The sequence below is a fragment of the Sediminimonas qiaohouensis DSM 21189 genome, from assembly GCF_000423645.1.
GTDB classification, from domain to species: Bacteria; Pseudomonadota; Alphaproteobacteria; order Rhodobacterales; family Rhodobacteraceae; genus Sediminimonas; species Sediminimonas qiaohouensis.
Map to the genome: position 1 here is coordinate 111,429 of NZ_AUIJ01000001.1, position 115,343 is coordinate 226,771.

100 protein-coding genes (2 of these 100 cut by a window edge) are annotated in these 115,343 nt (G+C 65.0%); 41 read left to right on the forward strand and 59 right to left on the reverse strand.

What is annotated here, in order from left to right:
* The 14 genes from recN to G568_RS0100655 all read right to left on the reverse strand — a co-directional run.
* On the reverse strand, nucleotides 1-656 hold the start of the coding sequence (gene recN, locus G568_RS0100590) for a DNA repair protein RecN (protein WP_026756213.1). Its footprint begins 1,003 nt before the window's first position; only the first 656 of its 1,659 coding nucleotides appear in the window; it begins with the start codon at nucleotides 654-656; its stop codon lies off the left edge, out of view.
* A gap of 44 nt (nucleotides 657-700) precedes the next feature.
* A complete protein-coding gene (locus G568_RS0100595) occupies nucleotides 701-1,543 on the reverse strand; it encodes an outer membrane protein assembly factor BamD (RefSeq protein ID WP_026756214.1) in 843 nt (280 codons plus the stop codon).
* 122 nt (nucleotides 1,544-1,665) lie between these two features.
* The gene (gene lpxC, locus G568_RS0100600; protein ID WP_026756215.1) at nucleotides 1,666-2,586 is read right to left on the reverse strand and encodes a UDP-3-O-acyl-N-acetylglucosamine deacetylase; all 921 of its coding nucleotides are present in this window, start codon (nucleotides 2,584-2,586) and stop codon (nucleotides 1,666-1,668) included.
* A 474-nt stretch (nucleotides 2,587-3,060) separates the two neighbouring features.
* A complete protein-coding gene (gene ftsZ / locus G568_RS0100605) occupies nucleotides 3,061-4,749 on the reverse strand; it encodes a cell division protein FtsZ (RefSeq protein WP_026756216.1) in 1,689 nt (562 codons plus the stop codon).
* 171 nt (nucleotides 4,750-4,920) lie between these two features.
* The gene (ftsA, locus tag G568_RS0100610; protein ID WP_026756217.1) at nucleotides 4,921-6,255 is read right to left on the reverse strand and encodes a cell division protein FtsA; all 1,335 of its coding nucleotides are present in this window, start codon (nucleotides 6,253-6,255) and stop codon (nucleotides 4,921-4,923) included.
* Nucleotides 6,252-7,127 carry a cell division protein FtsQ/DivIB gene (locus G568_RS0100615; protein WP_026756218.1) on the reverse strand — a complete coding sequence of 292 codons (876 nt, stop codon included), beginning with the start codon at nucleotides 7,125-7,127 and terminating at the stop codon, nucleotides 6,252-6,254. The genes ftsA and G568_RS0100615 overlap by 4 nt, the downstream gene beginning before the upstream one ends.
* Nucleotides 7,115-8,035 (reverse strand): D-alanine--D-alanine ligase, encoded by a 921-nt coding sequence (locus G568_RS0100620; protein ID WP_245582850.1) that lies wholly within the window; start codon nucleotides 8,033-8,035, stop codon nucleotides 7,115-7,117. Before G568_RS0100620 ends, G568_RS0100615 begins: the two co-directional genes overlap by 13 nt.
* A gap of 55 nt (nucleotides 8,036-8,090) precedes the next feature.
* Nucleotides 8,091-9,020: a UDP-N-acetylmuramate dehydrogenase gene (gene murB, locus G568_RS0100625; RefSeq protein ID WP_026756220.1), complete on the reverse strand. Its 930-nt coding sequence runs from the start codon at nucleotides 9,018-9,020 to the stop codon at nucleotides 8,091-8,093.
* A gap of 69 nt (nucleotides 9,021-9,089) precedes the next feature.
* Nucleotides 9,090-9,353: a DUF2484 family protein gene (locus G568_RS0100630; protein ID WP_026756221.1), complete on the reverse strand. Its 264-nt coding sequence runs from the start codon at nucleotides 9,351-9,353 to the stop codon at nucleotides 9,090-9,092.
* Nucleotides 9,350-10,552, reverse strand: coding sequence for an APC family permease (locus G568_RS0100635; RefSeq protein ID WP_026756222.1), 1,203 nt, complete (start codon nucleotides 10,550-10,552; stop codon nucleotides 9,350-9,352). The genes G568_RS0100630 and G568_RS0100635 overlap by 4 nt, the downstream gene beginning before the upstream one ends.
* Nucleotides 10,521-11,957, reverse strand: coding sequence for a UDP-N-acetylmuramate--L-alanine ligase (murC, locus tag G568_RS0100640; RefSeq protein WP_026756223.1), 1,437 nt, complete (start codon nucleotides 11,955-11,957; stop codon nucleotides 10,521-10,523). The genes G568_RS0100635 and murC overlap by 32 nt, the downstream gene beginning before the upstream one ends.
* Complete coding sequence (locus tag G568_RS0100645; RefSeq protein ID WP_026756224.1) at nucleotides 11,954-13,057, reverse strand: UDP-N-acetylglucosamine--N-acetylmuramyl-(pentapeptide) pyrophosphoryl-undecaprenol N-acetylglucosamine transferase; 1,104 nt, start codon at nucleotides 13,055-13,057, stop codon at nucleotides 11,954-11,956. Before G568_RS0100645 ends, murC begins: the two co-directional genes overlap by 4 nt.
* The gene (gene ftsW, locus G568_RS0100650) at nucleotides 13,054-14,226 is read right to left on the reverse strand and encodes a putative lipid II flippase FtsW (protein ID WP_026756225.1); all 1,173 of its coding nucleotides are present in this window, start codon (nucleotides 14,224-14,226) and stop codon (nucleotides 13,054-13,056) included. The genes G568_RS0100645 and ftsW overlap by 4 nt, the downstream gene beginning before the upstream one ends.
* A gap of 159 nt (nucleotides 14,227-14,385) precedes the next feature.
* Nucleotides 14,386-14,913 (reverse strand): peroxiredoxin-like family protein, encoded by a 528-nt coding sequence (locus G568_RS0100655; RefSeq protein ID WP_026756226.1) that lies wholly within the window; start codon nucleotides 14,911-14,913, stop codon nucleotides 14,386-14,388.
* Between the two features lie 155 nt (nucleotides 14,914-15,068).
* Here G568_RS0100655 and G568_RS0100660 point away from each other — a divergent pair, with 155 nt between their 5' ends.
* Nucleotides 15,069-16,271, forward strand: coding sequence for a BaiN/RdsA family NAD(P)/FAD-dependent oxidoreductase (locus G568_RS0100660; protein WP_026756227.1), 1,203 nt, complete (start codon nucleotides 15,069-15,071; stop codon nucleotides 16,269-16,271).
* Between the two features lie 31 nt (nucleotides 16,272-16,302).
* Here G568_RS0100660 and G568_RS0100665 read toward each other — a convergent pair whose 3' ends face one another.
* The 4 genes from G568_RS0100665 to putA form a co-directional block, all read right to left on the reverse strand.
* Nucleotides 16,303-17,703: a TRAP transporter large permease gene (locus G568_RS0100665; RefSeq protein WP_026756228.1), complete on the reverse strand. Its 1,401-nt coding sequence runs from the start codon at nucleotides 17,701-17,703 to the stop codon at nucleotides 16,303-16,305.
* Nucleotides 17,703-18,350: a TRAP transporter small permease subunit gene (locus G568_RS0100670; protein ID WP_026756229.1), complete on the reverse strand. Its 648-nt coding sequence runs from the start codon at nucleotides 18,348-18,350 to the stop codon at nucleotides 17,703-17,705. The genes G568_RS0100665 and G568_RS0100670 overlap by 1 nt, the downstream gene beginning before the upstream one ends.
* 95 nt (nucleotides 18,351-18,445) lie before the next feature.
* Nucleotides 18,446-19,462 (reverse strand): C4-dicarboxylate TRAP transporter substrate-binding protein, encoded by a 1,017-nt coding sequence (locus tag G568_RS0100675; RefSeq protein ID WP_026756230.1) that lies wholly within the window; start codon nucleotides 19,460-19,462, stop codon nucleotides 18,446-18,448.
* Between the two features lie 190 nt (nucleotides 19,463-19,652).
* Nucleotides 19,653-23,171 carry a bifunctional proline dehydrogenase/L-glutamate gamma-semialdehyde dehydrogenase PutA gene (gene putA / locus G568_RS17925; protein WP_051202594.1) on the reverse strand — a complete coding sequence of 1,173 codons (3,519 nt, stop codon included), beginning with the start codon at nucleotides 23,169-23,171 and terminating at the stop codon, nucleotides 19,653-19,655.
* Nucleotides 23,172-23,294: 123 nt separating this feature from the next.
* On the opposite strand from putA, the gene G568_RS0100685 reads away from it, so the two are divergent.
* Nucleotides 23,295-23,765, forward strand: a complete 471-nt coding sequence (locus G568_RS0100685) for an Lrp/AsnC family transcriptional regulator (protein ID WP_026756231.1) — start codon at nucleotides 23,295-23,297, stop codon at nucleotides 23,763-23,765.
* Between the two features lie 6 nt (nucleotides 23,766-23,771).
* On the opposite strand, the gene G568_RS0100690 is transcribed toward G568_RS0100685, so the two are convergent.
* Nucleotides 23,772-24,899, reverse strand: coding sequence for a CaiB/BaiF CoA transferase family protein (locus tag G568_RS0100690; protein ID WP_026756232.1), 1,128 nt, complete (start codon nucleotides 24,897-24,899; stop codon nucleotides 23,772-23,774).
* Between the two features lie 187 nt (nucleotides 24,900-25,086).
* Here G568_RS0100690 and selD point away from each other — a divergent pair, with 187 nt between their 5' ends.
* Nucleotides 25,087-27,282, forward strand: a complete 2,196-nt coding sequence (selD, locus tag G568_RS0100695; protein WP_026756233.1) for a selenide, water dikinase SelD — start codon at nucleotides 25,087-25,089, stop codon at nucleotides 27,280-27,282.
* Nucleotides 27,283-27,564: 282 nt separating this feature from the next.
* Here the strand turns inward: selD and mnmH are convergent, their stop codons facing one another.
* From mnmH to G568_RS0100715, 4 genes are all read right to left on the reverse strand, one after another.
* Nucleotides 27,565-28,617 carry a tRNA 2-selenouridine(34) synthase MnmH gene (gene mnmH, locus G568_RS0100700; protein WP_026756234.1) on the reverse strand — a complete coding sequence of 351 codons (1,053 nt, stop codon included), beginning with the start codon at nucleotides 28,615-28,617 and terminating at the stop codon, nucleotides 27,565-27,567.
* Between the two features lie 8 nt (nucleotides 28,618-28,625).
* Nucleotides 28,626-30,032, reverse strand: a complete 1,407-nt coding sequence (murD, locus tag G568_RS0100705; protein ID WP_026756235.1) for a UDP-N-acetylmuramoyl-L-alanine--D-glutamate ligase — start codon at nucleotides 30,030-30,032, stop codon at nucleotides 28,626-28,628.
* 68 nt (nucleotides 30,033-30,100) lie between these two features.
* Nucleotides 30,101-30,904, reverse strand: coding sequence for a crotonase/enoyl-CoA hydratase family protein (locus G568_RS0100710; protein ID WP_026756236.1), 804 nt, complete (start codon nucleotides 30,902-30,904; stop codon nucleotides 30,101-30,103).
* 332 nt (nucleotides 30,905-31,236) lie between these two features.
* Nucleotides 31,237-31,749, reverse strand: a complete 513-nt coding sequence (locus G568_RS0100715) for a helix-turn-helix domain-containing protein (protein WP_026756237.1) — start codon at nucleotides 31,747-31,749, stop codon at nucleotides 31,237-31,239.
* 275 nt (nucleotides 31,750-32,024) lie between these two features.
* Between G568_RS0100715 and G568_RS0100725 the strand changes: the two genes are divergently transcribed.
* The 10 genes from G568_RS0100725 to G568_RS0100770 all read left to right on the forward strand — a co-directional run bounded on the left by G568_RS0100725 (nucleotide 32,025) and on the right by G568_RS0100770 (nucleotide 39,367).
* Nucleotides 32,025-33,971: a transposase domain-containing protein gene (locus tag G568_RS0100725; protein WP_026756239.1), complete on the forward strand. Its 1,947-nt coding sequence runs from the start codon at nucleotides 32,025-32,027 to the stop codon at nucleotides 33,969-33,971.
* A 68-nt stretch (nucleotides 33,972-34,039) separates the two neighbouring features.
* The gene (locus G568_RS0100730; protein ID WP_026756240.1) at nucleotides 34,040-34,816 is read left to right on the forward strand and encodes an AAA family ATPase; all 777 of its coding nucleotides are present in this window, start codon (nucleotides 34,040-34,042) and stop codon (nucleotides 34,814-34,816) included.
* A 17-nt stretch (nucleotides 34,817-34,833) separates the two neighbouring features.
* The gene (locus tag G568_RS0100735; protein ID WP_157084210.1) at nucleotides 34,834-35,124 is read left to right on the forward strand and encodes a hypothetical protein; all 291 of its coding nucleotides are present in this window, start codon (nucleotides 34,834-34,836) and stop codon (nucleotides 35,122-35,124) included.
* Nucleotides 35,121-35,489 carry a hypothetical protein gene (locus G568_RS0100740; RefSeq protein WP_026756242.1) on the forward strand — a complete coding sequence of 123 codons (369 nt, stop codon included), beginning with the start codon at nucleotides 35,121-35,123 and terminating at the stop codon, nucleotides 35,487-35,489. The genes G568_RS0100735 and G568_RS0100740 overlap by 4 nt, the downstream gene beginning before the upstream one ends.
* Nucleotides 35,486-35,896, forward strand: coding sequence for a regulatory protein GemA (locus tag G568_RS0100745; protein WP_026756243.1), 411 nt, complete (start codon nucleotides 35,486-35,488; stop codon nucleotides 35,894-35,896). The genes G568_RS0100740 and G568_RS0100745 overlap by 4 nt, the downstream gene beginning before the upstream one ends.
* A 328-nt stretch (nucleotides 35,897-36,224) precedes the next feature.
* Complete coding sequence (locus G568_RS0100750; RefSeq protein ID WP_157084212.1) at nucleotides 36,225-36,668, forward strand: helix-turn-helix domain-containing protein; 444 nt, start codon at nucleotides 36,225-36,227, stop codon at nucleotides 36,666-36,668.
* Complete coding sequence (locus G568_RS0100755; RefSeq protein ID WP_026756245.1) at nucleotides 36,665-37,561, forward strand: Mu-like prophage major head subunit gpT family protein; 897 nt, start codon at nucleotides 36,665-36,667, stop codon at nucleotides 37,559-37,561. Before G568_RS0100750 ends, G568_RS0100755 begins: the two co-directional genes overlap by 4 nt.
* Nucleotides 37,558-38,466: a phage protease gene (locus G568_RS17930; protein WP_051202560.1), complete on the forward strand. Its 909-nt coding sequence runs from the start codon at nucleotides 37,558-37,560 to the stop codon at nucleotides 38,464-38,466. Before G568_RS0100755 ends, G568_RS17930 begins: the two co-directional genes overlap by 4 nt.
* Nucleotides 38,453-38,908, forward strand: a complete 456-nt coding sequence (locus G568_RS0100765; RefSeq protein ID WP_026756246.1) for a hypothetical protein — start codon at nucleotides 38,453-38,455, stop codon at nucleotides 38,906-38,908. The genes G568_RS17930 and G568_RS0100765 overlap by 14 nt, the downstream gene beginning before the upstream one ends.
* Nucleotides 38,909-39,172: 264 nt before the next feature.
* Nucleotides 39,173-39,367 (forward strand): SlyX family protein, encoded by a 195-nt coding sequence (locus G568_RS0100770; protein WP_026756247.1) that lies wholly within the window; start codon nucleotides 39,173-39,175, stop codon nucleotides 39,365-39,367.
* 13 nt (nucleotides 39,368-39,380) lie between these two features.
* Here G568_RS0100770 and dnaE read toward each other — a convergent pair whose 3' ends face one another.
* Nucleotides 39,381-42,890: a DNA polymerase III subunit alpha gene (dnaE, locus tag G568_RS0100775; RefSeq protein ID WP_026756248.1), complete on the reverse strand. Its 3,510-nt coding sequence runs from the start codon at nucleotides 42,888-42,890 to the stop codon at nucleotides 39,381-39,383.
* Between the two features lie 161 nt (nucleotides 42,891-43,051).
* On the opposite strand from dnaE, the gene xdhA reads away from it, so the two are divergent.
* The 11 genes from xdhA (at nucleotide 43,052) to G568_RS0100830 (ending at nucleotide 57,310) form a co-directional block, all read left to right on the forward strand.
* Nucleotides 43,052-44,455 (forward strand): xanthine dehydrogenase small subunit, encoded by a 1,404-nt coding sequence (gene xdhA, locus G568_RS0100780; RefSeq protein WP_026756249.1) that lies wholly within the window; start codon nucleotides 43,052-43,054, stop codon nucleotides 44,453-44,455.
* Nucleotides 44,452-46,803, forward strand: coding sequence for a xanthine dehydrogenase molybdopterin binding subunit (gene xdhB / locus G568_RS0100785; protein WP_026756250.1), 2,352 nt, complete (start codon nucleotides 44,452-44,454; stop codon nucleotides 46,801-46,803). Before xdhA ends, xdhB begins: the two co-directional genes overlap by 4 nt.
* Nucleotides 46,793-47,773, forward strand: a complete 981-nt coding sequence (gene xdhC, locus G568_RS0100790) for a xanthine dehydrogenase accessory protein XdhC (protein WP_026756251.1) — start codon at nucleotides 46,793-46,795, stop codon at nucleotides 47,771-47,773. The genes xdhB and xdhC overlap by 11 nt, the downstream gene beginning before the upstream one ends.
* Complete coding sequence (locus G568_RS0100795) at nucleotides 47,770-49,287, forward strand: ABC transporter ATP-binding protein (RefSeq protein WP_026756252.1); 1,518 nt, start codon at nucleotides 47,770-47,772, stop codon at nucleotides 49,285-49,287. Before xdhC ends, G568_RS0100795 begins: the two co-directional genes overlap by 4 nt.
* Before the next feature lie 162 nt (nucleotides 49,288-49,449).
* Nucleotides 49,450-50,532 carry an ABC transporter permease gene (locus tag G568_RS0100800; RefSeq protein ID WP_026756253.1) on the forward strand — a complete coding sequence of 361 codons (1,083 nt, stop codon included), beginning with the start codon at nucleotides 49,450-49,452 and terminating at the stop codon, nucleotides 50,530-50,532.
* A 1-nt stretch (nucleotide 50,533) separates the two neighbouring features.
* Complete coding sequence (locus G568_RS0100805) at nucleotides 50,534-51,454, forward strand: ABC transporter permease (protein ID WP_026756254.1); 921 nt, start codon at nucleotides 50,534-50,536, stop codon at nucleotides 51,452-51,454.
* A 45-nt stretch (nucleotides 51,455-51,499) separates the two neighbouring features.
* Nucleotides 51,500-52,573 (forward strand): BMP family ABC transporter substrate-binding protein, encoded by a 1,074-nt coding sequence (locus G568_RS0100810; protein WP_026756255.1) that lies wholly within the window; start codon nucleotides 51,500-51,502, stop codon nucleotides 52,571-52,573.
* 185 nt (nucleotides 52,574-52,758) lie between these two features.
* On the forward strand, nucleotides 52,759-54,438 hold the full coding sequence (locus G568_RS0100815; RefSeq protein ID WP_157084214.1) for a phosphoethanolamine transferase: 1,680 nt from the start codon (nucleotides 52,759-52,761) through the stop codon (nucleotides 54,436-54,438).
* Complete coding sequence (locus G568_RS0100820) at nucleotides 54,435-54,821, forward strand: diacylglycerol kinase (RefSeq protein WP_026756257.1); 387 nt, start codon at nucleotides 54,435-54,437, stop codon at nucleotides 54,819-54,821. Before G568_RS0100815 ends, G568_RS0100820 begins: the two co-directional genes overlap by 4 nt.
* 102 nt (nucleotides 54,822-54,923) lie before the next feature.
* Nucleotides 54,924-56,018, forward strand: coding sequence for a carboxynorspermidine decarboxylase (locus G568_RS0100825; RefSeq protein WP_026756258.1), 1,095 nt, complete (start codon nucleotides 54,924-54,926; stop codon nucleotides 56,016-56,018).
* A 50-nt stretch (nucleotides 56,019-56,068) separates the two neighbouring features.
* Nucleotides 56,069-57,310 carry a saccharopine dehydrogenase family protein gene (locus tag G568_RS0100830; protein WP_026756259.1) on the forward strand — a complete coding sequence of 414 codons (1,242 nt, stop codon included), beginning with the start codon at nucleotides 56,069-56,071 and terminating at the stop codon, nucleotides 57,308-57,310.
* A 91-nt stretch (nucleotides 57,311-57,401) separates the two neighbouring features.
* On the opposite strand, the gene G568_RS0100835 is transcribed toward G568_RS0100830, so the two are convergent.
* Genes G568_RS0100835 through G568_RS0100845 form a run of 3 tightly spaced genes read right to left on the reverse strand, consistent with a single transcriptional unit; the run spans nucleotide 57,402 to nucleotide 61,587 of the window.
* A complete protein-coding gene (locus G568_RS0100835) occupies nucleotides 57,402-58,565 on the reverse strand; it encodes a M20 aminoacylase family protein (protein WP_026756260.1) in 1,164 nt (387 codons plus the stop codon).
* Between the two features lie 23 nt (nucleotides 58,566-58,588).
* A complete protein-coding gene (gene argE / locus G568_RS0100840) occupies nucleotides 58,589-59,755 on the reverse strand; it encodes an acetylornithine deacetylase (protein WP_026756261.1) in 1,167 nt (388 codons plus the stop codon).
* An 11-nt stretch (nucleotides 59,756-59,766) separates the two neighbouring features.
* Nucleotides 59,767-61,587, reverse strand: a complete 1,821-nt coding sequence (locus G568_RS0100845) for an ABC transporter ATP-binding protein (protein ID WP_026756262.1) — start codon at nucleotides 61,585-61,587, stop codon at nucleotides 59,767-59,769.
* 277 nt (nucleotides 61,588-61,864) lie between these two features.
* On the opposite strand from G568_RS0100845, the gene G568_RS0100850 reads away from it, so the two are divergent.
* From G568_RS0100850 to G568_RS0100865, 4 genes are all read left to right on the forward strand, one after another.
* On the forward strand, nucleotides 61,865-63,565 hold the full coding sequence (locus tag G568_RS0100850; RefSeq protein ID WP_026756263.1) for a peptide ABC transporter substrate-binding protein: 1,701 nt from the start codon (nucleotides 61,865-61,867) through the stop codon (nucleotides 63,563-63,565).
* Nucleotides 63,566-63,670: 105 nt separating this feature from the next.
* On the forward strand, nucleotides 63,671-64,678 hold the full coding sequence (locus G568_RS0100855; RefSeq protein ID WP_026756264.1) for an ABC transporter permease: 1,008 nt from the start codon (nucleotides 63,671-63,673) through the stop codon (nucleotides 64,676-64,678).
* Nucleotides 64,671-65,585: an ABC transporter permease gene (locus G568_RS0100860; RefSeq protein WP_026756265.1), complete on the forward strand. Its 915-nt coding sequence runs from the start codon at nucleotides 64,671-64,673 to the stop codon at nucleotides 65,583-65,585. Before G568_RS0100855 ends, G568_RS0100860 begins: the two co-directional genes overlap by 8 nt.
* A gap of 207 nt (nucleotides 65,586-65,792) precedes the next feature.
* Nucleotides 65,793-66,857, forward strand: coding sequence for a YeeE/YedE family protein (locus G568_RS0100865; RefSeq protein ID WP_026756266.1), 1,065 nt, complete (start codon nucleotides 65,793-65,795; stop codon nucleotides 66,855-66,857).
* Here G568_RS0100865 and G568_RS0100870 read toward each other — a convergent pair.
* The 6 genes from G568_RS0100870 to G568_RS0100895 form a co-directional block, all read right to left on the reverse strand.
* On the reverse strand, nucleotides 66,793-68,073 hold the full coding sequence (locus G568_RS0100870) for a DUF3422 family protein (RefSeq protein ID WP_026756267.1): 1,281 nt from the start codon (nucleotides 68,071-68,073) through the stop codon (nucleotides 66,793-66,795). The genes G568_RS0100865 and G568_RS0100870 overlap by 65 nt on opposite strands.
* A gap of 386 nt (nucleotides 68,074-68,459) precedes the next feature.
* Nucleotides 68,460-69,938: an aldehyde dehydrogenase gene (locus tag G568_RS0100875; protein ID WP_026756268.1), complete on the reverse strand. Its 1,479-nt coding sequence runs from the start codon at nucleotides 69,936-69,938 to the stop codon at nucleotides 68,460-68,462.
* Between the two features lie 7 nt (nucleotides 69,939-69,945).
* On the reverse strand, nucleotides 69,946-70,980 hold the full coding sequence (locus tag G568_RS0100880) for an LLM class flavin-dependent oxidoreductase (protein WP_026756269.1): 1,035 nt from the start codon (nucleotides 70,978-70,980) through the stop codon (nucleotides 69,946-69,948).
* A gap of 11 nt (nucleotides 70,981-70,991) precedes the next feature.
* A complete protein-coding gene (locus G568_RS0100885) occupies nucleotides 70,992-71,900 on the reverse strand; it encodes a flavin reductase family protein (protein WP_026756270.1) in 909 nt (302 codons plus the stop codon).
* The gene (locus G568_RS0100890) at nucleotides 71,897-72,679 is read right to left on the reverse strand and encodes an alpha/beta fold hydrolase (RefSeq protein ID WP_026756271.1); all 783 of its coding nucleotides are present in this window, start codon (nucleotides 72,677-72,679) and stop codon (nucleotides 71,897-71,899) included. Before G568_RS0100890 ends, G568_RS0100885 begins: the two co-directional genes overlap by 4 nt.
* Nucleotides 72,651-73,250, reverse strand: coding sequence for an amino acid synthesis family protein (locus tag G568_RS0100895; protein ID WP_026756272.1), 600 nt, complete (start codon nucleotides 73,248-73,250; stop codon nucleotides 72,651-72,653). Before G568_RS0100895 ends, G568_RS0100890 begins: the two co-directional genes overlap by 29 nt.
* A 106-nt stretch (nucleotides 73,251-73,356) precedes the next feature.
* Here G568_RS0100895 and G568_RS0100900 point away from each other — a divergent pair, with 106 nt between their 5' ends.
* On the forward strand, nucleotides 73,357-74,202 hold the full coding sequence (locus tag G568_RS0100900; RefSeq protein ID WP_026756273.1) for a LysR family transcriptional regulator: 846 nt from the start codon (nucleotides 73,357-73,359) through the stop codon (nucleotides 74,200-74,202).
* Between the two features lie 172 nt (nucleotides 74,203-74,374).
* Here the strand turns inward: G568_RS0100900 and G568_RS0100905 are convergent, their stop codons facing one another.
* From G568_RS0100905 to G568_RS0100920, 4 genes are all read right to left on the reverse strand, one after another.
* Entirely contained in the window at nucleotides 74,375-75,817 is a 1,443-nt protein-coding gene (locus G568_RS0100905) for an NAD(P)(+) transhydrogenase (Re/Si-specific) subunit beta (RefSeq protein WP_026756274.1), read from the reverse strand.
* A gap of 16 nt (nucleotides 75,818-75,833) precedes the next feature.
* A complete protein-coding gene (locus G568_RS0100910; protein WP_026756275.1) occupies nucleotides 75,834-77,408 on the reverse strand; it encodes a Re/Si-specific NAD(P)(+) transhydrogenase subunit alpha in 1,575 nt (524 codons plus the stop codon).
* A 120-nt stretch (nucleotides 77,409-77,528) separates the two neighbouring features.
* Entirely contained in the window at nucleotides 77,529-77,981 is a 453-nt protein-coding gene (locus G568_RS0100915; RefSeq protein WP_084627298.1) for a methyltransferase family protein, read from the reverse strand.
* Nucleotides 77,982-78,021: 40 nt separating this feature from the next.
* A complete protein-coding gene (locus G568_RS0100920) occupies nucleotides 78,022-78,972 on the reverse strand; it encodes an MBL fold metallo-hydrolase (protein ID WP_026756277.1) in 951 nt (316 codons plus the stop codon).
* Between the two features lie 501 nt (nucleotides 78,973-79,473).
* Here G568_RS0100920 and G568_RS0100925 point away from each other — a divergent pair.
* The gene (locus G568_RS0100925; RefSeq protein WP_026756278.1) at nucleotides 79,474-80,238 is read left to right on the forward strand and encodes an SDR family NAD(P)-dependent oxidoreductase; all 765 of its coding nucleotides are present in this window, start codon (nucleotides 79,474-79,476) and stop codon (nucleotides 80,236-80,238) included.
* 30 nt (nucleotides 80,239-80,268) lie between these two features.
* Here the strand turns inward: G568_RS0100925 and G568_RS0100930 are convergent, their stop codons facing one another.
* The 11 genes from G568_RS0100930 to G568_RS0100980 all read right to left on the reverse strand — a co-directional run bounded on the left by G568_RS0100930 (nucleotide 80,269) and on the right by G568_RS0100980 (nucleotide 93,817).
* Nucleotides 80,269-80,790, reverse strand: coding sequence for a DUF2478 domain-containing protein (locus tag G568_RS0100930; RefSeq protein ID WP_026756279.1), 522 nt, complete (start codon nucleotides 80,788-80,790; stop codon nucleotides 80,269-80,271).
* Between the two features lie 20 nt (nucleotides 80,791-80,810).
* Nucleotides 80,811-82,067, reverse strand: a complete 1,257-nt coding sequence (locus G568_RS0100935; protein ID WP_026756280.1) for a molybdopterin molybdotransferase MoeA — start codon at nucleotides 82,065-82,067, stop codon at nucleotides 80,811-80,813.
* Entirely contained in the window at nucleotides 82,064-82,681 is a 618-nt protein-coding gene (locus tag G568_RS17935; RefSeq protein WP_037373439.1) for a carbonic anhydrase, read from the reverse strand. The genes G568_RS0100935 and G568_RS17935 overlap by 4 nt, the downstream gene beginning before the upstream one ends.
* Nucleotides 82,682-82,694: 13 nt before the next feature.
* Nucleotides 82,695-83,234 (reverse strand): hemerythrin domain-containing protein, encoded by a 540-nt coding sequence (locus G568_RS0100945; protein ID WP_026756281.1) that lies wholly within the window; start codon nucleotides 83,232-83,234, stop codon nucleotides 82,695-82,697.
* 16 nt (nucleotides 83,235-83,250) lie between these two features.
* Nucleotides 83,251-84,048 (reverse strand): peptidylprolyl isomerase, encoded by a 798-nt coding sequence (locus G568_RS0100950; RefSeq protein WP_026756282.1) that lies wholly within the window; start codon nucleotides 84,046-84,048, stop codon nucleotides 83,251-83,253.
* A gap of 3 nt (nucleotides 84,049-84,051) precedes the next feature.
* On the reverse strand, nucleotides 84,052-84,762 hold the full coding sequence (gene narI / locus G568_RS0100955; RefSeq protein WP_026756283.1) for a respiratory nitrate reductase subunit gamma: 711 nt from the start codon (nucleotides 84,760-84,762) through the stop codon (nucleotides 84,052-84,054).
* Nucleotides 84,763-84,773: 11 nt separating this feature from the next.
* A complete protein-coding gene (gene narJ, locus G568_RS0100960; RefSeq protein ID WP_037373441.1) occupies nucleotides 84,774-85,487 on the reverse strand; it encodes a nitrate reductase molybdenum cofactor assembly chaperone in 714 nt (237 codons plus the stop codon).
* Entirely contained in the window at nucleotides 85,487-87,010 is a 1,524-nt protein-coding gene (narH, locus tag G568_RS0100965; RefSeq protein WP_026756285.1) for a nitrate reductase subunit beta, read from the reverse strand. Before narH ends, narJ begins: the two co-directional genes overlap by 1 nt.
* On the reverse strand, nucleotides 87,007-90,732 hold the full coding sequence (locus G568_RS0100970; RefSeq protein WP_026756286.1) for a nitrate reductase subunit alpha: 3,726 nt from the start codon (nucleotides 90,730-90,732) through the stop codon (nucleotides 87,007-87,009). The genes narH and G568_RS0100970 overlap by 4 nt, the downstream gene beginning before the upstream one ends.
* 67 nt (nucleotides 90,733-90,799) lie before the next feature.
* Nucleotides 90,800-92,407, reverse strand: coding sequence for an MFS transporter (locus G568_RS0100975; RefSeq protein ID WP_026756287.1), 1,608 nt, complete (start codon nucleotides 92,405-92,407; stop codon nucleotides 90,800-90,802).
* 72 nt (nucleotides 92,408-92,479) lie between these two features.
* On the reverse strand, nucleotides 92,480-93,817 hold the full coding sequence (locus tag G568_RS0100980; RefSeq protein WP_026756288.1) for an MFS transporter: 1,338 nt from the start codon (nucleotides 93,815-93,817) through the stop codon (nucleotides 92,480-92,482).
* Between the two features lie 252 nt (nucleotides 93,818-94,069).
* Between G568_RS0100980 and G568_RS0100985 the strand changes: the two genes are divergently transcribed.
* Together G568_RS0100985 and kynU are read left to right on the forward strand one after the other, a co-directional pair.
* Complete coding sequence (locus G568_RS0100985) at nucleotides 94,070-94,765, forward strand: cyclic nucleotide-binding domain-containing protein (protein WP_026756289.1); 696 nt, start codon at nucleotides 94,070-94,072, stop codon at nucleotides 94,763-94,765.
* A gap of 75 nt (nucleotides 94,766-94,840) precedes the next feature.
* Nucleotides 94,841-96,034, forward strand: coding sequence for a kynureninase (gene kynU / locus G568_RS0100990; protein WP_026756290.1), 1,194 nt, complete (start codon nucleotides 94,841-94,843; stop codon nucleotides 96,032-96,034).
* Here the strand turns inward: kynU and G568_RS0100995 are convergent.
* Nucleotides 96,027-96,197, reverse strand: coding sequence for a hypothetical protein (locus tag G568_RS0100995; RefSeq protein WP_157084215.1), 171 nt, complete (start codon nucleotides 96,195-96,197; stop codon nucleotides 96,027-96,029). The two genes, kynU and G568_RS0100995, sit on opposite strands and share 8 nt — an antisense overlap.
* Nucleotides 96,198-96,259: 62 nt before the next feature.
* Between G568_RS0100995 and kynA the strand changes: the two genes are divergently transcribed.
* Nucleotides 96,260-97,099 (forward strand): tryptophan 2,3-dioxygenase, encoded by an 840-nt coding sequence (gene kynA / locus G568_RS0101000; RefSeq protein ID WP_026756292.1) that lies wholly within the window; start codon nucleotides 96,260-96,262, stop codon nucleotides 97,097-97,099.
* Between the two features lie 234 nt (nucleotides 97,100-97,333).
* Nucleotides 97,334-100,009 carry a Hint domain-containing protein gene (locus tag G568_RS20785; protein WP_169576926.1) on the forward strand — a complete coding sequence of 892 codons (2,676 nt, stop codon included), beginning with the start codon at nucleotides 97,334-97,336 and terminating at the stop codon, nucleotides 100,007-100,009.
* Between the two features lie 42 nt (nucleotides 100,010-100,051).
* On the opposite strand, the gene G568_RS0101010 is transcribed toward G568_RS20785, so the two are convergent.
* From G568_RS0101010 to G568_RS0101020, 3 genes are all read right to left on the reverse strand, one after another.
* Entirely contained in the window at nucleotides 100,052-100,831 is a 780-nt protein-coding gene (locus tag G568_RS0101010; protein WP_026756293.1) for a gamma-glutamyl-gamma-aminobutyrate hydrolase family protein, read from the reverse strand.
* Nucleotides 100,832-100,914: 83 nt separating this feature from the next.
* Complete coding sequence (locus tag G568_RS0101015; RefSeq protein WP_026756294.1) at nucleotides 100,915-101,343, reverse strand: GlcG/HbpS family heme-binding protein; 429 nt, start codon at nucleotides 101,341-101,343, stop codon at nucleotides 100,915-100,917.
* A 60-nt stretch (nucleotides 101,344-101,403) separates the two neighbouring features.
* Entirely contained in the window at nucleotides 101,404-103,536 is a 2,133-nt protein-coding gene (locus G568_RS0101020) for a malate synthase G (protein ID WP_026756295.1), read from the reverse strand.
* A gap of 249 nt (nucleotides 103,537-103,785) precedes the next feature.
* Here G568_RS0101020 and pepN point away from each other — a divergent pair, with 249 nt between their 5' ends.
* From pepN to G568_RS19595, 5 genes are all read left to right on the forward strand, one after another.
* Complete coding sequence (gene pepN, locus G568_RS0101025) at nucleotides 103,786-106,338, forward strand: aminopeptidase N (protein ID WP_026756296.1); 2,553 nt, start codon at nucleotides 103,786-103,788, stop codon at nucleotides 106,336-106,338.
* 3 nt (nucleotides 106,339-106,341) lie between these two features.
* A complete protein-coding gene (locus tag G568_RS0101030) occupies nucleotides 106,342-106,767 on the forward strand; it encodes a hypothetical protein (protein WP_026756297.1) in 426 nt (141 codons plus the stop codon).
* 80 nt (nucleotides 106,768-106,847) lie between these two features.
* A complete protein-coding gene (gene gatB / locus G568_RS0101035; protein WP_026756298.1) occupies nucleotides 106,848-108,356 on the forward strand; it encodes an Asp-tRNA(Asn)/Glu-tRNA(Gln) amidotransferase subunit GatB in 1,509 nt (502 codons plus the stop codon).
* 217 nt (nucleotides 108,357-108,573) lie between these two features.
* Entirely contained in the window at nucleotides 108,574-109,053 is a 480-nt protein-coding gene (locus tag G568_RS0101040) for a thioesterase family protein (RefSeq protein WP_026756299.1), read from the forward strand.
* Between the two features lie 124 nt (nucleotides 109,054-109,177).
* On the forward strand, nucleotides 109,178-109,570 hold the full coding sequence (locus G568_RS19595) for a DUF4177 domain-containing protein (RefSeq protein ID WP_051202563.1): 393 nt from the start codon (nucleotides 109,178-109,180) through the stop codon (nucleotides 109,568-109,570).
* On the opposite strand, the gene G568_RS0101050 is transcribed toward G568_RS19595, so the two are convergent.
* Nucleotides 109,571-109,828 carry a BolA family protein gene (locus tag G568_RS0101050; protein WP_026756300.1) on the reverse strand — a complete coding sequence of 86 codons (258 nt, stop codon included), beginning with the start codon at nucleotides 109,826-109,828 and terminating at the stop codon, nucleotides 109,571-109,573. It lies immediately after the preceding gene.
* A 75-nt stretch (nucleotides 109,829-109,903) separates the two neighbouring features.
* Here G568_RS0101050 and G568_RS0101055 point away from each other — a divergent pair, with 75 nt between their 5' ends.
* Nucleotides 109,904-110,530: a J domain-containing protein gene (locus G568_RS0101055; RefSeq protein ID WP_026756301.1), complete on the forward strand. Its 627-nt coding sequence runs from the start codon at nucleotides 109,904-109,906 to the stop codon at nucleotides 110,528-110,530.
* Nucleotides 110,531-110,628: 98 nt separating this feature from the next.
* On the opposite strand, the gene G568_RS0101060 is transcribed toward G568_RS0101055, so the two are convergent.
* Nucleotides 110,629-111,078: a hypothetical protein gene (locus tag G568_RS0101060; RefSeq protein ID WP_026756302.1), complete on the reverse strand. Its 450-nt coding sequence runs from the start codon at nucleotides 111,076-111,078 to the stop codon at nucleotides 110,629-110,631.
* A gap of 79 nt (nucleotides 111,079-111,157) precedes the next feature.
* Between G568_RS0101060 and G568_RS0101065 the strand changes: the two genes are divergently transcribed.
* The gene (locus G568_RS0101065) at nucleotides 111,158-111,598 is read left to right on the forward strand and encodes a MarR family winged helix-turn-helix transcriptional regulator (protein WP_037373498.1); all 441 of its coding nucleotides are present in this window, start codon (nucleotides 111,158-111,160) and stop codon (nucleotides 111,596-111,598) included.
* Nucleotides 111,599-111,664: 66 nt separating this feature from the next.
* Here G568_RS0101065 and msrB read toward each other — a convergent pair whose 3' ends face one another.
* From msrB to glpK, 5 genes are all read right to left on the reverse strand, one after another.
* Entirely contained in the window at nucleotides 111,665-112,150 is a 486-nt protein-coding gene (gene msrB, locus G568_RS0101070; RefSeq protein ID WP_026756304.1) for a peptide-methionine (R)-S-oxide reductase MsrB, read from the reverse strand.
* Nucleotides 112,151-112,275: 125 nt separating this feature from the next.
* Nucleotides 112,276-112,827, reverse strand: coding sequence for a fasciclin domain-containing protein (locus tag G568_RS0101075; RefSeq protein WP_026756305.1), 552 nt, complete (start codon nucleotides 112,825-112,827; stop codon nucleotides 112,276-112,278).
* Nucleotides 112,828-112,942: 115 nt separating this feature from the next.
* A complete protein-coding gene (mobA, locus tag G568_RS0101080) occupies nucleotides 112,943-113,575 on the reverse strand; it encodes a molybdenum cofactor guanylyltransferase MobA (protein ID WP_037373444.1) in 633 nt (210 codons plus the stop codon).
* A gap of 59 nt (nucleotides 113,576-113,634) precedes the next feature.
* A complete protein-coding gene (gap, locus tag G568_RS0101085; RefSeq protein ID WP_026756307.1) occupies nucleotides 113,635-114,663 on the reverse strand; it encodes a type I glyceraldehyde-3-phosphate dehydrogenase in 1,029 nt (342 codons plus the stop codon).
* A gap of 98 nt (nucleotides 114,664-114,761) precedes the next feature.
* Nucleotides 114,762-115,343, reverse strand: partial view of a glycerol kinase GlpK gene (gene glpK / locus G568_RS0101090; RefSeq protein WP_037373446.1) — the 3' end only. Its footprint extends 909 nt past the window's final position; the window shows 582 of its 1,491 coding nt (coding positions 910-1,491); its start codon lies beyond the right edge, outside the window; the stop codon is at nucleotides 114,762-114,764.

Consider the following 115,343-nt stretch of genomic DNA (forward strand, 5'->3'; position numbering starts at 1 on the left):
TGCATCATGCGGCGGCGGCTATCAAGGTCGGCCTCCTCGCCCGGCTCGGGCGCAAGATCGTCCAGCTCGCCCACGGCGTGGCGCAGGAACTCCTCTTCGCTGCGCATCGCTTCAAGCGCGTCCTGCGCCTGTGCCAGGTCCTTTTGCGCGCGCGACAGGGCCCGCCACGCGCCGCGCGTGCGCGTTAGCAGATCCGTGTGCGCACCGTAGGCATCCAGCAACACGCGGTGGCCGCGCGGGTCCAGCAGGCCGCGATCGTCCTGTTGGCCGTGCAATTCCACCAGCGTATCCGACAGCGTGCGCAGCACCTCGCCCGAGCAGCGGCGGTCGTTGACCCAGGCGGTCTTGCGCCCGTCGCGGCGGTTGACGCGGCGCAAGATCAGCTCACCCGGGGCGGATGGCAGGCCGGCCTCGTCCAGAACGGCAAGGGCAGGGTGGCCTGCGGGAAGCTCGAACACGGCGGTGACCTCGCCCTGGTCGGCGCCGGCGCGCACCAGGTCGGCGCGGCCTCGCCAGCCCAGGACAAAACCCAGCGAATCCAGCAGGATCGACTTGCCCGCGCCCGTCTCGCCGGTGAGCACGTTCAGGCCGGGGCGAAAATCAAGCTCCAGCCGGTCAATGATCAGGATATCGCGTATCTCGAGCGCGCGCAGCATGAGCCAAGTCCCGTCGGCGGGTCACTTCCCCGCCTCCCCTATTGCTATAGCCATTCGCCCTTGATGGTTTGCCGGTAGATTCGGCTGAGCCAGTTGTCGCCGCGCGACCTGAGCTCAAGCCCCTGCCCGGTGAGCAGCTTGTAGCTGTCCTGATACCATTCGGTGCCGCGGAAATTGTGCCCCAGGATCGCGCCGGCGGTTTGCGCCTCGTTGGTAAGGCCGAGCGACAGGTACGCCTCGACCAGCCGATGCAGCGCTTCGGCGGTGTGGCTAGTGGTCTGGAAATCCTCGACAACGGTCTGGAACCGGTTGATCGCGGCGGCGTAGTGCTGCCGCTTGAGGTAGTAGCGCCCGACCTCCATTTCCTTGGCCGCGAGGTGATCGAAGGCAAGGTCGAACTTGAGGATCGCCGAGCGGGCGTATTCGCTATCGGGGTAGCGCTCGATCACGGTGCGCAGGGCCTGAAGGGCCTTGAACGTCAGGTCCTGATCGCGGCCGACCTCGTCGATCTGGTCATAGTAACTAAGCGCGAGGAGATACTGCGCGTAGGCAGCATCGTCATCGGCGGGATAGAAATCGATATAGCGCTGCGCGGCCGAGCGGCTGTTCTCGTAATCGGCTTCCTGATGGTAAGAATACGCCTGCATGATGAGGGCGCGCTTGGCCATGTCCGAATAGGGATAGAGGCGCTCGATCTCGGAGAAGTAGAAGGCCGCGTCGGCGGGCCTGCTGCGCTCAAGCTCGAACTCGCCGCGCTCGAATATCTGCTGGGCCGAGTATTTCTCGATCTCGATGCTTTCGCGCCGCTCGACGCCCGACCCGCACCCGGCCAGCATCGCGACCAACAACGCACCACCAATCAGCCGTGTTCGGGACCCGCCTGTCATGCTTGCTCTCACCCTCAAAAGATCCAGCCCCGGGAAAACCCGGTTTCACCCTAGGTCGTAGCACAGAAAATTCCGGTGCAAAACGTCTTTGGTGCATTTCATCGATATCGCGCAAACGCGCCTCAGGCGACGGCGGGGATTTCGCTATCGCGCAGGCCGGCGCCGGGCAGGCGGGCGGCGGCGCGGGCATCGCAAGTCACGCGGCGATAGGCGCCCGGCGTACTGAACAGTACGTGCAGCAAATCGTTGGTGACGGCGTGACCGGCGCGAAACCCGGTGTAGCGCGCCAGCAGGGGCGCACCGGCCAGCGCCAGATCGCCCAGGGCATCCAGCATCTTGTGGCGGACCGGCTCGTCGTGGTGACGCAGGCCGCCGGGGCTGAGGACGCGGGCGCCATCCACCACGACCGCGTTTTCAAAGGTGCCGCCAAGCGCCAAGCCGTTTTCGCGCATCGCATCGACATCGGCCTTGCGGCAAAACGTGCGGCTATCGCACAGCTCGCGCACGAAGGTGCCGTTGGCCATGGTCAGGCGCTTGGATTGCGCACCGATGGCGGCGTCGTCAAAATCGATGTGGAAATCGATCTGCATCACCTCGGCAGGATCGAGCCGCGCCCAGGCATCGCCGCGCCGCACTTCGACCGGGCGCAGCACCTTGATCGCACTGACGGGGTGGCCGACCGGGCGCAGGCCGTGCGCCATGATCCCGCGCACGAACTCTGCCGCGCTGCCATCGAGAATGGGAACCTCGGGGCCGTCGATATCGATCATGGCGTTATGCACGCCGCAACCTGCCAGCGCGGCCATGATATGTTCGACCGTGGAGACCGAAACGCCGGCGGTGTTTTCCAGCAGGGTGCAGAGCGGCGATTGCCTGACCGTGTTCCAACGGGCGGGAATCAGCGCATCAGCACCGATCACGTCGCGGCGGCGGAACATGATCCCCTGACCGGCAGCTGCCGGGCGCAGGACCATGCGCGCGGGCTGCCCGCCATGCAGACCGACGCCGGTGAACTCGACCGTGGTTTTCAAAGTCTGTTGCAAGATTGCCCCGAATTTGGCTGCACCGCTTTTGAGTGCCTGTAGGGTTGGTAAAGATACGCGGACCAACGCTCAACTCAAACTTTGTAACGCATTGAAACATCGGCGGGGAGGGTCGGCGATGTTTTGCCCATTTGGTGAAATTTCGGGCGTAAGGGGTTGGGGTTGAACGCTAAATTCTACTGGGTGGTGATGCTTACTGCGGCGAACTCGTGTCCGGGATTTGTCGGGGTCCTGACGCAAGCCGGGCGAGCGCCGGCCCGTGGGGTGGCGCAGCAACGACCGAACTGGGTATTTTATCCCGCCACATACCTCCAACCTCACCATGGCGGTGCACCACCTCCAAAACGCCAGCCCGCCCGGACGGGCAGGCGCTCGCCCGGCGCCTGTCGGCGCCATTCGGGCGCGGGTCCCTGCCCCATCAACGCGAAAGGGCCGCCACTTGGGCGGCCCTTGTACCCGAAAGGAGAAGGGGGATCAGTTGGCCTGGCGGCGCAGGAAGGCGGGGATTTCAATCCGGTCCTGATCGGGATCGGTTTCGTCCTCGTATTGTGGCTGCGCGCGGTCCGATTGCACCGGGGGTTGCTGGCGGGCGGGCTGTTGGCCGCCGCCGCGTCCGGCGTTTTCGGTGCCATGGCCAGTCATCCGGTTGATCAGCGAGTTGATCCCGAAGCGGGATTTCTCGGACTCATTCCGGGACCCATCGCCGCTCGCGCGGGCGGGTTGCTGCTGCTGTTGTTGCTGGCGCGGCTGGCGGGCGGCGGGGGCGTTGTCCACCGCCGTGCGCAGGCGGGCCAGCGCCTCGGGCGAGGGGGTGCCGGGCGCCGGGGTGCGGGGCGCGACGAACTCCTCTGGATCGGCATAAAGCGCATCCTCCCCGCGCTGATACTGCGCCGGATCGGGGGTGTAGGCCGGCGGCGGCAGATCGTCGCCTTGCGCGTGGTAGGCGGCGGGCTGCTGCTCTTCGGCAAAGATGTCTTCCATCTGGTCCTCGGCGGCGGCGCGCTGTGCGTCCAGCTCGTCGAACAGGGGCTGCTGCTGCGGCGCGGCCGTTTCGGGCTGCGCGTAGTCCTGCGCGACCTCCTGATGCGGCTCGGGGGCCGGAGCGGGCGCCGGGGCTGCGGGTTCTTCGACCTGCACGTTTTGCTTGAGCGGCGCGGCCATCGAGCGGCGCGGCACCGGCATATCGCCCATATCCTCGCGCGCGTCGATGCCGGTGGCGACGACGCTTACGCGCATAACGCCTTCCATCTCAGCGTCGAGGGTGCTGCCGACTATGATGTTCGCGTCCTGGTCCACCTCTTCGCGGATGCGGTTGGCGGCCTCGTCCAACTCGAACAGGGTCAGGTCATGACCGCCGGTGATGTTAATCAACACGCCGCGCGCGCCGTTGAGACTGATCTCGTCCAGAAGCGGGTTCGCTATAGCCTTCTCGGCGGCCTGGATAGCGCGGTTTTCGCCCTCGGCCTCGCCGGTGCCCATCATCGCCTTGCCCATCTCGTCCATCACCGCGCGTACGTCGGCGAAATCGAGGTTGATCAAGCCGGGGCAGACCATCAGGTCGGTCACGCCCTTGACGCCCTGGTAGAGCACGTCGTCGGCCATGCTGAAGGCTTCGGTGAAGGTGGTTTTCTCATTGGCCAGCCGGAACAGGTTCTGGTTGGGAATGATGATCAGGGTATCGACGACCTTTTGCAGGGCCTCGACGCCTTCTTCGGCCTGGCGCATCCGCTTGTTGCCTTCGAACTGGAACGGCTTGGTCACAACGCCCACGGTCAGCACGCCCAATTCGCGCGCGGCCTGTGCGATGATCGGCGCGGCGCCGGTGCCGGTGCCGCCGCCCATGCCGGCGGTGATGAAGCACATATGCGCGCCGGCCAGATGATCGACGATCTGTTCGATGCTTTCCTCGGCGGCGGCTGCGCCGACGCTGGCGCGGGCGCCCGCACCCAGCCCTTCGGTCACCTTGACGCCAAGCTGAATTCGGCTTTGCGCGGCGGTTTCCTGCAGCGCCTGAGCGTCAGTGTTGGCCACCACGAAATCACAGCCGATCAGACTTTTCTCGATCATGTTGTTGACTGCGTTTCCACCGGCTCCGCCCACACCGAATACGGTGATCCGGGGTTTCAACTCATCCTGTCCGGGCATCGAAAGGTTCAATGTCATGATCTGTCCGCCTGATGTTGTGCCCGATTTTCGGGCGTTTTTCTGCCTCTGCTGTCCCGATACTACTCGCTGACACCTGAATCGTCATCAAAAAAAACGAAATTTCCACAAAATATGGCCAATTTTCGGGGGCCATTCGCGGGATTTCGCCGATACGCCGATATCTGGTGGTTACCAGTTGTCCCTGAACCATTTCACAGCGCGCCTGAGCGAGCGCGCGGGGTAGCGATCGACCGGCAGGTCGAAATCCCACCATTCGTCCTGCGGGTGCGCAGCAAACAGGCTCAGGCCAACGGTGCTGGAAAACCCCGGGCCGGTCGCGGCCTGCGGCAGGCCATGCACGCGCAGCGGCCGGCCAAGGCGCACCTGCTGGCCCAATATGCGACTGGCCAGCGCATCGAGGCCGGGGATCTGGCTGCCGCCGCCGGTCAGCACGATCTGCTGGCTTGGCAGGTGCTCGAACCCGGCCGCATCGAGGCGCGCGCGCGCCTCTTCGAGGATCTCCTCGACGCGGGGGCGCATGATGCCGATCAGTTCGGCCCGGCTGACCGTGCGGCGGTCGTGCTCCCAATCGCCGGTATCGCCGCCGATCTCGATCATCTCGCGGTCGTCCATGCCGGTGGCGTGCACGCCGCCGTAGAACGTCTTGATCCGTTCGGCCACCTGCGTGGGCACCGACAGGCCCATCGAGATATCGCCGGTCACGTGATCGCCGCCCATGCGGACGGTGTCGGCGTAGATCATGTGTTTTTTCATGAAAATCGACAGGCTGGTGGTGCCGCCGCCCATGTCGATGCAGGCGGCACCAAGCTCTTGTTCGTCCTCGACCAGCGCCGAAACGCCCGACACGTAGGCCGAGGACGCCACGCCAGCCAGCTCCAGATCGCAGCGTTTGACGCAATGGGCAAGGTTCTGGATCGCGGTGGCATCGACGGTGAGCATGTGCATGTCCGCCGCCAGTCGCTGCCCCAGTTGGCCGCGCGGGTCGCCCAAACCGCTGCGGTGATCGAGCGCAAAGTTCACCGGCTGCGCGTGCAGCACCTCGCGCCCGGCGCCGAAATCGGGCACGTCACAGGACGACAACACGCGACTGACATCCTGTTCGGTGACGACCTGACCGTCGAGATCGATCGCCCCGGTAAGGCCATAGCTGCGCGGCTCGGCCCCGGCAAAACAGGCGATGACGTGATCGACGCGGATATTGGCCATCTTTTGCGCCGCTTGCAGGGCGGTCCTGATCGCGCGTTCGGTTTCCTGCATGGCGTCGATCTCGCCAAAGCGGACCCCGCGCGAACGGGTCGTCGCGGCGCCGACCACGCGGAACCCCGCCTGCCCCGCCATCGGGCCGACACCATCGGCCTCGCGCAGGCGCTCGGAGCCGTCAAACCGCAAGACAAGGCAGGCGATCTTGGAGCTGCCAACATCCAGGATGGCCACGACGCCGCGCTGCATGGCTGCGCGGCGCATGTTACGCATGGCGCGTTGCGATTCATAAAGCTCGATCATTGACTGCCCTCTCCCAAACTCGTCCGGCTGATGCGCCACCATTGTTCCAGTGCGGTATCGTTCATCCGGATGACGGGGCGGTCCGCGATGCGCATGTCCACCACCGCGATATCGCGCGCCATCATGTCCTGTGCCTGATCCAGCGCGATTACCCTCTCAAGCGCCTGCACGGGCCGCTCTTCGGGGAGCATGATGCGTTGATCCCGGTCCAGGACGATATCCCACCGCCGCTCGCCGATGCGGACCAGCCCGCGCAGCCGCTCATCAAGCGGGGCCGCCGCGTCAAGCAGGGCAAGCGCCTGCGGCACGTGATCCTGTGCCCCCTGCCCCGCCACCAGTGGCAGATCGGGGTAATCGGCACGTTTGAGGACCGGGCCGATCACCGCGCCGCCGGCATCCAGCCGGTCCAGCCCGCCCTGGTTGCGCCACAGCACCACCGGGGTGCGTTCGCTCACGTCGATCTGCAGCACCCCGCCGGGGCGGATGCGCACGTTCGCGGATTTGACCGCCGAAAGGTCGCGCACGGTGCGCTGGATGCGCGGCAGGTCCAGATCGAACGAACTGAGCGGGAAATCGAACGACAGGATCTCGCGGATATCCTCGGAGACGCCCGCGCTGGCGCCGTCGACGGCCATGAGGCGCACCTGGAACTCGGGCCGCTCTTCTATCGCGGCGCGCATGTCGTAGAGCGCGAGCATCACGCGGTCGTAGTTTTCCTCGTCCGACAGGTAGGTCCAGAGCGCCGCAAACGCGATCGTGAACGGCACGCCAATGCGAAGCAGGCGGCGAAACAGCGGCGTCAGCATCAGCCGCTGCAAGCGGTAGGACCAGCGCGAGGGCGCCGGGTCGGGGCGCGGCCTTACCTGTTGCATCCGGCATCCTCCACGATCCAGCGGCACAGCGCGCCGAAATCGACCCCGACGGCGCGTGCCTGTTCGGGCGATAGCGACGTGGGGGTCATTCCCGGCTGCGTGTTGACCTCAAGCAAGACAAGGCCATCGGTGCCGCGCGTGTCGTCCCAGCGGAAATCGGCGCGGCTCAGGCCGCGGCAGCCAAGCGCGCGATGCGCGACCAGGGCGTGGTCGAGGCAGGCCTGGAACACGTCCGCGGGGATATCGGCGGGCACCACGTGGCGTGAGCCGCCGGCGGAATACTTGGCGTCGTAGTCGTACCAGCCATCGGTGATGATATCGGTGACGGTCAGGGCCCGGTCGCCCATCACCGTGGTGGTTAGCTCGCGCCCCGGCGCGAACGCCTCGACCATAACGGTATCGGGCATATCGGGCGCCAGGCGTGGCGGCGCGTTGGCCGCTTCGTGCACGAGGTAGACGCCGACGCTGGAACCCTCATTGTTGGGTTTGACCACGTAAGGCGGTGGCAGGACATGACCCGCCTCGACTTCGCCGCGCGGGGCCAGCACGCTATCGACAACAGGCAGGCCATGCGCCGCAAACACACCCTTGGCGCGGGCCTTGTCCATCGCCAGCGCCGAGGCCAGCACGCCCGAATGGGTATAGGGCAGACCGATCCATTCCAGCAGCCCCTGCACCGCGCCATCCTCGCCCCAGCGGCCATGCAGCGCGTTGAACGCCACGTCGGGGCGCAGATCGGACAGCCGTGCGCACAGGTCAGGGCCGGCATCGACCTCTGTCACCTGAAAACCTTCGTCCCGCAAGGCAGCGGCGCATTCACGCCCCGATGTCAGCGACACCTCGCGCTCGGCCGAGGGTCCGCCCATCAGTACCGCCACTTTCGGGGTTGTCCTGCTCGACATACCCACTTCGTGCCTCAATGTCCGGGGCCGTCGTTGCGGCCCGCTTGTTATCTTGGTCTTGTCATTGATCAGCGCCCGGTTCACCGATGCGCATGATTTCCCACTGTAGCGTGATCCCGCTGGAATCGTAAACCTTTTTTCGCACCTCTTCGCCCAGTGTCTCAAGCTCGGCGGCGGTGGCGCCGCCAGTGTTGAGCAGGAAGTTCGGGTGCTTTTCGCTCATCTGCGCGCCGCCAAGCCGGGCGCCGCGCATGCCCGCGTCGTCGATCACTTTCCACGCCTTCAGATCGTGCACATCGTCGGCTTTGCCGGTGCTGGAGAACCCGGCAGGGTTGCGAAAGGTGCTTCCGGCACTACGCTCGCGCGTGGGTTGGCTGGCGTCGCGCCGGGCCAGTTGGTCGGCCATCGCCGCCTCAAGCGCAGCCGGATCGCCCTGCGGGGCGTGGAACGTCGCCTCGATGATCACGCATTGCGCGGGCAGATCGGTCTGGCGATAGCGAAAGTTCAGATCTGCGGCGGTAAGGGTGATCACCTCACCCGCGCGAGTCACGGCGCGGGCCGAGACGAAATGATCGGCCACGTAGCGCCCGTAGCAGCCCGCGTTCATCCGCACCGCGCCGCCGATGGCGCCCGGGATGGTGCGCAGGAATGTCAGGTCAAGCCCCTCTGCGGCGGCCTTGCGCGCCACATGCGCATCCAGCGCCGCCGCCCCGGCGGTCAGCTGCGCCCCCTCGATCCGGATCTGGTTAAAGCCCCGGCCAAGGCGGACCACCACCGCGCGTACCCCCCCGTCGCGCACGATCAGATTCGAGCCAACCCCGATGGGAAACACCGGCACATCGGGCGGCAACGCGCGCAGGAACGCCGACAGGTCATCCACATCAGCCGGTTGAAACAACCAGTCCGCCGGGCCGCCGACACGCAGCCAGGTCAGATCACAAAGGGCGCGCGCACGGCTCAACTTGCCGCGCGGTGTGGGAAGATCGGTCATGACAGGTGTTTGCCCTGTGGCGGCGGCAAGGTAAAGGGGCGGCTGCGAGCCGGGGCGCGGGCGCGCGTGTCAGGCATCTGCATCGCCGCTTTGCCATCTGCGCCTGACCCACCGGCCGAGGTAGATCACCGGCCAGCGCAGGATCGACATGCCGCCCAGCATGAGCAGCAGGCCAATCCAGGGGCCGTGGTCATAGGTGGCCATGCCCAGTATCGGGATTCCGGCGCCGATCAGCCAGTAGGCCCGCCTCCAGTGGTTGTCGCGCGAGGGGATCATGGCCAACACGTTGGCCGCCACGGCCCAGATGCACGCGAGGATCAGCGACAGGCTCATGCCCCGCCCCCCAGTAGCATCAGCAGTGCCGCCACCGAGGCAATGAGGCCGACCACCGGCACAACCATCGGCACCCTAAACGATGCCTCCGGCGTTTGCCGTTTGACGCCGATCAGCGCCGCGTTGACCAGCACGAACACCCCCAGCAAGATCGCCGAGGTCGCGCCCGCAAGCGCCGCCACGGGCAACGCCAGCGCTCCGATCAGGACCACCGCGCCGACAACACTGGTCGCCAGGATCGGCGTGCCGAAAAGGGGATGCGCGCGGTGAAAAACCTTGAGCGCGGGGCTGCGCCGACCGAGGCCGAACAGAACGCGGCTGGCCATCACCATTTGGGCCAGAACACCATTGAGTGCCGCCGCCACCGCGATCAGGGCCAGCGGCGCGGCGGACCCTCCGGTGGCACGCGCCCACACGAGGGCAAGCGGCTGCTCGGACGCGGCCAGATCGGCGACGGGCACGGCCCGCACGGCGGCCCAGGCGACCAGCCCGTAAAGCGCGGCGGTGATCAGCAGCGACAGCAGGATCGCGCGCGGCATGGTGCGCTCGGGCTGCTTGACCTCTTCGGCCATGTTCACGATGTCCTCGAACCCTATGAAGGCGAAAAACGCCAGCGTCGCCCCCGCCCCAACCCCGGTCCAGCCGATGGCCTGCGGCGCTTGCCATTCCACGGTCGGCACGGCGGTAGTGCCCGCCCAGATCACCAGCGCGAGGCCGAACACCTCGAGCGCGGTGAAGATGGCAGCGACGGTCAAGCTTTCCAGTACACCGATCAGCGCCACGAGCACCAGCGCCACCCCGACCACCAGCGTAGTCGCCAGCGTGGGCAACGGCACCACCGATGTGAGGTAGCCAACGCCGCCACGCAGCACCGCCGCCGCGGAGACGGTGCCGGCGGCGACGATCGCCAGCCCGACCAGCAGCGACAGCGCATGCGAGCGCAGCCCCCGCTCGACAAAGGCGGCCTCGCCGGCCGCTTCGGGCATGCGGGTGGACAGCTCTGCGTAGCTGAGCGCGGAGGGCGCGGCGATGAGGCCGGCCAGCACGAAGGCAAAGGGCGCATGGGTGCCTGCCTGCGCGGCCACGGCGCCGACCAGAACATAAATGCCCGCGCCGACCATGACGCCAACACCATATGCCGTCAGCAGGCCAAGCCCGATACGGCGCTTAAGCGTCGGCTGGGCTATCTGTTGGGCCATCGGTCTTCGCCCCCTTGAGACGTTCGGGCAACTCATGTGCCCAGGTGCTGATCGTGCCGGCGCCAAGGCACACGACCATGTCGCCGGGCCGGGCGCTATCATAGACCAGCGCGGCAAGGTCGTCGCAATCATCCAGTGCGGTTGCCTTGCGGTGGCCGTGCCGGATCAGGCCCGCGAGCAAATCGTCGCGGGTGGCGCCCTCGATGGGGTCCTCGCCTGCGCTGTAGACGGGGGCGATGGCGACGATGTCGGCCTCGTTGAAGCAGGCGCAGAACTCCTCGAAGAGAGAATGCAGACGCGAATAGCGGTGCGGCTGGTGGACGGCGATGACGCGGCCCTCGGTCGCCTGTCGCGCAGCGCGCAGCACGGCGGCGATCTCCACCGGGTGGTGGCCGTAATCGTCGATGATGGTGACGCCGTTCACCTCGCCCACACGGGTAAAGCGGCGGTTGACGCCGCCAAAACCGGCCAGCGCGGCGCGTATCTCGGCGCGCCTCATACCCAGTTGGCGGGCCACGGCCACCGCCGCCAGCGCGTTCGACACGTTATGATCGCCGGGCATCGGAAGGGTGCAGCCCTCGATCATGGTGCCCTCGCCTTGCAGGGCCACGTCGAAATGCGCCACGCCGCTCGCGTAGGTCAGGTTCACCGCGCGCACATCGGCCTGCGCGTTGAAGCCGTAGGTCACCACGCGACGGTCGGTGATGCGCCCGACTAGCGCTTGCACCTCGGGGTGGTCGGTGCAGCACACCGCCATGCCGTAGAAGGGGATATTGCCGACGAAATCGTCAAAGCCGCGCCGGAGGGCGTCGAAATCGCCCCAGTGGTCCATATGCTCGGGGTCGATATTGGTTACGATTGCGATGGTCGCGGGCAGGCGGTTGAAGGTGCCGTCGCTTTCATCGGCCTCGACCACCATCCATTCGCCCTGCCCCATGCGCGCGTTGCTGCCATAGGCGTGGATGATGCCGCCGTTGACGACGGTGGGGTCGATACCGCCCTTGACCAGCAGTTCGGCCACCATGGTGGTGGTGGTGGTCTTGCCGTGGGTGCCCGCCACCGCGATGTTGGATTTCAGGCGCATCAGCTCGGCCAGCATCTCGGCCCGGCGCACCACCGGCAGGCCGCGCGTGCGCGCCTCGTCCAGTTCCGGGTTGCCGGGCTTGATTGCCGACGAAATCACCACCACGGCGACACCGTCGAGGTTGGCAGGGCTTTGCCCCTTGAAGATGCGCGCACCCAATCCCTTGAGCCGCTCAGTCAGCGGGCCGGTCTTCAGGTCCGAGCCCTGCACGTCATAGCCAAGGTTCAGCAGCACCTCGGCGATGCCGGACATGCCGATGCCGCCGATGCCGACGAAATGGATGGGCCCCACATCGGTGGGCAGTTTGGTTGCGGCGTTCATGCCTTGCCTTTCCGGGACAACGTTTCGACCAGCTCCACCAGCGTCTCGGTCGCGTGCGGCTTGCCGCAGCTTAGGGCGGCGCGGGCCATTTGCTCGGCCCCTTCGGGGTTGGTCAAGACCATTTCCATTTGCGCGACGAGCGTGGCCACATCAAGCCGCGCCTCGGGGATCAGGATGGCGCCGCCGGCCTCGACCAGGCCGCGGGCGTTGGCGCTTTGGTGGTCGGCGGTGGCGGCGGCGAAGGGCACGAGGATGGAGGGGCGGCCGATGATGCTGATGTCGGCGACGCTGGAGGCGCCGGCGCGACTGATGACAAGCTGTGCCTCGCTCATGCGGCGGGGCACATCGCGAAAGAAGGGCTGCACCTCGGCGTCGATGCCGCTGGCGGAATAGGCCTCGGCGACGCGGTCCTGGTCCTCGGGGCGGGCCTGGTGGCTGACGCGCAGGTTGCGGCGGATCTCGGCGGGCAGCGCCGCGATGGCGCCCGGCACCACGTCCGACAGGATGCGCGCGCCCTGGCTGCCGCCCATGACCAGCAGGCTCATGGGGTAGTCGCCCGGCGCGATATAGGGCGATGCGGCGCGCTCAAACACGGCGGCGCGCACCGGGTTACCGGTGGGGATGCCTTCGACGCCGGCGGGCAGCTCGGCGGGCCATGTGCCGCAGGCAACCGCATCGACGCGCCGCGCCAGCAGGCGGTTGACCCGGCCCAGCACGCCGTTTTGTTCATGCACCATGCGCGGACGGCGCAGGATCACCGCGGCGACCAGCGCCGGGATCGACGGGTAGCCACCAAAGCCGACGACGGCGTCGGGGCGTTCGCGCCACATGCGCCATGTGGCCGCAAGGATGCCACCCGCGATGCGCAGCGGCACAAGGGCCCGGGACAGGGCCCCGCCGCGCGCGAAGGTGGCGCTTGAGACCTGCTCGATCTCGACAGAGTGAGGAAAGCCGCCGGTGTAGCGCGCGCCACGCGCATCGGTGGACAGACGCACACGCCAGCCACGGCGCAGCATCGCCTCGGCCAGGGCCTGCGCGGGAAACATGTGGCCGCCCGTGCCCCCCGCCGCGATCACAAGTAAGGGTTTGCGGCCGCTCATCGGTGGCGTCCTCCGCCGCGGAGGATATCGCCGATCTCGCCCTGCGGGCGACTGCGGGTGAAGGCCAAAAGCATACCAACGGCGATTCCCCCCGCGATCAGCGAAGAGCCCCCGTAGCTGACGAAGGGCAAGGTCATGCCCTTGGCGGGCAACAGGCGCACGGCCACCCCCATGTTGACGATCGCCTGCACGCCGAACACGGCGGCAAGGCCGGTGCCGGCTAGGCGGATGAACGGATCACGCTCGCGCATCAGGCGCACCATCGAGCGCACGACGATCACCGCGTAGAGCAGGATGACCGTCAGGACCAGGATCAGGCCGTATTCCTCGGCAGCGACGGCGATGATGAAATCGGTATGGGCATCGGGCAACGACCATTTCACTTCGCCCTCGCCCACGCCGACACCGAAAAAGCCGCCCTCGCGAATGGCGTTGGTGGCATAGCCAAGCTGCGTCGTTGGGTCCACATCGGGGCTGAGGAAGCCATCGATGCGGCGCGCGAAATGCTCGGAGTGGTTGTAGGCCAGGGTGCTGGCAAGGATGGTCAGCCCCGCGATCCCGACCAGCAGGTAGATCGGGGCGCCGGCCACGAAATACATCACGCTCCAGCCAAACAGGATCAGCGCCGCCTGCCCGAAATCGGGCTGCACCGCCAGCATCCCCGCGATGCCAACGGCCAGCATCAGCGACAGCCTTTGCCCCGGCGGGCCGTTGATTTCCTGGCTGGCGGCCAGAAGCCACGCCGCGACGACGATGAAGCCGGGTTTGAGGAACTCGGACGGCTGGAAACTACCGAAGCCAAGCGAATACCAGCGCACCGCGCCCTTGCCGAAATCGGTGCCAAAAAACGGCAGGCCGATCACCGCCGCGAGGGCGCAGAAAAACCCGATCACCGCCAGGCGTCGCACCAGATCGGGCCGCATCATCGACAGGATCAGCATGGTCATCAGCGCCACGGTGCCGAACAACGCCTGCCGCTGGACATAGTGAAAGGGCTCGAACCCGTTCTTGGCGGCCAAGGGCGGAGACGCGGCAAAGCCAAGCAGCAAGCCGATGGCAAACAGGATCATCACGCAGGACATCGACCATTTGTCGATGGTGCGCCACCACTTGGGCAAAACCGGTTCGCCATCGCGCACCGGCACCGTGCCATAGACCATTTCCGTCATGGGAACCGCCGCTTACTGCCTCAATCACTGTCCCTTTTCGGGATCTGATAGGAATACTATCACGGCTTTGCAAAGTTGGGAAGGCATGCCGCCGCGCCCGGCGGGGGATTGTGCATGTTTCGGCGGATCCCCCCTTGTACCGTCGCGGCGGCCCATGTGTCAGGCGGCGTAGGTTCCGCGGATCGGATAGTTCTTGGAGCGGATGAAGGCCAGGCCACCAGCCAACCCTTCCAGGTCGGGGCGGGCAAAGGGGGCGTTCGAGATATCCACGAGCTGCAGCGCGCCGTCGGCGTTGATCACGAAGGTGCCGGGCTCGGGGAACGGGCGATCGGTTTCCTCTGGCGAGCGGGGGTGCGACACGTAAAGGCCCAGCTCCTGCATCTGCGCGATGCTCAATCCATAGCCGACCGGCATGCTGAGGCCCAGCTCCTGCGCGAAATCGCGTGCCTTTTCCTCGGGATCGCCGGACACGACGACGACATCGATGCCGATGTCGTGGAACTTGCCTTGCAGGTTTTCCAGCGTTGACAGGTATTTGCGGCACAGGGGGCAATGCTTGCCCCGATAGACGACGACGAGTTGCCAGTCATGCCCCGCGCGCGGCTGCCCAAGCACCAACTCGCCGCTCCCAAGGCGGGCGACGGGGATGTTGGGAAATAGCTGGCCGGACTCAAGTTTGCGGTTCATTGTGCGCTCCTGTTTTCGGGTTGAATTTCGGGTAGGCGTGGCGGGTTCGCAGCCAAGAGGCAACCACCTCCCGGCGCATGTCACCGTGTTGTGAGCGGATGTGTTCGGCGCCTGTCCCCTTGCCAATGCGCGCCCACTGGGGCAGGCAGCGCGGCATGAGTGATGCATCCTACGATACGCTGATCCTTGGTGCAGGCGCGGCGGGGCTGATGTGCGCCGCGCATGCGGGCGGGCGGGCCTTGGTGATCGACCACGCCAAGGCACCGGGCGAGAAGATCCGCATTTCGGGCGGCGGGCGGTGCAATTTCACCAACATGTATGCCGCGCCCGAGAACTTCCTGGGCGGCAACCCGCATTTCCACAAATCCGCGCTCAGCCGCTACACGCAGTGGGATTTCATCGCGTTGATGGACAGCCACGGCATCGCCTGGCACGAAAAGACGCTGGGGCAGCTTTTTTGCGACGGCTCGGCGCGGCAGGTGGTTGCGATGCTCATGCAAGAGGCGCGGGCCGCCGGGGCCGAGGTGGCATTGCAGACGCGGCTTGTCGATCTGGACAAGAGCGACAACGGCTTTGCCGCAGTGATCGAGACCGAGGGGCGGCAAAGCCGCGTGCATGCGCGGTCCGTGGTGGTGGCGACGGGCGGCAAGTCGATCCCCGCGATGGGTGCCAGCGGCATGGCCTATGACATCGCACGGCAGTTCGACCATGACATTACCGACACGCGCGCGGCGCTGGTGCCGCTGACGTTTCCCGACGGGCGGTTCAAGCCGCTGGCGGGCGTGTCGTTGCCTGTGCGCTCGGGCGCCGGCGGCGTCAGCTTCGACGAGGCGATGCTGTTCACGCATCGGGGGTTGTCGGGGCCAGCGATCCTGCAAATCTCGTCCTACTGGCGGGAGGGGGAGGCGATCACGCTGGACCTATTGCCGGGGCAGGACGCGTTCACGGTGCTGCGCGAGGCCCGCCAAAGCGCCGGGCGTCGCAACCTGTCGACGGTGCTGGCGCAGTTGTTGCCATCGCGGTTGGCGGCGTGGATGACCGAAGAGTTGGACCTACGCGGAAACCTCGCCGATCAGGGCGACGCTGCGCTGCGGGAGCTGGCCGCGCGGTTGCAGCACTGGCAACTCACCCCGGCGGGCACCGAGGGGTACCGCACCGCCGAGGTCACGCTGGGCGGAGTGGAAACCGGGGCGCTGTCGTCAAAGACGATGGAATCGCGCCACGTGGGCGGCCTTTATTTCATTGGCGAGGCGGTGGATGTCACCGGCTGGCTGGGGGGCTACAATTTTCAGTGGGCTTGGTCCTCGGGCGCGGCGGCGGGGCGCGCGATCAGCGCAGCACGGCGCGGCGGGCCCTGAGGTAGGCCGCGCCGTGTCGTGCCGCCGCAGGTCAGGCCAGCGAGGGCAGCCACAAAACGATCTGCGGAAAGACCAGCAGCAGACCGATCGTCACCGCGTCAGCGACGAAGAACGGCATCACGCCGCGGAACACGTCCTGAACGCTTAGATCGTCGCGCACGCCTGCGACAACGAAACAGTTCAGCCCAATGGGCGGTGTGATCAGGCAGAACTCGGCCATCTTGACGACGAGGATCCCGAACCAGATCGCGCACATCGGCCCCGACATGCCAAAGGCGCTGTCGGCGGCGCTGACGAAATCGCCGCCATTGAGCGCCATCACCGCCGGATAGACCACCGGCAGCGTCAACAGCAGCATGCCGATCGCATCCATGAACATGCCCAGCACCGCGTAGGCCAGCAGGATCAGGATCAGCGTCAGCATCGGCGATTGCTCAAGCGAGGTGATCCAGTCGGCAAAGGCGCCAGGCAGGTCCGCGAAGCCCAAAAACCGCACGTAGATCAGCACGCCCCAGATGATCGTGAAGATCATCGCGCTGAGCTTGGCGGTTTCCAGCAGCGCATCCTTGAGCTGGCTCCAGCGCATGCCGTGATAGAGCGCCACCACGAACACCACGAAGGCGCCGATGGCGCCGCCCTCGGTCGGGGTGCCCCATGCATCGCCGCCGAACGGGTTGTAGATAAACAGGATGATGATCGCGACGACAAAGAAGATCGGGAATGCCGGCGGGATAGACGCAAAGCGCTGCGCCCAGGTGTAGCCTTCTACCGGCGGGCCGAACCGGGGCAGGACCAGCGCCAGCCCCACAATCAGGGTGCCGTAAACCAGCGCCGAGAACGCGCCGGGGATAAAACCCGCGAGCAGCAGCTTGCCGACGTCCTGCTCGACGATGATCGCGTAGATCACCAGGATCGCCGAGGGCGGAATGAGCGAGGCCAACGTGCCGCCCGCCGCGACGACGCCCGCCGCGAACCGCTTGTCATAGCCGACCTTGAGCATCTCGGGAATGGCGATGCGGGCGAACACGGCCGCCGTTGCCACGCTGGCACCGGAGACCGCCGAGAACCCGGCGGTGGCGAACACGCTGGACACGGCAAGCCCGCCCGGAAGCCACCCGACCCAGCGTTTTGCGGCCTCGAACAGAGCCTTGGTCAGGCCCGCGTAGTAGGCAAGGTAGCCGATCAGGATGAAGGTGGGAATCAGGCTGAGCGCTTGGCTGCTGACCTTGGAATGGGGCACCTGCCCGGCGATCTTGACCGCGACGGTCAACGCCCAGTCGAATTCGGCGGGGTCGTAGCCCTTCTTGGACCAGAAGATCCAAATCAGTCCCAACAGCCCGGCCAGGCCGGCAGCAAAGGCCACGCGCATACCAAGTGCCACGAGAACCAGCAGCACGCCCGAGACGGCGATGCCGATTTCAATCGGTTCCATCAATCTTTCTCCGTCTCTTCCTGAAGGCCACCGACATGTTCGGCCTCGGCCGCGGCCTGTTCGGCCGCCGACAGGACCATCGGCACGGCAACCGGCTCGGACAGCCCAAGGATCAGGGCGCGGCCATAGCCCCACGCCTGCAGCACGAGGCGCAGGCAAAGCACGCTGAATGCGACAGGCGCCAGCAGCTTGCCGGGCCAGAGCGGCAAGGCGATGTCGATCGAGCTGTCGCGGCTCCAAAGCGGCGCGGCCCAGTCAAAGCTGCGCTGGAAATGCGCCCAGCTACCCCATACCAGCAGCACCATCAGCGCCAGCGTGACCAACGTGGTCAGCAGCTCCGCCCCCCACAAAAGCCGCCCGTTGAAGCGGCCTACGATGATATCCATTCGGATGTGCCCGCCGTAGCGCATCGTGTAGGACGCGCCCATGAACGCGATCAGTGGCATCGCCTGTTCGATCCAGTCGACATAGCCCGGCAATGGCTGGTTGAAAGCGTTGCGCCCGCCGACCGAGATCACCGCGATAACCATCAGGGAAAACACCGCCAGGCCGCTGAGCAAGGCGAGAACGCGCTCGACGCTCAGCAGTCCCGTGTCCAGACGGCTCAGGACAGACCTGTCCTCGAGCACTGACGCTCCTCCTGACATGGTCGGGCTCTCCTTGATTGTCAGAAATGGAAATCACCCGCCCCGGCGCCGCCAGATGACAGGCCGGAGCGGCGATTGTCATGCGTTGAACGCGCTCAGTTGTTGGCGCGGTGATCTTCCAGCGTGGTGATCACCAGGTCATACAGCTCTTGCGCGGGGATGCCCTGCGCGCTCATGTCCTTGATCCATGCCTCGCGGATCGGATCGGCGGCCTTGGCGCGGAACTTGGCCAGTTCCTCTTCCGAGATCATGACTTTTTCGACGTTCTTTTCCTCGAGCACCTCGTCCCAACGCTTGAGCAGCTTGGCGTAGTTGTCCAGGTAATGATCGATCGCCTCGTCGACCGAGCCGTCCAGCACCTCGCGGTGCTCATCTGACAGCGCCTCGTACGCGTCGGTGTTGACCACGATCGGGCAGTTCACCGTGCCGGGGTTGAGGTTTGCCGTCCACCAATCGGCCTGATCGATGGTGCGGAAGGCCAGATGCGCGTGCTGCGCAAAGGCGACGGTATCGACAACGCCCGATTCCATGGCCTGGTACGCCTCGGAGCTGGTGACGGAGGTCGGCACGGCGCCGATCGCCTCGAACGCGTTGCCGATGCCGCCGGTGGCACGCACGCGCATCCCTTCCATCTTGGCCAGGGTGTCGCGCGGCTCGCCCCGGCCGACGATGTTGTATTGCGGCATGGGGCTGGTCATCAGCAGCTTGGCGTTCCAGCGCGCAAGGTCGGCCTGCACGGCGGGGTGGTCATAGACCGCGTGGCTGACGGCGACCTCTTCCTCGAGCGTGTTAACGCCGATGAAGGGCAGCTCCAGCACGGTGATCGTAGGGTTCTTATCGCGGTGATAGCCGGCGCAGAACTGTGCCATCTCGAAGGCGCCGAAGCTGATGCCATCAAGGTTTTCGCGGTTCTTGGACAGCCCGCCATAGCTGACGTTCATGGTAAACTCGCCATCGGTTTTCTCGGCGACAAGCTCGGCCAGTTTTTCAACGTGTTCGGTAAACGCGCGGCGCTTGCCCCAGACCGAGACGTTCCATTCGGTAGCCATGGATTCCGTCGCAAGCCCGAATCCCAGGGTCGCAACAACGGCTGTTGACAGCAATTTGTTCATATCTTCCTCCCTTAGCGCGACCGGTTCGCGAGGTCGCTCGCGCCGAAGCTAGCGTACCGCCCGAGTGCTGCCAACCCAGACGCGGAAGAAAGTCACAACCATCGGTCATGTGCAGGCGCGCGGCAGGGCGAATTGCCCGGCCCTGCCGCTTGCCAATCATGGGATGCCCAAGAAATGGGCATCCCCAGGATCAGGCGCTTAGCGCTTTTGCATGCGCGTCGGATTCCGCGGCCAGAAGTGCGGCGTTGCCCCCCGCGGCGGTTGTGTCGATGCAGATGTGCCGTTCCAGCCGGCAGCGCGCGGCCAAATCGTCGGGGCCACAAGCCAGCCCGACGATTGCGCCCTCGCGCACGGCTAGGGCCTGGCTCGCGGCGCGGGTGTCGGCCTCGTCAGACCAGAGCGCGACCACATCGACGCCCGTCAGCCGCGACAGCGCATCACGCGGCAGCACGCCGTCGATGCAATCGACGCCCGAGATACCCGGCGCGACCGACAGGGTGCGGCAGCCGTTTTGCTGTGCGATGCGGGCCTGCTCGGCGGCGTCCTCGACGGTGGGGCCAAGGCACAGAACTGTGCCGCGCCCGACTATCGACAGGCGATTCGATTCCCCCGTCGGGCCGGGCAGTTCCTGCGCATCGAGGCTGGCAAGTGGTTGCTGCGACAGCGAACTTAGCCGCGCCTGCACCTGATCGACAGAGGCATCCGCGCCCGATGGCGCCTCGTGCGCGACGCGGGTTTGCTGTGCGAATCGCGGCACGTAGGACGGGCCGCCCGCCTTGGGGCCGGTGCCCGACAGGCCCTCGCCGCCAAACGGCTGGCTGCCGACAATGGCGCCGATCTGGTTGCGGTTGACGTAGGCGTTGCCGACACGCAGGCGCGATGTGACCTGTTCGACCCGGCCATCGATGCGGGTGTGCAGACCAAAGGTCAGGCCATAGCCGGTGCCGTTGACGGCATCCACGACGGCGTCGATCTGATCGGCGCGGAAGGTTGCGAGGTGCAACACGGGGCCGAAAATCTCGCGCTCCAAGTCGGCGATACCGTCCACGCGGATCACGGCGGGGCCGAAGAAATGCCCGCCCTCCGGCGCGTCGAGTTGCTTGATCAGGCGCCCTTCCTTGGCGGCCTGCGCGACGTAATCGTCGAAATCGGCCTTGGCGGTGCCGTCGATCAGCGGGCCGACATCGGTGGCAAAGGACCACGGATCACCGAGGCGCAACTCGTCCATCGCGCCGAACAGCATCTTGAGGAAGCCATCGGCGACGTCCTCTTGCAGATAAAGGCACCGTAGGGCCGAGCACCGTTGCCCCGCCGATTGGAAGCTGGAGGCGATGATATCGCGCACCGCCTGTTCCGGCAAGGCGGTGCTGTCCACGATCATGGCGTTGAGGCCGCCCGTTTCGGCGATCATCAGCGCCTCGGGCGACAGGCCCTCGGCCATGGTGCGGTTGATGCGCTGCGCCGTCCCGGTAGAGCCGGTAAAGCAGACCCCCGACACGCGCGAATCGCCGGTCAGGGCCGGGCCAACGTCGCGCCCGTGCCCAGGCACCAGTTGCAGCACGTCGCGCGGAACGCCGGCCTGGTGCATCAGTTGCACGGCGCGGTGCGCCAGCAGGCCGGTGGGCTCGGCCGGTTTCGCCAAAACCGCGTTGCCCGCCGACAGAGCCGCCGCGATCTGGCCGGTGAAGATGGCCAGCGGGAAGTTCCACGGCGAGATGCAACTGATGGTGCCGCGCGGCCCGGCGCTCAATTCCTGCCCGCGAGCGGCATAGTAGCGCATGAAATCCACCGCCTCGCGCAGCTCGGCCACCGCATCGAGGGGGGTCTTGCCGGCCTCGCGCCCGAGGATGGCGAAGATCTCGCCGAAATGTTCCTCGTAAAGGTCAGCGGCACGGTTCAGGATCGCGGCGCGTTGATCGGCGGGGGCCTGCCAGACGCGGGCATCCTCAAGCGCGCGCTCAAGATCGTCGGGGGCGCAGAGCGTCAGCTCGCCCACCGGCTCGTTCGTGTTGGCCGGGTTGGTCACGGACAGAACCTCGCCGCCCGTCACGTCGCCGGCGATCAGCGGCCCGCCCTGCCACAGGTGCGGAGGGGCAAAGGCGGCGCGGGCGTCTTCGATGCGGGCGATATCGCGCACCTCGTGCAGGTCGAACCCCTTGGAATTCGGTCGCTCCGGCTCATAAAGCGCGACCGGGTCCACCACCGCATCAGAGCGCTGCCCGGCTGGACCGTCCAGCGCATCGAACGGGTCGGCGGCCACAACCTCGGGCGGCACGTCCTCATCGACGATCTGGTTGACGAAGCTGCTGTTGGCGCCGTTTTCCAGAAGGCGCCGCACCAGATAAGCCAGCAGATCGCGATGCGCGCCCACGGGGGCATAAATGCGGCAGCGGGTATCGCCGTCCTTCATCACCACGTCATAGAGCGTCTCGCCCATGCCATGCAGGCGCTGGAACTCGAACAGCGACCGATCGGGCGCCATCTCAAGGATCGCGGCGACGGTATGGGCGTTGTGGGTGGCGAATTGCGGATAGATCCGATCGGTCATCGCCAGCAGCTTGCTGGCGCAGGACAGGTAGGACACGTCCGTCGCGGCCTTGCGGGTGAACACGGGGAACACCTCGACGCCTTCGACCTGGGCACGCTTGATCTCGGTATCCCAGTAGGCGCCCTTGACGAGGCGCACCATGATGCGGCGGTCCAACTCGTCCGCCAGCGCATGCAGCCAATCCAACACCGGCGCCGCGCGGGTGCCATAGGCCTGCACCACCACGCCAAAGCCGTCCCAGCCCGCCAAATCGGGGCTGCGCAGCACCTCTTCAATCACATCGAGCGACAATTCAAGGCGATCCGCCTCTTCGGCGTCGATGTTAAGGCCCATGCCAGCGTCGCGCGCCATGCGCGCCAGTTCCAGCGTGCGGGGCACCAGTTCGGCCATCACGCGGTCGCGCTGCCCCTCCTCATAGCGGGGATGCAGCGCGCTGAGCTTGATCGAGATGCCGGGGTTGTTGCGGATGTCGGAGGAGGTGCATTGCGCCGCCAGCTTCTGAATCGCGTCGGCATAGGCCTTGTGATAGGTGTTGGCGTCTGCGGCGGTCAGGGCCGCCTCGCCCAGCATGTCATAGGAAAAGGTATACCCTTGGGCGGCGCGGGCTTTGCCGCGCTTGACCGCCTCGCCGATATCACGGCCCAGCACGAACTGGTGGCCCATCTCGCGCATCGCGCGCCCCACCGCGGTGCGGATGACAGGTTCGCCCAAGCGCTTGACCGCGCCGTGCAGGGTGGCGGCGATGCCCGGCGTCTCGTCCTCTTTGAGGACCTTGCCAGTCAGCATCAGCCCCCAGGTCGAGGCATTGACGAGGCTGGACGACGATTTACCGAGGTGCGCGCCCCATTCGGAGGGGGCGATCTTGTCCTCGATCAGGTCGTCGATGGTTTCGCGGTCCGGCACGCGCAGCAATGCCTCGGCCAGGCACATGAGCGCGATCCCCTCGGACGTGGACAGGCCGTATTCCGCCAGGAACACCTCCATCAGGCCGGGACGCCCCGAACCGCGGATCGACCGGACCAGCCCCATCGCACGCTGACGGGCCGCCTCGCGCACCTGTTCATCCAGCGCCGCGTCCGCACGCAGATCGGCAAGGATCGCATCCTCATTGCGGTAATGGGTGGCGCGAATGGTTTCACGCAGATCGGACAAGTTGGTCATCGGGCGCTCCTTGCAGACGGACATATATCGCGACATTACCACAAGACGAACAGGCGATTTTCCTGTAGAATGAGGCCAAGCAGTCGTTTATACGGTATTTGACGTTAACACGTGAGGATTTGAATGCCGGGACCGGATGAAAATGATCAATTAGACCGGATTGATCGCAAGATTCTCAGGGTGCTGAGCACCGACGGAAGGATCGCGGTCACCGACCTTGCCAAACAGGTAGGGCTATCCAAGAGCCCCTGCCAGGTTCGGATGAAAAAGCTGCAGGCGCAGGGGTACATCCAGGGGTTTCGCGCCGTTCTCAACCCCGAGAAACTGGGTCTGGAGCATGTGACCTTTGTCGAAGTGCGTCTGACCGACACGACCGAGACCGCGCTGGAGGATTTCAACCGCGCGGTGATGGACGTGCCCGAGATCGAGCAATGCCACATGATCGCCGGCTCGTTCGATTACCTGCTCAAGATCCGCACCACCGACATCCACAGCTACCGGCAGACGCTGGGCGATGCGATATCGAATCTGCCGCATGTCGGCTCAACCTCGACGCATGTGTCGATGCAGGCGGTGAAGGACACCGCGTTCTAAGCCAGCTTAGCGTATCACGCCATCGCCGCGCAGCCGGGCGACGTCGTCCGCGTCCATGTTCAGGCCTTGCAGAATGCTGTCGGCGTCGCCTCCCGGCGCGCGCGGCGGTGCGGGCGCGCCGGGCGGCGTGCGGTCGAACCGCGGCGCCGGTGCGGCCTGCATCACGCCGCCGACCCGGGTAAAGGTGCCGCGCGCGGCGTTGTGGGGGTGCTGCTCGACCTCGTCCCAATCCAGAACCGGCGCGACGCAGGCATCGGTTCCGTCGAAAATCTCAATCCATTCGTCGCGCGTTTTGCGGGCAAACACCTGCGCATAGAGCGCGCGGCGATCGGCCCACGTGGCGCGGTCGTTCTGATCCTCCAGATGCTCGGGCGGCAGGCCGGCAAGGCGCACCAGTTCGGCAAAGAACTGCGGCTCCAGCGGGCCGACGGAAATCGCGCGCCCGTCGCGCGTGGCATAGCAGCGATAGAACGGCGCGCCGCCATCCAGTAGGTTGTTCTCGCGCTCTTTCGTCCAATCGCCGCGGGCAAGCCACTGATGAATAAGCCCCATCATGGCCGGCACCCCGTCGACCATGGCCGCATCCACCACCTGCCCCTGCCCCGAGCGGGACCGCTCAAACAGGGCCGAGAGTACGCCAAGCAGCAGGAACATCGACCCGCCGCCGTAATCCGCCACCAGGTTAAGCGGCGGCACCGGCACGTCATCGGCGCGCCCCATGGCGCCAAGGGCCCCAGACAATGACAGGTAGTTGAGGTCATGCCCGGCGGTCATCGCAAGCGGGCCCTCCTGCCCCCAGCCCGTCATGCGGCCAAACACCAGGCCGGGGTTTTCCGCGTGGCAATCGGCCGGGCCGAGGCCCAGCTTTTCCATCACGCCGGGGCGGAACCCCTCGATAACAATATCGGCGTTCGCGATCAGGTCCCGCGCCAGCGCCAGCCCCTCCTGCGCCTTGAGGTTCAGCGCGATCGAGCGCTTGCCGCGCCGGTTGACATCGGTCGTGTCGGCCGGGGCCGAAGCCCTGTCGATCACCACGACATCCGCCCCCAGATCGGCCAGCAACTGCCCCGCCAGCGGGCACGGCCCAAGGCCTGCCATCTCTATCACCTTCAACCCATCAAGTGGACCAGCCATGCCTTTCCTCCCTCAGCCCCGGCGCGCGTTTCCGGCACGGTCGCAGCCTTGCGCCGGGTTGCCAAGCCGAAACCGTAGCCGATCCGCGCGCCGCCGCCGGGGGCAGATGTCGCAGCCCCGTGAATGGCACATCGCGCGGGGATGGGTTAAAGCGTGGGAAACCGTGCAGCCACCCGCAAGGATTGCCATGCAACCACAGATCCCCCTGACCCGAGATGTCGTATTGATCGGCGGCGGGCACACACATGCCCTGGCGCTGCGCAAATGGGGAATGGCCCCCCTGCCCGGCGCGCGGCTGACCCTGATCAACCCCGGCCCGACGGCGCCCTATTCGGGGATGCTGCCGGGGCATATCGCAGGGCATTACACGCGCGAGGAGCTGGATATCGACCTGGTTCGGCTGGCGCGGTTCGCCGGCGCGCGCCTGGTCCTGGCGCGGGCGACGGATATCGACCCGCAGGCGCAAGTCGTCACCACCTCGGACGGGCGCGAGATCGGGTATGACCTGGCCTCGATCGACATCGGGATCACAGCGGAGATGCCGCGCTTGCCGGGGTTTGCCGAACACGGCGTGCCGGCCAAGCCGCTGGACATCTACGCGCGGTCGTGGCGGGCGTTCCTTGATCGCGTCGCGGCAGGCGAGGCGCCGCCCGAGGTTGCCGTGATAGGCGCCGGCGTGGCCGGTGTGGAGCTGTCGATGGCCATGGCCCACGCGATGCGGCCCCACAGCGCCGAGATCAATGTGACCCTGATCGAGCGTAGCGCGGCCCTGACCGGGGTCGGCCCGCGCGCCGAGGCGCGGCTGCGGCGCGCGCTGCGGTCCAACGGCGTGACGCTTCTGACCGAGGCGGAGGTGAGCCGCGTCACCGAAGACGCGGTCGAGCTATCCAGCGGGAAAAGTGTGCCGAGCGCCTTCACGGTCGGGGCGGCGGGGGCGTTCGCGCATGGCTGGATCGCGCAAGCGCCGCTGCCGCAGGACGAGGGGTTCGTCAAGGTTGGCAGCGACCTGCGCGTCGAGGGGGTAGAGACCCTGTTCGCCGTCGGCGATTGCGCCCACATGAGCCACGCGCCGCGCCCCAAGGCCGGCGTTTTCGCCGTGCGGGCGGCGCCGGTGCTGCACCACAACCTACGCGCCGCGCTGACGGGGCGGCGATTGCGCGCGTTCCGGCCGCAGGGGGATTACCTCAAGCTGATCTCGCTTGGCGGCAAATCCGCCATGGCCGAGAAATGGGGCTGGCCGGTATCGGGGCCACTTTTGTGGCGGTGGAAGAACAGGATCGACCAGGGATTCATGGACAAGTTCCGCCACCTGCCCCGCATGGCCGCCCAGCGGCACCCGGCCCGCATTTCCGCCGCCGGGGTGGACGAGGCGCTGGCGGGCGGCAAGCCGCTTTGCGCCGGTTGCGGTTCCAAGCTGGGCGCGGACAGGCTGGGCGCGGCGCTGTCGGCGCTGCCGGTGCCGCGGCGGGCCGACGTTCTGTCGCGGCCCGGCGACGATGCCGCGATCCTCGATATCGGCGGGGGGCGCCAGCAGGTCATCACCACCGATCATCTGCGCGCTTTTACCGAGGATACCGCCTTGATGGCGCGGATCGCGGCGGTGCATGCCCTGGGCGATATATGGGCCATGGGGGCGGCGCCGCAGGCGGCGCTGGCGACCGTCATCTTGCCGCGCATGTCCGGGCCGCTGCAATCGCGCAGCATGGCCGAAATCATGGCCGCCGCCGCCGAGGTTTTCACCGCCGAGGGCGCCGAGATCGTCGGCGGACATTCCACCATGGGGGCCGAGACGACGCTTGGCTACACTATCACCGGGCTGTGCGAAGGGACGCCGATCACCCATGCAGGGGCGCGGGCGGGCGACACCCTGATCCTGACGCGGCCCATCGGGAGCGGCACCCTCTTGGCCGCCGAGATGGCAGGCGAGGCGGATGGGCGCGACATCGCGGCGCTGCTGAAGCAGATGGCGCGCCCGCAGGGCGACGCGGCGCGACTGCTGAAGGGGGCGCATGCGATGACGGACGTGACGGGCTTTGGCCTGGCCGGACACCTGCTGAGCATCGCCAGGTCGTCGGTCCTGGGTGCCGAGATCGACCTTGCGGCGGTGCCTGTCTATGACGGCGCGCTGGCGCTGGCCGAAGCGGGGCATAGATCGAGCCTATATCCCGACAACGCCGCCGCCGCGCCGGTGACGGGGGCGGCGGGCGCACGAGGGGCGCTACTGCACGATCCGCAAACAGCAGGCGGGTTGCTGGCCGCAGTGGATGCGGCGGAGGCCGAGAAGATCCTGAGCGATCTGCACGCGGCCGGGGTTCCGGCGGTGGCGATCGGGCGGATGATCGAAGGACCGCCGGGGGTGGTTTGCGCGAGGTCATTGCTGTGAAACCGCAAGGTTAATTTGTTGTTTTTAATGTTTATTTTGTGACTTAGTGGAGTTGAAGTAGCCGGTGACTCGCCCAACATAAGGGCGACGCCCGTACCGCATGGGGCGGGGTTTAGCTGTGTGCGGCAGGGATGCAAGCAACAGCGGTGCGGCAGAGGACAGGCCTTCGCCAATGCGCCCGCCCCGTGGGGGGGGGGGGGGGGGGGTACGGGCGCCGCCCGGCGAGCCGGGCGATATGCGTGGCAAATGGCGCGCGCCAAGGAGAAGGCAGCGCGCGGCTCGCTAGGCGCTTTGCCGGGCCAGCTCGGCGAGGCGGGCCACCGCGCCCATGAGCGTGGCGTCCTCCAGATCGGGCAAGGGCAGCACCGCCGCGGGCGGGGTGGCGCGAGTTGCGGACTTGGCGTAGCGCGGATCGTAGTGCCGGGTGATCAGCGCCGCCGCGAGGGCGGTAAAACGCCCCTCCTGCGCCATCTGCTGCCACTCGGCGACGCACTCGCGGCCATGATAGGGGATCAGCCCGGCCAACCGCTCGGACAGGCGGGCGGGATCGGCCAGCAGGTCGGCATAGGCGTTGGTCAGGAACGCCGCGCGCGCCTCCAGCGGCGCCTCGACCCGGATGCGCGGCGCGCCAAGCATGGCGGCCCAAAGGCTGGGCGGGATGAGGATATCACCGATCTTGTTGCTTTCGGCCTCGATGAACAACGGGCGCGCCGGATCGAGCCGCGCCAGCGCCATCGCGACGCGGGATTCGAATGCTTTCTGGCTGGGTTGCGCGGCATCCATCCCCCCCAGAAGCGAGCCGCGATGCGCGGCCATGCCTTCAAGGTCGATCACTTGCTCGCCCGCCTGTGCAAGGTGGTGCAATAGCCGCGTCTTGGCGGTTCCGGTGCCGCCATCGATCAGCACCGGCGACAGGCGCAGCGGATGCCGATAGAGCGCATCAACAACCAGCTTGCGATAGGATTTGTACCCGCCCGCGATCAGATCGACACGCCAGCCGATCTGCGCGAGGATGGCCGCGAATGAACCTGACCGCTGCCCGCCGCGCCAGCAATAAACCAGCGGGCGCCAGCCACCATCGCGATCGCTCAACGCGCCCTCGATGTGGCTCGCGGCGTTGCGCGCGACCAACGCGGCGCCTACCTTGCGCGCAAGAAAGCGGTCCTGTTGCACGTAGATGGTGCCGACGCGGGCGCGCTCGGCATCCGACAGGACCGGCAGGTTGATGGCGCCGGGCACATGATCCTCGGCGTATTCCGAGGGGCTGCGCACGTCGATGATATCGTCGAACGGCAGCTCCGATAGCGCGGCAAGCGATGTCAGTCTCTGCGCCATGGCCGCGCCTAAGCCCCGGCAAGGGCAGCGCGGACGCGGGTCATGAAATCCTCGCCGCGCTGCTCAAAGTTGTCGTATTGGTCAAAGCTGGCGGCGGCGGGGGCCAGAAGGACGGTATCGCCCGGCTCGGCCTCGGCGGTGGCGCGGGCGACGGCGGTTTCCATGGTGGTGCAGACCTCGGCCTCGATCCCGTCGAGTTGCAGGGCAAAGCCGGGCGCCTCGCGGCCAATGACATAGGCCTTGGCGACGTTACCGAGCGCGCCCTTGAGCGCATCCAGCCCGCCATCCTTTTCCAACCCCCCGCAGATCCAGCGGATGCGCGTAAACGCCGACAGGGCACGCGCGGCGGCGTCCACGTTGGTGGCCTTGGAATCGTTAACGAAACTGACGCCGTTCGCCTCGGCGACGACCTGGCTGCGGTGGGGCAGGCCTGCAAAGCTGGCAAAGCCCGCCTCGATCACGCGCGGGGCAAGGCCCAGCGTACGCAGGGCGGCATAGGCGGCGCAGGCGTTCTGGTGGTTGTGCACCCCCGGCAGGCCCTTGATCGCGCGCAGATCGATCGATCCGGCCTGCCGCCCCTTGCGGTATTCCGACAAGAACCCCTTGCGCGCGAACACGTGCCAGCCCGGCCCGGTCAGCTTGCGCGTGACCGAGATGTCGATCATACGGTCATCGCCCGGCGCCTCGCGCATCTGGCCAGCAAGGAACGCGCCTTCGGCCTCATCCACACCGATGATCGCGCGCTCTGGTCCGCCCTCGGCAAAAAGGCGCCTCTTGGCGGCGAAATAGCCGCCGATGCCGCCGTGACGGTCCAGGTGATCGGGCGACAGGTTGGTGAACACCGCCACGTCGGGCGTGAGGGCGCGGGCCAGCTCGATCTGGTAGCTGGACAGCTCCAGCACGATAACATCGCCGTTGACGGCCGGGTCGATGTCCAGCACCCCGCGCCCGATATTGCCGGCCAGTTGCGCGGGCCTGTTGGCGTGCTCCAGCACGTGATGGATCAAGGCCGAGGTGGTGGATTTGCCATTCGATCCGGTCACCGCGACGACCTGCGGCGTGACGTCGAAACTGTTCCAGTCGCTGGTGGCGAAAGAGCGGAAGAACAGCCCGATATCGTTGTCCACCGGCACGCCCTGGCGCTGTGCCTCGACGATGGCGGGGTGTGGCGCGGGGTAGAGGTGCGGGATGCCGGGGCTGACGATCTGGATGGCAACGCCCTCATACGCGGCGGGGCGCGTCAGATCGGTGATGGCAAATCCTTCGGCCCCGGCCGCGGCGCGCGCGTCCGGCATGTCATCCCAGCAACGCACATCGGCGCCGCCGGCGCGCAGGGCGCGCGCCGCTGACAGACCCGAGCGGCCCAGCCCGAGGACGGCCGCCGCTTTGCCTTGGACCCCGCGCACAGGTATCATCACGCACTCCGTTTTTGCCTGCCGTAGCGCTATCCGATTGCGGGGGCCTTGACCAGAGGGCGCGCGTATCAGACGCCATCGAAGCGGCCGCTGCGCCCGGCCCCGGCGGCGAAGCGCGCGGCGCCCGCGATGCCCTCCTGCTCGAACGTGCCGAGCGACGCCCATTCGCGCGTAAGAGCTGCGGCAAGGGCGCGCGGGGACAGGCGCGCGGACAGGTGATCGGCGCGCATGCACCCTTGTGGGAAGCGCGTGAGGTCGCGGGCCAGCTCAAGCGCGGCCGGCAGGGCCTGCCCGGGAGCGACGCGGCGATCAGCCAACCCGATCGCGACCGCCTCATCGGCGGTCACCGCGCGGCCGGTCAGGATCATGTCATTGGCGCGCCCCTGCCCGATTATCCGCGGCAAGCGCACGGTGCCACCGTCGATCAGCGGCACGCCCCAGCGGCGGCAGAATACGCCGAACACCGCATCATCGGCAGCGACACGCATGTCGCACCACGCCGCCAGTTCCAGCCCGCCAGCGACGGCGTGCCCCTCGACGGCGGCGATCACCGGCTTGCGCAGCATCAGGCGCGACGGCCCCATAGGCCCCGGCAGCGGCTGCGCCATGGCATCTTTCCAGCCGCCGGGGATATCGACCTGCGCAATCCAATCGCGCGCCACGCCGCCCGCCGCCGCCTTGAGGTCAAAGCCTGCGCAGAACGCGCCTTGCGCGCCGGTCAACACGGCAGCGTCCACGGTATCGTCGGCGTCGAAGGCCATGAAGACATCGAACAGGCACTGCGCGGTGGCCGGATCGACCGCGTTGCGCTGTGCCGGGCGGTTGATCGTGATCACCCGCACGCGGCCGTCGTCATGGATTTCCAGCGTCATTTTTCATCCCTCGCTGCGGTGGCTGTTGGCGGCCACCCTGCCCCGCGGATGCAGGACAGGGCAAGGTGTGCGAGGGTGTGGGCGCGCGCGGTGCCTTTTGTCCGCGCGGAAAAAAGGCGCGAAACTGACGGCTTTCAGCGGGTTTGAGCCAGTTGAAAAATTTTTCATATACTTTTCAGGTAGTTAATCTGGGACGATTTCACGGGGTTTGAGCCGGTGCGTGCGCCTATCGCCCTCTGGTGACAGTTGACACGGAAGTTTGCAGAAAAAAATCCAATGAAATCAAGCGCTCGCTTTCTAAGGTGTGGGGAGATTTGCCCACACCCCACAGCTTATTTGGGCAGTCGCCATTCGGGGGTTGTTGAGAATGCACCCGAAGTATTCAGTCTGCGGATATCCCTCTCAAGCGAAGCCTGTGGGTCTGCGAGGTCTTCGTAGATCGCGGTGGACAGGGCGGTGTGCAGCGGTTGTTCGTACGCTGCCAGATCGCGCTGACAAAAGTCCTGCAATATCCAAATGTCGGGCGCGGCCAGCCCCGAGAAATAGGTCAACGTCTCGACGTAGTTGCTCAGATTAGCTTTCTCCTTCATTATCCGCGAAAAGCGGAAGAGCGCGAGATCGAATGCAGCCTTTTCATGCTCGCTCCACTTGATCGGCGAAACACCTACCGTCGAGCTGGAAGAGCCTTCCAAGATGCCCTGATACCGCACTGGGATGCTATCCCGCGCCTTCCAAGAAGAGATCGTGCTCTTGTCTACGCGCAGCTTGCGCGCCAGATCGGCATCCGTTTCCACACCGAAGTGCCGTTTCAAAGCTGCAAGGACTTCCTCAACCGGGCGTTCCACACCAGTACCTCTTGACTGCGTTATGCGGTTGGCATAGTTTGCATGTAAACTATGCAGGCCGCAGAGATGATAGACCTATCGCATACACCATCGCCCGAATTATTGAAAGCCGTCCGCGCAGCTCTGCTGCTCAGGGATCAATCGCTTACGGGGTGGGCACGCGCCAACGGGGTCAAGCGTCAGAACCTCTGCAAGGCGCTCACCGGTCAGTGGACTGGACCCAGAGCGGGCGCGATTGTGAAGCAGGTGCGCGCCGATCTGAAGGTTGAACACTGATGTTGGTCGCGGTCAGATCGCTGCAAGGGGTCGGGAAGATCCCATGCGACCGTACATCAGCCTCAAAATGGCTTGCGCGCAAAGGGGTCCCGATACTTAGCCAGTGCGGCAACGGTGGTACGTTCGATGCTGTTCGCACATCTGACCTACCTGACGAAGAGCGTCTCGCTTTCCATCGGAAGCGTATTTCGGAGCTTCACCTTTGCCCAGGCACCTACGACGATGATGCCCATGACGTGTTCATGCAGGCGTCCCCGTCGCGGCGGGCAAGGGCTGAACGCAAGGCCGCTATTGCGCAGCTTCTGGTGTCGTTGGGGACTTCGGTCGGTTGGCCTGAGCGTATCCGGCTGGTGCAGGAGAAATTCGGGGATGAAGGCACCTCGAAACCCTCCTTGAAACGGCTTTTAAGCGCGGTCGAAGGGGCCGATCCGATCAACTATGCGCCCGCGCTGCTGGACGGCTACAAGGCGACGGCAAGGCATGCGGAGATGAGCGAAGACGCGTGGCGTTTTTTCATGACGACAATCCGCGATGCAGGCCCGGATTTTCCGCTAAAGTCGGCGTGGCGCGACACTCGGGATGCTGGTCGGTTCTTGGGGTGGTTGGTCCCGTCATACCCCACGTTTTATCGTCGCTGGGAGGCATTGAGCGAAGCTGAGCGCCTACACGCGCGGTATGGGCGCGATGCGACACATACCCGCCTAGTGCAACCTTCGCACCGCGACAAGAGCAGTCTTCCGCCCCTTGCTTGGGTTTCGCTGGACGGGCGAGTGCAGGACTTCTGGGTTGATTTCGGAGACGGCAAGCCGGTGCGTCCTGTCATGCTGGCCCTTGTCGATGTGGGTTCCAACATCGTTCTGGGGTGGGAGCTGGCCCCCTCCGAGAACGCCGCGCGAACGGTGCGGCTCATCAAGAATGTCTGTCAACGACATGGCATCTTCGACCGACTATACACCGATAACGGATCTGCCTTCGCGGGCCACCTCGTTGCTGGCGGCAACGTGCATAGGTTCAGGAACGGGCGAAAAAAGGCCGAAGGCGTGCAACCCCCCGGTATTTGTCAGATCATGGGTATCGACCTGACCTTCGCCCTACCCAAGAATGCCCAAGCGAAGATCGCCGAGCGAACTTTCGCCGTGCTTTCCCGCGTGATTGATGACAGACCGGAATTCAAGGGGTGCCACGCGGGCCATGCCCCTGGGGCCACCCCGACGCCGGGCGTGAATCCGGTGCCTGTCGAAGTCGCGCAATCCGTGATTAGGCGAGAAATTCAACGCCACAATCAGGAGCCTGGGCGGCGCAGTCAAGGAGCGCGCGGTCGGTCCTACGAACAGGTATTCAATGATGGGCTACAAGATCGCATCAAGCGGCAACCTACGGCGCGGCAGCTCTATCTTGCGGGCCTGATCTATAGCCCCGTGTCAGTCGATAGGTTCGGCCAGGTTCGCAAGAACGGCTGGATTTACGGTGGCCCTTCCACGCAACAGGCAATGCTGGAGCACCACGGCACGGGTAGGAAAATCCTGTTGGGCCGTGATCCTGACGATTTCAGCGCACCGGCCATCGCGTTTGACGAAGACGGGCGCTTGATCTGCGAGAACATCGAGCCGGTGCAGTCGGGTTCGTATGGAAGCGTTGACGGCATTCGTGATGCGGCGCGTAACCGGAAGGCGGCTCGGGCCGCAGTCGCCGCCGCCGAGACGGCGAACAACTATTTGGATGACGCACAATTCGCGAACGCTCTGGCCGCCTTGGATCAGAGCGTGGCGTCGCCCGAGGAGCCGGACCGCCCTGCGCAGAGAGTGGTTGCGGGGCATTTCGGATCGCCCCTCACGGACGCGCCCGCCGCCGAGGAAACCGCCGACGAAGCTATCCCGGCTGAGTTTTACAGGAACATGGATACCGCGCTTGCGGCCAAGCGGTCGCGGGGCGGGAAGTCGGCATGAGAGGCGCTGAACCACCTCTCATGCCATTCACCGGGGGCGAATAACCCCCACAACGAACGGAGCAATGAATGACACAGCATTTGAGACTTGCCAAGACCAGCGATGCCAGGCGGCGTCTGGGCGACTGGGCCGACACTGAAACCGCCCGCGACATTATCCGATCCCTCGATCTGGTCTATGAGACGGATCGCCCGTCCATGACGATGATCGCTGGCGCGCCTGGTGTAGGAAAAACCAGGGCGATCAGGCGTTTTTGCGAGCGGATCGGCCATGACGGCATCTATATTCAGGCTGCCAGCGGTGAAGGAACCGCATGGAACTTCGCTCACTCCCTGGGCAACCTCTGGGGGCACGCCAAGCCCCAATTTTCCTGCCATACTGAGGCTCGCCAGGAAATCGCACGCTACATCGGCACGGGGCGCGTGTTGATCGTTGATGAGGCGCAGTACCTCAATCAGCGCAACAAGAAGACCGGGCAAGTTGGTGAGGCGTTCGAGTGGCTTCGCGCCGCCGCTGAGGCTGGTGAATTCAAGTTGGTGTTTTGCGGCGATATGAGCCTCGCGCCCGCTATAGACAGCATGCCGCAGCTCCAAAGCCGAATGATGCGCCCCGTCATCATTCCTTCGGCGCGCAGGGTGGATGTGGCCGGTATCGTTAAGGGTACGCCCTTCGACAATGAGGCGTCAATCGACGCGCTACACGCCGTCGCGCGCCTGAAGGGCGGTTTGCGTAACGTCGAAAACGTCACGAGGATTGCCCTACTTTTCGCAGGGTCTGAGCACCCGCGCGCGGAGCACCTCAAGGCAGCCATCCATGACATGAAACTCGCACCGAAGGGGCGCTAAGTATGAAGACGGTATACGTGAAACTCAAGGACGATGAAGCGGCGCTGATGATCGACGGGACGCCTGTAGAATTCATGGAACTCAAGCGCGCAATGGCTGATCTGGAAGGCATGCTTGAAGCGCTGGGGGATGCGAGTGCTCTGGCCGCGTTTCAGGCCATTGGTGAAATGGTCGCGCGCGCCCGAGTGGTGAACTGTGAGCCGCTTGATCCCGACCGCTCGGGCGAACGCGGCAACTCGCATGGGGCCGAAAGCAACGGCCCTCAGCGACATTTCCGAAACACGCGGCAAGGGGAATTCGACGCATGAAACAGATGGAAACGGACCGCGAATTCAAGACGAGAATGGCCGCAGAAGGGAAGGCCATCTACACCCCCGGCAAGACGGTCGAGCAGGTCAAGGCCGATCTTCGTGGGGAAAAACTGACCCTTGAAATCCACGAAGGCGACTTGAAACAGATGCGTGAAGATGCGCAGGAAGTCGAGGGCACGCTTTTCTGTATCAGCCAAGCGGCGGAGTACCTGTCCAGGACCGCAACCGAACAATGCCCTGGCATGGGCGCTGTCTTGGAACTTCTGGGCCGCGCCACCAACCTTGACGCCGCCCCCTGCGCTTCCCGGCTGATTGCCGCGCTTCGCAACCTAGACGCCGTCGAGAAAAAGGGGCGGTCATGACCATCACGCGCAATCAGATCGCCCTTCTGCATGTTGCCAAGGGCAAGCTCGGCCTCAAGGACGCTGAGTATCGAACGGCGCTTGTCCACATCTGCGGTGTGACAAGCTCGACCGAGCTGGATCAGTACGGCTTCGAGGCGCTTTTGGGGTTCTTCGAACACCTGGGCTTCAAGCCCCTCTCGTCTCGCGGTTCGGACTACGGTGCGCGCCCTGGCATGGCGAGTTTCGCGCAGCTCGAATTGATCCGGGCGCTGTGGCGCGAATACACGGAAGGCCGTGCCGGGGAAGACGAACTGAACAAATGGCTTGAGCGATGCTGGAAGGTTTCGAGTCTTCGGTTCGTGCGCGCCGAAACTGCCCCCAAGATCATCACGGCGCTGAAGTCGATGAAGGCGCGGGCGGCATGAGATAGCCGGGGGTTTCAGCCTTGTCCCTCGGCTGGAAGGGGCGGCGGTTTGCAGGTCCGTCGCCCCTTCCGCTTTTTCAGAGCGCCTGAGCGGCCCGTACAGCGCCGTTGATCGCTTTGGCCCCCATTTCCCGCAAATGGTCGGCATGGCTATTAAATGGGTATTTAACGGCGCTCTGCGAGCCTACCGCGCCCGACAGGCGGGAAACCCTTGCGCAAACGGCCCGAATTTGTGACTGTCTGAGAAACGGTCTGGTGCCTCGCGTGGAACCTGCGCCTCGAATTCTTTCTAGGCCGAAAGACATTCAGGGTTGCGCTAGAACGAGCGCATGACCGGAACGCCGCCCCGAGACCTTCCAGCACCGACTTGCTCCGAGGCATACGCCATCGGCGTTTACATCCCACCGCACTTGCTTTCTATCGAGCGGACGGTCGGAGTGGAGCCGTTGCGTGCATTTCTGGAAGAATGGGGCGGTCGGGAATTCGGTATCCCCACCACTGTCACAGCGGACACGCCGCATACCGAGGTTGTCGATGCCTTGCGGGCGCAATTTGGACCGGGGCGCTTCACGATTGCCGTTGGGCCGCTGGGGTCGAATGTGCGGGTCGCCTGGTCTGTCTACCTGGGCCTCAAGAACGGCATGTCTCTGGCCGATATTGCCAGGCAATGCGGCTGTCACGCCCGGACAGTTTCCGGGCACAAAAAGCGCCTGATGGATCGCGGCCTTTTGAGCGCGACCGAGGCTTCCACCCCGAAAGGAACTGCGAAATGATCGTGAATGCGGAAAGTATCGAGCTGGCCTTCAAGGGCTTCAAGACGGTGTACACCGACGCCTACGAGGCGGCAACGGCATATTCTGGCCAGATCGCGATGACGGTGCCAAGCTCTTCGCGCGATGAAACCTACGGGTGGCTCGGGCAGTTTCCGCAGCTTCGCGAGTGGCTTGGGGGCGACCGGGTTGTCAAAGACCTTCAGGCCCACAGCTTCGCGATCACCAACCGGAAATTCGAAAGCACGGTTGGCGTCAGCCGCGATGACTTCGAGGATGACAGGCTGGGCATTTTCAAGCCCATGTTCGCGGAGATGGGCCACCTCGCGAAGTTGCACCCCGACGAGCTGGTGTTCGGCCTCCTGAAGGACGGCTTCACCACGACCTGTTTCGACGGGCAGTACTTCTTCGACATCGACCACCCGACAAAGGACGCGACCGGTGCGGATGTGACCGTGAGCAATATGGCCGACGGCACCGAGACACCCTGGTATCTTCTGGACACCTCGCGCGCTATCAAACCGATGGTGTTCCAAGAGCGGAGCAAGTACGATTTCCAGGCGGTCACGGCACCGAGCGACCACACTGTGTTCATGACCGATCAGCACCTCTACGGTGTTCGGGCGCGGGTGAACGCCGGACTTGGGTTGTGGCATATGGCTTTCGGCTCGAAGCAGGCGCTGACTGCGGCAAACTACGCCGCCGCGCGCGCAGCCATGCAGGAATTCCGGGGCGACAGTGGGCGCGTTCTGGGCATCAAGCCGACCGTCATGGTTGTGCCGCCGTCGCTTGAAGACGCCGCGATGCACGTGCTCAACACCGAAACCAACGACGGCGGCGGCTCGAACCCTTGGAAGGGCACCTGCGACCTGATCGTAACGCCGTTCGTGGCATGACGGATCAGCCGATCATATCGCTTTGTGAGGGAGCGCCCCTGGCCGAGGGGCGCGCACCCGATCTGGTCCATCTTCTTCCTTTAGGGGAAATCAAGGGGCGGGATGGTCGGCGCTGGACCCTCTCCGACGCAAACGCGCTGGTGCGCGCTTCGATGCGCGAGGGGGTTGATCTGGTTATCGACTATGAGCACCAGGTTGACGACCCAGATCAGCGTACGCCCGGCCCGGTGCCTGCCGCCGGGTGGGTTCGTGACCTTACGGTGAAGTCCGATGGTATCTGGGGTCGCGTGGTATGGACGCAGAAGGCGCGTAACATGATCGAGGCGCGTGAATACCGCTACCTCAGCCCGGTCATCACGCACCGTCGCGACGGTCAGATCATCCGCCTCAAGGGGGCAAGTCTCGTACATCGTCCCAATCTCGAACTCACCGCCCTGTCACGTCAGGAGGAAACCATGCCCGAACTTGAAAACGACATTGGCCGCATCGCTACTGCGCTCGACCTGCCCGAGGATGCCGGAACCGATCAAATTCTTGACGCCATCCGGGCTTTGTCCCAAGAGCCTGACCCGAGCCGATATGTGCCGGTGGCGGCGGTCCAGGAGATGCTCCGCGACCGCGCATCGCTTCAATCCGAACTTGGCGAGCAACATGTCGAGCGCCGTGTAGACGAGGCCACGGCAGGCGGGTACATCACGCCGGGCATGCGCGACTGGGCCGTGTCTCTTTGCAGACGCGACCCGGATGCCTTCGAAGACTTTCTATCCACCACGCCGCCCGCCTTCGCGCACCTTTCGCGTGACACTGCGGCCGGTCAATTGCCGACCAAGCGCGTGGCCGCGCGCAGCGACGTAACCGAAAGCATCTGTGCACAACTGGGTATCTCTCCCGATGCGCTCGACTGACCAGCCAGCGTCGGACCGCGAAATTGCTCTCGCGGATCAGCTACGCCAGGCGAAGGAGCAAATCGACAGTGCGAACCGCCTGTTTGACGAGGGCTTAAACGCCGTTTCAATGGCGCGTGAAACGGTTGCCGAATGCGCGCGGCTGGCGTCCGATCAGTCTCTTTCGGAGGGTGTGCTGGCGTCAGCGCCTGTTACGGAGCACCGCCGTCTACGCCGCTCGGGGTGCCCTCCGAAAATCGACCAAGACCCCGCGTTGCAAACCTTCATTCTGGCGCGGCTCGACCGCCTGACATACCAGGAAATTGCCGATGAAATCGCGGCGGCTTTCCCCGAGGATCGGCGTGTGAGCAAGAGCACCGTTCACGCTTGGCACAAGCGCCGCCGAAAAGCCCCAAGGTTCACGCGGTCACGCCGGTCTCGCCAAGTGGATCATCCGGGATAGCCCCGGTACACCCGCCCACTTCCGGGTTCAAACCCGGTGAAACGGGGGTATCAAACCCGGTGAAAACTAACAGAAACGCGCCGCCGCGCAGCACCCGACCGCCCCCCCCCTCGGGCGGGGAACTGCGCGGCTCTTCAGGCGGGCGCGTGCCTGATTGCTCTTGCTTTTCGGCGCTCTGCAACCCAGTTTCACGGCACTGGGAGTTGGCATCGCTGTCGCCCCGGCGGTAAAGATCATATTCCGGCGAAAAATGGAATTTGCATGATGCAGCATCTTGAAGAGCAACTCGCGCACCTGACGCGCACGGTGGACGATCTATCGGAGATCGTGCGCGCGCAGCAGGAGACGATCGACGTGCTGACACGGCGGGTGGCCATGCTGATGCAGCGCGAGGCGGGGCGCGATGCCGATGGCGGCAGCCATATCTATAGCGCGGACCAGCGCCCGCCGCATTGGTGATGCTGCGCCTGCCCTAAACCTCTTCCACGGCCATCACGCCGGGCAGCGATTTGATCGCGCTGCGCACCTGCGGCGTCAGGGGGTATTCGCGGCCGGTGTCTATCTCGACCTCGCCGGGCAGGCCGGGGTCCATCAGGCAGAAGTGGACCGGGCCGCGGCCCGCCGCCTTGACGTTTTGCACCGCGCCGTCAAGGACCGTGGCCACCGGCGGGATCGCCTCTGCGTCCTCGATCAGGATGCGCAGGCCGCTTGAGCCGGCATCGGCCACCACCGCATCCATCGGCGCGGCGGAGCGGCCGACGGGATCGAACTGCCCCTCGTTGAAGCGCGCCTCGAGCGTCATGACAACCTGATTGGTTTGCTCCAGCACGCGGCGGGTGGCCTCGAAATCATCGCAGAACATGACCATGCCACTAACCTGCCCGGTCGGGTCGGATATGCTCATGCGGAAAAACCGCGTCCCGCGGCCCGATTTGCGCTCCTGAAGGCCAGACACGATGACGCCGACCTTGGCAAAGGCGCCCCCGTCCTGTTCGGCCTTTTGCTGTAGCTGCTCGATCGTCAGCACATTCTTGCGCTTGAGCGCCGGCAGGTAATCATCAAGCGGATGCCCCGACAGGTAGAAGCCGATGGCCTTGTGTTCCTCGGCCAGCCGCTCGACCGGCAACCAATCGTCGACGGGGGCAAGGCGCGGCTCGGGCAGGTCATCGCCCGCCTCGCCGAACAGCGACACCTGGTCGGAATGCTTCTGCTCCTGCACGGCAGCGGAGTAGCTGACCAGCGCATCGAGGCTCTCGAAGACGCGCCTGCGGTTCGGCTCCAACTGGTCAAAGGCGCCGGCGCGGGCCAGCATTTCAAGCGAGCGTTTGCCAACGCGCTTCAGGTCGGTGCGGCGGGCCAAATCAAAGATCGTGACGAAGGGCGCATCGCCGCGCGCGCCGGTAATCAGGCGCATCGCCTCGATCCCGACATTCTTGAGCGCGCCCAGCCCGTAAACGAGCCTCCCTTTCGACACCGAGAACGTCTCTTGCGAGCGGTTCACGCAGGGCGGCACAATCTCGATATCCAGGCCGCGCCGGACCTCTTCGGCGTAAATCGCCAGCTTGTCGGTCAGGTGGATATCGCAGTTCATGACGCCTGCCATGAACTCGACCGGATGATTGGCCTTCAGCCATCCGGTTTGGTAGCTGACCACCGCGTAGGCGGCGGCGTGGCTTTTGTTGAAGCCGTAATTGGCGAACTTTTCCAGCAGGTTCCAGACATCCAGCGCCTTGTCGTCGGGCACCCCGTTTTCCTTGGCGCCCTTGATGAATTTCGGGCGCTCGGCATCCATCGCCTCCTTGATCTTCTTGCCCATGGCGCGGCGCAGCAGGTCGGCGCCGCCAAGGGTGTAGCCCGCCATCTCCTGCGCGATCTGCATCACCTGCTCCTGGTAAACGATGATGCCCTGCGTCTCGTCCAGGATATGATCGATCGAGGGGTGGATGCGGTCGCGCTCGCTCTGGCCGTTCTTGACCTCGCAGTATTTCGGGATGTTCTCCATCGGGCCCGGGCGATACAGCGCAACCAGCGCGACGATGTCCTCGATGCAGTTGGGTTTCATCCGGCGCAGCGCGTCCATCATGCCCGAGCTTTCCACCTGGAACACCGCGACGGTCTTGGCGCTGGCATAGAGCTTGTAGGTCGCCTCGTCGTCCAGCGGGATCGCGCCGATGTCATCGATGGCGGAGGCCTCGGGCGGCTCATAAAGCTGCCGGCCATCGGGGGCGATATGCAGGTGCCGACCGCCCTGCTTGATCAGATCGACCGCGTTCTGAATCACGGTCAGGGTCTTGAGGCCAAGGAAATCGAACTTGACCAGCCCGGCCTGTTCGACCCATTTCATGTTGAACTGCGTCGCCGGCATGTCCGAGCGCGGATCCTGGTAGAGGGGCACCAGCCGGTCCAGCGGGCGATCGCCGATCACCACCCCGGCGGCGTGGGTCGAGGCATTCCTGAGCAGCCCTTCGACCTTCTGGCCGTAATCAAGCAGGCGCTGAACCACTTCCTCGTTCCGAGCCTCTTCGCGCAGGCGGTCCTCTTGCACCAGCGCCTCGGCGATCGACACGGGCTTGACCCCTTCGACGGGGATCAGCTTGCTCAGGCGGTCCACCTGGCCGTAGGGCATCTGCAAAACGCGGCCGATGTCGCGCACGGCGGCCTTGGACAAAAGCGCTCCGAAGGTGATGATCTGACCCACCTTGTCGCGCCCGTATTTGCCCTGCACGTAGGTGATCACCTCTTCGCGGCGATCCATGCAGAAGTCGATATCGAAGTCGGGCATGCTGACGCGTTCGGGGTTCAGGAACCGCTCGAACAGCAGCTTGTAGCGCAGCGGGTCCAGGTCGGTGATGGTCAGGGCGTAGGCGACAAGGCTGCCCGCCCCCGAACCGCGCCCCGGGCCGACGGGAATGTCATGGTCCTTGGCCCATTTGATGAAATCGGCAACGATCAGGAAATAACCCGGAAAGCCCATGCCCTCGATAATGCCCAGCTCGAACTCAAGCCGGGCCTCGTAATCGGCGACGGGGGCCGCGTGGGGGATGACGCGCAGGCGCTCGGCAAGGCCCTCCTTGGCTTGGCGGCGCAGCTCATCAACCTCGTCATCGGCGAAACGCGGCAGGATCGGATCGCGGCGATAGGCCTTGAACGCGCAACGGCGGGCTATCTCGACGGTATTTTCCAGCGCCTCGGGCAGGTCGGCGAACAGGGTGGCCATTTCTTGCTGCGACTTGAAATAATGCTGCGATGTCAGGCGCCTGCGCGGCTCTTGCTGATCGACATAGGCGCCTTCGGCGATGCAGATCAGGGCATCATGCGCTTCATACATGTCGGCGTCGGGAAAATAGACATCGTTGGTCGCAACCAACGGCAGGTCCATCGCGTAGGCCATTTCGATAAACCCGCGCTCGGTCAGGCGCTCGGCCTCGGGTTGTCCTTCGTCGGTTGGGTGGCGCTGCAGCTCGACATAAAGGCGATCGGGGTAGATACCGGCAAGGCGGCGCATCAGGTCCTCGCCCGCCGCGTGCGCGCCGTGCCTGAGCAGCCGCCCGACCGGCCCGTCGGGGCCGCCGGTCAGGCAAATCAGGCCGCCCGCATTCGCCTCCAACTCGTCCAGCGTGACCAGCGGCACGTCCCCGCCGCGGCTGACATAGAGGCAGGTATTGAGGCGCATCAGGTTTTCATAGCCCGCCTCGCTCTGGGCCAGGAGGACCAGTGGCGCGGGCGGTTTGGGCTGCGCACCGGGGGCGGTTTCCTGATAGGCCAGATCGACTTGGCAGCCGACGATCGGCTGCACCCCCGCATCCGACGCGGCGACCGAAAATTCCAGTGCTGCGAACATGTTATTGGTGTCGGTCACCGCGACCGCGGGCATGCCTGCTGCCTCACACAGAGCGGGCAATTTTTTGAGCCGCATCGCCCCTTCGAGAAGGGAGTATTCGGTGTGCACGCGCAGGTGGATGAATCGGGGGGAATTGCTCATGCAAATGAAACTACCCGTGCCGGTGTCAGAACAAAAGACTTGCCAAACGCCTGATTCATAGTTTTCATCGGGGACCAGCAAATACGCCCGCCGCCTTCTACGCCGCATCGAAGGCGGGCACATGACGGGCAGGATCATTGGTAAGGCGGCAGGTTTTCAAAATGAATATCTCCTTTCGGCTGAACGGAGAGAGCGTGCAACTGCGCGACGTGGAGGCAACCACCACGTTGCTGGACTGGTTGCGCGGGACCCGCGGCCTGACCGGGACCAAGGAGGGCTGCAACGAAGGCGATTGCGGCGCCTGCACCGTCGTGGTCACCGACGCGGACGGCACACGGGCGATGAATTCATGCATCCTGTTCCTGCCGCAACTGGCGGGCAAGGCGGTGCGCACGGTCGAGGGTGTCGGCGGGCCGGACGGGCAATTGCATCCGGCGCAAGACGCGATGATCGCGCACCACGGATCGCAATGCGGGTTTTGCACGCCGGGGTTCATCACCTCGATGGCGGCGGCCCATCTGAACGGCGAGCGCGATCATGAGACCGCGCTGGCGGGGAACCTGTGCCGCTGCACCGGGTACGCGCCGATCCTGCGCGCCGCCCGCAGCGCCGAGGCGGCGCCGGTGCCCGATTGGATGACGCAGGACGCGCAGCCGGACAGATGTGGCGATGCGCCCCCCTACACGCCCGACGGGGAGGTGTCGCATGCGGCGGTCGTGCCCGAAACATCCGACGAGTTGGCCGCGTGGTACGCCGCCAACCCCGATGGCACGCTGGTGGCCGGGGCGACGGATGTCGGCCTGTGGGTGACCAAGCAATTGCGCGAGCTGCCGCATGTGGCGTTCCTGAACCGCTGCACCGATTTGCAACAGATCACCGAGACGCCCGAGGAAATCCGCATCGGCGCGGGCGTGACCATCGCGCGGCTGATTCCGCTGATGGACCGGCTGCACCCGTCCTTTGGTACAATGCTACGCCGTTACGGCGCGACGCAGGTGCGCGCAGCGGCCACTATTGGCGGCAACATCGCCAACGGCTCGCCCATCGGCGACGGGCCGCCGGCGCTGATTGCGCTGGGGGCGCGGCTCCATCTAAGGCACGGCACCACGCGGCGCGACATGCCGCTTGAGGAGTTCTTTATCGAGTATGGCAAGCAAGACCGCCAGCCCGGCGAGTTCGTCGAGGCGGTCAGCATCCCGCGGCAGGCCGATACGCTGGCCTGCTACAAGGTGTCGAAGCGGTTCGATCAGGATATCTCGGCGCTGCTGGGGTGCTTCAACATTGTCGTAGAAAGCGGCACGATTCGCCACGCGCGCATCGCCTATGGCGGCATGGCGGGCACGCCCAAGCGCGCCAGCGCGCAGGAGGCGGCATTGATCGGCGCGCCGTGGTCGCATGAGACGGTGCAGGACGCCGCCGGGGCGCTGGAGCGCGACTTCACCCCGATGAGCGATATGCGCGCCAGCGCGGAGTACCGCATGGAGGCGGCGAAGAACCTGCTGCACAGGTATTTCCTTGAGCGCACGGGCGGGGCACCCGGCTCGGTACAGGAGGTGACGGCATGAGCGTGCCCAAGCCCCTGCCCCACGACGCCGCGCGGATGCATGTGACCGGGGCGGCGCGGTATGTCGATGACATCCCCGCGCCTGCGGATACGCTGCACCTTGCCTTTGGCCTGAGCACGATCGCGGCGGGGCGCATCACGGATATGGACCTTTCGAAGGTGCGCGCCGCGCCCGGAGTGGTTGCGGTGTTGACGGCGGATGATCTGCCGTTCGACAATGATGTCTCGCCCTCGGTGCATGATGAGCCGCTACTGTCGGATGGGGCGGTGCATTACCTTGGGCAGGCGATGTTCCTGGTGATCGCGCGCTCGCACCTGGCGGCACGGCGGGCGGCGCGGCACGGCGATGTCAGCTACGCGGAAGAAACGCCGATCCTGACGGTGGACGATGCATTGGCGGCCGGGAGCCATTTCGAGGACGGCCCGCGCATCTACGAGAAGGGCGACGCGGACGCTGCCATAGCGGCCGCGCCCCACCGCATAGAGGGCGTCATCGAGATCGGCGGGCAGGAGCATTTCTATCTTGAAGGTCAGGCGGCGCTGGCGCTGCCGCAAGAAGACAGCGAGATGGTCGTGCACAGCTCGACCCAGCACCCCAGCGAGATCCAGCACAAGGTTGCCGACGCGCTTGGCGTACCGATGCACGCGGTGCGGGTGGAATGCCGCCGGATGGGCGGCGGTTTCGGCGGCAAGGAAAGCCAGGGCAACGCGCTGGCGGTGGCGTGCGCCGTGGCGGCGCGCGCGACCGGGCGGCCCTGTAGGATGCGTTATGACCGCGACGACGACATGGTCATCACCGGCAAGCGTCACGATTTCCGCATCACCTACGAGGCCGGGTTCGACGGCGATGGAAGGCTTGCGGGGGTGTCCTTCGTGCAATACGCGCGCTGCGGCTGGGCGCGGGATTTGTCGACGCCGGTCGCGGACCGCGCGATGCTGCATGCCGATAACGCCTACCTGCTGCCCGCGGCGCGCATCGAGAGCCACCGCTTGCGCACCAATACCCAAAGCGCCACCGCGTTTCGCGGCTTTGGCGGGCCGCAGGGCATGGTCGGGATCGAGCGGGTGATTGACGAGGTGGCGCATACCTTGGGCCTTGACCCGGCCGAGGTGCGGCGGCGCAATTACTATGCGGCCTGCAGCGAAAGGGGGCTGTCTGCCCCCCGCCCTTCGGGCCCCCCCGAGGATATTTCGGGCCAGAAGAAGCCGCAAACGACGCCTTATGGGCAAGTGGTCGATGATTTCATCCTGCACGAGATGACCGAGGCATTGAGCCGGAGCGCCGATTATGACGCGCGGCGCCGGGCGGCGGCGCAGTGGAACGCGCGCGGCGGCGTGATCCGCAAGGGGTTGGCGATGACGCCCGTGAAGTTCGGGATTTCCTTTACGCTGACCCATCTCAACCAGGCGGGGGCGCTGGTGCATGTGTACCGCGACGGGTCGGTGCGGATCAATCACGGCGGCACCGAGATGGGCCAGGGCCTCTATCAAAAAGTGGCGCAGGTGGCTGCCACGCGGTTCGGGTTGGACATCGAGGCGGTAAAGATCACCGCCACCGACACCGCGAAAGTTCCCAACACCTCGGCCACGGCGGCCAGTTCGGGCAGCGATTTGAACGGCATGGCGGTCAAGGCCGCCTGCGACACGATCCGCGCGCGCATGGCGCAGCATTTGGCGGACACCCACGGCTGCGCGGCGGAGGGCGTGGAGTTCAGCGGCGGGCGCGTGCAGTTACCCGACGGGCGCAGCATGGGCTTTGTCGAGGTGGTGGAGAGCGCCTACCTCGCCCGGATCAGCCTGTCATCGACGGGGTATTACGCGACGCCCGATATTTCGTGGGATCGTATCAAGGGCGAGGGGCGGCCGTTCTACTACTTTGCCTACGGGGTGGCGGCGACAGAGGTGGCGCTGGACACGCTGAGCGGGGAGTATCGCATCCTGCGCACCGATATCGTGCATGACGCGGGCGCCAGCCTGAACCCCGCGATCGACATTGGCCAGATCGAGGGCGGATATGTGCAGGGCGCCGGGTGGCTGACATCCGAGGAACTGGTGTGGGATGGGCGCGGCGCGCTGCGCACGCATGCGCCGTCGACCTACAAGATCCCGGCGGTCTCAGATGCGCCGGATGTGTTCAACGTCACGTTGTGGGACGGAGCCAATCGCGAGGCGACGATCTACCGCTCCAAGGCGGTGGGTGAGCCGCCGCTGATGCTGGGCATATCGGCGCTGATGGCGGTGTCGGATGCGGTGGCATCTTGCGGCGAGGTCTATCCCGCGCTGGATGCGCCAGCGACGCCCGAGCGGGTATTGATGGCAATAGGGCGGGTGCGCGGCGATGGCGTTTGACCTGACGGCCCTTGCGGACGCGGTGGCACGGCACGGGCGTGTCGTGCGGGTGGTCATGGCCGAGATTGCCGGATCGTCGCCGCGCGAGGCGGGGGCGGTGATGCTGGTCTGGCAGGGCGGTCAATCGGGCACCATTGGCGGCGGCACGCTGGAGCATGGCGCGGCGCAAGCGGCGCGCCGGATGTTGGCGCAGGGCGATGGCGGCGGCACTACGCGGCCGGTGCTGGAGCGGCATGCGCTAGGTCCTGACCTGGGCCAGTGTTGCGGCGGCGCGGTGAAGCTGCTGTTCGAGGCTTATGATGCAGACGGCGTCGCAAAGGTACAAAGCGTGGCGGAGCCGGGCATTGTCGCGCGCCCCGTCGCGCCCGGCGCACCGCGCGAGATGCCGCTGGCCGTGCGGCGCATGATCTCTGGCGCGCGCGCGCAGGGCACGCGCCCAGATCCGCAGCTTATCCACGGCTGGATGATGGAGCCGGTGCACCAATTGCAAACGCCGGTCTGGATATGGGGGGCGGGGCATGTCGGCCGGGCGCTGGTGTCGGTGCTGTCGGCCCTGCCCGATACCGAGATCACGTGGATAGACACCGCGCGCGCGCGGTTCCCGCAATCGGACCCGGACGGGGTGCACATCCTGCCCGCCGCCGAACCCGCGCGCCTTGTGCCGCACGCGCCGGCCTTCGCGCGTCACCTGATCGTGACCTATTCGCATGCGCTTGATCTTGAGCTGTGCCATCGCCTTCTGAGCCATGGCTTTGCCGAGGTGGGGCTGATCGGGTCGGCCACGAAATGGGCCCGGTTTCGCAAGCGCCTGTCGGCACTTGGCCACACGGATGCACAAATCGCGCGCATCACCTGCCCGATCGGGCGGCCTGAGTTGGGCAAACATCCGCAGGCCATTGCCGTGGGCGTGGCCGCCGCGCTACTAGAAGACAAGGCACGACAGATCGCCACACAAGGGAAAACCGCGTGACAGGGACATTGTTATCAATCGATGGGCTGACCAAGGCCTATCCAGGGGTCATCGCCAACGACGACGTCTCCTTCGACATACGCGAGGGCGAAGTGCACGCCCTTCTGGGCGAAAACGGCGCGGGCAAGTCCACGCTGGTCAAGATGATCTACGGGCTGGTCAAACCAGACGAGGGGCACATGCGCCTCAATGGCAGCCCCTATGCGCCGGCGGCGCCGCATGCCGCGCGCGCCTCGGGCGTGGCGATGGTGTTCCAGCACTTTTCGCTGTTCGAGGCGCTGGACGTGGCGGAAAACATCGCCCTTGGCATGGAAAGCCCGCCGCCGATGCGCGACCTGGCAAAGCGCATCCGCGAGGTGTCCGAGCTTTACGGCCTACCACTGGATCCGACGCGTACGGTGGGCGAGCTATCGGCCGGGGAGCGCCAGAGGGTCGAGATCATCCGCTGCTTGCTGCAGGAGCCGCGCCTTTTGATCATGGACGAGCCGACCAGCGTGCTGACCCCGCAGGAGGTGGAGATCCTGTTCGAGACGCTGCGCAAGCTGCGCGATGAGGGGGTGGCGATCCTTTATATCAGTCACAAGCTGGAAGAGATCCGCGCGCTGTGCGATCACGCGACGATCCTGCGGCTGGGCAAGAAGGTGGCCACCTGCACCCCGTCCGAGACAACCGCGCGGGAGCTGGCCGAGATGATGGTCGGCAGCACCCTGCAAAGCCCCGAAAGCGCCCCGCACGCGGCCGGCGACGTGGTACTGGAGCTTGACCGGCTGTCGGTGGCCTCGCCCTCGCAGTTCGGCACGTCGCTGCGCGACCTGTCGCTGGAGCTGCGCATGGGCGAGGTTCTGGGCATCGGCGGCGTGGCGGGCAACGGGCAGGACGAGCTGCTGGCGGCGCTGTCGGGCGAAATCCGCTCCGCCAAGGGGGCGCTGCGGCTCAAGGGGCGGGATATCGGCCCACTGGGGCCGATCGCGCGACGGCGGATGGGCCTGCTGTCGGCGCCCGAGGAACGCCTTGGGCACGCCGCCGCCCCCGATATGAGCCTGACCGAGAACGCCATGCTGACCGGCGCGCAACGCGAGGGGCTGGTACGGCACGGGCTCTTGCAATGGGGCAAGGCGCGCAGCTTTGCCGAGGCGATCATCGAGCGGTTCGATGTCCGCACCCCCGGCGCGGGCACGGTGGCGCGCGCCCTGTCGGGAGGCAATTTGCAGAAATTCGTGATCGGCCGCGAGGTCATGCAGCGGCCCGAGGTCCTCATCGTCAATCAGCCGACATGGGGCGTCGATGCCTCGGCCGCGGCGGCGATCCGCCAGGCGCTGCTGGATCTCGCCTCGCAGGGCGCGGCGGTGCTGGTGATCAGCCAGGACCTCGACGAGTTGATGGAAATCAGCGACCGCTTCGGCGCCCTGAACGAGGGGCGGCTTTCTGAAATCCGCCCCGCGCGCGGCCTGAGCGTCGAAGAGGTGGGCCTGATGATGGGCGGCGCCCATGGAATGGAGGTGGCGCATGTCTGAGGTGTCCCGGCAAGAGAAGAGTGCCTTCGGCGAGGATATTTCGGGCCAGAAGAAACACCTTCATTGCGCATCTTCTGGCAAAAAATATCCCGGGGGAGCCGCGCGGCACGCGCGGTGGGGGCAGAGCCCCCTGGCCCGGCAGGCGGAAGGGAGGAGCACGCCATGCTGAAGCTGGAAAAGAGGCCGCAGCCGTCGCAGCTCTGGATTTACCTGACGCCGCTGATCGCGGTGCTGGCAACGATGGCGGCGGGCAGCGTTTTGTTTGCCTTTCTGGGCAAGGACCCGGTGGTGGCGATCCGCACGATTTTCTGGGATCCGCTGTTTTCAGAGTTCGCCTTCTACTACCGTCCGCAACTGCTGGTGAAGGGGGCGCCGCTGGTGCTGATCGCGATCGGTCTGAGCCTGGGGTTCCGGGCGGGCATATGGAATATCGGCGCCGAGGGGCAATATATCATCGGCGCGTTGACGGGCGCCGGCGTTGGGCTGGCGTTTTACCCGCTGGACGCGTGGTTCGTGTTTCCGCTGATGGTAATCGCGGGCGCGCTTGGCGGGTGGGCCTGGGCGATGATCCCGGCCCTATTGAAGGTGCGGTTCGGCACCAACGAGATCCTGGTGTCGCTGATGCTGGTTTATGTCGCCGAGCAGTTGCTGGCGTCGATGTCGCTGGGATTGATGAAGAATCCCGAAGGCAGGGGATTTCCCGGCTCGCGTAACCTTCAGCATTACGAGAGCGCCCACAACGCCGAGCTGATCACCGGCACAGGCATGCATTGGGGCGTCGTGGCGGCCTTCATCGCGGTGATCACGGCGTATGTGCTGCTTAACCGTCATATCCTGGGCTACCACATCCGCCTGACCGGGCAGGCGCCGCGCGCGGCGCGGTTCGCCGGGGTGGTCCCGGCGCGGCTGGTTTTATTTTGCCTGGGCACGGCGGGGGCACTGGCCGGGCTGGCCGGCATGTTCGAGGTAGCGGGCCCCGCCGGGCAGGTGAGCATTGATTTCAACGTTGGCTACGGGTTCACCGCGATCATCGTAGCGTTCCTGGGCCGGCTCCATCCGGTGGGTATTCTGCTGGCGGGTGCGCTGCTGGCGCTGACCTATATCGGTGGCGAGATCGCGCAATCGCAGCTTGGCCTGCCCGCCGCGGCGATCCAACTATTCCAGGGGATGTTGCTGTTCTTCCTTCTGGCGATCGACGTAATGACCAATTACCGCCTGGCATGGCAACGCAGAGAGGTGGCGTAACATGGATTTCGGATCGATCAGCCCGGTACTGTTGCTGGCCAGCCTGATGGTGGCGGCGACGCCGCTGTTGCTGGCGGCGACGGGCGAATTGGTGGTGGAGCGCTCGGGCGTTCTGAACCTCGGGGTCGAGGGGATGATGATAACCGGCGCGATCTGCGGCTTTGCGACCGCGGTCAATACCGGCTCGCCACTTCTGGGCATGGCGGCGGCGGCGGGAGGCGGCGCGGCGCTGTCGCTGCTGTTCGCGTTGCTGACGCAATTCGCGCTGGCCAACCAGGTGGCGTCGGGGCTATCGCTGACGCTGTTTGGCCTGGGGCTGAGCGCGCTGATGGGGCAAGGCTACCAAGGCATCAAGCCGCCCCCCTTTCCCGAGCTTCACATCCCGATCCTGAGCGATCTGCCGTTTGTCGGTGGGGTTCTGTTTTCCCATGATCCGATGGTCTACCTTGGCCTGCTGATCTGCGCGGCGATCTGGGCAATGCTGAAATACAGCCGCGCGGGCCTGATCCTCAGGGCCGTGGGCGAGAACCACGATGCCGCACATGCGCTGGGCTATAACGTGGTGCTGATCCGGATCTGCGCGATCATGTTCGGCGGCGCCTGTGCCGGGCTGGGCGGGGCGTATATCAGCCTGATCCGCGTGCCGCAGTGGACCGAGGGGATGACCGCCGGGATCGGCTGGATCGCGCTGGCGCTGGTGGTGTTCGCCAGCTGGAAGCCCGAGCGCGTCCTGCTGGGTGCCTATCTTTTCGGCGGGGTGACTGTGATTCAACTCAACTTGCAAGCGGCGGGCGTTGCCATCCCGGTCGAATACTTGGCAATGTCGCCTTATCTGATCACCATCCTTGTGCTGGTGATCATGTCCGCCGACCGCAGCCGGGCTCCGGGTTCGCTGGGCCGGCCTTTCCATGCCTCGAGTTGACCGCGGGGCGCACAACGAACGCAAAATCAACAGGGGGATACCTGAATGCAACTTAAGACAATCCTGACAACCGCCGCGATGGCGCTGGGGCTGGCCACGACGGCCATGGCCCAGGACCCCACCAAGGTCGGCTTTGTATATGTCGGCCCCGTCGGGGATGGCGGCTGGACCTATGAGCACAACCAGGCCCGGTTGGCCGTGGAAGAGGAATTCGGCGACAAGGTGGAAACCGTTTTCGTGGAATCGGTGCCCGAGGGTCCCGACGCCGAGCGCGTCATGACGCAGATGGCGCTGGATGGCGCGGACCTGATCTTTACCACCTCGTTTGGCTACATGGACCCGACGATCAACGTCGCCAAGAAGTTCCCCGACGTGAAGTTCGAGCACGCGACCGGCTACAAACGCGCCGACAACGTCAGCACCTACGGAGCCCGTTTTTACGAGGGGCGCGCCGTGCAGGGGCATATTGCCGGCTCGATGACCGAGAGCAACACCGTGGGCTATATCGGGTCCTACCCGATCCCCGAGGTAATCCGCGGCATCAACAGCGCGTTCATCCACGCGCGCAAGGTCAATCCCGACGTGGAGTTCAAGATCGTCTGGGCCTACACGTGGTTTGACCCGGCCAAGGAGGCGGACGCCGCCAAGGTCCTGATCGAGCAAGGCGCCGACGTGATCTTGCAGCACACCGATTCGACCGCGCCGCACGCGGCCGCGCAGAACGCCGGTGGCGTGATCACCTTCGGGCAGGCATCGGACATGGCGGAATACAAGCCCAAGCCGCGCGTTAGCTCGATCATCGACAACTGGGCCCCCTACTACATCGAGCGCACCCGCGCCGTGATGGAAGGCACCTGGGAAAGCACCGACACCTGGGACGGCATCGGCGCCGGCATGGTCGAGATCGGCGAGATCACCGACGCCGTGCCCGAGGACGTGAAGGCCGAGGCATTGGCCCTCAAGGACCGCATCGGCAGCGGCGAGTACCACCCGTTCACCGGGCCGATCAACAAGCAGGACGGCTCGGAATGGCTGGCCGAGGGGGAAACCGCCGAGGACGGCACCCTTCTGGGCATGGATTTCTATGTCGAGGGGATCACCGGGAAGATCCCGCAGTAAGGCGGCACCAATGCCGCACGGAAGATGGCACCCGCCGGTTTGGTCCGGCGGGTGTCTCTGTTGCCGGGGTGCGCGAGGGATGCAGGGACTTGCAGAACCCTGTGAATGTGGGCCTCGCTTCTGCCGTCAGGTTCATATAAGAAACCTCACCTAGGAGTTCGAAAAACCAATTTTCCGACATGGCCATGCTCAAGAAACCTTTCTTCCTGACTATCCCTGCGCGCATCCTGCAATTTCCCGGCTACCGGCCCTGCCTTTCGCCCTTGGCGCTGAACTTGCTGGTGGCGGGGTTCATCATGGCCGCGCACAACGCGACCTTCTGGTCGCTGGGCTACCGGGTGTTCGACGGCATGCTGCTCAAGCAGGCGGTGTTCGGGGTGGCCGCGTTCGCGCTGACGCTGCTGCTGGTGGCGGGGCTCGGCTTTCGCTGGCTCCAGCGGCCGGCGCTGGCATTCCTGCTGCTGTTGTCGGCGGTGACCTCTTATTACATGGACACGCTTGGCGTGGTGATCGACCGCGACATGATCCAGAACGCCGCGACAACGACCGTGACCGAGGCCAAACACTTGGTCACGCCCAACTTTGTGCTGCATGTGGCGGGCTTCGGCATCGTGCCGGCCCTGATGGTGTTCTGGGTGCGGCTAAGCCGGGGGGGCCTATGGCGCGACATTGGCGCGACGATGCTGACGGTGGGGCTGAGTGCGGCGCTGTTCCTTGGCGCGCTGATGACCGATCTGCGCACCTACGCGGCGGTCCTGCGCAAGAACCGCGAGCTGACCGCGGCGGTACAGCCGGCGGCGCCCCTGAACGGGGCGATACAATACGCCGCGATGATGCTGCGCACCCGCAACATCGAGGTGCTGCCACTGGGACGCGACGCGCAAAAGGGCGCAAACCTGAGCGCAGCGGACAAGCCGGTGTTGGCGGTGATCGTCGCGGGCGAGACGGCGCGCGCCCAGAATTTCGGCCTGAACGGATACGCGCGCGATACCACGCCCGAGCTGGCCGCGCGCGGGGTGATCAATTTCGCGGACGTCAGCAGCTGCGGCACCGCGACGGCCACCTCCCTGCCCTGCATGTTCTCGAAATTCGGGCGGCGCGAGTTTTCCTACAGCAAGGGCATCGGCAACGAGAACCTGCTGGACGTGCTGACGCATGCCGGGTTCGACGTCGAATGGTGGGAAAACAACACCGGCGACAAGGCCATCGCGGATCGCGTGACCGCGCGGCGTATGACCGATCTGACAACCCCGGAACATTGCGCGCGCGGCGAATGCATCGATAGCGTCTTCCTTGATTTCTTGCGCGACAAGGCGGCGGCGGTCACGCGTGACACGGTGATCGTCATTCACCAGATCGGAAGCCATGGACCGGCCTATTACCTGCGCTACCCGCCCGATTTCGCGCGGTTCAAGCCCGATTGCCAGACGCCTGAACTCAAGGAATGCAGCGTTGATGAGATCGTGAATGCCTATGACAACACGATCGCCTTTACCGATCATTTCCTGGGCGAGGTGATCGACCTTCTGGATAGCAGCGACACGGTGCTGCCAGCGATGATCTATGCATCCGACCACGGTGAATCGCTGGGGGAAAACGGCCTTTACCTGCATGGCGCGCCCTATTTCATGGCGCCGCAAGAACAGACCAAGGTGCCGATGGTGATGTGGGTGCCAGACAGGTTCGCCGCGGCGGTGTCGCTCAACACCGATTGCCTGCGCGCGCGAGGGGCGCAGGCGGCTAGCCATGACAACCTGTTTCACACCGCGCTTGGCCTTATGGACGTTGAGACCGAGGTGCGACAAGCTGCGCTGGATCTGACTGCAGAATGCAGGCACGACAAGCTATCGAAGGTTTTGAAATGACGCAGCCCCAACCACGTCCCCCACGTATCACCGGCGTGCGGCATTTCTTTGCCGCGATGGGTTATTCTCTGTCAGGGGCGCGGCGCCTGTGGGCCGAGGACGCGTTTCGCCAAGAGATGATCGGCGGGGTCTCAATGCTGATCGTGCTGGCGCTGCTGGACGCATCGGGGGCCGAGTTCGCGGCGTTCGGGGCGCTGTTTGCGATCCTCGTTGCGGTTGAGGCCCTGAACACGGCGCTGGAATGCGTGGTCGATCACCTGTCGCCCGACTGGTCGGAATTTGCACGCGATGCCAAGGATCTTGGATCGCTCGCGGTGATGTGCGTCCTGCTGGCGCATGGCGTTTTGCTGGCGCATGTGGCGTGGGGCGCGTTTTTCGGCTGACGCGGGGCGGGCTGCCGGTTTTTGTTGATCCGTGCGAACGAAATCTCTAACTGCCGCGCATGGGCCGCCAAACCGCCCGCGCCATGAGAGGGAGCCGCCATGATCCAGACCCCCTGCTACCTGATCGACAAGACCCGCCTGCTGCCCAACATGGAACGCATCGCGTGGCTGCGCGAGGCTTCGGGCGCGAAATCCTTGCTGGCGCTCAAGTGTTTCGCGACGTGGTCGGTGTTCGATTTCATGGCGCAATACATGGATGGCACGACCTCCTCGTCGCTCTACGAGGCGCGGCTGGGGGCGGAAAAGTTCGGCGGCGAGACGCATGCCTATTCCGTGGCCTGGGCCGATGACGAGATCGCGCCGGTCCTGGCGGTGTCCGACAAGGTGATTTTCAACACCCGCAGTCAGCTGGAGAGGTTCGCGACGCCGTCCGAGGGGCATGTGCGGGGCCTGCGGGTCAACCCCGGGGTCAGCACCTCGGGCTTTGACCTCGCCGATCCGGCGCGCCCGTTTTCGCGGCTAGGCGAGCATGACCCGGCGGCGATCGCGCCGGTCGCGGACATGATCAGCGGTTTCATGTTCCACAACAACTGCGAGAACGCGGATTTCGACCGGTTCGACGAGATGCTGACCCATATCGAGGACCGCTTCGGCCCCCTGATCGACCGCATGGAATGGATCAGCCTTGGCGGCGGCATTCATTTCACCGGAGACGGCTACCCGATCGAGCGGCTGGCCGAGCGGCTCAAGCGGTTCGCGGAACAGCACGGCGTGCAAGTCTACCTTGAGCCCGGCGAGGCCGCGATCACCAATTCCACCACGCTGGAAGTGACGGTTCTGGATACCATGTTCAACGGAAGGAACCTTGCCATCGTGGACGCCTCGATCGAGGCGCATATGCTGGATCTGCTGATCTACCGCGAAACTGCGCAGGTGGGCGACGATACCGGCCCCGAAGAATGGATGATCTGCGGCAAATCCTGCCTCGCGGGCGATATCTTCGGCACCTCGCGCTTTCCCGCGCCGCTTGTGCCCGGCGACAGGTTGTCGGTGCACGATGCGGGGGGCTACACGATGGTCAAGAAGAACTGGTTCAACGGCGTGAAAATGCCCGCAATCGCCGTACGCGAGATGGACGGCACGGTTCGGTGCGTGCGCAGCTTCGACTACGACGACTTCGCGGCGGCCCTGTCGTGACCGGACGGCATTCAATTCTCACCCCATGACCCCAGATAACGGAGGCTGACATGAAACGAAACGTGCTTATCATCGGCGCGGGCGGCGTGGCGCAGGTGACCGCCCACAAATGCGCGCAGCACAACGATGAGCTGGGCGATATCCATATCGCCAGCCGGACCATCGCCAAGTGCGACGCGATCATCGACAGTATCCGCGAAAAGGGCAGCATGAAGGTTGATGGCGTTCTCGCGTCCCACGCTATCGATGCAACCGACAGCGCCGCGGTTGCCGCGCTGATCCGTCAGACCGGCGCGCAGATCGTGATCAATGTCGGGTCGGCCTTCGTGAACATGCATGTGCTCGATGCCTGCGTTGAGACCGGCGCGGCCTACATGGACACGGCCATTCACGAGGAACCCGACAAGATCTGCGAAACCCCGCCGTGGTATGCCAATTACGAATGGAAGCGCCGCGACACCTGCGCCCAAAAGGGCGTCAGCGCGATCCTTGGCGTCGGGTTCGATCCCGGGGTGGTGAACGCCTATGCCAAGCTGGCCATCGATGAGTATCTCGACGAGGTGCGCAGCATCGACATCGTGGATATCAACGCCGGATCGCACGGCAAGTATTTCGCCACCAATTTCGATCCCGAGATCAACTTTCGCGAGTTCACGGGAACAGTCTATAGCTGGCAAAGCGGCCAGTGGCAGGAAAACAGCATGTTCGAGGTGGGCAAGACCTGGGACCTGCCCGTCGTCGGGCAGCAACAGGCCTACATGACCGGCCACGACGAGGTGCATTCGCTGGCGACGAATTACCCGCAGGCCGATGTGCGGTTCTGGATGGGCTTCGGCGAACGCTATATCACCGTGTTCAACGTGCTCAACAACCTTGGCCTTCTGTCCGAGCATCCCGTGACCACCGCCGAGGGGCTCGAGGTGGTGCCGCTCAAGGTGGTCAAGGCGGTTCTGCCCGATCCGGCCAGCCTTGCGCCCGGGTACACCGGCAAGACCTGCATCGGCGACGTGGTGCGCGGCGTGAAGGACGGCGAAGAGGCCGAAGTGTTCGTCTACAACGTGGCCGACCACGAGGACGCCTATGCCGAGGTCGGCAGCCAGGGCATATCCTACACCGCCGGCGTGCCGCCGGTGGCGGCCGCGCGCCTGATCGCGCGCGGCGACTGGGACACCGGCACCATGGTCAATGTCGAGGAACTGGACCCAAAGCCGTTCCTGACCCTGCTGGACGATATGGGGCTGCCGACCCGGGTGAAAGATGCCAGCGGCGACCGGGCGTGGAACGCGCGGTAACGTACGCGCCGGAAGGGCGCACCTGATGAAAGACCCGCCAGCGGAATACGTTGGCGGGTCTTTGACGTTCTGAGTTTGCGCGCGGCCCGGATCAGGCGGCGGGCATGCGTCGCTCGACCACCTCGGCCAGCCAGCTACAGCCGGCCGGGATCGCCTCGTCGTTGAAGTTGTATTCAGGGTGGTGGACCATCGCGGTGTCACCGTTGCCGATCAGGATATAGGCGCCGGGGCGTTCCTCAAGCATAAACGCGAAATCCTCGCCGCCCATGACCAGCGGCGCGTCCGAGCAGCTGCCGCTGACATCGCGGGCGACCCCGGCGGCGAACTCGGTTTGTTCTTCGCTGTTGACCATCACCGGGTAGCCGCGGTGGTAATCCACCTTGGCGGTCCCGCCAAAAGTGGCGGCGGTGCCTTCGCAGATGGCGCGCAGGCGTGTCTCGGCAAGATCGCGCACATCGGGGCTGAGGGTGCGGACGGTGCCGCGCAGATGCACCCGCTGGGGGATCACGTTGAACGCGGTCGAGGAGGTCTCGAACGCCGTCACGGACACGACGATCTGTTCGATCGGGTCGGCGTTGCGGCTGGCGATGGTCTGCAGCGCCAGAACGGTGTGACTGGCGATCACGGTGCTGTCGATGGTTTCATGTGGCTTGGCCGCGTGGCCGCCCTTGCCTTCGATCTCGATATCGAACTGGTCCGTGGCGGCAAAAAAGGCGCCTGGGCGGATCGCAAACTCGCCCACTGGTTTGCCGGGCCAGTTGTGCATGCCATACACTTCCTGGATGCCCCAACGTTTCATCAGGTCATCGTCGCACATCGCCTTGGCGCCGGCGCCGCCCTCTTCCGCGGGTTGAAAGATCAGCACGACCGTACCGTCGAAATTGCGTGTCTCGGCAAGGTATTGCGCCGCCCCCAGCAGCATCGCGGTGTGCCCGTCATGGCCGCAGGCATGCATGGCGCCGTCGGTTTTGCTGGCATAATCAAGGCCGGTCTGTTCGTGGATCGGCAGCGCGTCCATGTCCGCGCGCAGGCCGATGACCTTGCCCGCGCTGTCGGACTTGCCGTGGATGACGCCCACGACGCCGGTCCTGCCGATGCCGGTGACCACCTCGTCACAACCGAACGCCTGTAGCTTCTCCGCCACGATCCCGGCGGTGCGGTGCGTTTCATAAAGGATCTCGGGATGTTCGTGAAAATCGCGCCGCCATGCGGTGATATCGGCGTGCAGCTCTGCAAGTCGGTTCTTTACGGGCATGTGTTATGTCTCTCTTTCCTGTTTCACGCGTCCTGAAGGCGGGTCACGAGCCGGCGCATGAAATCATGGCCTGCGTCGAACTGTTCCTGGGTGATGTATTCATCGGGTTGATGGGCCTGCGCGATGTCGCCGGGGCCGCACACGGCGGCGGAGTAACCGGCGCGCTGAAACAGGCCGGCCTCGGTGCCGTAGCTGACGACATGGCCGGCATTGTCGCCGGTGATTGCGCGGACCAGCGCCTCGGCGGCGCCATCGGTTTCTGGCTTGAGGCCCGGAACAAAGAACTTCTGCGAGACCTCGATCCGCGCCTCGGGGCGGACGGCTTGCATCTGCGTCTCGACGGCGCGGACCTGTTCCATGTAGCGCTCGCGCCATTCATCGGGGTCTTCGCCCGGCACAACGCGGAAGTCCATGCCGAAGCGGCATTCCTTGGCGGTGATGTTGTGGGCGGTGCCGCCCTCGATCGTGCCGACATGCAGGGTGGTCCAGGGGGGATGGAACATCGCGGCAAGGTCACTGGGCGTGGCTGCCATGTTCTCGGCGTTGGTCCTGTTGGCCCATTCGATCAGTTTCGCGCCGTACATGATGGCATTGACGCCCTCGTGCATGATCGATGAATGCACCTCGAACCCGATGATCCGGGTCCAAAACCCCTGCCCGCCCTTGTGGCCGGTGACCGCCTGCATCATCGACGGCTCGCCCACGATCACGGTGCTGGCGGGCGGCAGGCGCTCTTGCATGGCGCGGATCATGGGGGGTGCGCCGACGCATCCGATCTCTTCGTCATAGCTAAGCGCGAGTTGCAGGGGACGCTTGACGCCGGCGTGGTGCGCCTCGACAAGCGCCCAGATGGCCAGCGCGTCAAAGCCCTTCATGTCGACGCAGCCGCGCCCGAAATACTTGCCGTCGCGCACGTCCACGGTGAACGGATCGGTTGCCCATGGCTGCCCGTCCACGGGGACCACATCGGTGTGGCCCGACAGGACAACGCCGCCCTCCGTCTCGGGGCCGGCATGGGCGAACAGCGCGGCCTTTTCATTGTCCTCACTATAGTGGCGATGCGCGGTTATCCCGTGATCGGCGAGATAGCCATCGACCCACTCCACCAAGGCAAGGTTGCTGTCGCGGCTGACGGTGGGAAAGCTGACCAGCTTCTCCATCAGCTCAAAAGGCGTCAAACGCGCGGTCATAAAGGGGCCTTTCAGTATCCGCTATCGGTGGTCAGGACGAAATGGCCCTTTGAAACCTCCTCGTATTCGGAGGGGGCGGGCTCATAATCCAGCGGATGAATGGGAGACGGAATCGGTTTGAAGTTCAAGTCCTTTTCCGTCTTACGGCGGCGCGGATCGGCAATTGGTACCGCCTTCATCAAGGCCTGCGTATAGGGGTGGCGGGGGTCCTCGAATACCGCGCGGCGCGGACCCATTTCCACGATACGGCCCAAATACATCACGCCGACATCATGGCTGACGCGCTCAACCACGGCCATGTCGTGGCTGATGAACAGATAGGACAGGCCCAGCTCGGCCTGCAATTCCATCATCAGGTTCAGAACCTGCGCCTGCACCGACACGTCCAGCGCGCTAACTGATTCGTCAGCGACGATCAGCTTGGGGTTCAACGCCAGCGCGCGCGCGATCGCCACGCGCTGCCGCTGTCCACCTGACAGCTCATGCGGGAACCGGCGCAGGAAGGTGCGCGGCAGCTCTACCCGGTCGAACAGCATCTCCACCCGCTTGTTCAGCTCGGCGCCCTTGTAGGTGCCGAAATTCCACATCGGCTCGGCCACCTGATCGGCAAGCTGCATCTGCGGATTGAGCGACGCGAACGGGTCCTGAAACACCATCTGCATATCAAGGCGCGCACGGCGCAAGTCGCGGTGACTGAGGCCCATCACATCCAGCCCGGCCAGATCGATGGTGCCCGACTGCGGCTCGACCAGACGCAGCAGGGATCGCCCCGCGGTGGATTTGCCGCAACCCGACTCGCCCACAAGGCTAAGGGTGCGGCCCTTGTTGATGGTGAACGAGACATCCTCGACCGCGTGCACTTGCGCCACGGTCCGGCGAAAAAAACCACCCTTGACCGGGAAGCGCGTAGTCAGGTTGCGCACCTTCAAAAGCGGCTCGGTGGTGCCGGGGATCGGGCGCACGTCCTGCCCGTCGACGCCCAGAAGGCGCATTGGCTCCGGCAGGTCCTTGCCGTTCATCTCGCCCAGCTTGGGCACGGCGGACAAAAGCGCCTTGGTGTAGTCATGCTGGGGATTTTCGAAAATTTCCTCGACGGTGCCCTCTTCCACCTTGTTGCCGCGGAACATCACGACGACACGGTCGGCCATCTGCGCGACCACGGCCATGTCATGGGTAATGAACATCACCGCGGTGCCGGTTTCACGCTTGAGCCGGTCCATAAGCGCCAGGATCTCGGCCTGGATGGTCACATCAAGCGCGGTGGTCGGCTCGTCCGCGATCAGCAGGCGCGGGCGGCAGGCCATGGCCATGGCGATAACAACGCGCTGACGCATGCCGCCGGACAACTCGTGCGGGTATTGCTTGAGCCGCGCCTCCGGCTCGGGAATGCGCACCTCGCGCAACAGATCCAGCGCGCGCGCCTCGGCGTCCTTGCGGCTCATGCCGCTGTGCACGCGCAGGCCCTCGGTCAACTGTCGGCCCACTGTGAACACCGGATTGAGGGCGGTCATCGGCTCTTGGAAGATCATGCCGATCTCGTTGCCGCGAATGGTCCGCATCAGGTTTTGCGGCATCTTGGCCAGATCGGTCTCGGTGTCATCCTTGCGGTCAAAAATCAGGCGCCCACCGGCGATCTTGCCGCCGCCAAACTCGACCAAACGCATCAGCGAAAGGCTGGATACCGATTTGCCGGACCCGGATTCTCCAACGATACAAACGGTTTCGCCCGGATTGATCGAAAACGAAACATCCTCGACGCCGACAACTTCGCCATCCTTGGTCTGAAATTCGACCCGCAGATTGCGGATATCGACTATCGGCTGATCCAGCATCAAGCCCACCTTGTTGTGAAAAACTGTTCAGTTTCGAAGCTACAGACAGCGCGGCGATACTGTCAAACGGCATTCGTAGGGTAAACGAGGGGAATCAAGCTTGCTTTTTGCAGCCAGTTTGATTGTGATGAACCCGACCGTGAGGGATGGTCCGGACCCCAAGCACCCGAAAACGGGGCAAGTTCGTTTGCTTTCCTACCCTTGCGGACCAATGGTGCCAACTCGTGCGCTATTACCAAACAAGAGGCATGAAGATGTGTCCAACAAGGAGGATGAAATGAAAATGCGTACCCTATTGCTCGGCGCCGCGGCGGCGTTCGCGATGGCCCCGGCGGCCATGGCTGAACGCGGCAGCGACGGCGAGGTTCGAATCATCTACTGGCAAGCCCCCTCGATCATGAACCCGTTCCTTTCGGGTGGCACCAAGGACGTGCAGGCCTCGAGCCTGGTGATCGAACCGCTGGCGCGCTTCGATGAAACCGGCAAGATGGTGCCCTGGCTGGTCGAAGACATCCCGACCGTCGATAACGGCGGCGTGTCCGAGGACCTGAAATCGGTCACCTGGACGATCCGTGACGATGTGAAATGGTCGGACGGATCGCAATTCACTTCTGCGGACGTCAAATTCACCGCCGAATACTGCATGAACCCCGACATGGGCTGTGCGCAGCGGACCAAGTTCGAAGGGGTCGAAAGCGTCGAGGCGCCCGATCCGCAAACCGTGGTGGTCAACTTCGCCAAGCCGACGCCGGTGCCCTACCTGCCGTTCGTCGGCGCGGAAAGCCCGATCATCCAGAAGGCCCAGTTCGAGGACTGCACCGGCGCCAAGGCGCCCGAATGCACGGAAGAAAACTTCCATCCCGTCGGCACCGGCCCCTTCGTGGTCACCGATTTCCGTCCCAATGACGTGATCCAGATGGAAGCGAACCAGCACTACCGCGACCCCGACAAGCCGGCCTTTGCGACGGTGACGTTCAAGGGCGGCGGCGACGCGGCCGCGGCCGGGCGCGCGGTGATGGAAACGGGCGAATACGACTACGCCTGGAACCTCCAACTTGCCCCCGATGTCATCAAGCAGATGGAAGAAGCCGGCAAGGGCGTTGCGATCAGCGGCTTCGGCACGTTGGTTGAGCGTATCATGGTCAACAACACCAACCCCGACCCCAGCCTGCCCGACGGCGAGCGCGCGGTCGTGCGCCCGCATCCGGTGCTCAAGGACAAGGCGGTGCGCAAGGCGCTGAGCATGGCGATCGACCGGCCGCTCCTGGTCGAGATTGGCTATGGCCAGGCCGGCAAGGTGACCTGCAACCTCGTGCCCGCGCCCGAGGCATTCAACTCGGACACGTTCGATTGCAGCACGCAGGATATCGAAGGCGCCAAGGCGCTTCTGGAAGAGGCCGGATGGGTCGATAGCGACGGCGACGGCGTGCGCGAGAAGGACGGCCTTGAACTGAGCTTTACCTACCAGACCTCGACCAATGCCGTGCGCCAGGACTTCCAGGCGCTGATCAAGCAGTGGTGGGGCGAGATCGGCGTCGAAACCGAGCTGCGCAACATCGACGCCAGTGTATTCTTCGGCGGCGACCCGGGGAGCCCGGACACCTTCCAGAAGTTCTATGCCGACCTGGAGATGTACGCCAACCTGTTCCCCGGAACCGATCCGCAGGCTTATCTGGGCAACTACTTGTGCGACAAGGCGCCCACCCCCGAAAGCCAGTGGCAGGGCGAAAACGTCAGCCGATTCTGCGACGAGGAATATGACGCGCTGCACGCCAAGCTGACCGAGACGGCGGGCATTGAAAAGCGCGCCGAGATCGCCAAGCAGCTTAACGATATGCTGATCGAGGCGGGCACGCTTATCCCGCTGGTGCACCGCGGGCGTCTTTCGGCCAAGTCCAACACGCTGGGCGGTGTCGTGCTCAACACCTGGGACAGCGAGCTGTGGAACGCAGCCGATTGGTACCGCAAGGACATGTAAGCTCGACCTCCACGCCCCGGCCGCTATGCCGGGGCGTGTTCCCCCGCGCCCGGTTTGGCCTGTGCCAAGGCATCCGGCGCGGGGCTTTCATACAAAGGCCCGTCAATGCTCACTTACACTATTCGCAGGCTGACCTTGGCCATCCCCACGCTGCTGTTCATCAGCCTCGTGATTTTCCTTCTGCTGGAACTGGCGCCGGGCGATCCGATGGCACAGGTGCCGCTGACCGTGCCGCCGGAGGTCAAGCAACAGATGCGCGAGGCGCTCGGCCTGGGCGAGCCGACGCATATCCGCTTTGGCAAATGGCTCTGGCAGTTTTTCGTCATCGAGCCAATGAACCTGATCGACGCCACTCTGGGGACCACCATCGCCGAGGGCGAAAGCCGCGTGATCTCGTGGCAGACCCGCTCGCCGGTGATGGATATCGTCGCGCAGCGCATGCCGCAGACCCTGTGGGTGGTCGCGATGTCCTATGTCGTAGGCATCCTCATCGCGATGCCGATCGGGATCTATTCCGCCTACCGACAGTATTCCGTTTTCGACCAGGTCGGCACCTTTGTGACCATGGTCGGCTACTCCGTCCCGCCATTCTTCAGCGGTGTTTTGGTGATCGTGATCTTCTCGGTTCAACTGGGCTGGTTGCCGTCGATCTATGACACCACCCTGAACGTCGTCGACTGGGCCACGTTCAAGAAACAGCTGATGCAGATGGTGATGCCGGTGATGGTTCTGGCGCTTCAGACAACGGCGCAGATCAGCCGCTTCATGCGAGCCTCGATGCTTGACAACCTGAACCAGGATTACGTGCGCACCGCCCGCGCCAAGGGTCTGAGCGAATGGTCCGTGGTGATGATCCACGTCTTGCGCAACTCGATGATCCCGGTGGTGACCGTGATCGCCTTGGGCGTGCCCTACATCTTTGGCGGCGCCATCATCACCGAGCAGATATTCAAGGTGAACGGCCTTGGGCAATTGCTGATCACCGCCATTCAGGCCAACGATCTGCCGATGGTGCAGACGGTGACCTTCATGCTGGCGGTGCTGATCGTTCTGTTCAACATCATCGCCGATATCCTGTACGGCGTACTTGACCCGAGGATCCGCTATGACTGAACTGCCTGTCGAACCCGTTCCGGCCAAGGCCCCGCGCAGCAAGCGGCGCGATGTCTGGGATCAGTTCAAGAGCCACAAGGGCGCGCTTCTGGGCATGTTCATCTTCGCGGTGATCGTGCTGGGCGTGCTGCTGGGGCCGTACCTGTGGCCGTATGATGCAACCTATATCGACATCCGCGCGCGCAACGAGGGGCCGAGTTTCGCGCATCCCATGGGCACCGACCAGCTAGGCCGCGATACCATGGCGCGCATGATGGCCGGCGGACAGACCTCGATCTCGGTCGGGGTGACGGCGATGCTGCTGGCGTTGGTTTTGGGCAGCTTAATCGGCGTCGTTGCCGGCTTTTTCAAGCGGCTGGACGGCCCCCTGATGCGGCTGACAGATCTGTTCCTGGCGCTGCCGCTGCTGCCATTGCTGCTGGTGATGGTGCTGCTGTTCCGCGAGCCGCTCAGCGCTACGTTCGGGCCGGAAACGGGGATTTTCATCCTGATCGTGGTGGCCATCGGCATCACCAGCTGGATGCCAACGGCGCGAATCGTGCGGGGCGATGTGCTGGCGCTAAAAGAGCGCGAATTCGTGCTGGCGGCGCGCTCCATCGGGACGACGAACTTTCGCATGATCACGCGGCACATCCTGCCCAACGTGATGTCGCCGATCATGGTGTCGGCCACACTGGGAATCGCCAACGCGATCATCACCGAAAGCGCGCTGTCGTTTCTGGGCCTTGGCTTTCCGCCGGATTTTCCAACATGGGGGCGGCTGTTGTATGACGCGACAAACTACCTGCAGCAATACCCCGAGCGGGTGATCTGGCCCGGCGCGGCAATCTCGCTGACGGTGTTGTCGGTCAACTACCTTGGTGACGGCCTGCGCGATGCGCTGGACCCGCGAATTCGCGGACGCTAAGGCCAAAAAGAACGGCGCGCCCGGAAACCCCGCGCGACCCCGAATTGTGGGTCGCGCGGACGTGGCCGGGTGAAACGCGCGACGTGGCTTTTACCGCCACTTGGAACATTTTCCCACAATAGCCCGCGCACACCCCATTCACATGACTTGAACGGGCGACATTCCTGCGCCAATTGGAACACAATTCCAACGCGACGGGAGCGAGTTATGTTTGAGACTTTCGGCTTTGAAACCCTGACGGCGCCGCAAGCGGTGCTGTGGTTCGCGCTTGCCTTGGGGCTGGTGTTTGGCGCACTGGCACAGATCACGCGGTTCTGCTTGCGCCGCGCCCTCGTTGGCAGCGACCGCCGCGCGGCAGGCGCGGTGTGGCTGACCGCGCTGGCCGTAGCCGTGGCAGGCACCCAAGGCGCCGTCGCAATGGGATGGATCAGCTTCGCCGGTCACCGCTTCATGGCCTCTGAGCTGCCGATACTGGCGATCGCGGCCGGGGGGATCTTGTTCGGGGCGGGCATGGTCCTGACGCGGGGCTGCGTGTCGCGCCTGACGGTTCTGGGCGGCTCGGGCAACCTGCGGGCGCTGCTGGTGCTGGTGGTGTTCGCGATCACCGCGCATGCCACGCTCAAGGGGGTTCTGGCGCCGGTGCGCACCACCCTTGGCAGCGTGACTGTCCCGCTGGGGGACGCCGCCGCCCTGCCCGGTAATCCGTGGCTGTGGGCGGGCCTTCTGGTGGCTGCTGCGCTGCTGGTTGCCTACCGCGCGGGCGCGGGACGCGGGATGCTGGCGCTGGCCGCCGTGATCGGGGCGCTGGTGCCGCTGGCGTGGGTTGGCACGGGTTTCATCCTGTATGACGACTTCGACCCGATCGCGATGCAAAGCCTGTCTTTCACCTCGCCCTCGGCGGACACGATGTTCTGGCTGCTTGCCTCCACCTCGATCCCGGCCGGGTTCGGCGCGGGGCTGATCGGCGGCGTTCTGGGCGGCGCGTTCCTTGCCGCCGCAGCGCGGGGCGAGTTCCAATGGCAAAGCTTTGAAAGCCCGCGCCAGACCGGCCGTTACCTGGGCGGTGCGGTCTTGATGGGCGTGGGCGGTGTTCTGGCCGGGGGCTGCACCGTGGGTGCGGGCCTGTCAGGGGTTCCGACGCTGTCGGTCGCGGCCATTCTCGCGCTGTCGTCGATCGCGGCGGGGGCGCTCGCGACGCGCGCGGCGCTTAATGAATCCGGGCGTGTATCCGGCGGATCAGCCACCACACCAGCAACACAACCGGCAGAGTAAGCATCGCCGTCAGCTCGCCCTTGGCGAGGCCGACAAGCTTGGCAAACGGGCTGGCGGCATAGGCCGCCAGCGACACGCCGTAATAGCTGATTGCCACCACGCTCAGGCCCTCGACCGTGCGCTGCAGCCGCAATTGCGCCTCGGCGCGACGGTTCATCCCTTCCAGCAGCTTCTGGTTCTGGGCCGATCGATCCACGTCCACCGAGGTCCGCAGCAACTCGCCCGCGCGCATCGCACGGTCGGCCAGCGTATCAAGGCGCCTTTGGGTTGCCTTGACGGTGCGCATGGCCGGGTCATAGCGGCGCATCATGAACTCGTTGAACGTCTGGCGCCCCTCAAATCGCTGCTCGCGCAACACCGCGATACGCTGGTGCACGATCGCCTCGTAGGCGGCGGTCGCGCCAAACCGGAACGAGGTGCGCGCAACCGTGTTTTCCAACTCGGCCGAGATCGCCAGCAACCCGGCAAGCGTCTCCTCGGCGGGGTGATCGCCATGGGTCATCCTGTCCATCAGCCCGGTCAGGCGGCAATCAAGCGCGCCCATGCGCGGTGACATGTCCTTGACCTTGGCAAAGCCCAGCATCGACATCGTCTTGTATGTCTCGATCTCGCACAGGCGCTGCACCACGCGGCCGACGCGGCGGCTGCCGGTGCCGGGGGCGACAAAGACCGCGACGCGCTGATGCCCGGCAGAATCGATGCGAAAATCGGCGGCCACGACCGCCGCATCGTCCAGGACCCGGCTCACGGCCAGGCTTTCAGGCACGAACCACTCGCGCACCCGCTCCATCACGGTATCCTTGTCGTGTAGCGGCTCGATCCGCATCAGGGCCGAGGTCATCCGCACCCCCGGCATCTGCGCCAGCCAATCCCTGGGAAACACCTCGAAATCGGCGGGGTCGAAGGCGCGATCGCTCAGCTTGTCGGAAAACACCGTGTAGGTGACGAACTCGGTATGACTTTCCCATTTCAGACGGAAGCGCCCGATCTGGCCGAAATAATGCGTCGCCCCCGGCTGCGGGTGCGGCGCGCCGTGGCGATCCAGCAGGGCAATCAGGTGATCCATGTCGGCGTTGCGGTCGCGGCCAGCGGCCCCGTCGGCACGTTTGACAGCCAGGAAAACGGCGCTGCATGGCACATCCAACGAAGGAAACGGCCGCGCATGCAACTCGTTCGCCAGCTCGTAGCGGAGGGGATGATCTTGAATGGGCGGCATGGCGCGATCCGGCTGTACAGCAACAATGGTGCGCCAGCTATATCGCGCCCCGACCACAAAGGAAAGTAAAGTGTTTTGTTTCAGAAGGTTACAGAACACGGTCGTATACCGTAGCGCGGCGACGGCCCGAATGGGGTGCTCCACTTACCGGATGCAGGCGGCTTGGCTCCCTTCGCGGCCCTCGCTTTCAACGCAACATGAGCCGGGCGTGCGCCTGCCCGTGGGGTGGCGCAACAACGACTGAGCGGGGCGCTTTATCCCGGCAAAACACCTCCGACAGTTCAATGGCAGTTCACCGCACCCAAAGCGCCAGCCCGCCCGAACGGGCAGGCGCTCGCCCGGCGCCTGACGGCGCTATTCGGGCGATCCGGGACCATAACGCGCGATCAGCGCATGATGAACGGGTTGGCCATGGGCGTGTCCGATGTGTTGATCCAGGTGGTCTTGGTCCTTGTGTAATCAAGCACCGCCTCAAGCCCCGCTTCCCTGCCATAGCCCGATTGATTGAACCCACCGAACGGTGCGATCGGGGAAATGGCGCGGTAGGTGTTGATCCAGCAGATCCCCGCGCGCAACCTTTCGGACACCCGGTGCGCACGCGCCAGGTTCTGCGTAAAAACGCCCGAGCCGAGGCCGTAAGGCGTGCTATTGGCCAGCGCGATCGCTTCCTCTTCGGTATCGAAGGGCAAAAGCGACATGACCGGCCCGAACATCTCGACCTTGAGCGTTTCAGTCTCGGGGCCCGCGCACTCCACCAGCGTTGGCGCCATATAGGAACCGGGCCGCTCAACCCGCGCGCCGCCGAACCGGATGCGTGCACCCTGCGCACGGGCGTGCGCCAGGCTGTCCTCGATCCGGTTTATCTGCGCCTCGGTACAAAGCGGGCCGATGTGGGTTGCGGCGTCAAGCGGATCGCCAACCACGATAACGGCCGCCTTTTCCTCGATCCGGCGCACCAGATCGTCAAAGATTGGCCTGTGCACCAATCCCCGCGATCCCGCGACGCAGCTTTGCCCCGAGGCGCCGAAATTGCCGGCAATGAGCCCGTTCGCGGCACCATCCAGATCGGCGTCGTCAAAGACCAGGATCGGGGATTTCCCGCCCAGCTCCAGCGTGGTCACCGCGAAATTCTCGGCCGAATTGCGCACCACGTGGCGCGCCGTCTCGGGCCCGCCGGTAAACGCAATCCGGTCGATATCGGGGTGGCGCGTCAGCGGGATGGCGCAGTTCTCCGCGTCCCCGGTGATGACCGACACTACGCCGCGCGGAAACCCCGCGCGCTCAATCAGCCGGGCCAGCTCGAACATCGGTGCGGGCGCTATTTCCGAGGCCTTCAAAACCACCGCGCAGCCCGCCGCAAGCGCCGGTCCAAGCTTGGTCGCGGTCAGGAACATCTGCGCGTTCCACGGCACGACGGCCGCCACCACCCCGATCGGATCGCGCCGGGTAAAGACATGCATATCCGGCTTGTCGATCGGCAGGACTGCGCCTTCGATCTTGTCCGCCAGCCCCGCATAATAGCGATAGTAATCCGCGACATAGGCGGTCTGGCTGACGGTCTCGGCCAAAAGTTTGCCGCTATCGGTCGTCTCTATCAGGCCAAGATGCACGGCGTTTTCCGCGACAAGATCGGCAAGCCGATAGAGCAGCTTGCCCCGCGCGGTTTGCGACATATCCCGCCACGCCGGATCGGCCAGAGCGCGCTGCCCGGCGGCCACGGCGCGATCCACATCCGCGGAGGCAGCGCAGGCAAAACTGGCCCAGTCGGCGCCGGTGGCCGGGTTGCGCGCGGCCATGGCCTGCCCCTCCGCCCCCTCGGTCCAGTCGCCATCGATGAATAGCTGATAATGCGGTTTCTGTTCCATTCATTCCTCACTGAAATGCGGGCATCACATCGTCGATAAAGCGCCCGAGCGAGGCGCGCTTGCGCTCGGTGTCCATCCCGGAATCGACCCAGAAGGAAAACTCGTCATAGCCGAGATCCTCGTAGCGCTTGAGCTGATCGATCACCTCTTGCTTGGTGCCAAAGGCCAGATCGCGCTGCAGGTTGTCGGGGGCAATCATCGGGTTCGACGCAATCTCGGCCTCTGACAACGCCTTGATCAGGCCCTGATCGACCGGCCGCTCGTTCTTGAACCAGGCAAAGAAATACGCGTAGTAGCGCGAGATTTCCTGCGCCGCCCGCGCGACATCGTCGGAATCGCTCCCGACATAGGCGTGCTGTAGCAGCATGATTTTTGAGCGCGGGCCAGAATGGCTTGCGCAGGCGGCATTGAAGCGGGCCATCAGGGTTTCGACCTCTTCCATACCCTGCCACAGCGGCGTGACCTGTATGTTAAAGCCGTTATGAACGCCAAATTCGTGGCTGTTGGGATCGCGCGCGGCAATCCAGATCGGCGGCCCGCCGGCCTGTACCGGCTTCGGGGTGGAACTGGTCGAGGGGAAATCGAAAAACGCGCCATTGTGGGTGCAATCGCCCTTCCACAGCCGCGGCACCAGCGGCGCGGTCTCGCGCATCCGCTGGCCCGCTTCCCAGGCGTCCATTCCCGGCATAAGGCGTTCGTATTCATAGGCATAGGCGCCGCGCGCGATGCCCAGCTCGATCCGCCCGCCGGTGATCTGATCGGCGGCGGCGGCCTCGCCCGCCAAACGGACGGGGTGCCAGAACGGCGCGATCACCGTGCCGGTGCCAAGGCGCACGTTTTTCGTGTGATGGGCCAGGTCAACCAACGGCAGGAACGGATTCGGCGCAATGGTGAACTCCATCCCGTGATGCTCGCCGGTCCAGATGGCGCGCATCCCGCCCTCATCGGCCATCTTGCACAAGCTGACGAAGTCCTCATAAAGCGTCTCGTAGGGTTGGTCGGGGGTCAGGCGCTCCATGTGCGCGAAAAGCGAGAAATCCATCGTGCCTCCTTTCAGGGTTGCGTATCTCCCGGCCCTTCATCGCCGAGATACAGCGTGAAGGTCCGGGTTCTGGTTTCCAGGGCAAAGCGGCGCATCATCGTGGCGATGGCCGGCGTCGCGTAGCGTTGCGCGGGCAGGTCCTCGGGCGCCACGCAACGCGTCCCGCCCTCGGGTGCCCGGCCGGTGGCGCGGGCCAGCACATAGGTGTGGTGCACGCCAAGCCGACGGTCATCGAAGGCCGAGTAGGCCAGCCCGAACTCGGCCGCGATCCCGCGTGCCGTCAGGCCCGTGCCCAGGGTTTCAAGCTGACTGGCGCAGCCTTGCACCGTCACTTGCGGCGGGCGCAGCCCGTCGGGCGTTTCATCCAGCAAAACGCCGTCATCGGTCTCGACAATCGCGCCGACCACGGCGCCGGTTTCCTGCCGCGTGCCTGCCTCGCGCTCAAGTCCGAGGCTGAAGTAGCGCCCGGCGCCATAGCCCAACCCCGCGCCGCCGGCGTGGTCGTAATCGATGACCTCGCCCAGAAGGATGCTGTGATCGCCCGCGGGTATCGCCTGCCGCACCGCGCACGAGAACCGCGCCACCGCACCGTCGATCACCGGGATGCCATGCCGGTCCATCGTGTGGCGCGTCGCGGCGAAGCGGTCCTCTTTCCTGCTGGCGAAGGTGTTCGAGACGTCCTCCTGCCCTTCGGCCAGCACGCTGACCGCGAATTGGCCCGCGTTGTGGAACGCATCGAAGGACGACAGGAACTTGCCGGGACAAACCAGCAATAGCGGCGGGTCAAGCGACACCGAGCAAAACGAATTCGCGGTGAAGCCGACGGGCGTGCCATCAGGCGCGCGGGTGGTCACCACGGTGACGCCCGTCATGAAGCTGCCAAACGCGTTGCGCAGCGCGCGCGGATCAAATGCGGTCATGAATGGCACTCCCTTGCGAAATCGACCAAGCTGCGGCTCACGGCGTCCGCGTGGGTCATCGGCATCATGTGCGCGGCGCCCGCGACGATCTCCGCCTGCCCGCCCGGTGCCAGCGCGGCCATGTCGTGCGCCATTTGCGGGGTCGAATTCGGCTCTGCGTCTCCGGTCATGAAAAGGGCGGGCACGTGCAGGCTGCGCAGCGCCGCATCCGGGGGGCCGTCCTCGCGGGCGAAAACCGCGTAGGCGGATTTGTAGCCCGCCGGATCGACCGCGTTCAGCCATCTCGCACAAGCGGCGCGTTCCGGCGACGGCGTGACGCCAAACCACCGCTCCAGCGTTTGGGACGAATCGGGGTTGGTGACCCCGCCGAGCGCCGATACCCGCGCCGCCACCTGCTCCTTGGCCGCGGCGCTACGCCGGTACACCGCGTTCAACGCGACGACACCGCGCAGGCGCCCCGGGTATCGCGGCACCAGGTCGAGGGCGATCATCGCGCCCATCGAATGGCCCACGACAACCGCCGGCTCATCCAGGCAGGCAGCGGCCAGATCGGCATAGCTGCGCAGGTCCCGCAGATCGGGCAGGTTTGGGCTTTCGCCATGTCCGGGCATATCCGGGGCAATCACCTTGAACCCCGCGCGGACAAGCGCACCGATCTGCCCATTCCACGCCTCGGCCCGCAGGCCGACGCCATGAAGCAGCACGATCCGTGGCCCTGTCCCTGCGGCATGGGCGGCGAGAGGCCCAGCCTCAGACCGCGGCAGGGTTGTCCACGTCATGACCGAGATCCTTCAAATCCTGGTAGCGGTCGCCGATCCGGTGATGCGGGCGGCCATTCATCGCCGCACCAAGCACGACAACGATCTCGTCGGCGCGCGGGGCATCGGGGATGGCGAACTGGATCGTCAGATAATGCGAGCGGCGCCCGGCATCGTTCTTGTCCATCAACGGCACCATGATCGGGGCGTTGGCCCCGCCACGGGTGTTGGTGAAGGCAAGATAGGATTTCGCATCCACGGCTTCGCGGTAGTGATTGCCGAAACGCAGCGTGTGGATCAGGCCCGAAGCATGTTCCACCTCGCCGTCAAGGCCCACCACCGCCGCCTTGCCATAGGCCTCGATCCGGTCGCCGCCCCCGGCAAGCGTTATCATCCGGTCGGTCATCATCTCGCCAAGGACGGGGGCATAGGCGTGGATCTCGGGGGTCAGATCCTCGACAAAGCGCCCCGCCCACGGATTGCGCACCACCGCCGCCACCGCAAACATGCGCCACGGCTCCTTGGCTGGTCGAAACCCTTCGATCAGAACGTCTTCGTCATAGGTCACTATTTTGCGGATTTCCGGCTGCATGATGCTCTCCTGTTCGTCGCCCGGTCTTTCTCGGTCAGCAGTCGAATTTTGACAAACGATAGAACTTCAGGCTTAAGCATTAGCAACACTAATACCTAGGTTGATCATGAAGCGCGCACTCCCCCCTCTTACCTGGTACCGCTCTTTCGAAGCGGCCGCCCGACACCTGAGCTTTACCGCCGCAGCCTCTGAGGTGGGGCTGACGCAATCGGCGGTCAGTCAACAGGTGAAGGCGCTTGAGACCCGTTTGCGCATCGCGCTTTTTACCCGGCAGCCGCGCGGGCTGGCCCTGACGGATGACGGGCGCCGCCTGCTCCCGCAGGTAAGCGCGGCGCTTGAGCAACTGGCGGCTGCCGCCGACATGTTCGACGTGGGGCCGACCGACAGCGTTCTGACCGTCGCCATGTCGGTCAGCATGGCGCAATGGGTCGTCGCGCCCCGCCTTGCCGACTTCACCGCCGCGCATCCCGGGCTGCGCCTGCGCATCCTTAGCGCCATATGGCCCGATGACTTCAGTAGCGCGATGGCCGATGTCGAGGTGCGCTTCGGCTCGCGCAAGCAGGCGGGCACGGACGCGCGGGAACTTACCCCGAGCCGTCTGATCGCGTTGAAGGCACCGTCGCTGCAAGCGCCGCTGCCCGAGGCCCCGTTGATCGAGGCGGTCGGCACCTCGGACGGCTGGAAAAACTGGGGACGGGCCACCGGCCTTGACGGATTGCGCCCGACGTTATTTGCCGACAGCTACGGCATGGCCCTGCAACTGGCCGCGCATGGCAACGGCGTGGCGCTCGCCAGCGAAGTGTTGGCCGGGCATTCGTTGGAAACGGGCGATCTTGTCCGCGCGCATGCCGCGTCGATCCCCGGCAAGGAAGGCTACTACCTGTCGGTCAACGTGCCCTCCCCCGTGGCCAACGATTTCCAAGACTGGCTCCTTACGCTGTTGAAGCAATGACGGCATCGGCGGCGTCCGCCCTGCTGCGGCCGCTGAAAACCCGGCACCAATGTGCGGAATCTAGACCTGGGAGCCCAAAGCCAACACCAGCTCCTCAACGCCCCCACGGCGCACCGCATCAAAAAAGGGCGCCCCGGATGGGACGCCCCTTGCAGCTGTCATGTGCGGCGCCTCAGTCGATCCGCGTCAGAAGATCATCCAGCGATTTCTTGGCGTCGCCGTAGAACATCTGCGTGTTGTCCTTGAAAAACAGGGGATTCTCGATCCCGGAATAGCCGGTGCCCTGCCCGCGCTTGGACACGAACACATGCTTGGCCTTCCACACCTCAAGCACCGGCATACCGGCGATCGGGCTGTTGGGATCGTCCTGCGCGGCCGGGTTCACGATGTCGTTCGAACCGATGACGATCGCCACGTCGGTGTCTGGGAAATCCTCGTTGATCTCGTCCATCTCCAGCACGATATCGTAGGGCACCTTGGCCTCGGCCAGCAGCACGTTCATGTGCCCCGGCAGGCGCCCGGCGACGGGGTGGATGGCGAAACGCACCTCCTTGCCCTTGGCCCGCAGCCGCTTGGTCAGCTCACTGACCGATTGCTGCGCCTGCGCCACCGCCATGCCGTAGCCGGGCACGATGATGACGCTGTCGGCCTCGTCAAGGGCCTGCGCCACGCCATCGGCGTCGATCGCTGTCATCTCGCCCTCGACCTCCATCTGCGGGCCGGTGGTGCCACCGAAGCCGCCCAGGATCACGCTGATGAAATGGCGGTTCATCGCCTTGCACATGATGTAGCTCAGGATCGCGCCCGAGGAACCAACCAGCGCCCCTGTCACGATCAGCAGATCGTTCGACAGGGTAAAGCCGATCGCCGCAGCCGCCCAGCCCGAGTAGCTGTTGAGCATGGACACGACCACCGGCATATCGGCGCCGCCGATGCCCATGATCAGGTGATAGCCGATGAAGAACGCCAGGATCATGATGCCCAGCAGCGGCCACATGCCGCCGCCCGACAGGTACATGATGGCGAGGATCAGGCTCAGCGCCGCGGCGGTAGCATTGAGGATGTGCCCGCCCGGCAGTTTCTTCGGCTTGCCATCGACCTTGCCGGCCAGCTTGCCGAAGGCGATGATCGATCCGGTGAAGGTGACAGCGCCAATGAACACGCCAAGAACCACCTCGACCTGCAGGAACATCAGCTCATCCGGCGCCTTTTTCGCCACAAGCGCGGCGAAAGCGGAAAACCCGTCCGCGCCGCTACCGGCCGCCTTGGCTGCCATGACGCGGGCGCGCTCCATCTCAGCGTTGAGGCCGACGAAAACGGCCGCAAGACCCACGAAGCTGTGCAACGCGGCCACCAGTTGCGGCATTTCCGTCATGCCGACGCGGCGGGCCACCTCGTAGCCGATATAGGCGCCGATGACGACCATCGGCACCATCACCCAGAAGTTGCCGATACCGGGCCCGAAGGTGGTGAAGAACACCGCCACCGCCATGCCGATGATACCGTACCAGACGGCGCGCTTGGCCTTTTCCTGGTTGGAAAGCCCCCCGAGCGAGAGGATGAATAGAACGCTGGCCGAAATCGAGGCGGCCGCTACAAAACCTTGTCCGAGCATCTGTTTTCCTCCGCCCTCAGGATTTCTGGAACATGGCAAGCATGCGCCGCGTGACCATGAAGCCGCCGACGACGTTGATCGTCGCGATCAACACCGAAATGGCGGCCAGGACCACCACGACCCAGTTTCCCGAGCCGATCTGGAGGATTGCCCCCAGGATGATGATGCCCGAAATCGCATTGGTCACCGCCATCAGCGGGGTATGCAGCGAATGCGCGACACCCCAGATGACCTGAAAGCCCACGAAACAGGCCAGCGCGAAAACGATGAAATGCTGCATGAAGCTGGCCGGGGCGATCTGCCCCAGCAGCAGCATCAGCGCCCCGCCAACGGCCAGCAACGTAACCTGACTCTTGGTTTGTGCCTTGAAGGCGGCCACTTCCTGCGCCTTCTTTTCCTCGGCCGTCAGTTCCTTCGCTGCCTCCTTTTTGGGGGCGGCGGCGATTGCGGCCACCTTGGGCGGCGGCGGCGGGAAGGTGACCTCCTTGTCGTGGGTTACGGTGGCGCCGCGGATCACGTCATCTTCCATGTCATGCACGATCACGCCGTCCTTTTCCGGCGTCAGATCGGTCATCATGTGGCGGATGTTGGTGGCATAAAGCGTGCTGGATTGCGTCGCCATGCGGCTGGGGAAATCGGTGTAGCCGATGATCGTCACGCCGCCGTCGGTGACGATCTTGTCGTCCATCACCGTCAACTTGCAGTTGCCGCCCTTCTCAGCCGCCAGGTCCACGATGACCGAGCCGCGCTTCATCGACGCGACCATGTCCTCGGTCCATAGCTCGGGCGCCTCGCGGTTGGGGATCAGCGCGGTGGTGATGACGATATCCATCTCCGGCGCCAGTTCGCGGAACTTGGCAAGCTGCGCTTCGCGGAACTCGGGGCTGGAGGGGGCGGCATAGCCGCCGGTCTCTGCGCCGTCCTGGGTTTCCTCATCGAAATCGAGATAGACGAACTCGGCGCCCATGCTCTCGACCTGCTCGGCTACTTCGGGGCGCACGTCAAAAGCATAGGTAACCGCGCCCAGCGATGTCGCCGTGCCGATCGCGGCCAGGCCGGCCACACCGGCGCCAACGACCAGAACCTTGGCCGGCGGCACCTTGCCGGCGGCTGTGATCTGCCCGGTGAAGAAGCGGCCAAAGTTGTTGCCCGCCTCGATCACGGCGCGGTAGCCAGCGATGTTCGCCATCGAGCTGAGCGCGTCCATCTTCTGCGCGCGGGAAATGCGCGGCACCATGTCCATCGCGATGGTCGTGGCGCCCTTGGACGCGGCGAGGCTCATCAGCTCTTCGTTGGCCGCGGGCCAAAAGAAGCTGATCAGGGTCTGCCCCTTGCGCAGGCGCTTTGCCTCGGTCTCGGTCGGGGGGCGCACCTTGGCGACCACGTCGGAGGCCTTCCACAATTGCGCGGCTGTCTTGATGATTTCGACGCCGGCCTCCTCGTAGGCGGCATCAGAGAACCCCGCACGAGTGCCAGCGCCGGTCTCGATGGCGCAGTCGTGGCCGAGCTTTTGCAAGGCCCTGGCCGAGTCCGGGGTCATGGCCACGCGGGCCTCCCCCTCCATCACTTCCTTTGGCGTTCCGATTTTCACGTTCTTTGTCCCCCTATTCAGCAGGATTATTCCGGGCTTTTGGAAAGGCCCCGGTCCGATTGACGCGGCAGGCGATACCGCCGCATGTTCCGTCCGGCCGCCGCGCGGTGCGGCAACCCGTTAAAGCCATCGCCGGGTCTTCTGGCAATAGCGGGCGAAGTCGGCGCGAAACTTGCGCCTCAGCCGGTTCTCTTCGGGAATAACAAACCGCCGCTCGATGATCCACAGGAAGATCGGAATTAGCGGCAACGCCAGCGGCGCATCCACCGTGAGGACAACGCCGGCCAGCACCAGCACATCGCCCAGGTAGATCGGATTGCGGCTGCGCGAGAATATCCCCGAGGTCACCATCTGGTCCGCCTCGCGGTGCGGCATGATCGTGGTGCGGTACTGTCGCATCTCGTACACTGCCAGCAGCATCAGCAGCACACCGCCCCCAACCAGAAGGCCGCCCGCGAAATCCGCCCACACACCGCCGAACGACAGCCCCGCATCGATCAGGCGCGGCTGCGCCCAGGCCGCGATGCAGGCCAGCAGCAGCCAGACCGGCGGCAGATCGATATATTTCAGCATGACATCCCTTCGTCAAAGCGCCGCGCCGGGCACCGGCACGTCATTCCCATTCCATCTCCTCGTAGACGCGGCCGGCATTCTTGGTGGCCAGCTCGTCAAAGGTGTCGAGATGCGACCATTGCGATTGGTCCACGTAGTACGCCTCGCTCAGATCACCGCCTGCATCGATATGAGCCCCTATCTTGGCACGCAGATCAACCAGATAATCGCGCGTATATCGCCGCACCTGCGCCAGGTTGGTCGGGTGGCCGTGGCCGGGGATGATATAGGTGGGCGCAAGCGGCTCCAGCTTTTCCTCCCACGTCTCGATCCAGCAGCGCGCGCATGTGTCGGAGAAAATCGGCGGCATCCGTTCGTGAAAGGCGATGTCGCCGGCGATCATGATGTCCCATTGCGGTATCCAGACTTGCGTGTCGCCCGGCCCGTGCGCGGGGCCAAGATGCAGCACCTCAAGCGTGACATCGCCCATTTCGACAACATGGCGATCGGTGAACGTCATCGTGGGGGCGACGACGCGCGTGCCTTCGGCCTTGTCCTCGTTATAGCCCTGCATCGCCTGGAGGATGAAATCACCGTTCTCGGCCACCTCGTGTGCGGCCTCTTCGTGCATCAGGATATCGACGCCCTGATCGGCCCAGTAGGAATTGCCGAGGATGGCATGCCCTTGCCCGTTCTCGTTGATCACCAGTTTCACCGGCTGATCGGTGACGGCGCGGATCTCCTCATGCAGCGCCTTGGCCAGGCGGGCGCTGGCGCCGCCATTGATCACGACCACGCCATCCCCGGTGACGACGAAGCTGAGGTTATTGTTGTGGCCGCTGTTTTCATAGCTGGGCGGCGCGGTGGCGCCGATGGCGGAGAACACGTGCGGGATCACCTCGACAGGTTTGTCGTACAGCTCTGATTGCGGATACTTGTCGTCGATACCCTGCGTGGCCAGCGCGGCCCCCGCCCAAAGCGTCAGCGCCGCGGTTGTCAAGATACGCTTCATTTGCTTCCTCCCAGAATCCATCATGACAAATTCACAGATGCGAATGTCTTTGTAAAGCGCCATGCGTGTCGCATCTTGCCTGTCGTCGCGTGACCGCTGGAGTTTGGCATCCGGTACAAGGTGCCTGGTGGCGGGAGGCTGTTGTGGCCATGAACGGATCTTCGGTATTTCGCCCTGCGCGGAATCAAGGGCAAAGCCCGCCGCGCATCGACGGGCCGCCCATCGCCCCGCAGGGGCGCCGCCCATCATCGGCACGCCTCCGGCGTGACGGCACGGCGATTAGTCTGGTACCTGCGCAACGAACAAAGGTTATTCGGATTTGGCTGGCATAAAGTGCCCATCACCAGCGCTGGATCGCCGCACCGCGGCCCGACGATGCGCTCCCCCACAACCGGTCGCTTTATGCCCGCAACATGCCACCTGACACCGACCACCCGGCACCTTGTACCCGTTGGCATGGCCGATAAAGTGCCAACAGGTTACGCGAGGCAGGAGGACCCGATGAGCGAGACACTGACAGGAAAACACGCACTGGTCACAGGTGGCGGCACCGGCATCGGGCTGGCGATCGCGCGCGGGCTGGCCGCGCAAGGGGCGCAGGTGACGATCACGGGCCGCCGCATGGAGGTGCTGGAGCAGGTGGCCGGCGGTGGCCTGCACGCCGCGCGCATGGATGTCACAGACGAGGCGGCGGTGCGCGACACCATCGCCGCGGCGGTCGATGCCCGCGGCCCGGTGCAGATCTGCGTCGCCAATGCCGGCATCGCCGAGGGGCGCAAGCTGCACAAGACCGACACCGCGCTGTGGCGCAAGATCATGGCGACCAACCTTGACGGGGCGTTCTACACGATCCGCGAAAGCATGGATTCGATGGTAAAGACCGATTGGGGTCGGGTGCTGGCGATTTCGTCTATCGCGGGGGTGCGGGGGCTCCCGGGCGCGGGCGCCTATGCCGCCTCGAAACACGCGGTGATCGGGATGATCCGCTCGCTGTCCGAGGATTTCATGGGCGGCCCCTACACGTTCAATTCGGTCTGCCCCGGCTACGTGGACACCGACATCATTTCGCGCAACGTGGACGCCATCAGCAAACGCGCCGGCGTCTCGACCGACGAGGCGCGCGAGGTGATGGTGAACGCCAACCGCCACAAGCGCCTGATCACGGCGGACGAAGTGGCGGCGGCGGCGCTGTGGCTATGCGCGCCGGGATCGGAAAGCGTGAATGGACAGGAAATCAAGATCGCGGGCGGGCAGGTCACCGGCTAGGCAGGCCGGGGCGCCGCGCCGGGCGCCATGTCAGGCGACCGAGCGGCGCTCTTGCAGGCAGGTGGAAAGCCAGGCCTCCACCGCTTCCACATCCGGCGTCAGGGCGCCCCCCTCGCCCCCTGTGAACGCCTCGAACGCGGGGGCGTTGAGGGCGTTGAGACCCACCAGAACCGGCACATCCAACGCCAGCGCCTGCGCTATCGTCTCGCGAAAGCCGCGGCCCTCGGCCTCGTGCTTGCCGAACTTGTTGATGATCAGCAGGTCGGTGTCCTGCGTCACGGTCGGGGCGACGGCGTGAACCGCGCGTTCAAGCGCCTCGGGGTCCAGCGCGCAGCCGCGCGCATTAGCCCCCAGATCCTGCGAGATGCGGATCACGGGGCCATCCGGCAGCACCTGCACATCCATGTCGCAATGGTGCGACTTGGGGCGCGGGGTATTGGTCTGAACGACACCGGACAGGTTCAATCCACGCGCCAGCGCGCGCTGTGCAACGTCGGCCAACAGGCGGTCCGTCGCGCCCCGATCGGAGGTGGTGACATAAGCAAAATGCATCGGTTTTCCTTTCCCGAGGCCTAGAATGGAAGAAATTCGGCCATTGCGCCAGCGGCCAATGCGTCGCAATCGACCGGCAGCAGGATCAGGCCGTCGGCCTCGCGGATCTGATTGACGCGGGCGGAATGGGTTTGCGCCGGGCAGGACACCAGTTCGAACCCGTCGGCATCGTGCCCCGCGATCCTGGCCGGGCGATATTCGCAGCGACCGGGCTTGTGGGTGAGCGCATCCGTCAGGCGGACATGGCGCAGCGGTGCATGCGCACGCGCACGGCCCTGCATCCGCGCGACCATGGCGCGGCCGAACACCTGCCAGATCACGAAGGCCGAAACCGGGTTGCCCGGCAGGCCCAAAATGGGCGTCTGATCAAGCCGCGCCGCCATTACCGGCTTTCCCGGCTTGATCGCAGCGCCCGCCAGCGCGATCTCGGCCCCGAGGGCACGCAGCGCGGAGGGAACGTGGTCACGATCCCCCACCGACGCGCCACCGCTGGTGATGATCATGTCCACCTCGCCGCGCATGTCTGCAAGCGCCCGCTCCAGCGCGGCGCGGGTGTCGGGGACGTGCAAAACCTGGCCGATGGCGCAGCCCGCCTCGGCCACGGCAGCGGTCAGCATCGGCGTGTTGATATCCCAGATGCCGCCATCCCCAAGCGGCGCGCCCGCCTTGCGCAGCTCATCTCCGGTCAGGACAAGCCCGATGCGCGGCACCGGCGCCACGCTCACCGCGCCCGCACCGGCGGCGGCGCAGGCGGCGATGTCGCCCGGCCCAAGGCAGGTGCCGGCGGGGACAACCGGGGCGCCCTCGGCCAGGTCTTCGCCACTGCGGCGGATGTTGGTGCCGCGTTGCGGGGGGCTGGGCACATGGATGCCATCCGGCAACACCTGAACCGCCTCTTGCATGACAACGGTATCCGCGCCTTCGGGCACCGGGGCGCCGGTGTAGATGCGCATCGCGCGGCCCTCTTGCAGGCGCGCAGGCGTGCTGCCTGCCGCCGCGACGCCATCAAGCGGCAGCGCCTTGCCAGCCGCCAGATCGGAGTGGAGCAGGGCGTAGCCATCCATCCCCGACGTGTCGAACCGGGGCATGGCGGCAGCGGCGCGCACATCGGCGGCCAACACGCGGCCATGCGCCCCCGACAGCGGGACAACGCATGCAGGCCCGAGCGCCGAGACGCAACAAAGCGCCGCACGCAGGGCATCGGGCACCGAAGGCAGCGCGCCCTGCCCTTCGTCGCAGGAACACGCCGGCGTTTCGATTCGGTCGAATACGGTCATTGGGACACCTCCTTTTGCACGGGTCCATGCGCGATCGTGCAATCCAGATCGCGCAGACGGCCATCGCCCAGCCCATAGATCAGGCCATGAACCGCCACCGCCTCGCCCCGGGCCCAGGCGCGTTGCACGATCGGCGTCTCGGCAACGCGGCATACCCCTTCTATCACGTTCAGCTCGGACAGACGATCGCGCCGGGCCTCGGCATCGCCGGCGCGGGCCAGGTCAATGGCATAGCTGCGCGCCAACCGGCGGATCGGCTCCAGCCAGTGATCGGCAAGGCCGTGGGGCATATCCTCGGTCGCTGCGCGCACGCCGCCGCAGCCATAGTGCCCGCAAACGATGATCTCGCGGATATCAAGGGCGTCCACCGCGAATTCCAGCGTCGACAGAAGGTTCATGTCGGCGCTGTGCACCACGTTCGCCACGTTGCGGTGCACGAACACCTCGCCCGGATCGAGGCCGGCGACAACATTGGCCGGCACACGGCTGTCCGAGCAGCCGATCCAGAAGAACTCGGGCGTCTGGCGCGTGGCGAGCCGCGCGAAATAGCCCGGCTCTTGTGCGTTGCGCGTCGCGGACCAGTCGCGGTTGCGCCTGAGCAGGTCGCTCAGCATTGGCAGACTCCTTTCAGATATCATCGACACCGCGGCGCGCCTGCATCCGCTTGCGCAGGCGCTTGAGATCGCGGCCATTCAAATAGGCCCTGGCCAGCGGCAGGATCACGGCATTCTCGACCAGCAGGTGACGGCGTTCGAGATCGGCAAAGTGTTTCAGGCGAACGGCCTCGGGCGCATCGGGGGCGGCGTTGTCGGTTATGAGCCGCTCCAGGATGGTGATGACGCGGGGCCGCGCGGCCGCGATATCGCGATGGTCCTGCGACAGCCGGTCAAGCGTGCCATGCAGATCCTTGTCATCGAGCGCGCGCCGGCGAAGGAGCGGAAACAGGTCCTCTTCCTCGTCGCGCGCATGGTTTGGCAAAACCCCGCGGATATAGGCCCGCGCGGACAGGGCCAGAACCGGCTGAGCCTTGTCCGAGTCGGCCAGCGCATCAAGATAGCCGCAGACCTCGCGCAGATGCATGTGCTCGTTCGCCAGCCCGTTCAGGGGATTGTCCGGCAGCGCAAGGGCAAAGCCCGCCTGTGCCTTGGTGTCTGAACTGCGCGCCATCTTGTCGCCTTTCGCCTCAGGCCGCCATCGGTGGAAGCCCCTCGATGTCCGCCCGCTTTATCAACTCGGCCACGAAGGCGCGTGCGGCCACCGACCAGCGGAGCTTTTCCATCGCATCCGCGATCCCGGTACGGGCCGCCTCGAACGGCAGTACCGCCCCTTCGGCCAGCGCATCGAGCCGGATCACGTGCCAGCCGTGGCGGCTCAGGATCGGGTCTGGCGTAACCTCACCCTCGCTCATGGTGCGCAGGACGCTTTCGAACTCGGGCACGGCATCGCCCGGGCGCATCTGGCCCAGCCGCCCGCCCTGTGCGCCACTGGCGCAATCGCTGCTCTCCTTGGCAAGCCGCGCAAAATCCTTGGGCGATGCGTGCGCCTGCGCTGCGATCTCCTTGGCGCGTTGCTTGGCTGTGGCGCGTTCCTCGGCATGGCGCGGGCCGCATTCGATCAGGATATGCGACACCTCCCACAAGGGCGGCGAGCGAAAGCGCGCCGGGTCACGGTCGTATTCGGCGCGCAACTCGGCTTCGGTCGGGGCCTCCACCGTCAACTGCGCCTCAAGAAGGCCCCGGATCAGGGCCTCCTCCTCGGTTTCCGTGCGGCCGGGCGCCAGATCCTGCGGGCTGGCGGTTAGGCCGCGGTGCCGCGCCTCTTGCAGCAGCAGGGTGCGCACCGCCATCGCATGAGCGGCCTTGCGCCACGCGATGCCGGGCTTGCCGGCGGGCGCGTCGTGGTTTTGCGCCTCGTTGGCGATGGCGGTGTGTGGCACCGCCTCGCCGTTGACAATCAGGTCAGGGAACAGGGTCTGTGTCATTGCTCACTCCGCCGGTTCATTGCCACGCCGCGGCGCCTGCCGGCGCGAGCGGACAATCTGGTAGCCGGGGCGCAGCGTGACGTACCGGAACGGCACTGACAGCATGTGCACCAGCCGCGTGAACGGAAAGATCAGGAAGATCGTCAGCCCAAGGAACAGGTGCAGCTTGAACACCAGCGCGACATCCTCGATGTAGCTGGCCGCCGCCCCGTCGAAGGTAAAGATACCTTGCGCCCAGGCCATGAACTTGACCATCTCGTAGCCGTCGAGGTGGCCCAGCGAGACCACGATCGTGAACATCCCCAGCACCAGTTGCACCAGCAGTAGCGCCAGGATCGCGATGTCCCAGAAGCTGGATGTCGCGCGGATGCGCGGATCGGTCCAGCGGCGGTGAAGCAGCATGCCGCCGCCCACCAGGGCCATGACCCCGGCCACGCCGCCGGCCAGCACGGCAAGCAACTGCTTGGCGCCGTGAGTGATGCCCAGCATGTCGAACACCCAGATCGGCGTCAGCAGGCCAACGAGGTGCCCCAGGAAGATGATCAGCACCCCGACGTGAAACAGGATCGAGCCAAGCACGAGCTGTTTGCGCCTGAGCAGTTGGCTGGACGACGTCTTCCACGTGAAAGGGTCGCGCTCATACCGCGCAACGGAGCCGACAAGCAGCACCGATAGCGCGATGTAGGGGTAAGTTCCGAACAGAAATTCGTGCATCTGAGCCTCCATCACTCGGCCGTCCGGGCCGATGTTGCCGGCGCCGCCGGGCCGGGTATGTCCATATTCGCCAACATGTCGCGGACCTGTGGGCAGCCTGCGTTCGGGTCGGGGCCGAACAGCACCTCGCTTTCCTCCCAGACCGCGTCGAGCGCCTCGAGGTCGGTCGGATCATCCTCTGGCTGGTCCAGCAGTTCGGCTACCGCATCGCTATCGGCATGTACGCCAGCCAATTGCAGGAGGGCCGCGAACACGGACGCATAGGCACTGTCACGCCGGACAAGCCGGGTTTTCAGGGCCTCGAAGATATGCGCCGCATCCGCGAGCACCTCCCGCCCCTCGCCCAAGGGACGCAAGGCGAGGAACTCCAGAAGAACAGGCAGGTGATCGGGCAACTCGGACGTTGCCGGGTCGAACCCCGCATCGCGGTAGGTCTCTACAAGGCTGACCATCGCACCGCCCCTGTCCCGGCTTTCGCCGTGGACATGCTCGAACAGGTTCAACGACAGGCTGCGCGAGCGATCGAACAGCATCACGAACCGTTCCTGCAGGTCGTAGATGTCATCGCCTTGCAACGATGACACCAGCGGGCGCAGATCGCGCCGCGCCGCCGCCGTCAGCCGCGTCTCGGCGGCAAGAACGCCGCCGATCTCGGGCATGGCCTGCTGCAACTCCTCGGTCGGGTAGCTGAGCAGCAATGACAGGGATTTGAGTGTACGATCCATCATTGCACCTCCGCCGGCATCTTGAGCGGTTTCTTGGAACCACCGAACAGCGATCCCTTGGACATGCCCGTGGAGCAGCCATTGCCATCGGTGAACCCGCAGCCGCCGCGTAGATCGTAGGCTTCCTCGACCTGTTCACGGTGCGTGGTGGGGATGACGAACCGATCCTCGTAATCTGCCAGCGCCATGATCTTGTACATGTCCTCGATCATGCGGCCGGTCAGGCCGACGCGCTCGGCGATGGCCTCATCCTGAACGCCCTCGATGGATTTGGCACGCATGTAGGCGCGCATGGCCAGCATCCGCTCCAGCGCCTGTGCGACCGGGGCTTCGTCCCCGGCGGTCAGCATGTTGGCAAGGTAACGCAGCGGAATACGCAAGCTGCGCACGTCGGGCATGGCGCCGTCGGTGCCAAGCGCGCCCGCCTCGGCCGCGTTCTGAATGGGCGACAGCGGCGGCACGTACCACACCATCGGCAAGGTCCGGTATTCGGGATGCAGCGGGAAGGCCACCTTCCATTCCATCGCCATTTTCCAGATCGGGCTTTCCTGGGCGCCCTTGATCCAATCCTCGGGGACACCATCGGCGCGCGCGGCCGCGATCACCTCGGGGTCGTTTGGATCAAGAAACACACCAAGCTGCGCGTCGTACAGGTTCGCCTCGTCCTCGGTGTTGGCAGCCTCTGCGATCTTGTCGGCGTCATAGAGCATCACGCCCAAGTACCGGATGCGCCCCACGCAGGTTTCCGAGCACACGGTGGGGTTGCCGCTCTCGATGCGGGGATAGCACAGCGTGCATTTCTCGGATTTGCCGGTGGACCAGTTGTAATACACCTTCTTGTAGGGGCAGCCCGACACGCACATCCGCCAGCCGCGGCATTTTTCCTGGTCGATCAGGACGATGCCGTCTTCCTCGCGCTTGTAGATCGCGCCCGATGGGCAGGAGGCGGCGCAGGTGGGGTTGAGGCAATGCTCGCACAGGCGCGGCAGGTACATCATGAAGGTGTTCTCGTACTCACCGTAGATGTCCTTCTGGATGCCCTCGAAGTTGTAGTCCTGGCTCCGCTTCGAGAACTCGCCGCCCAGGATCTCCTCCCAGTTGGGGCCCTTCTCGATCTTTTCCATCCGCTCGCCCGTGATCTTGGAGCGCGGCCGCGCGGTGGGGAATGCCTCCATCGCGGGGGCGCTTTTCAGGTGGTCGTAGTCGAAATCGAACGGCTCGTAATAGTCGTCGATCTCGGGCAGGTCGGGGTTGGCGAAGAGGTTCGCCAATATCCGCCATTTGCCGCCCTGCTTGGGCTGCAACTTGCCCGAGCGGGTCCGGACCCAGCCGCCGTTCCAACGCGCCTGGTTTTCCCAATCGGTCGGATAGCCGGTGCCGGGCTTCGTCTCGACGTTGTTGAACCACGCGTATTCGACGCCATCGCGGCTGGTCCAGACGTTCTTGCAGGTGACTGAGCAAGTGTGACACCCGATGCATTTATCGAGGTTCAGCACCATGCCGATTTGCGCACGCACTTTCATTCCGCGGCCTCCTTTTCGGTCGCTTCACGGTCGAGCCAATCGACCTTCTTCATTTTCCTGACAACGACGAACTCATCGCGGTTCGACCCCACGGTCCCATAGTAGTTGAACCCGTAGGATTGCTGCGCGTAGCCGCCGATCATGTGGGTGGGCTTGAGCACCGTGCGCGTCACCGAGTTGTGGATGCCGCCGCGCAAGCCGGTTTTTTCCGATCCCGGCGTGTTCACGATCTTTTCCTGTGCGTGATACATGAACACCGTGCCTTCGCGCATCCGCTGCGACACCACCGCGCGCGCCGTGAGTGCGCCGTTGATGTTGTAGGCCTCGATCCAATCGTTATCCTCGATCCCGGCCTTGCGCGCGTCCACCTCGGACAGCCACACCACCGGCCCGCCCCGGTTGAGCGTGAGCATCAGCAGGTTGTCGGAATAGGTCGAGTGGATGCCCCATTTCTGGTGCGGCGTGATGAAGTTCAGCACCAGGCTGTCGCCATCATCCTGCACGCCCTTGGTGATGGTCTTGAGGTCCACCGGAGGGCGGTAGGACACGAACCCCTCGCCGAACGCACGCATCCACAGGTGATCCTGGTAGAGTTGCTGCCGACCCGTCAGGGTGCGCCACGGGATTAGCTCGTGCACGTTGGTGTAGCCCGCGTTATAGCACACCTCCTCGCTTTCGATCCCCGACCATGTGGGCGACGAGATGATCTTGCGCGGCTGTGCGGCGATATCGCGGAACCGGATCTTCACATGCTCCTGCCCGCGGGCCAGGTGCGCGTGTTCACGCCCCGTCGCCTTGGTCAGTTGGTCCCACGCCTTGACTGCGACCTCGCCGTTGGTTTCGGGCGCCAGCATCAGGATCACCTCGGTCGCGTCGATGTCCGTCTCGATCTTGGCGCAGCCCTTGGCCGGACCGTCCAGCTTGGTACCGTTCAGATCGCGCAGTTCCTGCACCTCGTGCTTGGTCTCCCACGAGATGCCCTTGCCGCCGTTGCCGACGCTGTCCATCAACGGGCCAAGCGCGGTGAACCGCTCGTAGAGCGCGGGATAATCCCGCTCGACCGCGATGTAGTTGGGCGCCGTTTTGCCGGGGATCAGATCGCATTCGCCCTTCTTCCAGTCGCGCACATGGTCCTGCGCGATCTCGGCGGGGGTGTCGTGCAGGATCGGCAGGGCGACCACATCGGTTTCCTGGCCCAGGATTTCCGGCGCCACCTCCGAGAACTTCTTGGCGATGGCCTTGAAGATTTCCCAGTCCGACTTGCTCTCGTAAGCCGGGTCCACGGCCGCCTGAAGCGGGTGAATGAACGGGTGCATGTCAGAGGTATTGAGATCGTTCTTCTCGTACCAACTGGCCGTTGGCAGGACCACGTCCGAATAGACCGCCGTGGTGGACATGCGGAAATCGATGGTTACCAGCAGGTCCAGCTTGCCGCGCGGCGCCTCGTCGTGCCACGCCGCCTCCTTGGGTTTGGAGCGGCCCTCTTCGCCAAGGTCCTTTCCCATGACGCCGTTGTCGGTGCCCAGCAGGTGCTTGAGGAAATATTCGTGCCCCTTGCCCGAACTGCCCAGCAGGTTGGAGCGCCACACAAACAGGTTGCGCGGCCAGTTCTCGGGCGCGTCGGGGTCCTCGCAGGACATCTCGAGCTTGCCCGACGTGAGCTGATCGGCAACGTATTGCGCGACCTCCTTCTTGGACTTCTTCGCAAGCCGCCCCACCTCCAGCGGGTTGGTCTTGAGCTGCGGCGCCGATGGCAGCCAGCCCATCCGCTCGGCACGGATGTTGTAGTCGATCATGCTGGCGTCCCAATCGCCCGCGGGCGCCGTGGGCGACAGGATCTCGTCCACGTTCAGCGTCTCATAGCGCCATTGGTCGGTATGGGCATACCATGCGCTGGTCGAGTTCATGTGCCGTGGCGGCCGCGCCCAGTCGAGCGCAAAGGCCAGCGGCTGCCAGCCGGTTTGCGGGCGCAGCTTTTCCTGGCCGACATAGTGGCTCCAGCCGCCACCCGATTGCCCGATGCAGCCGCACATCACCAACATGTTGATGATGCCGCGATAGTTCATGTCCATGTGGTACCAATGGTTCAGCCCCGCCCCGAGGATGACCATGGACTTGCCGCCTGTCTTTTCCGCGTTGCTGGCGAATTCACGCGCGACGGCGGTGATCTTGTCGGCGGGAACGCCGGTGATCTTCTCGGCCCATTTCGGGGTATAGGGCAGATCCTCGTCAAAGGATTTCGCCGCCCAGTCGCCGCCAAGCCCGCGATCCAGACCGTAATTGGCGCAAAACAGGTCGAACACCGTGGCGACGCGCGCCTCGCCATCCGCCAGTTTCACGGTCTTGACGGGGATGTTGCGCGTCAGGACATCGGGGTGGTCGCAGCGCACGAAATTCTCGGTCGCGACACCGCCGAAATAGGGGAAATCAACGGCAGCGATGGCGTCGTGGTCTTCCTCGAGGATCAGCGACATCTTCAGATCGGTCGCCTTGTCGCGGCTGCGCTCTTCGAGGTTCCAGTCGCCATCCTCGCCCCAGCGGTAACCGACCGAGCCGTTGGGCGCCAGGTAGCTGCCCGAGGCGGCATCGTAGGCGATGGTTTTCCATTCGGGGTTGTTGTCCTCGCCCAGCTTGCCGTCGAAATCGTCGGCGCGCAGGAACCGGCCCGGGACCAGCTTGCCGTCTTTTTCCTCAAGCTTCACCAGCATCGGCATGTCGGTATATTTGCGGCAGTAATCTTCGAAATACTCGGCCTGCCGATCCAGGTGGAACTCACGCAGGATGACGTGGCCCATGGCCATCGACAGGGCCGCGTCGGTGCCCTGCTGCGGGGCCAGCCAGATGTCGCCGAACTTGGAGGCTTCGGAATAGTCGGGGCAGATGACGGCGGACTTGGTGCCGCGGTAGCGCGCCTCGGTGTAGAAATGCGCGTCGGGCGTGCGCGTTTGCGGCACGTTCGAGCCCCACAGCAGCAAGAAGCCCGCGTTGTACCAATCGGCCGATTCCGGCACGTCGGTCTGCTCGCCCCATGTCTGGGGGCTGGCCGGGGGCAGGTCGCAGTACCAGTCGTAGAACGACATGCAGGTCCCGCCCAGCAGGCTCAGGTAACGCGAGCCAGCGGCGTAGCTGACCATCGACATGGCGGGGATCGGGGAAAAGCCGAACACCCGGTCGGGGCCGTAAGTCTTGGCGGTATAGGCGTTGGCGCTCGCGGTGATCTCGGTCGCCTCGTCCCACGTTGCCCGCACGAACCCGCCCTTGCCGCGGGTTTCGACGTAAGATGCGCGCAGCACCGGATCGTTTTGCATGGCGGTCCATGCCTCGATCGGGGTCATGGTCTTGCGCATCCGGCGCCAGACCTTCATCAGCGCGCCGCGCACCAGCGGGTTCTTCACCCGGTTGGCGGAATAGAGGTACCAGCTATAGCTTGCCCCGCGGGCGCAGCCGCGCGGCTCGTGGTTGGGCAGGTCGGGGCGCGTGCGCGGGTAATCCGTCTGCTGCGTCTCCCAGGTGACGATGCCGGATTTCACGTAGATCTTCCAGCTGCACGACCCGGTGCAGTTCACACCGTGGGTGGAGCGCACGATCTTGTCGTGGCGCCAGCGGTTTCTGTAGGTGTCCTCCCAGTCGCGGTTTTCGCGGGTCACTTGCCCGTGACCGTCCGCGAACTGCTCCAGTTCCTTGGACTGCAGGAAGTTCAGTCTGTCGAGCAGATGGCTCATTGTCGTCTCCTATACGTTGGCTGACCGCCCCGGCCCGCGCTATGGGGACCGGGGCGGATCGCTCGGATCAGGGGTTGCGGATGTAGGCGCCGGGGCGCAGGTAGAACCACCAGTTGATGGCGATGCAGACCGCGTAGAATATCGCGAAGCCATAGAGCGCGTATTCCGGCTTGCCCGCGTCCATCTGTTCGCCGAACACCTTGGGAATGATGAAGGCGCCGTAAGCCGCCACCGCGCTGGTCCAGCCCAGCACCGGACCCGCCTGTTCCTTGTCAAAGGCCACGGCGATGGTCCGGAAGGTCGAGCCATTGCCGATGCCGGTGGCCGCGAACAGGACCAGGAACAAGCCCAGGAAGGGCAGGAAATACTGCTCTGGCGCGGCCGAGGCATAGGCCTGCTGGATGAAGTAGGCCACACCAAGCGCCGAAATCACCATCACGATGGACACCCATTGCGTCACGCGCGCACCGCCCAGCTTGTCGGCCATCATACCGCCAATGGGCCGGATCAGCGCCCCGATGAAGGGCCCCATCCATGCGAACATCAGCGCGGAGGGCCCGTCCGGGTTGGCGGTGGAATGGGTCATCACCCCGTCCACCAGCAGGTGCTGATAGCCGAACACCACCTTGATCGTCAGCGCCAGCGCGGCCGAGTAGCCGATGAAGCTGCCAAAGGTCATGGTGTAGATGACCGTCATCGCCCAGGTATGCTTGTTGCCGAAGATCCGGTATTGGCGCGTCAGGTTCTGCCCGACCTGGCCGGGGATCACCTTGAGCAAGCCAACCGTCAGCGCGATCACCAGCGGCAGAACGATCCACTTGGACAGGTTCCAGCCAGATCCGCCCACATCGGTCGGCAGCATCAGCCACAGACCAAAGGCCGCCGCAACCAGCCCCAGGATGAGCATGAAGCTGATGATGCCAAAGGATACGGCCGGGTTGGGAATATCGGGCGAGACGTGCGTATCGCGGATGTTGTTCATGCCGAACCAGCCCGCAAAAGCCAGCGGCACCAGGAACAGCAGCCAGACATAGCCGGCGTTGTAGATATAGGTCTCGGACCCGGCGGGGATCTTGCCGATCAGCGTGCCACTGGTGTTTTGCAAGATCATCGGCTCGCCGCCGAACAGGCCAAAGGTCATCACCAGCGGGATCAGGATCTGCATCGTGGTGACGCCGAAATTGCCAAGGCCCGCGTTCATGCCCAAGGCATAGCCCTGCACCTTCTTGGGAAAGAAGAAGCTGATATTGGACATCGAGCTGGCGAAGTTACCACCGCCGATGCCGGACAGGAACGCCAGGATCTGGAACACCCATAGCGGTGTGTCGGGGTTTTGCAGGGCATACCCCGTGCCCGCGGCCGGGATCATCAACAGGGCCGTGGTAAAGAAGATCGTATTTCGCCCGCCCGCGATACGGATAAAGAACGTGGACGGAATGCGCAGCGTCGCGCCGGTCAGGCCGGCCACCGCCGACAGGGTAAACAGCTCGGCCTTGGCAAAGGGAAAGCCCAGATTGAGCATCTGCACCGTGATGATGCCCCAGTAAAGCCAGACGGCAAACCCGCATAGCAGGCTCGGGATCGAGATCCACAGGTTACGGTTTGCCACCGCCCTGCCCGTCGAGGCCCAGTAGCCCTCGTTCTCGATGTCCCAGTTTTTAATGTCTTGTGCCACTTTTCATCTCCGTGGATTGGTGAGTGGAGGATCGTGGCGCGCTCTGTCAGGCAATCGCGCGCCACGGCCATTTCATTTTGCCGGGTGCACGTGTGCAGGCGATGCAACGGGCTCGTCCGGCACGTCCGACAGGTAGCGCTCCTGCTCCAGGCCGGGATGACGGCGCCGTTCCATCCGACGGATGGCGACGTGCATCCAGACCGTCATGATCGCCACCATCACGAAGGTTAGCATGAAGGGCGCGGTCCACACGCCGGTCAGGTCCAGCAGCGCACCGTAGGCGATCGGCAGGAAAAACCCGCCAAGCCCCCCGATCATGCCGACCAGGCCGCCAACCGATCCCACATGGTGCGGGTAGTAGACGGGGATGTGCTTGTAGACGGCGGCCTTGCCCAGGCTCATCATGAAGCCAAGAACGACCGTCAGCGCGACGAAAACACCCACCGAAACCCCGAAGTTGAACGAGACCGGGCCGGTGATGCCCTCAACGGTATAGCTGGTTTCCGGATAGCTCATGATGAACAGGATGATGAGCGAGACAACGAACGTCAGGTACATCACGGCGCGCGCGCCCCAGATATCCGACATCCAGCCGCCCAAGGCCCGAAACACCGAGCCGGGAAGGCTATAAAGACCGGCGAACACGCCCGCGGTCGTTAGCTCCAGACCGTAGGCGCCGACGTAATAGCGGGGCAGAAAGCTGGCCAGCGCGACGAACCCGCCAAACACGAAGAAGTAGTAGGTCGCAAAGCGCCAGACCTGGATATTTTTCAGCGGCGCCAGTTGGTCGGCGGTCGAAACCGGGCCCTTGCCGGTGCGCTTGCGCTCTTCATGCACGGGGTCGTCCTTGGCCAGGATGTAAAACAGCACGGCGGTGATCGCCAGAACCACCGCATAGACCCGCGCGGTGCCTTCCCAACCCATCGCCACCACGAGGAACGGCGCCGCGAAGTTGGTCACCGCCGCGCCCACGTTACCGGCGCCGAAAATGCCCAAGGCCGTGCCTTGGCGCTCCTTCTCGAACCAGCGCGAGGTATAGGCGATGCCGACAATGAAAGACCCGCCCGCAAGGCCAAGGCCAAGCGCCGCGATCAGGAACACCGGGTAGCTGGTGACCGAGGTCAACAGCCAGACGCATACAGCCGTGATCATCATCTGAAGCGGGAACATGATCCGCCCGCCGAACTGCTCGGTCCAGACGCCAAGGAAAATCCGGCTGACCGACCCGGTCAGCACCGGCGTCGCCACCAGCAGGCCGAACTGCGTGTCGTTCAGGCCCAGCTCCTGTTTGATCTTGACACCTATGATCGAGAAGATCGTCCAAACGGCAAAACAGACCGTGAACGCAAAGGTACTCAACCCCAACGCGCGATACTGATCGCCCCGTGTCACTCCGTCCAGTGTATGCATTGCTCCCTCCAATATATGCGCATGACGCGCCAAACGGGTTCGGCAAGAGGCATGGAGCGCACGGGGTATTCGGGATTTGATTCAGATCAGAAAACCGAAAAAACATTGCAAAATAAACACCTTAGCAAAATATGTGTGATCCACTCACGGCCCGCATCAAGCCGATGACGTCACCTTGGCAATCCAATGATTGACATGCAGGCGCGGCTGCCTTGATAAATGTCAAAAGCCACGCCACCCGATTGGTCAGCCATGCCCGATTCCTACTATCCCGAAATCCGCAAGCTCGATCTGTTCGCCTCCATGCAAGAGGAACGGTTCCGTGAATTGATGCGCGGCTCGTACGTGCAGAACTTCCCGCCACGGATCGAATTGATCACCGAAGGCGACCCGAGCGACTTCATGCATATCGTCCTGGAGGGCTCGATCGAGCTGTTCTCGTCCTGGAATGGCCGGGAAACCAGCATGTCCACCCTCACCCCGGTTTCAACCTTTATCCTCGCAGCCACCATTCGCGACGCCCCTTACCTGATGTCGGCGCGTACGCTTGAAAAATGCCGGGTCGCCCTGGTTCCGTCGCAAGACGTGCGCGCGGTGTTTGACAAGGACGGCGAATTCGCACGCGCCATCGTGACCGAGCTGGCGCTTTGCTACCGGGGCGTGGTGAAAAACACCAAGGATCTCAAGCTGCGCTCGTCGCTCGAACGGTTAGCCAACTACCTTTTGCGCCAGCGCACGCGCGCCGATGCGGACCAGTTCGAGCTGCCGATCGAAAAGCGCCGGCTCGCCTCTCGGCTGGGCATGACGCCCGAAAACCTGAGCCGCGCGTTCAAGGGGCTGCACCCTTACGGCGTCCGGGTCAATGGCAACCGGATCGAGCTGACAGACACCGACGACCTTGCCGGTTTTGCCAAGCCCAACCCCCTGATCGACGACCCCCTGAGCTAGCGCGCGTCGCGCATCACTGGACACGACAGCCCGGCCCGCGATAGAGCAGTGCAAGCGCAACAGGGGGAAATTCGCATGACAGATTTCGCAGCCACCAAGGCACTGTTCCAGATGCCCGATGGGGTGATCTACCTGGACGGCAATTCGCTGGGCCCCCTGCCCAAGGCCGCCCCTGCACGCATGGACGCGGCGATGCGCGATGAATGGGGCGAATTGCTGATCACCGGCTGGAACAAGGCCGGATGGATGGCCCAACCCGCCAAGCTGGGCGATCGCATCGCGCGCCTCATCGGCGCAGAGGCCGGCCATGTGGTGCTGGGCGACACCCTGTCGATCAAGGTCTACCAAGCGCTCGCTTCGGCGTTGGAAATGGTGCCGGATCGCCGGGTGATCCTGTCGGATTCGGGCAATTTTCCGTCCGATCTTTATATGGCCGAAGGGCTGATCAAAACGCTCGGCAAAGGGCATGAGCTACGCGTCGTCGCCCCCGAGGAGGTCGAGGCGAACATCACGGACGAAGTCGCCGTGTTGATGATCACCGAAGTGGATTACCGAACCGGGCGCCTGCACGACATGGCCCGCCTGACCCGCAAGGCGCAAGAGGCGGGCGCGATCACGGTCTGGGATCTGGCTCATACCGCCGGCGCAACGGCGGTGGACGTGTCGGGCGCGGGCGCGGATTTTGCCGTGGGGTGCACCTACAAGTATCTCAATGGCGGCCCCGGCGCGCCCGCTTTCATCTACGTCGCCCCGCGCCACGCAGACGCCGCGCGCCCGGCCTTGTCCGGCTGGCTGGGTCACGAGGCGCCCTTCGCGTTCGAGACCAGCTACCGCGCCGGGCCGGGCATTGAGCGGATGCGCGTCGGCACGCCCCCGGTTCTGGCGATGGCGGCGCTGGAAACCGCGCTCGACATTTGGGACATGACGACGATGGACGCCGTGCGCGCCCGCTCGATCCAGCTGACCGAGCTGTTCATCGACCGGGTCGAGGCCGCCTGCCCCATGCTGGAGCTCGCCAGCCCCCGCGACCCGGCCATGCGCGGCAGCCAGGTCTCCTTCCGCTTTGCCGATGGATACGCCGCGATACAGGCCCTGATCGCCCGGGGCGTGATCGGCGATTTCCGCGCGCCTGATATCATGCGGTTCGGCTTCACGCCGCTCTACCTGGACCATGCCGATGTCGAAGCCGCCGCCGCCATCATCGCCGAGGTGATGCAAAAGCGGCTTTGGGACGCGCCCGAATACAAGACACGCGCGCGGGTCACCTGATGGCAGACGCGCCCGCCTCCAGCCACACCCGCCACGTGCCGTTATGCCGGCCCGCGGGCTGGATCGCGCTGTGGCGGCGGCTTTTGTCCACGGCGCGCGTCGCGGGCTGATCCAAGCCCGCAATTCCGGACAGTCCGGCCTTCATCTTGCCGAAAATACTCATCTTCCCCGGGGTCCGGCCGGGCACTACGCCCGGCTCCTGGCCCCCGATCATCGGAGCCACCAATGACAGATCATCCCCCCTATGACCCCGCCCAGGACGGCGCGCAGATGTCGTTTGACGGGCGCATGTCCTATACCGACTACCTAGGCCTCGATGCGATCCTGACCGCGCAGCACCCGCGCTCGGACGCGCATGACGAAATGCTGTTCATCGTCCAGCACCAGACATCCGAATTGTGGATGCGTCTGGCGATCCACGAAATCGACGCCGCCCGCGCCGCGATGGAGGCGGGCGAGCTGCGCAAGGCGTTCAAGATGCTGGCGCGGGTGGCGCGGATATTCGAGCAACTCAACAGCGCCTGGGACGTGCTGCGCACCATGACGCCAAGCGACTACACCCGGTTTCGCCCCGCCCTGGGGCAGTCGTCGGGGTTTCAGTCGTGGCAGTACCGGCTGATCGAGTTCATGCTGGGCAATCGCAATACCGCCATGATGCGCCCCCATGCGCATCGCGAGGATCTAACCGCGCGCCTCGGGGCCGAGTTGACGCGCCCCTCGCTCTATGACGTGGCGCTGCGGCGGTTGCACGGGTCGATGCCGCTTCCCGATGCGGTGCTGTCGCGCGATGTCGCCGCGACGCATTCCCCCTCGCCCGAGGTTCGCGCGGCATGGAGCGCGGTCTACCGCGACCCCGAGGCGCATTGGGAGCTGTACGAACTGGCCGAGAAACTCGTCGATCTCGAGGACTACTTCCGCCGCTGGCGCTTCAACCACGTCACCACGGTCGAGCGGGTCATCGGGTTCAAGCGCGGCACCGGCGGCACCGGCGGCGTCAGCTACCTGCGCCGCATGCTTGAGGTTGAGCTGTTCCCCGAGTTGTGGCACCTGCGCACGAACCTGTGACAGGCGCCCTTCGGCCTGCCGCGCAGCGTCGTGGCAGGCCTTTGATTTAAATTTGCCTTGAAATCAACACACTTTGCGACCACTCTGACCGCAATGACAGCGCAAGAAGGACCGCTCAGATGTCCCGCGCTGCACGAGCAGTAATAATTTTGCCCCCAGGGGCGTGAAAATACAGGCCTTTTAGACATGCCCACGTTCAGCGGCTTGCAGTTCTATGATATTGACCCACGGGGGATGTTCAGCACCTCCACCGGCGGCACCGCCACCTATACCGGCCCGGCCGACGCGGAAGGCACGCTGACCATCTACGACGGCGGTTCTGGCGCCGATGGCCAGATCCTGACCGACGACAACCGCGGCGAGTGGAACACCACCGCCGATGTCAGCGTCAATGGCAACACCTCGATCGGGTCGGACGCGGATGCCGAGCTTGGCTGGACCCTACGCGACACCGTCACCGGCGAAACCTTCAACGTCGTGCAGCTGGATATCGAGGACGGCGACGCACGCGGCAACTACCTGCTGTCGGAACAGCCCCTCGTCGTGGGCCGGACCTATGAAACGCTGAACTACGACACCCTGCCCGAACTGGGTGATGGAACGGCGTTCAGCTACGACAATTTCGTCTCGGCCGATGATATGTCCGATGGCGTTGTCGAGGGCACCGCCGGCGACGACCTTATTGACACCAACTATACCGGCGACCCGGATGGCGACGTTGTCGATGGCGGCGATGCACCAGGGTCCGGACCGAGTGCCCAAAGCCTGAACTGGTCGGCGGCGGGTAGCGACGGCACCGACGTATCCGGCGGGTTCACGCAAGATACCGGCGGCATCGACGTGACCGTGTCCTTCGACGGCAGCCCCACCACCGACCGGATCGAGCTTGATACCAACCAGACCCAATATACCGGCAGCGGCGAGCCGTTCGACACCTCTTCGTCGCTCTACCTGTATGGCACCCACGCAGGCGCCGACAGTGCCACCACGACCCTGGATTTTTCTGCCTCGGCCGGGTCCAGCTATGACGACCAGGTCGAGAACGTGCAATTCCGCGTCAACGACATCGATCAGGGCGGATGGCAGGATATCGTCACCGTGCGTGCCTATGACGCCGATGGCAATTCGGTGCCGGTCGATGTCGATCTGACAGGCAATTCCACCGACAGCGTCAGTGGCGACACCGTGACCGCCGGCGGCGGCGGCGATTCCGCCAGCGACGCGGACGGCTCGGCCCTGTTCACCATCGCCGGCCCCGTCTCCCGCGTCGAGATCGAGTACGACAACGGCGACACCTCGGGCCAGGGCCTCAACATCACCGACGTGCATTTCGACGCCATCGCCCCCGGTGCCGATGACGACCAAATCGAGGCGGGCGAAGGCAACGACACCGTTCTTGCCGGGCTTGGCGACGACACCGTTCTTGGCCAAGGAGGCAGCGACAGCATCCTGGGCGGCGAAGGCAACGACACGCTCTATGGCGACGAGGCCGCGCCGACCGGCAATTGGGAATACAGCTTCTACGAGCACGATTTCTCAAGCGCGGACGGACAGGCCTTCGATATCGAAAACGGCACCCTCGCCGATCAGGGCTATACCGACGATTTCCATGTCGAGGCCCTTGCGCAATCCGTGCGCGACAGCGGCGCCAACCCCGAAGATTTCGGCGTCATCTACAGCTCGACCCTGACCACCGTCGATGGCGGCACCTACCGGTTCGACACCACATCGGATGACGGCTCGACGCTCCAAATCTTCGACTCCGGCGGCAACCCGGTCACCTTCACAAACCAGGATGGCTCGACCGGGTCGTTCATGGACAATGACCAACACCAGGCGCCAACGACCCGCTGGGGCGAGGTCGATCTCGACCCGAACGAGACCTACACGATCGAAATCCGCTACTGGGAGAACGGTGGCGGGCAGGTTCTGTCGTCGAACATCAGCACCCCCGACGGCACCACCACCGATCTGCTCAACAGCCCGCTGATCAGCGGCCCCGCCGAGGGCCCGGGCGGCGACGACACGCTGATCGGCGGCGCGGGCGATGACGTGCTGTATGGCGGCGGCGGCGACGATCTGCTTTCGGTCGGTAGCGGCGACACCGCCGATGGCGGCGGCGGCGATGACACCTTCACCATCGATGGCGGCGCACTGACAGGCGGCGGCACAATCACCATCGACGGCGGCGAAGAGGACGAAACCCTCGGCGATACGCTGGATTTCGGCGGGTATGCCGGGTTCGGCAGCGTCAACTACACCAACACCGACCCCGGACAGGGCGGGATGACCGGCAGCACCACGCTGAACGATGGCACTGTCGTCAACTTCACCAATATCGAAAACGTCATCATCTGCTTTACCTCGGGCACCCGCATCCTGACCCCGCAAGGGCAGCGCCGGGTCGAGGACCTGCGCCCCGGCGATGCGGTGGTGACCCGCGACAGCGGCGTTCAGACCCTTCGCTGGAGCGGGTGCAGTCGCGTTGCCGGGCGTGGCGCGTTCGCGCCCATCCGCATTGGCGCCGGCGCATTGGACAACAGCCGCGAATTGCTGGTGTCGCCGCAGCACCGGATGCTGCACCGCTCGGCCTCGGCCAACCTCTATTTCAACAGCCCCGAGGTTCTTATCCCGGCCAAACACCTGATCAACGGAACAACCATCGTTCAACAGGAACAGAACGAGGTGGACTATATCCACCTGCTGTTTGATCGCCACGAGATCATCCTGGCCGAGGATTGCCCATCAGAAAGCTTTCACCCCGGCCATGTCGGCCTTGGTGCGGTCACGGATGCCGCGCGCGAAGAGCTGTTCGCGCTATTTCCCGACCTGCGCAGCAGCCCCGATTGCTACGGCGATACCGCACGGATGTGCCTGCGTGCCTATGAAAGCCGCCTTCTGGCCGCGTGAACGGTCCGCTCTCAAGTCGAGCATGTGACCCAAAGGCCCCCGTCAGGCGATCTCGCGCAGGCCGGTAGAGCGGCGATCCTGCGCCCAGTTGCGCACCGCCTCCCCGAACGCGGTGAAAAGCGGGCGCGAGACCGGATCATTGGCCGCGTCCCATTCCGGGTGCCACTGCACCGATAGGGTGAACCCCTTGGCGTCCTTCACATAGATCGCCTCGGGCGTGCCGTCGGGGGCATACCCTTCGACCACGATGCGCGCACCGGGGCGGCAGATGCCCTGCCCGTGCAGCGTATTGGTCATTACCTCGGGCGCGCCCATTAGCCGGTGAAACACCCCGCCCTCGGCAAAGCGCACGCAATGGCGCAGGGCGAACTTTTCCTCCAGCGAGCCCTCGGGCGGCATGCGGTGGTTCATCCGCCCCGGCAAATCGCGGATCTCGGGGTGCAGCGTGCCGCCCATGGCGACGTTGACCTCCTGAAAGCCGCGGCAAATGCCCAGGAACGGCTGCCCCCGCTCCACGCAGGCTCGCACCAGCGGCAGCGTGATCGCATCGCGCGCGCGGTCGAACGCGCCATGCGCCTCGGTCGGGGCCTCGCCGTATTCCTCGGGGTGCACGTTGGGACGCCCGCCGGTCAGGACAAAACCGTCGCACACCTCCATCAATTCCTCGACCGACACGAACCGCGGATCGGCCGGGATCACCAGCGGCACGCATTTCGCCACGCAGGCCACCGCCTCCGAGTTCATGGTGCCGCCTCCGTGGGCGGGATAGCTGTCATTGATCAGGAAGTGATTCCCGATGATACCAACGATGGGCCGAGCCATGTCATCCCCTTGCTGTTGCGCGCGCCCTATAGGTAATACGCAAGCGCGCCCAAGAAAAGACCGCATGACAAAGGCCGCCCCGATCAGGGCTCGCCGGTCAGGCCCGCAGCATTGATGCCGGTCATAGCGGCAACTTCGTCATTGTCGGATGAATCGCCCGTGACGCCAACCGCCCCCACGACCGCACCGCGCCGGTCGCGCAACAACACGCCGCCCGGCACCGGCACCACCTGCCCGCCAAATGCGCCGTTTACGGCGTTCATGAAATAGGCCTGCGCCTCGGCCCGTGCCATCTGCGCGCGCCCGCCCATGCCCAGCATCACCGCGCCATAGGCCTTGCCCTGCGCGATCGCGAACCGCCCCGGCGAGGCGCCGTCGGAGCGCTCGAAAGCGACAACATGGCCTCCCGCGTCCAGCACCACCACGCTCAGCGGCTTCATCCCGGCCTCGCGGCCCGCCTCCATCGTCTTGCGAATGATCGTGCGCGCGCGCCTCAGTGAAATTCCAGCCATGTCTTGTCCTCCGCCATGTCCTTGTTGTGAGGGTGAGATGGGGGCAATGCCCCCACCCCGTCAGCCCTGCGCCTTCAGCTCCAGCCGCCGGGCATGCAGCACCGGCTCGGTATAGCCCGAGGGCTGCACCCGGCCTTTGAACACCAGATCGCAAGCCGCCTGGAACGCGACGCCATCAAATTCGGGCGCCATCGGCCTGTAGGCCGGATCGCCCGCGTTCTGGCGGTCCACAACCTCGGCCATCTTCTTCATCGCCGCCATCACCTGTGCCTTGCTGACCACCCCGTGATGCAGCCAATTGGCCAGCGCCTGACTGCTGATCCGGCAGGTGGCGCGGTCCTCCATCAGGGCCACGTCGTTGATGTCCGGCACCTTCGAGCAGCCAACCCCCTGATCGACCCAACGCACCACGTAGCCAAGGATGCCTTGCGCGTTGTTCTCGATCTCGCGCGTCACCTCGTCGGCAGGCAGGTTGCGCCCGCTCATCAGCGGAATGGTCAGAAGATCATCCAGCGTGCCGCGCGGGCCGCCCTTGGCGATTTCCTCTTGCCGCGCGGCCACGTCCACCTTGTGGTAATGCGTCGCATGTAGCACCGCCGCCGTCGGGCTGGGCACCCAGGCACAGTTCGCGCCGGCCTCCGGATGGCCAATCTTGGCCTCCAGCATGTCGGCCATGCGATCGGGCATCGCCCACATCCCTTTGCCGATCTGCGCCCGCCCGCGGAACCCGCAAGCCAGCCCGATATCGACGTTGCGATCCTCGTAGGACGCGATCCAGGGGGTCGATTTCATCTCGCCCTTGGGCAGCATCGGCCCCGCCTCCATGCTGGTGTGGATCTCGTCTCCGGTGCGGTCCAGGAAGCCGGTGTTGATGAACGCCACCCGCGACTTGGCCGCGCGGATGCATTCGCGCAGGTTGACGCTGGTGCGGCGTTCCTCGTCCATGATGCCGATCTTGACGGTGTTTTGCGGCAGGCCAAGGATTTGCTCCACGCGGGCAAATATCTCGTCGGCGAATGCCACCTCGGCCGATCCGTGCATCTTGGGCTTGACCACGTAGACACTACCGCAATCACTGTTGCCACCCTCGCGGCGCAGATCGTGCATGGCAATGGCCACCGTCACCAGCGCATCCATCAGCCCCTCGCCGATCTCGTTCCCGTCGCGATCCAGGATCGCCGGGTTCGTCATCAGGTGCCCGACATTGCGCACCAACATCAGCGAGCGACCCTTCAGCCGCCCCGTGCCGCCATCGGGCGCCGTATAGGCGATGTCATCGGCCAGGCGCCGGGTGAACCGCGTGCCGCCCTTGTCCACCTCCTCGGCCAGGTCTCCTTTCATCAGGCCCAGCCAGTTTTCATAGGCCGCGACCTTGTCCTCGGCATCGACGCAGGCCACCGAATCCTCGCAATCCATGATCGTGGACAGGGCGGATTCCAGGCGGATATCGGAAATGCCGGCCGCATCGGACGCGCCGATCTGGCTGCCTGGGTCAATATCCACGATGATATGCAGCCCATGACGGCGCAAAACCACGCCCTGCGGGGCGTCGGCCGCGCCGATATACCCGGCGAAACACCCCGGATCGGCCAGCGCGGGCGAAAGCGCCCCGCTCTCGATCGAAAGCGCGCTCACATCGGCCCAGCTTCCTTGCGCCAATGGCACGGCATCGTCCAAAAACGCGCGGCCCCACGCGATCACCCGATCACCGCGCGCCGCGTCATAGCCCCCCTTGGGCGGCAAATCGCCCAGCGCATCGGTGCCATACAGCGCATCATAGAGCGAGCCCCACCGCGCATTCGCCGCGTTCAGGGCAAAGCGCGCGTTGGTGATCGGCACCACCAGTTGCGGCCCCGCCACCGTTGCAATCTCAGGGTCGACGCCCGTTGTATCGATCTCGAAATCGCCGCCGTCAGGCTCGATATACCCTATTTCCTTGAGGAAGGCGTGATACTCCGCCGCATCATGCGCCTGCCCGGCGCGCGCGGTGTGCCACTCGTCGATCTGCCGCTGCACCTTTTCGCGCCGCTCCAGTAGCGCGCGGTTCTGCGGCCCCATGTCATGCACCAGCCCGGAAAAGCCCTTCCAGAAGGTGCCCGCCTCCACGCCGGTGCCCGGCAGGGCGTGCTCTTCTATGAAGGCGACCAGTTCCGCCGCCACTTGTAGGCCGTTCTTGTCGATCCGCTGAGTCATGCTTCCCTCCTCGCACTGGTTGCACCATAACGCTTAGTCGGGAAGTTTCCGATAGGCAACAGGACTGGTCAAAAAAGCTTACCAATAATCAAAGGCGGGCGCCCCTCCGACGATGTCCGCCCAAACAGTCGCGCCGGATGCGACCATGAAAAACCTCTGCCCCGGATGCTCTTTTGGCGGCGCGCGACATTGCAGCTCCGCCCGCGCCGCCCTACCCTCGCGCCCGCAATCCAACGGGAGTCGCCCACGATGAAAGATGCCGCACCGCAGACCATCTATCTTTCCGATTACACGCCGCCAGCCTTCCTGGTGGATAGCGTCCACCTGACCTTCCGCCTCGATCCGGAAAAGACCCGCGTGATCAGCAAGGTGGATTTCCGCCCCAACCCGCAAGCCAAATCGCGCGCGTTCTCTCTGCATGGCGAAGGGCCGGCCCTCCAATGGGCGCGCATCGACGGGCGCGATGTCACGCCCGAAATCACCGAGACCGGCCTGACATGCGAGGTGCCCGACGCTCCCTTCACATGGGAGGCCGAGGTCGAGATCAATCCCGCCGCCAACACCGCGTTGGAGGGGCTGTATACCTCGAACGGCATGTATTGCACGCAATGCGAGGCCGAAGGCTTTCGCCGCATCACCTACTACCCCGACCGCCCCGACGTGATGGCCCCCTTCACCGTGCGGATCGAGGGGTCCGATCCGGTGCTGCTGTCCAATGGCAACCCCCTGAATAGCGGGCCGGGCTGGGCGGAATGGCACGATCCGTGGCCGAAACCGGCCTACCTGTTCGCGTTGGTCGCGGGCGATCTGCGCGCGCATGAGGGAAGTTTCACCACCCGGTCGGAGCACGAGGTGGCGCTCAATGTCTGGGTGCGGCCCGATGACATCGGCAAATGCGCCTTCGCCATGGAATCGCTCAAGAAATCCATGCAGTGGGACGAAGAAAAGTACGGCCGCGAATACGATCTGGACGTGTTCAACATCGTCGCCGTCGATGATTTCAACATGGGCGCGATGGAAAACAAGGGGCTCAACATCTTCAACTCCTCGGTGGTGCTGGCCAGCCCCGAAACCTCGACCGATGCCACGTTCGAGCGGATCGAGGCGATCATCGCGCACGAGTATTTCCACAACTGGACAGGCAACCGCATCACCTGCCGCGACTGGTTCCAGCTCTGCCTCAAGGAGGGGCTGACGGTGTTCCGCGACGCGCAGTTCACCGCCGACATGCGCAGCGCGCCCGTCAAACGGATCGGCGACGTGATCGACCTGCGCGCGCGCCAGTTCCGCGAGGATTCGGGCCCCTTGGCGCATCCCGTCAGGCCCGACAGTTTTGTCGAGATCAACAATTTCTACACCGCCACGGTCTATGAAAAAGGCGCCGAGGTGATCGGCATGCTCAAGACGCTTGTCGGCGACGAGGCATACTTCCGCGCGCTCGATCTGTATTTCGACCGCCACGATGGCCAGGCCTGCACGATCGAGGACTGGCTCAAGGTGTTCGAGGACGCAACCGGGCGCGACCTGTCGCAGTTCAAGCGCTGGTATTCGCAGGCCGGCACGCCGCGCCTTTCGGTCGAGGAAGAGTTCGCGGATGGCACCTATACCCTGACCTTTGAACAGCACACACCGCCCACCCCCGGTCAGCCCGACAAGGCGCCGCAGGTGATCCCGATCGCGGTCGGGTTGCTGGGACCGAACGGCGACGAGGTGCAGCCCACCACCGTGCTGGAGATGACGCAGGCGCGGCAGAGCTTTACCTTCGACGGCCTTGGCGCGCGGCCCGTCCCGTCGATCCTGCGCGGCTTCTCGGCACCGGTGACCGTGACGCGCGACAGCAGCACCAATGAGCGCGCCTTCCTGCTGGCGCATGACACCGACCCGTTCAACCGCTGGGAGGCGGGGCGCGACCTGGCGCGCGAGACGCTGATGCGCATGGCACAGCATGGTGGCGCGCCCGATCGCGGCTATCTCGATGCGCTGGCCGCGGTGCTGCGCGATGATACGCTCGACCCCGCCTTTCGGGCACTGGCCCTGCGCCAGCCCGGGCAAGACGACATCGCCCGCGCCCTGCACGAGGCCGGGCACACCCCCGACCCCGAGGCCATCTTCCACGCCGCCGACCGCTTCGGCGCGGCGTTGGCCGAGCACCTCAAGGACACGCTGCACGCGCTCTACACCGCTATGGACGTGCCCGGCCCCTACCGCCCCGACGCCGATGATGCCGGCCGACGTGATCTGCAAAACGCCGCGCTGGCGCTCAAGACGCGGCTCGACGGCGGCGCGGCGGCGCGCGCGCAATTCGCCGCCGCCGGCAACATGACCCAGCAGCTTGGCGCGCTGTCGTCGCTGATGGCGCAGGGGCTGGGCGATGCAGAGAACACCGCCTTCGCCGAACAATGGCACGATGACCGGCTGGTCATGGATCGGTGGTTCGCGCTGCAAGTCGCCCATGCCCGGCTGGAGCAGGCACCGAAAACGGCAGCCCAAATGACCGCACGCAGCGATTTCAACCTCAAGAACCCCAACCGCTTTCGCGCCGTGTTCGGCGCGCTGGCGGGCAATGCGGGCGGCTTTCACGCGGCCAGCGGCGCGGGCTACGAGCTACTGGCCGATTGGCTGATCCGGCTGGACCCGATCAACCCGCAAACCACCGCCCGCATGTGTGCCGCGTTCCAGACATGGCCGCGTTATGATGCGGACCGCCAGGCGCGGATCAAGGCGGCGCTGCACCGTATTCAGAACGCCCCCTCGCTCAGCCGTGACACCGCCGAAATGGTGGCGCGCATCCTGGGGGACTAGGCGATGAGCCTGCGCCACGACGCCCGCGCCCGCCGCCCGCGCACCGTGCTGGTGCTGCTGGGGGTGTGGGCCGGGCTGGCGGCGCTTTGGTGGGCCCTGGATGCGACGTGGTGGATCGTGGCGGCGCTGGCGCTGTTCACACTGCCCGCCCTGTGGGAGGTGATCACCGACCGCCGCGCAAGCCTGCACCTGCAAGATGGCAACCTGCATTGGCGCGACGGCGCGCTCGGCGATAGCGTTGCGCTGGATGCGCTCGACCATGTCCGCTTTGACACGCGGTTGGACATGTCGGTGCGCGTGACGCTGATCCTGAGCGACGGGCGGCGCATCCGCCTGCCCCATGCCAGCCTGCCGCCGCACCGCGCGTTCGAGACCGCGCTGAAATCCGCCGGGGTCGCCACGCGGCGCCACCACTTCCGCGCGCTGTGACGGCTGCGGGGGCGCAGCCCTCTTGCCCCTTTAGCGCCCCTGTCCTAGAAGGCAGTCACGCGACACAAGGACATGTGACCATGCTCGACCTGACCTATGCCCCCCCGAAACCCAAGGTGATCGCAGGCGCGAAGCACGACTGGGAACTCGTGATCGGGATGGAAGTGCACGCGCAGGTAGCCAGCCGCGCCAAGCTGTTTTCCGGTGCCTCGACCCAGTTCGGCGCCGAGCCGAACTCGAACGTATCCTTCGTCGACGCGGCGATGCCCGGCATGCTGCCGGTGATCAACGATTTCTGCGTCGAACAGGCGGTGCGCACCGGGCTGGGCCTGAAGGCGCAGATCAACCTGTGGTCGGCCTTTGACCGCAAGAACTATTTCTACCCCGACCTGCCGCAGGGCTACCAGATCAGCCAACTTTATCACCCGCTGGTGGGCGAGGGCGAGATCCTGGTGGACATGGAGCCCGGCATCGCCCGCAAGGTGCGGATCGAGCGCATCCACATGGAACAGGACGCCGGCAAGTCGATCCACGACATGGACCCGAACATGTCCTTCGTGGACCTGAACCGCACCGGCGTGGCCCTGATGGAGATCGTCAGCCGCCCCGACATCCGCGGCCCTGAAGAGGCGGCCGCTTATGTCACCAAGCTGCGCCAGATCCTGCGCTACCTGGGCACCTGCGACGGCAACATGCAAAACGGCAACCTGCGCGCCGATGTGAACATCTCGGTCTGCCGGCCAGGCGATTACGAGAAATACATGGAAAGCCAGGATTTCAGCCACCTCGGCACTCGCTGCGAGATCAAGAACATGAACTCCATGCGCTTTATCCAGCAGGCGATCGAGCATGAGGCCCGCCGCCAGATCGCGATCCTCGAAGGCGGCGGCGAGGTGGTGCAGGAGACCCGCCTTTACGATCCCGACAAGGGCGAGACGCGCTCGATGCGGTCCAAGGAAGAGGCGCACGACTACCGCTATTTCCCCGATCCCGACCTGCTGCCGCTGACGATCGAACAGGCTTGGGTGGACGAGATCGAGGCCAACCTGCCCGAATTGCCGGACGAGAAGAAGGCGCGCTTCATCCGCGACTATGGCGTGACCGAATATGACGCCAGCGTTCTGACCGCCGACCTGGACCTGGCCGCCTATTTCGAGGACTCGGTCGGCGCAGGGGACGGCAAGAAAACCGCCAACTGGGTCATCAACGAGGTGCTGGGCCGCGCCAACAAGGCCGAGGTCACGGCACGCGAGATCGCCACGCCGCAGGCCAATGCCGAGATCCTGGCGATGGTCGCAAATGACGAGATATCGACCAAGATCGCCAAGGATGTGCTGGAAATCCACATCGAGACCGGCCGCGCCCCGGCCGAGATCGTCGAGACCGAGGGCATGAAGCAGGTCACCGACACCGGCGCGATCGAGGCGGCGGTGGACCAGATCATCGCCGACAACCCCGCGCAGGTGGAAAAGGCGAAGGTGAACCCGAAACTGGCCGGCTGGTTCGTGGGGCAGGTGATGAAAGCAACCGGCGGCAAGGCCAACCCAAAGGCCGTGAACGAGATCGTGCAGGCCCGCCTGGAGCTTTAGCAACCCGCCCTGATCCGGCGGAGCGCCCCTTGCGGGGCGCGCATGCTGCATTGGCGCGCGTGCCGCGCGCGGGTGGGGGCGCAGCCCCCGCCGCGCCTGCGGCGCGTCCCCACCCCCCGGAGTATTTTGCGAAGGTGAAGGTGCCTTTCCCTTTGCAATCAGGGGCTGGCGCGCCCTACCCTCGCGCCGCGACAAGACCAACGAAGGAGACCCGTAGATGAGCACGCCCGCGCCTTTCACCTGTTCCGCCATGGAAGTCGAGAAGGATTGGATCGACTATAACGGTCATATGAACATGGCCTACTACAATGTCCTGTTCGATCGCTGCGCGGACCAAGCGTATGAAAAGCTCGGGCTGGGCCCCGATTACGCGTCGAGCCGCCATTTGACGACCTACACGGCCGAGTTTCACATCTGTTACGTGCGCGAGCTGCATCTGGGGCACAAGGTGCATGGCACGTTCCAACTGCTGGATCATGATGAAAAGCGGTTCCACACCTTTCAGGAGCTGTGGCACGAGGATGGCTGGCTTGCCGCGACGGGCGAGGCGTTGACCCTGCATATCGACATGACCGGCCCCCGCGTCGCGCCGTTCCCCGAGGATATCCATGCGGCGGTCTCGGAGATGATGCGGGCGCACACGGATCTGCCCCGCCCCGAGCGGGCCGGTCGTTCGATCGGAATACGCCGCAAGTGAGGCGCGCCCAAACGGACGCCTCGCGCCACGAAACATACGTTTTGTACGTTTCAGCCCCTTCTGCACCGCGCCGGGCGCTGCTAGGCTGCGCCGATGCGCATCAAGACGGAAAGGCCCCTGCCTGATGTATGAATACAAGGTGATTCCCGCCCCGGAGCGGGCCGACAGGATCAAGGGGCTCAAGCGCCCCGAAGACCGGTTTGCCCACAAAGTCGAGGAAGTTCTCAATGACATGGCCGCGGCAGGATGGTCGTTTCTGCGGGCCGAAAGCCTGCCGGGCGAAGAACGCCGCTTGCTGCGCAGCCAGAGCATGGTTCACAATATCCTGGTGTTCTACCGCGAGATCGGATCGGACGAGCAAACGGATGCGGCCCCTTCCGTCGCCCCCGACACCAGCCTGGACAGCACACCGCCGCTCAGCGGGGCGTTTCGGCACGATCCCGGGCCGCCGGAGCCGCAGCTCGAATCGCCCGGGCGGGCAAATGATGATGACGAGGAGGAGGAGCGGAGGAGCTGATCACGACTCCAGCTCAAGCGCGAGCGCGTGAATCCGGCCGATCAGTCCCGGCCCGAGGGCAGCGTGCACCGCGCGATGCCGCTCCAGCCGCGACTGCCCCTTGAACGCATCCGCGCGCATCCTAACTCTGAAGTGGCTGCCACCGCCCTCGGTGTAACCGGCATGCCCGCGATGCGCCTCACTTTCATCAATAACTTCAATGTGTTGTGGATTGAATACGTTTTTCAGCGCGTCTCGAATCTCGTCTGAAATGGGCATAATTTTTTGTCCTCACCCCTTTATCCCGGCGGCAAATAGGTTAAACTCCTGCCTCCCAATTGCAAAGGTGTTCCGATGGCCAAGACCGACCCATTCGGCTTCGACATGTCAGTTTCTTCCGCGAAGAAGAAGAACCCGCGCGGGCAGCGCGGGATGACCGGAGCGTTCGAGACGTCGCAGCGCGTGTGCGAACACGAGGGGTGTCAGGAGCCAGGTAAATATCGCGCGCCCAAGGCGCCCGATGTGCTGGATGACTTTTATTGGTTCTGCAAGGATCATGTGCGCGAATATAACCTCAAATGGAACTTCTTCGACGGCACCACCGAGGCCGAGTTGAACGCGCAAATGTCCAAGGACAAGGTCTGGGACAGGCAGACGAAACCCATGTCCGACCCGGAGGCGCGGGCTTGGGCTCGGTTGGGGATTGAAGATCCTCATGAGGTGCTGGGCGAAAATGCGACGCGCAATCCGGGCAAGTCGGTGACCGGGCAGACCCGGCGCCTGCCCCCGACGGAGCGGCGCGCGATCGAGATCCTGGAGGCCCGCGATCATTGGACGAAGGCCGAAGTTCGCAAGGCATACAAGGCACTTATCAAGGTTTTGCACCCCGACATGAACGGCGGCGACCGCAGCCAGGAAGAGCAGCTTCAGCAGGTTGTCTGGGCCTGGGATCAGATCAAGGACAGCCGCAGCTTCAAGTGATTGCAGGCCCCGGCGGACGGGGCCTTAACGATTGGCGTTTCGTCCCAAACGGACGTCTCAAGCGATGAAGCGTCCGTTTTGTACATAGCGATTCGGCGCTATCCGGTGGCCCTTGCGCGCGCCGCCGACGACAGCTTTCTGCCGTCGCGCATGTTCAACCCCATCAACCCCAGGTTGATCGCGCCGACCAAAAGCTCGACCCCCTGAACCAACGCGAAACCGGCATCAAAACGACCGGCCTCGGCGTTAACCGCAAGGTAGATCGCGCACGGAATCAGGACCAGAACGCCGTTGCCCGCGATGACCGGCATGCGCAGCCGCTTGGCCCGCGTGAGGGCGTCCTTGCGCCGCTGCCCGAGACGAAAGCCCGTCGCGCCCGTCACCATCAGCGCAGGCACGAGCAGCAGCAGCCCCCAAAGCACCCCGCGCTTGACCGCGACGATGGTCGCGACGGGCATGAACGCCTCGGACAGAACGGTGGAGATCCAGAAGGTCAGGATGGTCAGAAAGGCCACGGTCGCGGCGGCGGCATGGACACGGACAAGCATGGGGCGCTCCTTTTCAAACAAACAATATAGCTTGCTATATTATGTAGCATAGCTTGCTATGTTTTTGCAATATGCCGCCATGACATTCGATAAATCCGCATCGGCCGGCTACCTGGCCAACCACATGGCACGGCTGTTCGCGCGGGGCCTGCGCGCCCGGATCGAGCCGCTGGGCCTGACGGTAGGGCAATTCCCCGTCATGCTGGAATTGTGGGAGGGGGACGGCCTGACGCAGAAGGAATTGCGCGTGCGGCTGGACATCGAACAGGCCACCATCGCCAACACGCTAAACCGGATGGAGCGCGACGGCCTGATCCGGCGCACGCGCAATGAGGGCGACGCGCGGGTGCAGCGCGTTTGGCTGACCGAGCGCGCGCGCACCTTGCGCGCGCCTGCCTACGCCGCCGCCACGGCGCAAAACGCGGCCGCGCTGGCGTCGCTAACGGAAGCCGAACGCGCCCGGTTCCTGCACGACATGGAGCGGGTCATCGCCTCCATGCAGGAGAGCGAAGGGGGCTAGGCCCTGCGCCCTTTGCAGGTCGTGGAGGGCCTTGATGATCTGAGTTTGCCGCGCGGACGTGCGCGGTCACGCGGCCTTGAACACCAGCGATACGCCGTTGATGCAGTGGCGCTTGCCTGTGGGCTCTGGTCCATCGTCGAAGATGTGGCCAAGGTGGCTGCCGCAGCGGCGGCAGTGGCATTCGGTGCGCGTGGTAAAGAGGGTGTTGTCCTCTTTCGTGCCGATGGCGTTCGGCAGCGCCTTCCAGAAGCTGGGCCAGCCTGTGCCGCTATCGAACTTGTGCTCGGACGAATACAGCGCCAGATCGCAGCCCTTGCAGTGATAAAGGCCGGGATCGTAATTCTTGTCCAATGGCGAGGTGAAGGCGCGCTCGGTGCCTTCCTCGCGCATGACGTAGTATTCGGTTTCCGTCAGCATCTCTTTCCACTCCGCCTCGGTGCGGGTGAATTCAAAGCTTTCTGCGGCGTTTCCCTGGCCTGCCCACCGGATGCCGGCGAAACCGCCAGCCCCGGCAAGCGCCACGGCGGCCGTGATGAAGGATCGTCGTTGCATGGCTCTTCTCCCTTGTCCGGTATCAAATGTGGCGTGCCGCCCGCGGTTCCGCAATCACGGGCGACACACATTCACGTGACGTGGGCTGCGCCCCGACGGGGGAAGGCCGGAGGCGCCCTTACCCCTTACATCGCGGGCAACAGGACCGTGTCGACCACGTGAATGACGCCGTTCGACTGCTCGACATCGGCAATCGTCACGGTGGCCGAGCGGCCGCGCTCATCTTCGAGCGTGATGGTGTCGCCGTCATAGCGCGCCTGCAGGGTGCAGCCGCCAACCGTCGGCACCGGGTGCATGCCGCCGTCGTCGTCGATCATGCCCATGATGGCATTCGACATCGCATCGGCCGCGACGACATGGCAGGTCAGCACCTTTTGCAGTGCCGCCTTGTTTTCCGGCTTCAGCAGGGTTTCGACGGTGCCCGATTGCAGCATCGAGAACGCATCATCGGTGGGGGCGAACACGGTGAACGGCCCCTCGCCCTGCAGGGTTTCGACCAGGCCTGCGGCCTTGACCGCGGCGACCAGCGTTTCGTGGTCTTTCGAGTTCACGGCGTTTTCGACGATGTTTTTGTCGGCATACATCGGCGCGCCGCCCACCATGGGGTTATCCGCCAGGGCGGTTCCGGCGCTCAGGCCAAGGGCTGCGATCATGGGGATCAGTGTCTTGATGGTCATTTTCTTTCCTCCAGTTGCGTGTTTGTCCGCCGCCTTTTGGCGACGGTCAGGGGCAGACACGGGCGAAGCGGGGAAAGAGTTTCAGATCCAGTGCGATTTTTTTCGCGGCGGGGCGTCAGGGCGCGATCAGGCGTTCCGCCAACGCCACGTCGGCGGGCGTGTTCAGGTTGAAGAACGGATCGACGGCGCGCGCTTCGAACGGCACCTGCATGGCGTTTTGCGCCGCGGCCCACGCCATCAGGCGGCGATTGCCGGCGTCCAGCGCGGCGCGCAGATCGGCACGGGCGTGCACCGGCCACAGGCCGGCGGTGGGGTGCGCGCGCATCTGGCCGCTGGCATCCGGGCTGGCGGCGATGGCGGCGCCCTGCCCCGCCCCATGTCCTGCCGCACGCGCAAGGCGCGCGGCAAGGTCGTGCGGCAAAAACGGCGTATCCACGGCAACCGACAGGACCGCATCCGCGCCATTGGCCGCGGCCCAGTCCATCCCGGCCAGCAGCCCCGCCAGCGGCCCGGGGTGATCCGGCATCGCGTCGGGCAGCACCGGCAGGCCAAAGCGGGCAAAGCGGGACGCATCGCCATTGGCGCTAAGGGCAAGGTCCGCGCATTGCGGCGCCAGGCGGGCGATCACGTGATCCAGAAGCGGCCTGCCCGCCAGCAGGCACAGCGCCTTGTCGGCATGGCCCATGCGCCGCCCCTGCCCCCCGGCAAGGATCACGGCAGGCAGGCGGCGGGGGAAGGCGTGGGGCATGGGCGATGTTCCTGGCGGTGTGGCGCTGCAGTCTGCCCGCCGCGCGCGCCGGGATCAAGTCAGGCGCGCATGCGCTGCGGCGGGGTTTGCGCCGCCCGCATCATCGCCGCCGCGCCGTCCAGCATCCGGTTGGAAAAGCCCCATTCGTTGTCATACCACGCGACCACCCGCACCATGCCCCCGGCGGTGACATGCGTCTGCGCCAGCGCAAACACCGAGCTGTGGGGGTTGTGGTTGAAATCGGATGACACCAGCGGCTTGTCGCTGACCGACAGGATGCCGTTCAGGCGGCCTTGGGCGGCGGCGGTGACGGCGGCATTCACGTCCTCGGCGCTAGCCGCGCGGGTGGGCATAAAGGTCAGGTCCACCATTGACACGTTGGGCGTGGGCACCCGGATGGCCGAGCCGTCAAGCCGCCCCTTCAGCTCTGGCAGGACCAGCCCCACCGCGCGCGCCGCCCCGGTCGAGGTGGGGATCATCGACATCGCCGCGCCGCGCGCGCGGTAGAGGTCCTTGTGCATGGTGTCCAGCGTCGGCTGATCGCCGGTGTAGCTGTGCACCGTGGTCATGTAGCCGGTCTCGATCCCAAACGCCTCGTGCAGCACCTGCGCCACCGGCGCGAGGCAGTTGGTGGTGCACGACGCGTTCGACACGATCCGGTCATCGGCGGCCAGCGTGTCGTCGTTGACACCCACCACGATGGTGCGGTCCGCATCCGGCGACGGCGCCGAGATCAACACCCGGCCCGCCCCCGATTGCAGATGCGCGGCGGCCTTGTCGCGGGCGGTGAACACGCCGGTGCATTCCAGAACCACGTCCACATCGCCCCACGGCAGGGCCGCGGGATCGCTTTCCGCGGTGACGCGGATGGCGTGGCCGTTCACCACCAGGGTGTCGCCCTCAACCGCGATATCGGCGTTCAGGTGGCCGTGGACGCTATCGAATTCCAACAGGTGCGCGTTGGTCTCCACGGGGCCCAGGTCGTTGATCGCGACGATCTCGATATCATCGCGCCCCGATTCCACCCAAGCGCGCAACGCGCCACGGCCAATACGTCCGAACCCGTTGATTGCCAGCTTGATGGTCATGTGCATCTCCTTTGGTTTCCGGCGCTGCTAGCGCTAACAACGTCGGGCGATTTCGGTCGTCGGACACCACCCCGGTACCCGTCATTGCGGCGGCGCGGTCACACGCTAAGCGTGGCCGCGACCGCCCTTTTCCATGTGTCTGTCTTGGCGGCGCGGGTGCCTTCGTCCATCTGCGGATCAAAGCGCCGCTCAAGCGCCCATTGCGCGGCAAAGCCGTCCATGTCGGGGTAAACCCCCGCCTGCATACCCGCCAGCCATGCCGCGCCGAGCGCGGTCGTCTCCAATACCTCGGGCCGGTCCACCGGCGCGTCAATGATGTCGGACAGGAATTGCATCGTCCAATCCGATGCCGACATGCCGCCATCGACGCGCAGCACCCCCTCGCTGGCGGCGTCGTTCCAGTCGGAATGCATCGCGGCCAGCAGATCGCGCGTCTGGTAGCCGACGCTTTCCAGCGCCGCGCGGGCCAGTTCCTCGGGGCCCGAACTGCGGGTCAGCCCGTAAATCGCGCCGCGGCATTCGGCGTTCCAGTATGGCGCGCCCAGCCCGGTAAACGCGGGCACCAGCACCACGTTCTGGTGCGGATCGGCGCGTTCTGCCAATGGCTGCGTCTCGCGCGCCTCGCGGATGATCTTGAGGCCGTCGCGCAGCCATTGCACCACCGCCCCGGCGATAAAGAT

Coding starts and splice junctions, on each gene's coding strand:
- G568_RS0101030 (WP_026756297.1), top strand. CDS start 106,342: ATGAGCCTGCGCCACGACGCCCGCGCCCGCCGCCCGCGCACCGTGCTG.
- G568_RS0101015 (WP_026756294.1), bottom strand. CDS start 101,343: ATGGCTGGAATTTCACTGAGGCGCGCGCGCACGATCATTCGCAAGACG.
- G568_RS0100855 (WP_026756264.1), top strand. CDS start 63,671: ATGCTCACTTACACTATTCGCAGGCTGACCTTGGCCATCCCCACGCTG.
- G568_RS0100750 (WP_157084212.1), top strand. CDS start 36,225: ATGACCGGAACGCCGCCCCGAGACCTTCCAGCACCGACTTGCTCCGAG.
- G568_RS0101065 (WP_037373498.1), top strand. CDS start 111,158: ATGACATTCGATAAATCCGCATCGGCCGGCTACCTGGCCAACCACATG.
- G568_RS0100895 (WP_026756272.1), bottom strand. CDS start 73,250: ATGCAGCCGGAAATCCGCAAAATAGTGACCTATGACGAAGACGTTCTG.
- G568_RS0100885 (WP_026756270.1), bottom strand. CDS start 71,900: ATGACCGCATTTGATCCGCGCGCGCTGCGCAACGCGTTTGGCAGCTTC.
- G568_RS0100770 (WP_026756247.1), top strand. CDS start 39,173: ATGCAGCATCTTGAAGAGCAACTCGCGCACCTGACGCGCACGGTGGAC.
- G568_RS0100675 (WP_026756230.1), bottom strand. CDS start 19,462: ATGAACAAATTGCTGTCAACAGCCGTTGTTGCGACCCTGGGATTCGGG.
- G568_RS0101060 (WP_026756302.1), bottom strand. CDS start 111,078: ATGCTTGTCCGTGTCCATGCCGCCGCCGCGACCGTGGCCTTTCTGACC.
- xdhA (WP_026756249.1), top strand. CDS start 43,052: ATGAATATCTCCTTTCGGCTGAACGGAGAGAGCGTGCAACTGCGCGAC.
- G568_RS0100725 (WP_026756239.1), top strand. CDS start 32,025: ATGTTGGTCGCGGTCAGATCGCTGCAAGGGGTCGGGAAGATCCCATGC.
- G568_RS0100945 (WP_026756281.1), bottom strand. CDS start 83,234: ATGGCGCGCAGTTCAGACACCAAGGCACAGGCGGGCTTTGCCCTTGCG.
- G568_RS0100880 (WP_026756269.1), bottom strand. CDS start 70,980: ATGGATTTCTCGCTTTTCGCGCACATGGAGCGCCTGACCCCCGACCAA.
- G568_RS0100665 (WP_026756228.1), bottom strand. CDS start 17,703: ATGGAACCGATTGAAATCGGCATCGCCGTCTCGGGCGTGCTGCTGGTT.
- G568_RS20785 (WP_169576926.1), top strand. CDS start 97,334: ATGTTCAGCACCTCCACCGGCGGCACCGCCACCTATACCGGCCCGGCC.
- G568_RS0100925 (WP_026756278.1), top strand. CDS start 79,474: ATGAGCGAGACACTGACAGGAAAACACGCACTGGTCACAGGTGGCGGC.
- G568_RS0100900 (WP_026756273.1), top strand. CDS start 73,357: ATGAAGCGCGCACTCCCCCCTCTTACCTGGTACCGCTCTTTCGAAGCG.
- kynA (WP_026756292.1), top strand. CDS start 96,260: ATGACAGATCATCCCCCCTATGACCCCGCCCAGGACGGCGCGCAGATG.
- G568_RS0100685 (WP_026756231.1), top strand. CDS start 23,295: ATGCCGGGACCGGATGAAAATGATCAATTAGACCGGATTGATCGCAAG.
- G568_RS17935 (WP_037373439.1), bottom strand. CDS start 82,681: ATGCTGAGCGACCTGCTCAGGCGCAACCGCGACTGGTCCGCGACGCGC.
- mobA (WP_037373444.1), bottom strand. CDS start 113,575: ATGCCCCACGCCTTCCCCCGCCGCCTGCCTGCCGTGATCCTTGCCGGG.
- murB (WP_026756220.1), bottom strand. CDS start 9,020: ATGACCGATCTTCCCACACCGCGCGGCAAGTTGAGCCGTGCGCGCGCC.
- G568_RS0100730 (WP_026756240.1), top strand. CDS start 34,040: ATGACACAGCATTTGAGACTTGCCAAGACCAGCGATGCCAGGCGGCGT.
- gap (WP_026756307.1), bottom strand. CDS start 114,663: ATGACCATCAAGCTGGCAATCAACGGGTTCGGACGTATTGGCCGTGGC.
- G568_RS0101055 (WP_026756301.1), top strand. CDS start 109,904: ATGGCCAAGACCGACCCATTCGGCTTCGACATGTCAGTTTCTTCCGCG.
- ftsA (WP_026756217.1), bottom strand. CDS start 6,255: ATGATCGAGCTTTATGAATCGCAACGCGCCATGCGTAACATGCGCCGC.
- G568_RS0100595 (WP_026756214.1), bottom strand. CDS start 1,543: ATGACAGGCGGGTCCCGAACACGGCTGATTGGTGGTGCGTTGTTGGTC.
- kynU (WP_026756290.1), top strand. CDS start 94,841: ATGACAGATTTCGCAGCCACCAAGGCACTGTTCCAGATGCCCGATGGG.
- putA (WP_051202594.1), bottom strand. CDS start 23,171: ATGACCAACTTGTCCGATCTGCGTGAAACCATTCGCGCCACCCATTAC.
- G568_RS0100935 (WP_026756280.1), bottom strand. CDS start 82,067: ATGACCGTATTCGACCGAATCGAAACGCCGGCGTGTTCCTGCGACGAA.
- G568_RS0100830 (WP_026756259.1), top strand. CDS start 56,069: ATGAAACGAAACGTGCTTATCATCGGCGCGGGCGGCGTGGCGCAGGTG.
- G568_RS0100915 (WP_084627298.1), bottom strand. CDS start 77,981: ATGCTGAAATATATCGATCTGCCGCCGGTCTGGCTGCTGCTGGCCTGC.
- G568_RS0100870 (WP_026756267.1), bottom strand. CDS start 68,073: ATGCCGCCCATTCAAGATCATCCCCTCCGCTACGAGCTGGCGAACGAG.
- G568_RS0100865 (WP_026756266.1), top strand. CDS start 65,793: ATGTTTGAGACTTTCGGCTTTGAAACCCTGACGGCGCCGCAAGCGGTG.
- G568_RS0100815 (WP_157084214.1), top strand. CDS start 52,759: ATGCTCAAGAAACCTTTCTTCCTGACTATCCCTGCGCGCATCCTGCAA.
- G568_RS19595 (WP_051202563.1), top strand. CDS start 109,178: ATGTATGAATACAAGGTGATTCCCGCCCCGGAGCGGGCCGACAGGATC.
- G568_RS0101040 (WP_026756299.1), top strand. CDS start 108,574: ATGAGCACGCCCGCGCCTTTCACCTGTTCCGCCATGGAAGTCGAGAAG.
- ftsW (WP_026756225.1), bottom strand. CDS start 14,226: ATGACGGAAATGGTCTATGGCACGGTGCCGGTGCGCGATGGCGAACCG.
- G568_RS17930 (WP_051202560.1), top strand. CDS start 37,558: ATGACGGATCAGCCGATCATATCGCTTTGTGAGGGAGCGCCCCTGGCC.
- mnmH (WP_026756234.1), bottom strand. CDS start 28,617: ATGGCGCAGAGACTGACATCGCTTGCCGCGCTATCGGAGCTGCCGTTC.
- pepN (WP_026756296.1), top strand. CDS start 103,786: ATGAAAGATGCCGCACCGCAGACCATCTATCTTTCCGATTACACGCCG.
- argE (WP_026756261.1), bottom strand. CDS start 59,755: ATGACCGCGCGTTTGACGCCTTTTGAGCTGATGGAGAAGCTGGTCAGC.
- G568_RS0100995 (WP_157084215.1), bottom strand. CDS start 96,197: ATGAGTATTTTCGGCAAGATGAAGGCCGGACTGTCCGGAATTGCGGGC.
- ftsZ (WP_026756216.1), bottom strand. CDS start 4,749: ATGACATTGAACCTTTCGATGCCCGGACAGGATGAGTTGAAACCCCGG.
- gatB (WP_026756298.1), top strand. CDS start 106,848: ATGCTCGACCTGACCTATGCCCCCCCGAAACCCAAGGTGATCGCAGGC.
- G568_RS0100985 (WP_026756289.1), top strand. CDS start 94,070: ATGCCCGATTCCTACTATCCCGAAATCCGCAAGCTCGATCTGTTCGCC.
- murC (WP_026756223.1), bottom strand. CDS start 11,957: ATGAACGCCGCAACCAAACTGCCCACCGATGTGGGGCCCATCCATTTC.
- G568_RS0100765 (WP_026756246.1), top strand. CDS start 38,453: ATGCGCTCGACTGACCAGCCAGCGTCGGACCGCGAAATTGCTCTCGCG.
- G568_RS0100850 (WP_026756263.1), top strand. CDS start 61,865: ATGAAAATGCGTACCCTATTGCTCGGCGCCGCGGCGGCGTTCGCGATG.
- G568_RS0100745 (WP_026756243.1), top strand. CDS start 35,486: ATGACCATCACGCGCAATCAGATCGCCCTTCTGCATGTTGCCAAGGGC.
- G568_RS0100660 (WP_026756227.1), top strand. CDS start 15,069: ATGAGTGATGCATCCTACGATACGCTGATCCTTGGTGCAGGCGCGGCG.
- G568_RS0100810 (WP_026756255.1), top strand. CDS start 51,500: ATGCAACTTAAGACAATCCTGACAACCGCCGCGATGGCGCTGGGGCTG.
- G568_RS0100980 (WP_026756288.1), bottom strand. CDS start 93,817: ATGCATACACTGGACGGAGTGACACGGGGCGATCAGTATCGCGCGTTG.
- G568_RS0100635 (WP_026756222.1), bottom strand. CDS start 10,552: ATGGCCCAACAGATAGCCCAGCCGACGCTTAAGCGCCGTATCGGGCTT.
- G568_RS0100740 (WP_026756242.1), top strand. CDS start 35,121: ATGAAACAGATGGAAACGGACCGCGAATTCAAGACGAGAATGGCCGCA.
- G568_RS0100630 (WP_026756221.1), bottom strand. CDS start 9,353: ATGAGCCTGTCGCTGATCCTCGCGTGCATCTGGGCCGTGGCGGCCAAC.
- G568_RS0101010 (WP_026756293.1), bottom strand. CDS start 100,831: ATGGCTCGGCCCATCGTTGGTATCATCGGGAATCACTTCCTGATCAAT.
- G568_RS0100755 (WP_026756245.1), top strand. CDS start 36,665: ATGATCGTGAATGCGGAAAGTATCGAGCTGGCCTTCAAGGGCTTCAAG.
- G568_RS0100645 (WP_026756224.1), bottom strand. CDS start 13,057: ATGAGCGGCCGCAAACCCTTACTTGTGATCGCGGCGGGGGGCACGGGC.
- msrB (WP_026756304.1), bottom strand. CDS start 112,150: ATGCAACGACGATCCTTCATCACGGCCGCCGTGGCGCTTGCCGGGGCT.
- G568_RS0100835 (WP_026756260.1), bottom strand. CDS start 58,565: ATGCCCGTAAAGAACCGACTTGCAGAGCTGCACGCCGATATCACCGCA.
- G568_RS0100875 (WP_026756268.1), bottom strand. CDS start 69,938: ATGGAACAGAAACCGCATTATCAGCTATTCATCGATGGCGACTGGACC.
- G568_RS0101075 (WP_026756305.1), bottom strand. CDS start 112,827: ATGACCATCAAGACACTGATCCCCATGATCGCAGCCCTTGGCCTGAGC.
- G568_RS0100820 (WP_026756257.1), top strand. CDS start 54,435: ATGACGCAGCCCCAACCACGTCCCCCACGTATCACCGGCGTGCGGCAT.
- xdhB (WP_026756250.1), top strand. CDS start 44,452: ATGAGCGTGCCCAAGCCCCTGCCCCACGACGCCGCGCGGATGCATGTG.
- xdhC (WP_026756251.1), top strand. CDS start 46,793: ATGGCGTTTGACCTGACGGCCCTTGCGGACGCGGTGGCACGGCACGGG.
- G568_RS0100930 (WP_026756279.1), bottom strand. CDS start 80,790: ATGCATTTTGCTTATGTCACCACCTCCGATCGGGGCGCGACGGACCGC.
- G568_RS0100615 (WP_026756218.1), bottom strand. CDS start 7,127: ATGCAACAGGTAAGGCCGCGCCCCGACCCGGCGCCCTCGCGCTGGTCC.
- narI (WP_026756283.1), bottom strand. CDS start 84,762: ATGCACGAATTTCTGTTCGGAACTTACCCCTACATCGCGCTATCGGTG.
- G568_RS0100860 (WP_026756265.1), top strand. CDS start 64,671: ATGACTGAACTGCCTGTCGAACCCGTTCCGGCCAAGGCCCCGCGCAGC.
- G568_RS0100845 (WP_026756262.1), bottom strand. CDS start 61,587: ATGCTGGATCAGCCGATAGTCGATATCCGCAATCTGCGGGTCGAATTT.
- G568_RS0100655 (WP_026756226.1), bottom strand. CDS start 14,913: ATGAACCGCAAACTTGAGTCCGGCCAGCTATTTCCCAACATCCCCGTC.
- selD (WP_026756233.1), top strand. CDS start 25,087: ATGCAACCACAGATCCCCCTGACCCGAGATGTCGTATTGATCGGCGGC.
- G568_RS0100710 (WP_026756236.1), bottom strand. CDS start 30,904: ATGACGCTGGAAATCCATGACGACGGCCGCGTGCGGGTGATCACGATC.
- G568_RS0100905 (WP_026756274.1), bottom strand. CDS start 75,817: ATGCTCGGACAAGGTTTTGTAGCGGCCGCCTCGATTTCGGCCAGCGTT.
- G568_RS0100890 (WP_026756271.1), bottom strand. CDS start 72,679: ATGACGTGGACAACCCTGCCGCGGTCTGAGGCTGGGCCTCTCGCCGCC.
- G568_RS0101020 (WP_026756295.1), bottom strand. CDS start 103,536: ATGACTCAGCGGATCGACAAGAACGGCCTACAAGTGGCGGCGGAACTG.
- G568_RS0100950 (WP_026756282.1), bottom strand. CDS start 84,048: ATGACACAGACCCTGTTCCCTGACCTGATTGTCAACGGCGAGGCGGTG.
- narJ (WP_037373441.1), bottom strand. CDS start 85,487: ATGGATCGTACACTCAAATCCCTGTCATTGCTGCTCAGCTACCCGACC.
- murD (WP_026756235.1), bottom strand. CDS start 30,032: ATGATACCTGTGCGCGGGGTCCAAGGCAAAGCGGCGGCCGTCCTCGGG.
- G568_RS0100800 (WP_026756253.1), top strand. CDS start 49,450: ATGCTGAAGCTGGAAAAGAGGCCGCAGCCGTCGCAGCTCTGGATTTAC.
- G568_RS0100805 (WP_026756254.1), top strand. CDS start 50,534: ATGGATTTCGGATCGATCAGCCCGGTACTGTTGCTGGCCAGCCTGATG.
- G568_RS0100920 (WP_026756277.1), bottom strand. CDS start 78,972: ATGAAGCGTATCTTGACAACCGCGGCGCTGACGCTTTGGGCGGGGGCC.
- G568_RS0100970 (WP_026756286.1), bottom strand. CDS start 90,732: ATGAGCCATCTGCTCGACAGACTGAACTTCCTGCAGTCCAAGGAACTG.
- G568_RS0100670 (WP_026756229.1), bottom strand. CDS start 18,350: ATGTCAGGAGGAGCGTCAGTGCTCGAGGACAGGTCTGTCCTGAGCCGT.
- G568_RS0100690 (WP_026756232.1), bottom strand. CDS start 24,899: ATGGCTGGTCCACTTGATGGGTTGAAGGTGATAGAGATGGCAGGCCTT.
- G568_RS0101050 (WP_026756300.1), bottom strand. CDS start 109,828: ATGCCCATTTCAGACGAGATTCGAGACGCGCTGAAAAACGTATTCAAT.
- narH (WP_026756285.1), bottom strand. CDS start 87,010: ATGAAAGTGCGTGCGCAAATCGGCATGGTGCTGAACCTCGATAAATGC.
- dnaE (WP_026756248.1), bottom strand. CDS start 42,890: ATGAGCAATTCCCCCCGATTCATCCACCTGCGCGTGCACACCGAATAC.